This is a genomic window from Cytobacillus sp. QJM3NY_8, assembly GCF_056173585.1.
The window spans coordinates 230,685-346,027 of the sequence record NZ_JBWBUY010000002.1 but is presented as its reverse complement, the minus strand read 5'-3'; the positions used below and the strand labels follow the sequence as shown (position 1 = coordinate 346,027).

108 protein-coding genes, 1 tRNA gene and 4 pseudogenes (2 of these 113 cut by a window edge) are annotated in these 115,343 nt (G+C 34.6%); 22 read left to right on the top strand and 91 right to left on the bottom strand.

The genetic code is table 11. The features are described from left to right. From AC0VZ9_RS28620 to AC0VZ9_RS28600, 5 genes are all read left to right on the top strand, one after another. Window positions 1-338, top strand: a protein-coding gene (locus AC0VZ9_RS28620; protein ID WP_475396411.1) for an IS3 family transposase (it extends 816 nt beyond the left edge of the window). Within the gene, window positions 1-338 belong to an annotated coding region that runs on past the window's edge; the region does not span the whole gene. Between the two features lie 340 nt (window positions 339-678). After that, a complete protein-coding gene (gene ltrA, locus AC0VZ9_RS28615) occupies window positions 679-1,938 on the top strand; it encodes a group II intron reverse transcriptase/maturase (RefSeq protein ID WP_159871960.1) in 1,260 nt (419 codons plus the stop codon). Between the two features lie 228 nt (window positions 1,939-2,166). Continuing rightward, complete coding sequence (locus AC0VZ9_RS28610; protein WP_159866943.1) at window positions 2,167-2,454, top strand: hypothetical protein; 288 nt, start codon at window positions 2,167-2,169, stop codon at window positions 2,452-2,454. A gap of 596 nt (window positions 2,455-3,050) precedes the next feature. Then, on the top strand, window positions 3,051-3,251 hold the full coding sequence (locus AC0VZ9_RS28605) for a helix-turn-helix domain-containing protein (RefSeq protein WP_159866940.1): 201 nt from the start codon (window positions 3,051-3,053) through the stop codon (window positions 3,249-3,251). A gap of 57 nt (window positions 3,252-3,308) precedes the next feature. Beyond that, on the top strand, window positions 3,309-3,797 hold the full coding sequence (locus AC0VZ9_RS28600) for a hypothetical protein (protein WP_159866937.1): 489 nt from the start codon (window positions 3,309-3,311) through the stop codon (window positions 3,795-3,797). An 89-nt stretch (window positions 3,798-3,886) separates the two neighbouring features. Here the strand turns inward: AC0VZ9_RS28600 and AC0VZ9_RS28595 are convergent, their stop codons facing one another. From AC0VZ9_RS28595 to AC0VZ9_RS28550, 10 genes and pseudogenes are all read right to left on the bottom strand, one after another. Next, window positions 3,887-4,972, bottom strand: a complete 1,086-nt coding sequence (locus AC0VZ9_RS28595) for an SH3 domain-containing protein (RefSeq protein WP_159866934.1) — start codon at window positions 4,970-4,972, stop codon at window positions 3,887-3,889. Between the two features lie 148 nt (window positions 4,973-5,120). Next, on the bottom strand, window positions 5,121-6,731 hold the full coding sequence (locus AC0VZ9_RS28590; protein WP_159866931.1) for a hypothetical protein: 1,611 nt from the start codon (window positions 6,729-6,731) through the stop codon (window positions 5,121-5,123). Between the two features lie 123 nt (window positions 6,732-6,854). After that, window positions 6,855-7,979: a tyrosine recombinase XerS gene (gene xerS, locus AC0VZ9_RS28585; RefSeq protein ID WP_159866928.1), complete on the bottom strand. Its 1,125-nt coding sequence runs from the start codon at window positions 7,977-7,979 to the stop codon at window positions 6,855-6,857. Window positions 7,980-8,055: 76 nt separating this feature from the next. Next, window positions 8,056-9,309: a DUF1173 family protein gene (locus AC0VZ9_RS28580; RefSeq protein ID WP_159866925.1), complete on the bottom strand. Its 1,254-nt coding sequence runs from the start codon at window positions 9,307-9,309 to the stop codon at window positions 8,056-8,058. A gap of 777 nt (window positions 9,310-10,086) precedes the next feature. Continuing rightward, a complete protein-coding gene (locus AC0VZ9_RS28575; RefSeq protein ID WP_159866923.1) occupies window positions 10,087-10,248 on the bottom strand; it encodes an FbpB family small basic protein in 162 nt (53 codons plus the stop codon). Beyond that, window positions 10,230-10,489, bottom strand: a pseudogene (locus AC0VZ9_RS28570) (biotin/lipoyl-containing protein); the annotation flags it as partial. The gene AC0VZ9_RS28575 and the pseudogene AC0VZ9_RS28570, both read right to left, overlap by 19 nt. Before the next feature lie 792 nt (window positions 10,490-11,281). After that, the gene (locus AC0VZ9_RS28565; RefSeq protein WP_159866920.1) at window positions 11,282-12,049 is read right to left on the bottom strand and encodes an SDR family NAD(P)-dependent oxidoreductase; all 768 of its coding nucleotides are present in this window, start codon (window positions 12,047-12,049) and stop codon (window positions 11,282-11,284) included. 13 nt (window positions 12,050-12,062) lie between these two features. Continuing rightward, on the bottom strand, window positions 12,063-13,409 hold the full coding sequence (locus AC0VZ9_RS28560) for a TRAP transporter large permease (protein ID WP_159866917.1): 1,347 nt from the start codon (window positions 13,407-13,409) through the stop codon (window positions 12,063-12,065). Between the two features lie 5 nt (window positions 13,410-13,414). Beyond that, entirely contained in the window at window positions 13,415-13,891 is a 477-nt protein-coding gene (locus AC0VZ9_RS28555) for a TRAP transporter small permease (RefSeq protein WP_159866914.1), read from the bottom strand. Window positions 13,892-14,098: 207 nt separating this feature from the next. Further along, window positions 14,099-15,115 (bottom strand): DctP family TRAP transporter solute-binding subunit, encoded by a 1,017-nt coding sequence (locus AC0VZ9_RS28550; RefSeq protein ID WP_159866911.1) that lies wholly within the window; start codon window positions 15,113-15,115, stop codon window positions 14,099-14,101. A 784-nt stretch (window positions 15,116-15,899) separates the two neighbouring features. Here AC0VZ9_RS28550 and AC0VZ9_RS28545 point away from each other — a divergent pair. Continuing rightward, the gene (locus AC0VZ9_RS28545) at window positions 15,900-17,318 is read left to right on the top strand and encodes a sigma-54 interaction domain-containing protein (RefSeq protein WP_159866908.1); all 1,419 of its coding nucleotides are present in this window, start codon (window positions 15,900-15,902) and stop codon (window positions 17,316-17,318) included. 188 nt (window positions 17,319-17,506) lie between these two features. On the opposite strand, the gene AC0VZ9_RS28540 is transcribed toward AC0VZ9_RS28545, so the two are convergent. The 15 genes and pseudogenes from AC0VZ9_RS28540 to AC0VZ9_RS28470 form a co-directional block, all read right to left on the bottom strand. Next, a complete protein-coding gene (locus AC0VZ9_RS28540; RefSeq protein ID WP_159866905.1) occupies window positions 17,507-17,842 on the bottom strand; it encodes an MmcQ/YjbR family DNA-binding protein in 336 nt (111 codons plus the stop codon). A gap of 669 nt (window positions 17,843-18,511) precedes the next feature. Further along, window positions 18,512-19,768: an MFS transporter gene (locus AC0VZ9_RS28535; protein ID WP_159866902.1), complete on the bottom strand. Its 1,257-nt coding sequence runs from the start codon at window positions 19,766-19,768 to the stop codon at window positions 18,512-18,514. Window positions 19,769-20,251: 483 nt separating this feature from the next. Next, complete coding sequence (locus AC0VZ9_RS28530) at window positions 20,252-21,199, bottom strand: alpha/beta fold hydrolase (protein ID WP_159866899.1); 948 nt, start codon at window positions 21,197-21,199, stop codon at window positions 20,252-20,254. 719 nt (window positions 21,200-21,918) lie between these two features. Beyond that, window positions 21,919-23,184, bottom strand: a complete 1,266-nt coding sequence (locus AC0VZ9_RS28525) for an MFS transporter (protein WP_159866896.1) — start codon at window positions 23,182-23,184, stop codon at window positions 21,919-21,921. A 554-nt stretch (window positions 23,185-23,738) separates the two neighbouring features. Next, window positions 23,739-24,518 (bottom strand): HpcH/HpaI aldolase family protein, encoded by a 780-nt coding sequence (locus AC0VZ9_RS28520; protein ID WP_159866893.1) that lies wholly within the window; start codon window positions 24,516-24,518, stop codon window positions 23,739-23,741. A gap of 791 nt (window positions 24,519-25,309) precedes the next feature. Beyond that, entirely contained in the window at window positions 25,310-25,438 is a 129-nt protein-coding gene (locus tag AC0VZ9_RS28515; RefSeq protein WP_159866890.1) for an ATP:cob(I)alamin adenosyltransferase, read from the bottom strand. A gap of 61 nt (window positions 25,439-25,499) precedes the next feature. Further along, a pseudogene (locus tag AC0VZ9_RS28510) lies at window positions 25,500-25,571 on the bottom strand (cob(I)yrinic acid a,c-diamide adenosyltransferase); the annotation flags it as partial. 121 nt (window positions 25,572-25,692) lie between these two features. After that, window positions 25,693-27,000, bottom strand: a pseudogene (locus AC0VZ9_RS28505) (methylmalonyl-CoA mutase family protein); the annotation flags it as partial. A 332-nt stretch (window positions 27,001-27,332) separates the two neighbouring features. Continuing rightward, window positions 27,333-27,602: a hypothetical protein gene (locus AC0VZ9_RS28500; protein ID WP_159866887.1), complete on the bottom strand. Its 270-nt coding sequence runs from the start codon at window positions 27,600-27,602 to the stop codon at window positions 27,333-27,335. Between the two features lie 573 nt (window positions 27,603-28,175). After that, a pseudogene (locus tag AC0VZ9_RS28495) lies at window positions 28,176-28,465 on the bottom strand (3-hydroxyacyl-CoA dehydrogenase family protein); the annotation flags it as partial. 653 nt (window positions 28,466-29,118) lie between these two features. Then, window positions 29,119-29,910: an SDR family NAD(P)-dependent oxidoreductase gene (locus tag AC0VZ9_RS28490; RefSeq protein WP_159866884.1), complete on the bottom strand. Its 792-nt coding sequence runs from the start codon at window positions 29,908-29,910 to the stop codon at window positions 29,119-29,121. A 35-nt stretch (window positions 29,911-29,945) separates the two neighbouring features. Next, complete coding sequence (locus tag AC0VZ9_RS28485) at window positions 29,946-30,260, bottom strand: Zn-ribbon domain-containing OB-fold protein (protein WP_159866881.1); 315 nt, start codon at window positions 30,258-30,260, stop codon at window positions 29,946-29,948. After that, the gene (locus tag AC0VZ9_RS28480) at window positions 30,260-31,396 is read right to left on the bottom strand and encodes a thiolase C-terminal domain-containing protein (RefSeq protein ID WP_159866878.1); all 1,137 of its coding nucleotides are present in this window, start codon (window positions 31,394-31,396) and stop codon (window positions 30,260-30,262) included. The genes AC0VZ9_RS28485 and AC0VZ9_RS28480 overlap by 1 nt, the downstream gene beginning before the upstream one ends. Further along, window positions 31,393-32,874 carry a class I adenylate-forming enzyme family protein gene (locus AC0VZ9_RS28475; protein ID WP_159866875.1) on the bottom strand — a complete coding sequence of 494 codons (1,482 nt, stop codon included), beginning with the start codon at window positions 32,872-32,874 and terminating at the stop codon, window positions 31,393-31,395. Before AC0VZ9_RS28475 ends, AC0VZ9_RS28480 begins: the two co-directional genes overlap by 4 nt. 12 nt (window positions 32,875-32,886) lie before the next feature. Next, entirely contained in the window at window positions 32,887-33,357 is a 471-nt protein-coding gene (locus AC0VZ9_RS28470) for a PPC domain-containing DNA-binding protein (RefSeq protein WP_251284684.1), read from the bottom strand. 1,110 nt (window positions 33,358-34,467) lie between these two features. Here AC0VZ9_RS28470 and AC0VZ9_RS28465 point away from each other — a divergent pair. Then, window positions 34,468-34,947 (top strand): hypothetical protein, encoded by a 480-nt coding sequence (locus AC0VZ9_RS28465; protein ID WP_159866869.1) that lies wholly within the window; start codon window positions 34,468-34,470, stop codon window positions 34,945-34,947. A 753-nt stretch (window positions 34,948-35,700) separates the two neighbouring features. Next, window positions 35,701-36,225 carry a JAB domain-containing protein gene (locus tag AC0VZ9_RS28460; RefSeq protein ID WP_159866866.1) on the top strand — a complete coding sequence of 175 codons (525 nt, stop codon included), beginning with the start codon at window positions 35,701-35,703 and terminating at the stop codon, window positions 36,223-36,225. A 224-nt stretch (window positions 36,226-36,449) separates the two neighbouring features. Here AC0VZ9_RS28460 and AC0VZ9_RS28455 read toward each other — a convergent pair whose 3' ends face one another. From AC0VZ9_RS28455 to AC0VZ9_RS28445, 3 genes are all read right to left on the bottom strand, one after another. Continuing rightward, window positions 36,450-36,602: a YvrJ family protein gene (locus AC0VZ9_RS28455; RefSeq protein ID WP_159866863.1), complete on the bottom strand. Its 153-nt coding sequence runs from the start codon at window positions 36,600-36,602 to the stop codon at window positions 36,450-36,452. A 176-nt stretch (window positions 36,603-36,778) separates the two neighbouring features. Continuing rightward, window positions 36,779-37,312: an SF0329 family protein gene (locus AC0VZ9_RS28450; RefSeq protein WP_159866860.1), complete on the bottom strand. Its 534-nt coding sequence runs from the start codon at window positions 37,310-37,312 to the stop codon at window positions 36,779-36,781. A 547-nt stretch (window positions 37,313-37,859) separates the two neighbouring features. Further along, window positions 37,860-38,207 (bottom strand): hypothetical protein, encoded by a 348-nt coding sequence (locus AC0VZ9_RS28445; RefSeq protein WP_159866857.1) that lies wholly within the window; start codon window positions 38,205-38,207, stop codon window positions 37,860-37,862. A 409-nt stretch (window positions 38,208-38,616) separates the two neighbouring features. Here AC0VZ9_RS28445 and AC0VZ9_RS28440 point away from each other — a divergent pair, with 409 nt between their 5' ends. The 5 genes from AC0VZ9_RS28440 (at window position 38,617) to AC0VZ9_RS28420 (ending at window position 42,806) form a co-directional block, all read left to right on the top strand. Further along, complete coding sequence (locus tag AC0VZ9_RS28440; RefSeq protein ID WP_159866854.1) at window positions 38,617-38,844, top strand: helix-turn-helix transcriptional regulator; 228 nt, start codon at window positions 38,617-38,619, stop codon at window positions 38,842-38,844. After that, window positions 38,841-39,254: a hypothetical protein gene (locus tag AC0VZ9_RS28435; protein WP_159866851.1), complete on the top strand. Its 414-nt coding sequence runs from the start codon at window positions 38,841-38,843 to the stop codon at window positions 39,252-39,254. The genes AC0VZ9_RS28440 and AC0VZ9_RS28435 overlap by 4 nt, the downstream gene beginning before the upstream one ends. 75 nt (window positions 39,255-39,329) lie before the next feature. After that, entirely contained in the window at window positions 39,330-40,160 is an 831-nt protein-coding gene (locus AC0VZ9_RS28430; RefSeq protein ID WP_159866848.1) for a hypothetical protein, read from the top strand. A gap of 745 nt (window positions 40,161-40,905) precedes the next feature. Then, on the top strand, window positions 40,906-42,327 hold the full coding sequence (locus tag AC0VZ9_RS28425) for an IS110 family transposase (protein ID WP_098799150.1): 1,422 nt from the start codon (window positions 40,906-40,908) through the stop codon (window positions 42,325-42,327). A 59-nt stretch (window positions 42,328-42,386) separates the two neighbouring features. After that, the gene (locus AC0VZ9_RS28420; protein ID WP_098799151.1) at window positions 42,387-42,806 is read left to right on the top strand and encodes an NUDIX hydrolase; all 420 of its coding nucleotides are present in this window, start codon (window positions 42,387-42,389) and stop codon (window positions 42,804-42,806) included. A 237-nt stretch (window positions 42,807-43,043) separates the two neighbouring features. On the opposite strand, the gene AC0VZ9_RS28415 is transcribed toward AC0VZ9_RS28420, so the two are convergent. The 7 genes from AC0VZ9_RS28415 to AC0VZ9_RS28385 form a co-directional block, all read right to left on the bottom strand. Further along, the gene (locus tag AC0VZ9_RS28415) at window positions 43,044-43,760 is read right to left on the bottom strand and encodes a class I SAM-dependent methyltransferase (RefSeq protein ID WP_159866845.1); all 717 of its coding nucleotides are present in this window, start codon (window positions 43,758-43,760) and stop codon (window positions 43,044-43,046) included. Between the two features lie 382 nt (window positions 43,761-44,142). After that, the gene (locus AC0VZ9_RS28410; protein ID WP_159866842.1) at window positions 44,143-44,382 is read right to left on the bottom strand and encodes a hypothetical protein; all 240 of its coding nucleotides are present in this window, start codon (window positions 44,380-44,382) and stop codon (window positions 44,143-44,145) included. Between the two features lie 30 nt (window positions 44,383-44,412). Next, window positions 44,413-44,483 (bottom strand) — tRNA-Cys (locus AC0VZ9_RS28405). A gap of 55 nt (window positions 44,484-44,538) precedes the next feature. Beyond that, entirely contained in the window at window positions 44,539-44,739 is a 201-nt protein-coding gene (locus tag AC0VZ9_RS28400; RefSeq protein ID WP_159866839.1) for a helix-turn-helix domain-containing protein, read from the bottom strand. Then, entirely contained in the window at window positions 44,740-45,306 is a 567-nt protein-coding gene (locus tag AC0VZ9_RS28395) for a sigma-70 family RNA polymerase sigma factor (protein WP_159866836.1), read from the bottom strand. It lies immediately after the preceding gene. Window positions 45,307-45,522: 216 nt separating this feature from the next. Continuing rightward, complete coding sequence (locus tag AC0VZ9_RS28390; protein ID WP_236566246.1) at window positions 45,523-46,452, bottom strand: S8 family peptidase; 930 nt, start codon at window positions 46,450-46,452, stop codon at window positions 45,523-45,525. Window positions 46,453-46,520: 68 nt separating this feature from the next. Further along, window positions 46,521-46,763, bottom strand: coding sequence for a glutaredoxin family protein (locus AC0VZ9_RS28385; protein WP_159866833.1), 243 nt, complete (start codon window positions 46,761-46,763; stop codon window positions 46,521-46,523). A 347-nt stretch (window positions 46,764-47,110) separates the two neighbouring features. On the opposite strand from AC0VZ9_RS28385, the gene AC0VZ9_RS28380 reads away from it, so the two are divergent. Continuing rightward, a protein-coding gene (locus AC0VZ9_RS28380) for an IS3 family transposase (RefSeq protein ID WP_475396411.1) occupies window positions 47,111-48,264 on the top strand; the annotation gives its coding sequence in 2 pieces (ribosomal slippage) (window positions 47,111-47,363 and window positions 47,363-48,264; 1,155 coding nt in all). A 529-nt stretch (window positions 48,265-48,793) separates the two neighbouring features. Here AC0VZ9_RS28380 and AC0VZ9_RS28375 read toward each other — a convergent pair. From AC0VZ9_RS28375 to AC0VZ9_RS28315, 13 genes are all read right to left on the bottom strand, one after another. Next, window positions 48,794-49,729 (bottom strand): transporter substrate-binding domain-containing protein, encoded by a 936-nt coding sequence (locus tag AC0VZ9_RS28375; protein WP_236566245.1) that lies wholly within the window; start codon window positions 49,727-49,729, stop codon window positions 48,794-48,796. 920 nt (window positions 49,730-50,649) lie between these two features. Then, window positions 50,650-50,838: a C40 family peptidase gene (locus tag AC0VZ9_RS28370; RefSeq protein WP_268891665.1), complete on the bottom strand. Its 189-nt coding sequence runs from the start codon at window positions 50,836-50,838 to the stop codon at window positions 50,650-50,652. A 41-nt stretch (window positions 50,839-50,879) separates the two neighbouring features. Further along, a complete protein-coding gene (locus tag AC0VZ9_RS28365; RefSeq protein ID WP_475397533.1) occupies window positions 50,880-51,389 on the bottom strand; it encodes a lytic murein transglycosylase in 510 nt (169 codons plus the stop codon). Window positions 51,390-51,496: 107 nt separating this feature from the next. Then, complete coding sequence (locus AC0VZ9_RS28360; RefSeq protein ID WP_475397532.1) at window positions 51,497-53,320, bottom strand: reverse transcriptase/maturase family protein; 1,824 nt, start codon at window positions 53,318-53,320, stop codon at window positions 51,497-51,499. 582 nt (window positions 53,321-53,902) lie between these two features. Next, on the bottom strand, window positions 53,903-54,823 hold the full coding sequence (locus tag AC0VZ9_RS28355; RefSeq protein ID WP_475397531.1) for a hypothetical protein: 921 nt from the start codon (window positions 54,821-54,823) through the stop codon (window positions 53,903-53,905). 623 nt (window positions 54,824-55,446) lie between these two features. After that, window positions 55,447-55,674, bottom strand: a complete 228-nt coding sequence (locus AC0VZ9_RS28350) for a DUF2187 family protein (protein ID WP_019380836.1) — start codon at window positions 55,672-55,674, stop codon at window positions 55,447-55,449. A gap of 156 nt (window positions 55,675-55,830) precedes the next feature. Further along, a complete protein-coding gene (locus AC0VZ9_RS28345; RefSeq protein WP_159866830.1) occupies window positions 55,831-56,730 on the bottom strand; it encodes a hypothetical protein in 900 nt (299 codons plus the stop codon). 145 nt (window positions 56,731-56,875) lie between these two features. Further along, window positions 56,876-57,565 (bottom strand): hypothetical protein, encoded by a 690-nt coding sequence (locus tag AC0VZ9_RS28340; RefSeq protein WP_341071783.1) that lies wholly within the window; start codon window positions 57,563-57,565, stop codon window positions 56,876-56,878. 38 nt (window positions 57,566-57,603) lie between these two features. Then, entirely contained in the window at window positions 57,604-58,170 is a 567-nt protein-coding gene (locus AC0VZ9_RS28335) for an EbsA family protein (RefSeq protein WP_251171444.1), read from the bottom strand. 260 nt (window positions 58,171-58,430) lie between these two features. Continuing rightward, the gene (locus AC0VZ9_RS28330) at window positions 58,431-58,916 is read right to left on the bottom strand and encodes a hypothetical protein (protein ID WP_251171443.1); all 486 of its coding nucleotides are present in this window, start codon (window positions 58,914-58,916) and stop codon (window positions 58,431-58,433) included. A 6-nt stretch (window positions 58,917-58,922) separates the two neighbouring features. After that, on the bottom strand, window positions 58,923-60,749 hold the full coding sequence (locus tag AC0VZ9_RS28325; protein ID WP_251171442.1) for an ABC transporter ATP-binding protein: 1,827 nt from the start codon (window positions 60,747-60,749) through the stop codon (window positions 58,923-58,925). Between the two features lie 73 nt (window positions 60,750-60,822). After that, window positions 60,823-62,106: a lanthionine synthetase C family protein gene (locus AC0VZ9_RS28320; protein ID WP_251172276.1), complete on the bottom strand. Its 1,284-nt coding sequence runs from the start codon at window positions 62,104-62,106 to the stop codon at window positions 60,823-60,825. A 3-nt stretch (window positions 62,107-62,109) separates the two neighbouring features. Beyond that, window positions 62,110-65,319: a lantibiotic dehydratase gene (locus AC0VZ9_RS28315; protein WP_251172277.1), complete on the bottom strand. Its 3,210-nt coding sequence runs from the start codon at window positions 65,317-65,319 to the stop codon at window positions 62,110-62,112. Window positions 65,320-65,793: 474 nt separating this feature from the next. On the opposite strand from AC0VZ9_RS28315, the gene istA reads away from it, so the two are divergent. The 4 genes from istA to AC0VZ9_RS28295 all read left to right on the top strand — a co-directional run bounded on the left by istA (window position 65,794) and on the right by AC0VZ9_RS28295 (window position 70,231). Beyond that, entirely contained in the window at window positions 65,794-67,365 is a 1,572-nt protein-coding gene (istA, locus tag AC0VZ9_RS28310) for an IS21 family transposase (protein WP_475397530.1), read from the top strand. After that, window positions 67,362-68,126 carry an IS21-like element helper ATPase IstB gene (istB, locus tag AC0VZ9_RS28305; protein ID WP_095243371.1) on the top strand — a complete coding sequence of 255 codons (765 nt, stop codon included), beginning with the start codon at window positions 67,362-67,364 and terminating at the stop codon, window positions 68,124-68,126. Before istA ends, istB begins: the two co-directional genes overlap by 4 nt. A 254-nt stretch (window positions 68,127-68,380) precedes the next feature. Continuing rightward, complete coding sequence (locus tag AC0VZ9_RS28300) at window positions 68,381-69,328, top strand: ABC transporter permease subunit (RefSeq protein WP_251172278.1); 948 nt, start codon at window positions 68,381-68,383, stop codon at window positions 69,326-69,328. A gap of 12 nt (window positions 69,329-69,340) precedes the next feature. After that, window positions 69,341-70,231, top strand: a complete 891-nt coding sequence (locus AC0VZ9_RS28295; RefSeq protein WP_251172279.1) for an ABC transporter permease — start codon at window positions 69,341-69,343, stop codon at window positions 70,229-70,231. A gap of 880 nt (window positions 70,232-71,111) precedes the next feature. Here AC0VZ9_RS28295 and AC0VZ9_RS28290 read toward each other — a convergent pair. The 3 genes from AC0VZ9_RS28290 to AC0VZ9_RS28280 are packed head-to-tail and all read right to left on the bottom strand — an operon-like array spanning window position 71,112 to window position 72,424. Beyond that, window positions 71,112-71,339: a hypothetical protein gene (locus tag AC0VZ9_RS28290; RefSeq protein ID WP_251172280.1), complete on the bottom strand. Its 228-nt coding sequence runs from the start codon at window positions 71,337-71,339 to the stop codon at window positions 71,112-71,114. Window positions 71,340-71,354: 15 nt separating this feature from the next. Then, the gene (locus tag AC0VZ9_RS28285) at window positions 71,355-72,077 is read right to left on the bottom strand and encodes a thermonuclease family protein (RefSeq protein ID WP_251283968.1); all 723 of its coding nucleotides are present in this window, start codon (window positions 72,075-72,077) and stop codon (window positions 71,355-71,357) included. A gap of 56 nt (window positions 72,078-72,133) precedes the next feature. Beyond that, entirely contained in the window at window positions 72,134-72,424 is a 291-nt protein-coding gene (locus tag AC0VZ9_RS28280) for a hypothetical protein (RefSeq protein ID WP_251283967.1), read from the bottom strand. 308 nt (window positions 72,425-72,732) lie between these two features. Between AC0VZ9_RS28280 and AC0VZ9_RS28275 the strand changes: the two genes are divergently transcribed. After that, on the top strand, window positions 72,733-73,803 hold the full coding sequence (locus tag AC0VZ9_RS28275; protein ID WP_251283966.1) for a M12 family metallopeptidase: 1,071 nt from the start codon (window positions 72,733-72,735) through the stop codon (window positions 73,801-73,803). A 242-nt stretch (window positions 73,804-74,045) separates the two neighbouring features. On the opposite strand, the gene AC0VZ9_RS28270 is transcribed toward AC0VZ9_RS28275, so the two are convergent. The 4 genes from AC0VZ9_RS28270 to AC0VZ9_RS28255 form a co-directional block, all read right to left on the bottom strand. Further along, on the bottom strand, window positions 74,046-75,008 hold the full coding sequence (locus tag AC0VZ9_RS28270; protein WP_251283965.1) for a helix-turn-helix domain-containing protein: 963 nt from the start codon (window positions 75,006-75,008) through the stop codon (window positions 74,046-74,048). A 121-nt stretch (window positions 75,009-75,129) separates the two neighbouring features. After that, the gene (locus AC0VZ9_RS28265; protein WP_251283964.1) at window positions 75,130-75,303 is read right to left on the bottom strand and encodes a hypothetical protein; all 174 of its coding nucleotides are present in this window, start codon (window positions 75,301-75,303) and stop codon (window positions 75,130-75,132) included. Between the two features lie 510 nt (window positions 75,304-75,813). Continuing rightward, window positions 75,814-76,116, bottom strand: coding sequence for a hypothetical protein (locus AC0VZ9_RS28260; RefSeq protein WP_159866784.1), 303 nt, complete (start codon window positions 76,114-76,116; stop codon window positions 75,814-75,816). A gap of 146 nt (window positions 76,117-76,262) precedes the next feature. Then, window positions 76,263-76,865 carry a hypothetical protein gene (locus AC0VZ9_RS28255; RefSeq protein WP_251283963.1) on the bottom strand — a complete coding sequence of 201 codons (603 nt, stop codon included), beginning with the start codon at window positions 76,863-76,865 and terminating at the stop codon, window positions 76,263-76,265. 352 nt (window positions 76,866-77,217) lie between these two features. On the opposite strand from AC0VZ9_RS28255, the gene AC0VZ9_RS28250 reads away from it, so the two are divergent. Both AC0VZ9_RS28250 and AC0VZ9_RS28245 read left to right on the top strand, forming a co-directional pair. Then, window positions 77,218-78,384, top strand: coding sequence for a tyrosine-type recombinase/integrase (locus AC0VZ9_RS28250; protein ID WP_159866781.1), 1,167 nt, complete (start codon window positions 77,218-77,220; stop codon window positions 78,382-78,384). A 118-nt stretch (window positions 78,385-78,502) separates the two neighbouring features. After that, complete coding sequence (locus AC0VZ9_RS28245) at window positions 78,503-80,503, top strand: AAA family ATPase (protein WP_159866778.1); 2,001 nt, start codon at window positions 78,503-78,505, stop codon at window positions 80,501-80,503. Between the two features lie 53 nt (window positions 80,504-80,556). Here AC0VZ9_RS28245 and AC0VZ9_RS28240 read toward each other — a convergent pair whose 3' ends face one another. The 17 genes from AC0VZ9_RS28240 to AC0VZ9_RS28160 form a co-directional block, all read right to left on the bottom strand. Then, the gene (locus AC0VZ9_RS28240) at window positions 80,557-81,018 is read right to left on the bottom strand and encodes a YrhA family protein (protein WP_159866775.1); all 462 of its coding nucleotides are present in this window, start codon (window positions 81,016-81,018) and stop codon (window positions 80,557-80,559) included. Between the two features lie 17 nt (window positions 81,019-81,035). Beyond that, on the bottom strand, window positions 81,036-82,760 hold the full coding sequence (locus tag AC0VZ9_RS28235; protein WP_236566244.1) for a T7SS effector LXG polymorphic toxin: 1,725 nt from the start codon (window positions 82,758-82,760) through the stop codon (window positions 81,036-81,038). 311 nt (window positions 82,761-83,071) lie between these two features. Beyond that, the gene (locus AC0VZ9_RS28230) at window positions 83,072-83,533 is read right to left on the bottom strand and encodes a VOC family protein (protein ID WP_159866769.1); all 462 of its coding nucleotides are present in this window, start codon (window positions 83,531-83,533) and stop codon (window positions 83,072-83,074) included. A 118-nt stretch (window positions 83,534-83,651) separates the two neighbouring features. After that, window positions 83,652-84,185: an NADPH-dependent FMN reductase gene (locus tag AC0VZ9_RS28225; RefSeq protein ID WP_159866766.1), complete on the bottom strand. Its 534-nt coding sequence runs from the start codon at window positions 84,183-84,185 to the stop codon at window positions 83,652-83,654. A 22-nt stretch (window positions 84,186-84,207) separates the two neighbouring features. Further along, on the bottom strand, window positions 84,208-85,206 hold the full coding sequence (locus tag AC0VZ9_RS28220; protein ID WP_159866763.1) for an aldo/keto reductase family protein: 999 nt from the start codon (window positions 85,204-85,206) through the stop codon (window positions 84,208-84,210). A 22-nt stretch (window positions 85,207-85,228) separates the two neighbouring features. Continuing rightward, a complete protein-coding gene (locus AC0VZ9_RS28215) occupies window positions 85,229-86,008 on the bottom strand; it encodes a hypothetical protein (RefSeq protein ID WP_159866760.1) in 780 nt (259 codons plus the stop codon). Continuing rightward, window positions 85,992-86,816 (bottom strand): multinuclear nonheme iron-dependent oxidase, encoded by an 825-nt coding sequence (locus AC0VZ9_RS28210; RefSeq protein WP_159866757.1) that lies wholly within the window; start codon window positions 86,814-86,816, stop codon window positions 85,992-85,994. Before AC0VZ9_RS28210 ends, AC0VZ9_RS28215 begins: the two co-directional genes overlap by 17 nt. 238 nt (window positions 86,817-87,054) lie before the next feature. Next, window positions 87,055-88,137, bottom strand: a complete 1,083-nt coding sequence (ribD, locus tag AC0VZ9_RS28205) for a bifunctional diaminohydroxyphosphoribosylaminopyrimidine deaminase/5-amino-6-(5-phosphoribosylamino)uracil reductase RibD (RefSeq protein WP_159866754.1) — start codon at window positions 88,135-88,137, stop codon at window positions 87,055-87,057. Then, entirely contained in the window at window positions 88,130-89,119 is a 990-nt protein-coding gene (locus AC0VZ9_RS28200; protein ID WP_159866751.1) for a pyridoxal-phosphate dependent enzyme, read from the bottom strand. The genes ribD and AC0VZ9_RS28200 overlap by 8 nt, the downstream gene beginning before the upstream one ends. Window positions 89,120-89,144: 25 nt before the next feature. Then, window positions 89,145-90,404, bottom strand: a complete 1,260-nt coding sequence (locus tag AC0VZ9_RS28195; protein WP_159866748.1) for an MFS transporter — start codon at window positions 90,402-90,404, stop codon at window positions 89,145-89,147. A gap of 16 nt (window positions 90,405-90,420) precedes the next feature. After that, window positions 90,421-91,203: a formylglycine-generating enzyme family protein gene (locus AC0VZ9_RS28190; RefSeq protein ID WP_159866745.1), complete on the bottom strand. Its 783-nt coding sequence runs from the start codon at window positions 91,201-91,203 to the stop codon at window positions 90,421-90,423. Window positions 91,204-91,234: 31 nt separating this feature from the next. Continuing rightward, window positions 91,235-93,070 carry a hypothetical protein gene (locus AC0VZ9_RS28185; protein ID WP_159866743.1) on the bottom strand — a complete coding sequence of 612 codons (1,836 nt, stop codon included), beginning with the start codon at window positions 93,068-93,070 and terminating at the stop codon, window positions 91,235-91,237. Between the two features lie 347 nt (window positions 93,071-93,417). Then, on the bottom strand, window positions 93,418-93,567 hold the full coding sequence (locus tag AC0VZ9_RS28180; RefSeq protein WP_159866741.1) for a hypothetical protein: 150 nt from the start codon (window positions 93,565-93,567) through the stop codon (window positions 93,418-93,420). Window positions 93,568-93,569: 2 nt separating this feature from the next. After that, window positions 93,570-95,429 (bottom strand): WD40 repeat domain-containing protein, encoded by a 1,860-nt coding sequence (locus tag AC0VZ9_RS28175; protein WP_159866739.1) that lies wholly within the window; start codon window positions 95,427-95,429, stop codon window positions 93,570-93,572. After that, the gene (locus tag AC0VZ9_RS28170; protein WP_159866737.1) at window positions 95,426-96,166 is read right to left on the bottom strand and encodes a GTP cyclohydrolase II; all 741 of its coding nucleotides are present in this window, start codon (window positions 96,164-96,166) and stop codon (window positions 95,426-95,428) included. Before AC0VZ9_RS28170 ends, AC0VZ9_RS28175 begins: the two co-directional genes overlap by 4 nt. Window positions 96,167-96,271: 105 nt before the next feature. Next, the gene (locus AC0VZ9_RS28165; RefSeq protein WP_159866735.1) at window positions 96,272-97,501 is read right to left on the bottom strand and encodes a helix-turn-helix transcriptional regulator; all 1,230 of its coding nucleotides are present in this window, start codon (window positions 97,499-97,501) and stop codon (window positions 96,272-96,274) included. Window positions 97,502-97,986: 485 nt separating this feature from the next. Then, entirely contained in the window at window positions 97,987-98,238 is a 252-nt protein-coding gene (locus AC0VZ9_RS28160; protein WP_159866733.1) for a hypothetical protein, read from the bottom strand. Between the two features lie 496 nt (window positions 98,239-98,734). On the opposite strand from AC0VZ9_RS28160, the gene AC0VZ9_RS28155 reads away from it, so the two are divergent. Then, window positions 98,735-98,977 carry a hypothetical protein gene (locus AC0VZ9_RS28155; protein ID WP_159866731.1) on the top strand — a complete coding sequence of 81 codons (243 nt, stop codon included), beginning with the start codon at window positions 98,735-98,737 and terminating at the stop codon, window positions 98,975-98,977. 189 nt (window positions 98,978-99,166) lie between these two features. Here AC0VZ9_RS28155 and AC0VZ9_RS28150 read toward each other — a convergent pair whose 3' ends face one another. From AC0VZ9_RS28150 to AC0VZ9_RS28060, 19 genes are all read right to left on the bottom strand, one after another. Next, window positions 99,167-99,517 carry a DUF4181 domain-containing protein gene (locus tag AC0VZ9_RS28150; protein ID WP_159866729.1) on the bottom strand — a complete coding sequence of 117 codons (351 nt, stop codon included), beginning with the start codon at window positions 99,515-99,517 and terminating at the stop codon, window positions 99,167-99,169. A gap of 128 nt (window positions 99,518-99,645) precedes the next feature. Continuing rightward, window positions 99,646-100,485, bottom strand: a complete 840-nt coding sequence (locus AC0VZ9_RS28145) for a hypothetical protein (protein WP_159866727.1) — start codon at window positions 100,483-100,485, stop codon at window positions 99,646-99,648. 290 nt (window positions 100,486-100,775) lie between these two features. Then, window positions 100,776-100,958, bottom strand: a complete 183-nt coding sequence (locus tag AC0VZ9_RS28140) for a DUF8096 family protein (RefSeq protein ID WP_159866725.1) — start codon at window positions 100,956-100,958, stop codon at window positions 100,776-100,778. Between the two features lie 306 nt (window positions 100,959-101,264). Next, window positions 101,265-101,627, bottom strand: coding sequence for a hypothetical protein (locus tag AC0VZ9_RS28135; protein ID WP_159866723.1), 363 nt, complete (start codon window positions 101,625-101,627; stop codon window positions 101,265-101,267). Window positions 101,628-101,652: 25 nt separating this feature from the next. After that, window positions 101,653-102,504, bottom strand: coding sequence for a DUF7828 domain-containing protein (locus tag AC0VZ9_RS28130; RefSeq protein WP_159866721.1), 852 nt, complete (start codon window positions 102,502-102,504; stop codon window positions 101,653-101,655). A gap of 20 nt (window positions 102,505-102,524) precedes the next feature. Beyond that, on the bottom strand, window positions 102,525-104,675 hold the full coding sequence (locus tag AC0VZ9_RS28125) for a type IA DNA topoisomerase (protein WP_159866719.1): 2,151 nt from the start codon (window positions 104,673-104,675) through the stop codon (window positions 102,525-102,527). Between the two features lie 203 nt (window positions 104,676-104,878). Continuing rightward, entirely contained in the window at window positions 104,879-105,022 is a 144-nt protein-coding gene (locus tag AC0VZ9_RS28120) for a hypothetical protein (protein WP_159866715.1), read from the bottom strand. Between the two features lie 27 nt (window positions 105,023-105,049). Next, on the bottom strand, window positions 105,050-105,223 hold the full coding sequence (locus AC0VZ9_RS28115) for a hypothetical protein (RefSeq protein ID WP_019379900.1): 174 nt from the start codon (window positions 105,221-105,223) through the stop codon (window positions 105,050-105,052). A gap of 17 nt (window positions 105,224-105,240) precedes the next feature. After that, complete coding sequence (locus AC0VZ9_RS28110) at window positions 105,241-105,549, bottom strand: DUF2325 domain-containing protein (RefSeq protein ID WP_159866713.1); 309 nt, start codon at window positions 105,547-105,549, stop codon at window positions 105,241-105,243. Window positions 105,550-105,643: 94 nt separating this feature from the next. Continuing rightward, window positions 105,644-106,060: a hypothetical protein gene (locus AC0VZ9_RS28105; RefSeq protein ID WP_159866711.1), complete on the bottom strand. Its 417-nt coding sequence runs from the start codon at window positions 106,058-106,060 to the stop codon at window positions 105,644-105,646. Window positions 106,061-106,193: 133 nt separating this feature from the next. Then, complete coding sequence (locus AC0VZ9_RS28100) at window positions 106,194-106,829, bottom strand: hypothetical protein (protein ID WP_159866709.1); 636 nt, start codon at window positions 106,827-106,829, stop codon at window positions 106,194-106,196. 27 nt (window positions 106,830-106,856) lie between these two features. Continuing rightward, window positions 106,857-107,414 carry a hypothetical protein gene (locus AC0VZ9_RS28095; RefSeq protein WP_159866707.1) on the bottom strand — a complete coding sequence of 186 codons (558 nt, stop codon included), beginning with the start codon at window positions 107,412-107,414 and terminating at the stop codon, window positions 106,857-106,859. Then, window positions 107,405-108,094 carry a hypothetical protein gene (locus AC0VZ9_RS28090; RefSeq protein WP_159866704.1) on the bottom strand — a complete coding sequence of 230 codons (690 nt, stop codon included), beginning with the start codon at window positions 108,092-108,094 and terminating at the stop codon, window positions 107,405-107,407. The genes AC0VZ9_RS28095 and AC0VZ9_RS28090 overlap by 10 nt, the downstream gene beginning before the upstream one ends. 317 nt (window positions 108,095-108,411) lie before the next feature. Next, the gene (locus tag AC0VZ9_RS28085) at window positions 108,412-109,176 is read right to left on the bottom strand and encodes a hypothetical protein (RefSeq protein WP_159866701.1); all 765 of its coding nucleotides are present in this window, start codon (window positions 109,174-109,176) and stop codon (window positions 108,412-108,414) included. A 12-nt stretch (window positions 109,177-109,188) separates the two neighbouring features. Continuing rightward, window positions 109,189-109,773 carry a hypothetical protein gene (locus tag AC0VZ9_RS28080; protein WP_159866698.1) on the bottom strand — a complete coding sequence of 195 codons (585 nt, stop codon included), beginning with the start codon at window positions 109,771-109,773 and terminating at the stop codon, window positions 109,189-109,191. 139 nt (window positions 109,774-109,912) lie between these two features. Beyond that, complete coding sequence (gene ltrA, locus AC0VZ9_RS28075) at window positions 109,913-111,718, bottom strand: group II intron reverse transcriptase/maturase (protein WP_159866695.1); 1,806 nt, start codon at window positions 111,716-111,718, stop codon at window positions 109,913-109,915. Between the two features lie 554 nt (window positions 111,719-112,272). Then, window positions 112,273-114,996, bottom strand: a complete 2,724-nt coding sequence (locus AC0VZ9_RS28070; protein ID WP_236566243.1) for a helicase-related protein — start codon at window positions 114,994-114,996, stop codon at window positions 112,273-112,275. Between the two features lie 90 nt (window positions 114,997-115,086). Continuing rightward, window positions 115,087-115,272, bottom strand: coding sequence for a hypothetical protein (locus AC0VZ9_RS28065; protein ID WP_236566242.1), 186 nt, complete (start codon window positions 115,270-115,272; stop codon window positions 115,087-115,089). Further along, window positions 115,262-115,343, bottom strand: the 3' end of a protein-coding gene (locus AC0VZ9_RS28060; RefSeq protein ID WP_159866689.1) for a hypothetical protein. It continues 158 nt past the right edge of the window; only the last 82 of its 240 coding nucleotides appear in the window; its start codon lies off the right edge, out of view; it ends in the stop codon at window positions 115,262-115,264. Before AC0VZ9_RS28060 ends, AC0VZ9_RS28065 begins: the two co-directional genes overlap by 11 nt.

The window sequence follows — 115,343 nt, the reverse complement described above, 5'->3', positions numbered from 1 at the left end:
ATCGCCAGCAGCCAACACTTGGATCGGTCCTCCACCATTCAGACCGTGGGAGCCAGTATTGTTCAAATGATTACCAAAAGAAATTGTCAGCCTACCAAATGGATGTAAGTATGAGTAGAAAAGGAAACTGTTACGACAACGCGTGTATAGAATCCTTTCACAGTGTACTGAAAAAAGAATTAATCTATTTAACAAAATATAAGACAAGGGAACAGGCAAAAAAAGAAATCTATGAATATATCGAGATTTTCTATAATGCCAAAAGAATACATTCGGCAAATGGATATTTTTCGCCATCCGAATACGAACGTATGTACTTTAACAAGACTGCAAGTTAAGTAAAAGACATAACTTTTCCTCTTCATTCAGGTACAGAATACATTCTGTACCTGAATGAAGAGGCCACCAAGCGAAAGCGCGGTAGAAGATAAAAATCTATAAAAATTGTGTCTACTTTATTGACCTAATACCATAGTACCTTACCTACTCGAGATGGTAAGGGAAGGGCTGAACATTTAGGAAGAACGAGAACTAGGCATACAATTCCTGTGTAGAAGCAGACAATCCGAAAGGACTTACCTGAAGGAAGAAGTGGTGAATTCCACAAGGGGACTTCAGGAGGGTGGAGCAGGAATAACATAATTAGATTTCTACGTTCACGTCGAAAGGAAATATCATATGTTAATGGATCTGATTCTGTCACGGGAAAACTTAATAGCAGCACTTAAACGTGTGGAGAAGAACAAAGGGAGTCACGGCATAGATGGAATGTCCGTAAAATCCCTACGAAGACATCTCTATGAGAACTGGGACACCTTATGTGATTCTTTAAGGAAAGGCACCTATCAGCCCAACCCCGTCCGTCGAATCGAAATCCCGAAACCGAACGGTGGAGTAAGGTTACTAGGAATACCTACCGTGACAGACCGATTCATTCAACAAGCAATTGCTCAAGTTCTAACCCCCCTTTTTGACCCAAGCTTCTCGGAACATAGCTATGGGTTTAGACCGAATAGAAGAGGTCATGATGCGGTTCGCAAGGCAAGGGAATACATAAGTGAAGGTTATAGATGGGTAATTGACATGGACTTGGAGAAATTCTTTGACAAAGTAAATCATGATAAGCTAATGGGGATTTTAGCAAGTAGAATCCAAGACCGATTGGTCTTGAAACTAATACGGAAATATCTCCAGGCAGGAATCATGATAAATGGTGTAGTCTATGATGCAGAAGAAGGAACACCACAAGGAGGTCCTCTGAGTCCTCTTCTTTCAAATATCCTTTTGGATAAGCTTGATAAAGAGTTGGAAAGGAGAGGTCACAAGTTTGTCCGCTACGCCGATGATTGTAATATTTACATGAAATCGAAGAAAGCTGGAGAACGAGTGATGAACTCGATTACACGTTTCATAGAGCAGAAATTAAAACTCAAAGTAAATCGAGGAAAATCAGCAGTTGATCGCCCGTGGAAACGAAAGTTCCTTGGCTTTAGCTTTACGCTCAATAAGAAACCGAAGGTTCGAATAGCCAAAGAAAGTATTAAAAGGCTTAAGGCTAACATACGGGAATTAACCTCCCGTTCCAAATCAATTCCTATGGAAGTTAGAATTCAGAAACTAAATCAATATCTGACGGGATGGTGTGGATATTTTGCATTGGCTGACACACCAAGTAAATTTAAAGAATTTGATGAGTGGATTAGAAGAAGACTTCGTATGATTGAGTGGAAACAATGGAAAAACCCAAGGACAAGGGTGAGAAGACTCAAAGGTCTAGGTGTCCCTGACCAAAAGGCATACGAATGGGGAAACTCCAGAAGGAAATATTGGAGAATAGCCTCTAGTCCAATCCTACACAAAACCCTCGATAACTCCTATTGGAGTAATCGAGGGCTCAAAAGTCTATATCAAAGATATGAATTTCTGCGTCAAACTTAAATGAACCGCCGTATACCGAACGGTACGTACGGTGGTGTGAGAGGTCGGGGGTTAGTCACCCCCTCCTACTCGATTAAATTAAAATAATCTGAGTTTCACCCAATTTAAGTGAGATAGCGTTAGTTTTAAGGTGGAAATTTGTCGAATTTTTTCGCAAAGATAATAAAAGAAAATTAGTGCTATTGCTATATTATCTATAAAGACAAAAAAAGTGAAAGGATGAAAATTATGAAAAAAGATATCACAAAAATTGTTATTAAAGGTAAGGACATTAATTTTTCACGAGCGGTTCTCCATGTGGGAAATAATAATGGAATTACTTATATGTTGACTGTTTTCAATCCAAAGGGACTTAACGACTTTTACCAAAATGATGACATATCCATTGTTACAAGGGAAGGTGAGGAAAGAAATATTGTTGGTACATTGGGAATGGGAGATGAATCTAAAGCTTTATTTTATATAAGCGGAGAGCCTTTTCCTGTTACTGAGGTTGAACTTAGAAATTATTATTAAAATTGAAGATGGGGCAATGTTCGATTTAGGTCATTGCCCCATCGGACCTTTTATCAGCTTCGGAAGAAAAGCATACCTTGATAAAAAATGAAGCTGGTTTTATGCCCGCATCGGTTACAAAGAGTATACCGGATATAGTAATCATGCCGGACTTCTTCATTTACAATTTGAGGGTTGCAGTGACAGATTCTTAGCTTATTGAACATATAATCATTCCTTATCTGTAGGTTAAGATTATGTAATCCATTTACTAGTAACTTTGTCAATACCCAGATAAAAAAAGAAAAAATAAGTTTGACTTTGGAAGTTTAAGAGCAACGAACCGGGATATAAGTGGCTTAATTTCCTAATGCATATTATAAGAATTTATAAATAATTGTCTTATACTGCTAAACTAAAATTGAAACTGTCGTCTTATGGAATGGTATGCAATGCAGTTTGTCCTAACCAATTTATCCTTGATATCCTCGAGAAAGTCGAAGTGGAATGGAATAGGTATTGGAAGGGATATTATTAAAAACCAAACTAAAGGATGCATAAACCTCTATCCTTAAACATTTCTACTTAAAAATCCGATACAAGACATGGGTGATTATATGTATGGCAGCTTAGGAGCAAACTTAAGAATTCAGCGATTTAAGAAAAACCTTACACAAGAAGAAGTGGCAAAAGCTATTGGCACATCTCATAGCATGATAGGTAGGTATGAAAGAAACAAAACACGGCCAAGGAAAGACAAGCTGCAAAAATTAGCAGATTTCTATGGAGTAGATATAGAAGAATTCACCAAGAGATAAGTCTCGCAAGTTTAAAAATGACAATAAGATCGTAGTTAATATAAAGGTGTTGATAATATGGGTGTTAGTCTTAAAAAGGTTTGTGTTCACAATGGTCATGTATTTGAAATTCCCAAGAAAGATTATTCTGAAATTAGAAGGCCGGAGTTTGCCAAACAAGATATTTTAATGATGGATATGGCTTGCGAAACGAAAAATAGAAAACCCATACGAATTTTAAGGATTGTTTTTGATACTCTTGCATTTGATGATAATGGAGTTTACAGAACACAAGATGCAATCTTAACCGATGAGTTTTATGTTCAGTTTTCATATGCAATGTATAATAGTAATATAGATGAGAGACCACTTCCGCTACCAAGAGCGCCAATTAATCCATCTAAAGACGATATAAATGTCTTGAAAATGTATATTACTAAAAAATATCCAACAATTTCAGATGTTTTTCCTGAATGGGTGGACTACTCAATAAAAAAAAGTAAAGAACTCTATCAAGAGAACATTAACAAATTTAAGGTTTCACACAAAAATTCTTTAGGTAAATGAACAAACTTAAAAATGTAAAAGGTTAACCATCCAATTGGTTAACCTTAAAGTTTTATATTAGTCAAATCCATGCTCTAACTATATTATTTTTACTTAATCATCTTAAATTTAATCACTTTGGACTCCTCAACCCAACCTATCTCTCCGCAAGACTCTCCAGTATCCACTTCAACCTTTATCCAATTATTTTTTCGTTCTATTATTGTTAAAACTGATACAGTTGATACCTTTCCTCCAGGCACAACAGGCGAAGTCTTGGATGTTCCCTGTCTTAAAAAAGATTCATTCCGTAAAAATGCCACTTGATCAACCGGATTAACCTTTATATACTTTGTAATCACTTTTCTCGTATCTTTTACTATCATTGAATCTTGCATCGTATCTGCAATAAGAGCTTTTACTTCTGCATTATATTGTCCAGTTAAAAATGTTAACGAAAAAGCAAACATGATTTCAAGGATGACCCTTGCTGCATCGTTAACATATTCAGCGTAAAGATAATATATAAAAGCCGGAAGAGAAAATGCCCGAGCTTTAGTTAGTGATTTTTCAAATAATCTTTTAAGATCCTCCTCCGTCATATCAATTAACTTTTTCTGACCAGGAGCGACAGTTCCGTTTACTTGAAGGACTACATCTTGGAAAGAAGGAGAAAGAGATTCTTGCCCTCCAGAAGAACAATCATCTTCTAAATCTTCAAAACCACTTAAATCAATATCCCTAACATTATAGTCTTTGAATATTGATGACAAAGATGAAGTGATTTCTGCTATATTAGCTACCTCTGTGTAAATAGGTCTTATCCAGTTATTAGAATTAAATTCTTCATAAGCTTTTATTAACTCCTGTGTTTTATCTGCCAATTGAAATACAGGAGACATACTCTGCCACAATAGCCTTTGCTCTTTTTGAACTTCTAAAAGACTTGATGTCAATTGGCTAAAAACGTTTACCTGCAAAGGTTTTATAGATGCTTGTATTTCAGAAAGAGTCTTTAAATATCCACTAGTTGATAGGCCATCTATTATCGAGGAAGTGGCCTCTATAAGTCTACTATGGATATTTAAAGAGGTAAGAGGTCGCATGCTTTCTGCCACCTGCTCTAACTGAGAAAGTGTAGAAGACCAATTTATGATTTCAGACTCAGGTTGTGTAGGCACATCAATTTCCCTCATGACATCATCCCCTTAAAAGAATCAAAATAAAAATGCAGGTTTAATTCATCTCTAATATAAGCTAACAGACTGTATATCTTTTTAATACTCTAGAAAGGTTTTAAATTTAAATATTTGAAAACCCCATTACCATATGAGCCTATAAATTTTAAAATAAAGTTGTTCTTATTATATTTGTACACTCCATATATTTTTCATTTAATAAATCTGGGCGCTTTATTCCACCATATTTATCGTAATAGTAATTACGATAAGGAATAAAATCATCCAATACTTTTTTATTCTTAATAAACTTATAGACGGTAATATCATGATGACTAATTAAATATGCTAACAACTCTAGATCATAAAGGCCAATATAATCTATTTCTTTTATATGTGGATGCAAATTACCTTTTAAGTCAGCTATTAAATCATTAAACTTTGGAATTTTAGGAAAAGATTGAAGAGATACTGATAAAATAATCACCTTATTCACATTTTTAAATATTGAAGGTTTTTTACTAAGGATATTGGTATAAGCTTTGTTTGCTTGCTTAATCGGTTCGATTGCGTATTTTTCAAAATCTTTTTTACTGAATTCTGGCTCTGCAGAAATTTTTGTTTCTTTCCTAATACGACCACCTTTACATTCAAAAATTAGCAATGTTCTTCCAAGTAAAACATGAGAGTCAGGTGATCTTTTGTTTTCTTTCCCATAAAGAAATTCATCTATAAACTCATAATTTGTTATTTTCTTTGCAGAGTTTACAGCTGATGATAACAATGTGGATATATATTGTTCGAACAAGCGGCCGAAAAAAGAAAAAAAATCTATCTTACTTTTAGCACAACTTTGATTAATCTTAAAACACAAACCATCAAAAATGGTGCTATTTAATATGCCAGGAGAAAAAGGGATTAACCAATTACCTTTTTTAAATAATGGTTTGGAGAGAAGTATTTCGTAATCAAATGGATTATCAATGGTGTTTCTAGCCCAAGTTTTTAAAGTATTTATATCTACTGTTAAATCATTGGATATTTGCTCTGCTACATTTTTGATTTTAACTTTTTTAAAAAAGGTAGTTAAATCTATGCCCCAGTTATTAGTGCTAAATGCTTCTCTTAGGTTTAATTCCTTGATGCTAGGCATATGCAATGCGAAGAGTACAGAAATATAATCTTTAATGGAGTACCCATAATATTGTTCAAAGATAGAATGTATATCTAAATAAGAATCTTTTAATTCATTTTTAAAATCTTTATTTTTAGCTATTTCCTCAAACATTACATACTGCCTTACTAATGCTCTGTCAATATCTCCTGGACGAGTAAATAACCAACTTTTTAAGACAAGGTTTTGTACTTCATCTTCATTATCTATATTGTCTTCCAAATAATCGGAAATCTTTAAAACTGTGATAAAAATATTATAGTAATCAGGATAACCATTATTAAATGTTGATTCATTCTTGGGAAGTCCATATGCTAAAAACCATTTTATTGAATAAAGTAAGCTGATTAAATCAAATGGCTCTACAGAATAAATTTCCTCTCTATCTTGAATACTCGCATTTATAAGTGTTTTTAACTGCTTTTTTGATTGGTCATTTAATACAGAGAATTTAGCAATAATAATCAGAGCATCCTCTAAATTTATACTTCGTATATCATTTATAATTTCTTCTTTTGATGGCTTATAACCAAAAATTTGTGAGTATTTTAGCCATGAACTCATGTGGTTTGCGATTCGAGAAAAACCAGAATCTATTCTCATATTTTCCTCCAATTCAATCACTTATTATATTAGTTTTTCAATTGCATTAAGTTAACTCACCAAGGGTTACAATTCCAAAATCATTCTTAGGGATTACTTTAAGTAGAAGGAATTTAATTTACTTTAATCCTTATTAAGCTGGTTTCTTCTCAAACCTAATTGTCTAGCAGCTTCTTGAGCTTTTTCTTGGTCAGGGTTAGAGTATAATGCAGCTGTACTTGTAGATGAATGGCCAAGCTGTCTCATTAGCAAATGGATATCTCCTGTTTCCTCCATAAGGTTTGTAGCGTATGTATGCCTTAGTTTATGGGGGGACATAGACTTGTTATTTTTGTACGCTTTTGTATATTTTTTAACCAGGCTTTCTACAGAGCGATTTGCCAGTGGAGAAGGGCTAGTTGAACCTTTAGATATAAATACATAATCAGAGTCCTCATTGGTTGCTTTATAGCGCTCTGAACGTATATCTAGATAATCTCTAATATCCCTCATTGCTTCTGGAACAACTGGAATTGTATCTTTTTTGCCGCCTTTTCTTATTACACTGATAATATTCAGTTCAAAGTCTAAATCCTTTAATCTAAGATTGGTAAGCTCATTTACACGAATACCACTGCCTAAAAAGAGAGAGAGGATAGCAAGATCACGTTCTTTATCTCTTTTAAAAAATATACGCTTCCTTGAACCATCAGGTAAATTTTTTTCATATTGATTTCTAACAAACCATAGAAAGGAAGCATCATCATTATTTTGAAAAATTTTTGTTGAGATTTTAGAAGCTCTTGCACCAAGTGTTTCCTTTACCTTATTTACTTCAATTTTCAACATTACATTTCGGTAAAAATATGGTTCACCCTCATCATTTTCAGTCTGGGTAGTCAGATAATGGAAAAGGGAACGGAGAGCCGATATCTTACGATTCACAGAAATTTTTTCGGGTTTTTTTGTTTCATTTTTGCTAACTTGAATATCCCTTCGCTGCAGGTACTTAAAAAAGTTTTTTGCATCATCGAGCTTTAGTTTTTCCAGGACTGAAAGAGGAATTTCTTTAATGGTGGCAACCTCCGTAATTCCTTCAGATATTAACCATTCAAAAAACATTTTATAATCTAATACATAGTTTAAAAGGGTGGAGGAGGAGCGGGTATCCAATTTATCATCTACATACTCACCAACGTAATAGGGCATGATCTTGACCAATTCTTGTAGTTTTTTTTGATGAACTTTATGTTGTCTAGTTTCGGCCATGATTCCACTCCTTGTCGAAATTTGTCTAATTTATGCGTAAAATTCAATTTTTACGAATATATAATATAATCGATTATTAGAACCCAACAGTGGGCAGGGGAGGCTTTTCAGACTGATTATAAGCATCCCAATACCAAAAATGATAATCCGGAAATAATCCACTAAATAGTTCTATCTTGTATCTCCTATGAATGTGATACTCCGTATTTCTTTCTGAGATTCCAAACACTTCAAGAATTGTTGGCTTTTCTGTGTCCAAAAGGATTCCATCTGGTATAAGTCCGTTTAATTTAGGGTGATATTGAGTATCTATGGGCCTTTGAACAATTCTTTTTTCCTTACACAGTAGATCATACAATTCCCGCTCATATGAACTTTCTACCGGCACTCCACAGTTATTGATCGGGAGTATTCCTAAACTTATGAATTCAGGCAGTTTTCCAAAACCAGTACTTTTTATGAAGCCGCCAACTATGTAAGGCCCGCTTGATACATTTATACAGCTTTGAGCAAATTCCAACAGTTTCTTGCTAACCACTAATTTAGCATTAGCTAGATTAAGAGGATTAATTACGTTTATTAAGTAACTGCATTCATCCACCTTTTCATAATTATCTAACATAAATAGAGCGAATGGTTGAGCTATACGGTTCACCTTTTGCTCAATCATATAAACTTGACCTGGTTTCCCGCCTTTATAAAGCAAACTTTGTAAGTGGAGTTCTTTAGTGACAAAGTAATGCCGAGTTGTTTTCGAATAAATTTGTCTAAATACATGGTTAAGAGAAGGGTACTCTTTTTGACCATTAAAAAATATATAATCATTCCAGGCCTTTGTCACGATCAACTTAATAAGATTTTGGATACTTAATTTATTTGTACTTTGCCCAGTATCTCCGCCTGTAACAGGTGAGGGAGCGGAAGAATCTTTTGTTTTTTTTGCTCGTTTAATGATTTTATAATCATGGGTATCTAAGGTAATGTGATAATTGCCCTCTTCATCTTCTTCACAGTTCTTTTTGTAAATGGTTTCAGATGATGATAAAGAGTTCTCATTATGGAAATGACAATCAGTATGATGCTTACTAGCTTGTTTTGGAAAGCTTTTTAAATAATAAGTGTCTGAATCCGATATGTAACTAATACTCATATTAATTGGAGCAGCTGACTGACAGAGACAATATAATTCTAACTGTCTATGATGATATTGTTCATAAATTTCTTGCATTTTTTCTTTCCTTGAGCGTTCATCTAATTGCTGCATTGTGTAGTAGCTAAGGTTTTCAACAGAATGGTTTTTGCGATTCTTGATTTTCAGGATCCCAGCCAAAAAATACCTCCTCAGAAATAAGGAATAAGTTTTATGTATAGGGTAATTATACCAAACATACATTCTCGACGTCTATTCATTATTGCTGAAAATAAGTATTTTACGCACAAATGAAATTATCAAAATATAAATCTGCCTTCCCTCTTTTTCTTTAGACAACTCAGTTGTGACCTATACAACTCGATAGTGAACTATACAACTTTATACTAAACGTTCGTTTCCCACGGTAGACAACTCGTAAAATAGGTATTATACGAACATTTATTCCATTATTTTACACCCATTGATATAGCATAATTTGGCTTTTTTTTACGTTTCCCTTTTGGGATTGTTATTATGCGTTCCGGTCAATTTATATCCTCTTTTTTCATGACAACTAACTCTATAAGGCACACATACCTGGCATAATGTCATAATGAAAGTAAGTCGGACTCTAGAAAATCAGAAGGAATGTTTCAATTTTGAAGACATTCCTTTTTCTAACCAGAAATACTTTAGTTCCCTTCTTAAATAAAAGTACCGTTTGTTTAAGTACATTCCTTCACAAAACTTGTCATTTGCCATTTCTATTATCACAGGAATGCTGCCCACATTGTTGAGAGCAGCTTTATCAAACTCAATAATTTACTTTCATCATAGTTTCCATTTTTATTGAGAGTTTCTATTTCTTCTAATTTTAATTTCTTGTGATAGCACCTTGAACTCCGTCATCATTCATTGCACTGTTGATGTATTGTTGATTTAGAGTTAGACCATTAAACAAAGATATAGCAAAAATTAAAAACAGGACTTATTTTCTTTACCCCCTAATTTAAATGCTTCTTTTGTATGCCTTTGTTCAATTTTCTTTTCAATTTGATCGAGTACATCCTTATTTTTATTTATCTCTTTAATATTCTCTAATATCAATTGATCCATTTTTATCTTATGCTTAAACATTTATTAAACCCCTTTATCTTATTTTGTATAATTTCAATCGATAAATCCTCAGTAGAATCGCTTCTCCGCTCGATAGATATAATTCTTTTATAGTGACAATGAAGCTTTAACAGTCGTTTCCATCTTCATTGCTGATTATTAGGTGATCTCCTATTTCCACTTTCTCGCCTTTTTCAACTAGGACCTTAATGACAGTACCTGGCATTGTTGTCCCGGTATGATGTTCATTATTCGGATCTGCGCCATTGTTTTGGTAGCTACTGCATTATATACTCGCTGTCTTAATAATATTTCTGCTATCTCTCAAATAATGCCGACGAGATTGCAAGTGCTTCAAAAAGCATATCAGTTACATGAACTATAGGGGCTCCATCTCGAAGTGGTCTGCCATTCGACTCCCCAGTTAAACTCATAATCCTTCACAACAACTACAATAATTTATTATGCAAGTCCCGTGCCAAATGTATATGGTTAAATAGTTTTCAAAGTCCCTTATTTGTTTTATTTAAATTTGATTTGTGTGTATATATAGTTAATACACTTGCAAAACTGCGATAAAAAATGCTTTTTTTGCTAGTACATTATTACAATCTATGTTTGTATTAATAGGAAACTCTCCACCATGTTAATTAAAACAATTTCCAGGAATATCCACTCCGGTTTTTTTTACTTTTAATTGAGACGATCACTTTTTTTAAATCTATATTATCTATATCTACTTTTTCCTCCTGAAATTATTGCTATTTCAAATGACCGTAAGTTGACGGGTATTGCCTGTGCAGAATTAGACGTTTAAAACACCTGTAAAACATTCGCAATATTTAGATAATTATTATTATAGAGAAAGGGAAAGACGTCTTCCATATATCAGCGCTAACAGATATACGGGAGACGCCCTCGCAATAAAATTAACAATGGATATTGTATAGATTATCTTCTAATTAAAAACAATGGAGTTTTGCAAAATAAAAAGAGTGGTCTGGAGAGGCATAATCGAGAAAAATGGCTCATCGAAATCTCCCTTTCCAGAACTTTAGCCAATAGCAGCCCCTCCACATACTTTTAAAACTTGTCCTGTTGTATAGCTTGCTTCCTTTGAAGCAAAGTATAGTACTGCTTCTGCAATATCCTCTGGAGTCCCCATTCTTTTTATTACCTGTGTATCGAGATTATAAGCCAGACCTTTTGTAAGCGCAGATTCCACTGCACCAGGCGCAACACTATTACATACAATACCTAAATGTCCCACTTCTTTTGCTATCCATTTGGTAAAAGCAATAACGCCACCCTTTGAGGCTGCATATGCAGGGCCTGAACGTCCCTTTGTGCTTCCAGGTTCAAATCCTGAAACGGCACCTCCCATGATGCCAGAGATTGAGCTGATATTTACAATTCTTCCATATTGCTGCTCCTTCATATATGGATAAATGACAGCTTGTGTAAGGTAAAAAGTTCCCTTGAGGTTAGTATCGATATCACGATCCCAAACTTCCTCTGTCATCTCTTCCAGATCCATTCTACTGGCCGTTCCAGCATTATTTACAAGAATATCAATTCTGCCAAAAGCTTGATAGGTATCTTTAACTAGACTTTGAATGACCTCTTTATCCTTTATGTCAACCTCAAAAGAAAGTGTTTTGGCATTAGGATTAATTTCAGTAATTTCTTTTATCGTTTCCTCACTTGGCAGAAGATCTACCAACACAACATGTGCTCCTTCTCTTGCTAGTGTTTTTGCACAGGCTGCACCTATTCCTCTAGATGCTCCAGTTATAATAGCTACATGATTTTCAACTCTCATATGATAATCCTCCTTATTTCACACCTAGTAAATCTGGTAAGAATGTGGTAATGCTAGGTACATAAGTAATCAATATTAAAACAATGATCGATGCTATAACAAATGGTAAGATAGCCCTTGAAATCTGAGCAAGTGATACTCCCGCTTGACCGCAAGCAACATATAGATTTACACCAACTGGCGGTGTAAATAAACCAATTGCTAGGTTCACTGTCATGAATATTCCAAATACAGTCGGATCTACGTTAAGGAATAGCATGATTGGAAGGATAATCGGAACAAAAATGTAATATGCAGAAATTGCATCCATAAAAGCTCCGGCAATTAGTAAGATTATATTGACTAATAATAGAATAATAATTTTATTGTCCGTTATTCCTAGTAATCCATCAGAGATTTGCTTGGCAATTTGTTCTGTGGTAATTAAGTACGCAAATATTGATGCGGCGCTTACTATGAACATGACAACAGCTGTCTGAACGGAACAATCAATCAAGATCTTTTTAATTTGCGCTACATTTAATTCTTTATAAATAAATATTCCTACAAACAATCCATAAAACACGGCAACTACAGCTGACTCTGTTGGAGTAAAAATACCACCATATATCCCGCCTAAAATAATAACCGGGATGAGCAGTCCCCATATCGCGTCATAAAAAGCCTTAAGGCGTTCTTTATTTGTAGACTTTTCTCTGGCTGCTGATATTTCATAGAATGCATTGTCTTCATTTACTTTAAGCATATAATTTTTAATATCTTTACGTTTGACATACATCGCGGCAAGAATAAAAGCGACTCCCAAAAGAAGCCCCGGTATGATACCAGCAATGAACAAACGCCCGATGGACACAGGTATTTGATCACCTGCGACCACTGCAAATACAATCAACGCAATACTTGGAGGAATAATAACCCCAATGGATCCCGAGCTTGCAAGTAGGGCAGCAGCGGATTCCTTTTTCATACCATTTTTGACCAATGCAGGAATTAAGATACCACCTATTGCAGCAACTGTTGCAGGACCTGAACCGGAAATTGCAGCGAAAAAAATCGCTGTAATAACAGTTACAAGGATTATCCCGCTTCTCCTGTGTCCTACCATGACATCAGCAAAGTGAATCAAACGCTTTGATATTCCGGCATAATCCATAATAACGCCGGCAATGATAAAAAACGGAATCGCAAGCATAGTAAACTTAGCCACACTCGTATACATGATATCTGATACTACTTCAAGAGATGACATCCCCATTGTAGAAAACAATGTCACAATAGACGCAGCTGCAAGTGCAATGGCAATAGGTACTCTAATCAGTAATAGCAGTACGAAAACACCAAAAAGAAGTATACTAGCCATCTACATCATTCGCTTTCTTGTAGTAAATTTTTGAATTCAATAACCGTCGATTCAATCGCTCGAATTACACATAAACCACAACCAATCGGGAAACTCAATGTAAATATCCATTGTTGCCATCCCAAAGATGGAGTCGTCTGATTAATCATCATTTGAAATTGCACCATCTTAAAACCGTAATAAGCAAATAGAATAAAACATATAACGACGATAGCACCTATAAGAATTGATAATAACTTTTTCACTGGCAATTTTGCCTTATCAAAAATAAGGGTGAAGCCGAGGTGAGCACTAGTCCTCACTCCGACTGAAGTTCCAACAAACGTCATCAAAACAAAAAGGTTAATCGTAACTTCCTCTGTAAACGCCAATGAAGTTTTAAGAAAATATCGTGATAAAACATTAGTAAAAGCTATTAGACACATAATAGAAACACTGAAAATTAATAGGCTATTTTCAATTCTTGATAGCAAATTAGACATGTATCACACTTCCTTCGAAAAGAAATTACGCCAGGTTAACAGGTAGTAAGACCCCCGATCCAGACTGAGTTTATAAAGTAGAAAAGGCAGTGGGTTCCCCCATAAAAGCCCGTTTGAGAAATTTCCTTTGGGTATTAACCCCTTAGAAGGTCCACACAAACCTCTAGTGGGGGATGAAGGACATCCCCACTGATGGAGTTTTCTTTATTACTGAAAGGCATTAAATAGTTCTGCTCCCCAAACTTCTTTGTACTGATCATAGATTGGCTGAGCTGCTTCTTTAAATGCCTCTAATTCTTTATCTGTTGGATAATAGATTTGCATTCCTGCTTCTTCTAGACTCTTGATTTGCTCTGCTTCAAGTTTTCTAGCTTCTTCAATTTGGAATTTGTTTGCATTATCAGCTGCTGTTTGAATAATTTCAATATCTGCATCACTTAAAGAATCAAATAACTTCTTATTCATACCAAGAATAAGTGGATCATAAGCGTAATTCCACATTGTCATGTACGGTTGTACTTCGTTTAATTTAGAGGAATATATAATATCAATAGCGTTTTCCTGTCCATCAATCGTTCCTTGCTGCAGGGAAGTAAAAACTTCTGAAAAGCTCATTGTTGTTGGGTTTGCACCAAAGGTTTTCCAAAGGTCAGTAAACATTGTGATACCTGGAATACGCATTTTTAATCCTTCAATATCCTCTAAAGTTTTGATCTCTTTAACACTGTTCGTTACTTGACGGAAACCATTCTGTCCGAAGCCTAGAGGCTCTACACCAAAATCACGAAGGATATCCTTAACCATTTCTCCCCCTTCGCCACCAAGTTTTGAATCCACTTCTTCTAAATCTTTAAAAAGGAATGGAGCATTTATAACACCAAGTTTATCGTTAAGAATCGAATAAATAATCAAAGAGTTATAAGTTAAATCAATGGTACCTTTTGCAAGTGATTCTACTGCTTTACCAGAGTCACCGTTTGATAATTGTTCGTTAGGGAATATATCGATGATAATTCTTCCATCCGTTTTTTCTTTTACTTCTTTTGCAAATTTCTCTGCAGCTTTATACATAGTCGAAGTATCACCTACCGTTACTGACATTCTCAATTTCATTTCTTTTTCCTTCCCACCCGCGGAGCTAGAACCTCCACTACCGCAAGCAGTTAATAACAACGAAAAGATAACGCTTACAATTAATGAAAGCCAAACTTTGCTTTTTCTCATAATTAAACCCCTTCCCTTCGATTTTTAAAATCTCTTTATAATCGCTAAGAAATCATAATTTCCCTCTACATTAATGTTATTTGGCTACGTCCTTGCTTCCAAGTAAGCTATGTAGAACAAACTAATAATTAATTTGTTCCGTTGCAAAAATTTCTTGAAGGTACGAGTTATCATAATGAATTATCCAGCGAGCCCGACGAAAACTTTTAGGACTTGGCCGGTTACCACGGACACCACCTGTTAAAATCGCAGTTGGTTACTTCATTATGATTACGGTTTATCTTTGCATCTGTTTTCTCCTTTCATTTATTACTTTAAATAACACATGCAATATCCATGCCAAAGGGCTGAATCATAAATATGTATAAATAAGTGTCAAGTCTATAGGGAACCTAAGCCTAAAAGCAATGGCCATACTATTAACCACGCAAGTTATCACATAGTATAGAAATACTTTCACAAACGCTATAATTTGTATTTATGCTATTGCAAAATTGCTATGATTAATGAAATTAAAATATATATATATCATTCAACCTCAAAATATATAGGCTCATTCCATCTATGGTTCAACATTTTTATTGCCTCTAAACTTTCTAGATGATTTTCTAAGGAAAATCATCATAGGAACACACTTTTAATCGATCTCTATTGAAAGAATATTCATAACTGTTATAATTAAATGAAAATATTACATATTTACAATGGCCAATTTGATATATAAATATCATTATTGCAATGCTTTTAATTACTAAGTAAAAGAGATAAGCAGAGGAGACAAAACATGAGAAAAGAAGAAATCGTTCAAAATCCCTTTGAATCAGAATTATTACTTCGTAATCTAATAAATAATTTATATGATGGCATTACTGTTACTGATCCTGAAGGTAATATCCACTGGCATAATAAATCATTCTTGCGCATATCCGGGTTAACATCATATCAATTAAATGGTTATACGATGTATGAGCTAGTCGAAAAAGGTTTACTAGAAAAAGCTGTAGCAATAGGCGCTATTAGGCAAAAAAAGACCGTTAATAGCATTAGTAAATATCCTACAGGTGTTGAAGCTTTAGTAACTTCCACTCCGGTTTTTGATAACGAAAAAAACTTACTTTTTGTTATAAGCAATGTTAGAGATATCACGGAACTGAATAAATTAAAACGTGATTTAGACGATACAACCGCCTTGACTAATAGCTATCGACAAACATTACAAGAATTTCAGTTATCTACCATTAATGAAAAACAGATTATCTTTCGAAGTCCTTTAATGGAAAAGGTCATTTCACTTGCTAACAAGTTTTCTGTTGTTGATACTCCTGTCCTTATTCTCGGTGAATCTGGGGTTGGTAAAGATGTGCTTGCTAATTATATACATAGTGTTAGTGACCGTAATGAAAAAGGGCCATTTGTCAAAGTAAATTGCGGTTCTATTCCCGAACATCTTTTGGAATCTGAATTATTTGGATATGAAGCTGGTGCGTTTACTGGCGCTAATCGGCAAGGAAAAGCCGGGCTTTTTCAAGTGGCAAATAACGGTACTATATTTTTAGATGAAATTGGGGATATGCCATATTCTTTGCAAGTCAAATTATTAGGGGTTCTTCAGGATATGAAAATCCAAAGATTAGGAGGTACGAAATCGATTCCAATCAATGTTAGAGTGATCGCTGCCACCAATGCTAATTTAGAAGAAATGATTAAAGAAAAACGTTTCCGGGAAGATCTTTTTTTTAGATTAAATGTATTATCCCTGAATATCCCTTCCCTTCGCGAACGGACGGAGGATGTATTCGCCCTCTTAAAGCATTTTCTTCATTATTTTAATCATAAACATAATATGAAGAAAACATTCTCACCGATCTTAATGAATATGTTATTAGAATATCACTGGCCAGGAAATATTCGTGAATTGAAAAATCTAGTGGAAAGGCTTGTCATCATCTCAGATAATGAAGAAATAGATGAATCATATCTTCCATCATATATACAATCGATAAGGCAGGATGTAATTAGGGCAGGAAAAAATAATGATTTTCAGAACAACTCTGGTTTGACTTTTAAAGAAATAGTTGAAGAACATGAGAAAAAGGTTCTATCTTATTATATAGCGAATTATAGACCCTTAAAAAAATGTGCAGATATACTAGGGATGGATTTAACGACTTTTTTCCGAAAGAAAAAAAAGTATGGCCTATAAAACAAAGTTCCATTTTATATACTAGAAAGAACCGACGATCATTTGTCGAAGAAATCGTCGGTTTTTATTTTTTCAGTATAAAGTTGAGACTAGTATAGCTCACCCATAGTCCATCTTCCCGCAATTATTTATTCTTTCTTATGAAATCTTATGATGAGAATGCTAATAAACTACAGACTGGTTGAAAATTACCTTTTTGCTTTCGTTAAGTTAAAGCTTTGTCTTATCATATTACATAATTCTTCCTTAGGAACTGTGCCATCAAGAATAATAGAATTCCAGTGCTCTTTATTAAGGTGGAATGCTGGAACTACAGAATGGTATTTCTGACGATAGAAGTCCAGCCAACCATTTTCACACTTCACATTAATCCAAATATGTCCGTATCTTTCGAAAATCCAAGCAAAGACCTTCCTATTTTCTTTATGTCGTATCAATGTCCAATTCTTATCACTAAATGGATAATCTTCATACGTGTCTTCCAATTTCAAACAGTAATCAATAGCTTCCTCTCTCGTTTTCATTGTTCACCACTCCTTCAACATCAATGTATACAAGGTTTTTTATAATTAACTAAGTTAGTCGAATTAAGAAAGAATCATAATTTTATTTTTTGATAATTATTGTTTGGGATTTCCCCTTCACCTTCTTTAATGAAAAGATTCTTTTTTAGGTTATCCTCTTTTAACTACCTGATTTAACATAAGGGTTATAAGAAAAAAGTACCCAATAGGAGACATTTTTAGTATCTACTCCACAGGGTACATTTGATTGGTGCAGCCTTTAAATTCGCACATATTTTCTTCATTACGTTTTTCTTACGTATACAAATTGATGAAAAAAAGTGGTTTATTCCGGCGATACCATACAATTAAATATCTTATCAGAAGTTCAACATAGATCAAAGGTTCCAAATTCCTCAGGGGTAAAACAAAAACCCTTTCAATTAGGGGGATACACTCCCTTACAATATAGTACCGCCCCGTCATTACAGCATCCGCCAATGGCCACGCGAACTCAGAACTCAAGCAATTCTCGCCCATAACAAAAGGGAAACAAGATTGTTCTGGAAAAGTTCACTCGGTACTCAATTAAGTACTGCTCAATCCATTTCATGATCAACAGACGCTGATCGGTCCACCTTCTGATGGCGTACTTGGTGACATCGATCTTGCAGTCACACGGTTATTTAATTACATATTGAACTCTTTATCCACGAAACTCTCTTTTTTTTCCGAAGCATATAGGTGCTTATATGCAATTTTACAAAACGGTACAGAGGAAATACCGATAACTATACAACCAACAGTGGTTACCTGTATATTTGCCGAAGCAGAAACGCCTCCAAATATCAAATTGGATAGTAGTGGAGAAACATATCCTGCAAGAAATTCACCGGCGAACATGGCTACAATGCATAAAGAGCTGATAGTTTCAGCCATTTTACCCTTGAATCCTAAAACTACAAGCGTATTTACCGCCGAGGAGAATATCAGAGTACCCATTCCCGCCAAAATCCATCCAAACATATTGGCGTACACACTTGGGAGAGTTAAACTGGCTATACCTGCAATTGAACATAGTACTAACGCCATCATCAGACTGAATCTTTTTAACTTCCTAAGCCATATAAAAACAAATGCAGTTCCAAAGATGGCAAAGAAATTTGCTATGGAAGCGCCCATTCCAACCAGACTTGAGTTAATATCCCGTTCATTAATGAAATACTCAGAGGCATTTAAGGGAATTCCCATATAGAAAAATCCTGCGATAAACCGAACAATTAAAAGGGCAATAACAAATTTGGGAACTGAAGATAATACGGTTATTAGGGATGAATCGCTTCCCTCTTTAGGTTCCGTATTTGTTGTCAATGCAATATCCTGGGTTGTATTATCATTTACCCTTGGATAGAAGAATATTACAATAGTAATAATTGGAATAATTATATAGAATACATTGTACGCCCTCACCCAGTCTCCATCAGCTGCAAGGAAGCCTGATAAGGCAGTAACAATAACCATCCCCAAAGTAAGCATGGCATAATTAACTCCAATTACTTTCTCGCGAAGTTTCTCGGGTGCGATGTTTGGCAAAACTACATTATTCACCGAGGGTAGCAATCCTGCCGAAATTCCAGTGATTGCTGCCCCAATCAACGCAATTGTCAGACTGCTTGTTCCCATGAAACGGATAATCAGACCGCCGCATAGACTTAGGCAAAGTGCAACAATCACAATAGATTTCTTACTCATAATGCGCGTTAATGGTATCGCAGCAAATCCACCGACCATAGCGAATAAAGATGGCAGTGTCATCATGAGAATTGTGAGAGAGCTCTGCCCGGGGAAGCTGATAGTTATATACCCATAGACAACCAAAGGAACAACAAAAAACCATGCAGTAAACGAAGTTAAATAGACCACACCTAATTGTAAATATGTTTTCATTCCCCTTCTCCTCTATTTCTAATTTAGAAAACTGAATACAAATCCTAACCCCCACATGGTATTTTCATAAGAATACCGCAGTATCATGGTAAAGATCCGAGAGAAATTCCAAATATAACTTGCCGCTAACATGCAGGAATGGCTCATTTATTAATAATAGCCTTTGGTATTCACCCAGGCAGATTGGACAAGGGATTACTTGAATCATCTATTTACTCTCATTAAAATAACTTACTCAAGCTGGTCTAAACCCCATTGATAATACCTGTCTTTCCAACGAATGATACATTTATTAATTCCATGCCTGTCTCCATTTATGTGGTTAGTTAAAGAAATAAATTTAAGGTTGAACTATTCTCAAGAAAATGATTGCGAATAAAATTTTTGGCTTAGCTCTGTATCAGGAAAAGAATTGCAGGCCCTATTTCCATCCTAACTCTCAAGCTGATACAATATTTTTCAGGATTCCATGCTTCTCCAGGATTACTCCTCTAGGAATTCCAATACAACGCGATTAAACTTCTTATAGGCAGTCCAATTGAAATCATGGTTACCGAACTCTTCTGCAGAGAAGCGGACCCATTTGCAGTTCTGCATGGTTTCGCTCATCCATTTGCCGCACTCAAGAGTCACGGCGTGGCTCACATCACCGGTCATATACATGGCAGGCACACTGATGGTTGGGATCAGGTCTCTCCAGTCAAGCATCAGGTGATCCTTCAGCAGATTGGCCAGGAATTTACTATCGGTTACAGGGGGCTGCGGACGCTGTGCAAGCTTAGCATGGACGTTATCTGGCATAGCGGCGACTTCTTCATCTGTGTATGTCAGGATGCCGCGATGGAAACAAGTCGTGAACGCATCGAAGAAAGGACTTTGACCCTCAACCGAGTTCCATACACAGCCATGATCATATACTACATTGCACAGATGCCAGAAATCCATGCAATTGCTGCCGGTAAGCATAACTTCTTCACGGGTAAATCTTGGGTTTGCCACGAGCATGGGGGGCTCATCATCAAAGATAATCTTATTAATCTTGTCTTGCCCAAACAGGTCAATATAACTCCAGAGGACGCTGCAACCCATAGACCAGCCCAGCAGGTTTACCTTTGGTACATTCAGAGCTTCTATAAATTCATTGAGGTCTGCTGCTAGACGGGAGACGCGAGCACCGTGATTTGAATCAGAATAGCCATGCCCTCGTAGATCAAGAGCATAGACAGAATATTCTTCTGCAAAGGCAGGTGCATTAAGAGACCAACAGTCAGCATCATCGCTATAACCGTGGACCAGGATGAAGGGCATTCCGTTGCCCTTATGAAGGTAACGCAACTTCAAATGGTCCTTTGTCTCAAAGTAATTTTCAGTAAATCCTTCCATCAGAGGATTACGTGTGTAAGGGACACCAGTGTTCATCTTTTCATTCATTGTATTTTACCTCTTTTCAATTTTGGTTTTTTATGAGCTTGCTTTTAAATTAATTCTTCAGATAATAATACTCTCATAAGATTAGCACCTTTAACGAATGAACCGAAAATTGTACAAGTCGTTTGGTCAAGGACGGAATGGTTTTCCCGTTGGCTTTTTAATCCTCTTTCCTCCTATTTGAAAATGATCTTTGGAAGAACAAGATCTTTATTAATGAACGAATAGTCCCGTTATAGGTACGGGATTTTTTACAGAAATAAGATGCCCTCCGCAAACAATTACTTGCTATCCCATAAACGCTTCATGCAAATGCAAATTTGTGTTACCGCTTTCATTTTTACAAAGCGGATTTTTAATTTTCTGAATATTTTTAGGGAGTTCCACTATTTTCTTTCTGAAATTTAAAGATCCTAAATCTTTACTTTCGCTAACTCATGGAACGGCCAGCTTATAGACCCTTTTTGAAAAAGAGGTAACTAATTAAAGCGAAGCGATGCTGAGAATACTGCCTGGATTAAACTTTGCAGAAGGTGTATAACTGAGCCGAATATCAGGTTTGCTATACAAAGGGTTACATGTGCGTCCATCGCCACATCTACAAACATTGCACCAAGGAATAAAACGGGATGCGTTAGTAAGCAGAATAATTTCCCCTTAGGTAAAAGTATAAATATTAATTAACTTTCCATAAATCTAAAAAACTGAACATATATTTAGGTTTATTTAATTGCCTTGTTTGTCATTTGAATAACAGCCTCAGCTTGCTTTTGTTTAGCTTTAGGACCTGTCTCTTCAATAAACATTTGTAGGAATATACTTCCGAGTGTTGGTATGGTAAAAATAACCATTACCATCGACATTGACATTCCGAGATTAAGCAACGCCTGGAAAACTGCAGGAACGAAGAAAGCAGGTAACCAGCCACATGCAAGTATGATGGCAAACGCTGCACCAACAAAGGAAGGATCGGATTTCGAAACATCTAACGGAATCATTGAATAGTATACATAATAACCAACGGAACCTACCCCAAATAGAAATGCGGCTACTAGAACAACAAAATAGGTGTCTATGGATATTACCAACATCGCACTGAAAAATATAAGAATTAGTGAAGATAGACCTATAATTTTCCTGCGTCCAAGGGCTGTCATGATTAAACCGCAGAAAAAGCCGAATAAAGCGGATCCTATTGGGCTGACGCCAGCCAACTTGGAAGAGGCTTCTTTGCTCATACCGTGTTCCAACTCAAGAAAAGCAGGTAAGTAGTCCTGAAATGCAATAGTAGTAATCCCCACTCCAATTATAAGTACACACATCTTCAAGATGATTTTGTTCTTTACAACCCGCGATAGACCCATTTGGCCAACTTTGGTATCAGCCAGTTCTGCAGCATTTGCTTTTTCGCTGCGTTTAGGATCTCTGAGAACGAATATAGAAATAACGAAAAGCACAGCCGTTATAATACCATAGAAGCCAAAAGTAGCCTGCCAGGTATGCATAAAGCCAAGAATAGGTAGGGTCAAGTACATACCCGCAGAAACTCCTAGAGTGCTTATCGAAGTACGAGCACCCAGCCAAGCAGGCTGTTGTGACTTTGGAATCCACTGTGATACGATAACACCAGGAAGTGGAAAATATAATCCATAACCAATACCAACGATAACTCTTGCGATCAGGTGCAGTACAAAGCTGTCTCCTGAAAAGAAAGCCATGACACCGCCTATCGCTACAATAGCCAATGAAAAGACCGCAGTCCACTTGGCACCAATTTTTTCAATAAATACGCTTCCAACAAAGACAGAAATAACTGTTGTCGCATAAATTGCAGATAATAAATACCCAGTCTGTCCTAAATTCCAATGTGATTTCTCAACAATTGTAGTCATAATCGGTGAAGGCGCAACAAGGATAACGCTCGTCAAGAACGTCATAACCATCGCGAATACACCGTTTAAATAACCTGTAAATGTCAGATTTTTCATTTATTTCCCCCTTTTTTAATAAGACAGACTTTTATAATTCTTTATAAACATTAGCAATACTTTTTCAGTCCTACCTCAAAATTAATTAGAATTACATCCCTCCTTTCTATCTTTTATAAGATCAGGTATTTAAAAAGATTAAAATCTTAGTTGGCTTCGCCTATAATGAATCTCGTATAAAATGTTTTCCAACTTTATAATTTCATCATTAAATTTTGACGCATACTGAACACTTTTCTTTAGCACAATCATTTTAATAATAGGGGATTGAAGCCTTTCTTATTAAATATCAACTTACTTGGAAGAATGAGAATTACAACAGCTTACTCTTTGGCCATGTGTTCCCATTCACATAATTCATATTCCTTCCATGTCCTCCCTGTTTATTTGTAAGAACCACTCATGGCACCAAAAATCCTCCTAAGTTCAATCGTTTCTTAATCCTTAGGTTTACTCAATTTTTTAAATAGAAACTTTCGCATATTCTTTGGCATCCCTTGGGTTAATTGCAAAACGCAGTCCCGATTTGCAATTTGTATAGAAAAGGGAATGTATTAAAACCAGCGATGATCGATTTCTTTTACTTCAAGATCAGCAAGCAGTTTTCCCACATGTCTAACTACCATACCAGCATCTGAACCTAGACCAACCATGGCAAATCCTTGATCACGGCGCAATTTAGCATCCTCTGTGTTACGCGCCATAACGGCACTTCCAATTCCAAGTTTTAAAGCCTTTTCTTTCATCTCCAAAATTAACTCTGCCATTCCTGGTCCTTCCCACTGCCCAAGATATCCGTAGCTTGAGGATAAATCTCCTGGTCCAAAAAGGATCGTTTCAATACCCTCTAGTGCCAAAATATCATCAATAGCTTCTGCTGCATCCTTTGTTTCAATTACTGGAATGATCATGATATCGTCATTTGCTGTGCTTGTATACTCCCTAAGGCCTAATCCCCATTTAACATTACGCTCTCCTCCTAAACCTCTTTGCCCTTTAGGTGGATAATAAGCGTATTGCTGAATCGTAGTAATATCCTTCGCAGATCTTACAAAAGGTAATACGATTCCATGAGCTCCTAGGTCTAATACTCGTTTAATAGATTCAAGTGCGTGGGTTGGGACTCTAACAAAAACACTAAGGTTTGATCCATTTGCCGCTTGAAGATGTCCAGCAACTTGCTTATAACTAAGGTATCCATGTTCTAAATCAATGCAAATCCAATCAAGACCTAATTCAACTGCTATTTCTGTAATAGATGGACTTTCCAACGTGACCCATAATCCAAAGGTAGTTTCACCATTTTTAAGCTTTTCTCTAATTCTTTGATTCATAATAACAATCTCCTCTTATATTAAATTAAATTTATATTTAATCCTCTTTTATGAAATTTCCGATTATGAACCTATTCGGGCTGTTGTATATGAAAGATCTACGATAATTACGAAAATGGTTTATTTCAGGAATTCCTTCACAGAATCATTAAACTTTTTATAAGCAGTCCAGCAGAGATCATGGTTTCCAAATTCCTCAGCGGTAAAAAGAACCAACTTACAATTTGTGATTGTCTTGGAAACCCAATCATTGCACTCCGGTGTCATGCAGTGACTACTTCCTCCGTTATTATCGATACAGCATTTTTGTTTTCGTAAATTCCTATTACTGGTTATCTTCCACATATTTTTTCTACTTTCTTTTATTACATTAACTAACACATGCAATATCCATACCAAAAGGCTAAATATTCTGAATTATAATGATTAAATAGAGATATTTATAATAAAAACAATTATAAAATCTATCTGAACCTTAATGGGACCTTAATCATTGCCACACTATAAATCACCATAGTAATCAAATATTTTAAATAAATGATCACAAACGCCATATAATTGCATTTATGATATAGCATTATAGCTATCGTTAATGAACATAAGATTAACGATCCTAACTCAGAAGGTTTATCTCTTTTTCATTATTTTTGAGTTGGCACATTGTAGATACTCTTTGCTACTGCCCCAATTAACGGGTAGGCACCAATGAAACAAGCTTTACCATTAAGGTTAATGTTATCCTCTTTTTGAATCTCTACAGCGGTTCTCTTTGCTCGGCATAGAATGGTCCTTTACAAGTGAATTTGGGATCCTGCGGGGTGTCCTCTAGGTAAGGTAAAATTAACCAAGGGCGGTAAAACAACCTCTATCTGATCAATTTGTTCTTCTAAGAAACAAACATCCTTATCACAATTTTCCATCTAACTCGTTCGCCAATTCTACCCTACACGAAACAGCTTGGTTGGGATTACAAAACGTCCATTATTTTTCCTTAGGAAGTAAAGAAAGAGCCAACCCAATCATCGAGTTGGCTTCATCACGAGTCCCATATGCCTTGACCCATTGAGATAGCTTAGAAACACGTTCTCCGTAAACAAGGCTTGTCTCCTATATCTCCTCCATTGTGGACAAGGGTAGCAGTTTTCTTCATTAAGTAATTCAAACAGGCTAAACCCTACATATTCCGTCTATACTGTCCGCCCACTTCATAGAGAGCGGTGGTGATTTGTCCAAGAGATGCCACCTTCACGCATTCAATCAACTCTTCAAAGATATTTCCATTTTGAAGAGCAACTTGCTTGAGACGATCTAGGGCAGCTGGACATTCCGCCTCGTTTCTCTTCCAGAAATCTTGAAGATTTCGAATCTGGGTTTGCTTTTCTTCTTCCGTCGAACGGGCCAACTCGATCTCATAAGCATTTTCATCTGCATTCGGATTAATAAACGTATTGACTCCAATAATCGGCAATTCCCCAGAGTGCTTCTTATGTTCGTAATACATGGATTCTTCTTGAATTTTCCCTCGCTGATATTGTGTTTCCATCGCTCCGAGTACCCCTCCACGATCGTGGATGCGTTGGAATTCGGCCAATACTGCTTCTTCCACCAGATCGGTTAACTCATCAATGATAAAAGACCCTTGAAGCGGATTTTCGTTCTTCGCCAAGCCTAATTCTTTATTGATGATCATTTGGATCGCCATGGCCCGGCGTACGGAGTTCTCCGTCGGTGTCGTGATCGCTTCATCATAAGCATTGGTATGCAAGGAGTTACAATTGTCATAGATCGCAATTAAGGCCTGCAAGGTTGTCCGGATGTCATTGAAATCCATCTCTTGTGCATGCAAGGAACGACCGGAGGTTTGGATATGGTACTTCAGCTTTTGGCTGCGTTCGTTTCCGCCATATTTATTTTTGATGACCGTAGCCCAAATTCGACGGGCGACACGGCCCATCACCGTATATTCCGGATCTAATCCGTTACTGAAGAAATAAGAAAGATTTGGAGCAAAATCATCGATGTGCATACAACGGCTAAGGTAATACTCCACAAACGTAAATCCATTCGCCAGAGTAAAAGCTAACTGGGAAATGGGGTTAGCTCCCGCTTCGGCAATATGATAGCCACTAATACTTACGGAATAGTAATTGCGCACCTTATGATCAATAAAGTACTGTTGTATGTCCCCCATCATCTTAAGTGCAAACTCCGTCGAGAAAATACACGTATTTTGCCCTTGATCCTCTTTCAAGATATCCGCTTGCACAGTACCTCTTACCGTTTGCAAGGTCCATGCCTTAATTTGTTCCAACTCGTCCCGGCTTGGCTGCCTCCCGTTTTTCTCGATAAACTTTTCAACCTGCTGATGGATAGCTGTATTCATAAACATCGCAAGAATGATCGGTGCCGGACCATTGATCGTCATCGACACACTGGTGGACTGGTGACAGAGGTCGAAGCCTTCATACAATTTCTTCATGTCAAGTACCCTTTAATCAATCCCTTGTTAATCAGTTCGATCAGTCCCACTTGGATGAACATGAAGCCATGAAACAGAATCAAGTGCATACATCCGCTTTTTTTTCTAGAAACAATTTTCTCTATCCTAACCCATTCACCTATACGTATTGATTCGTTCTTTCAGATTCGGTTCATAAGCCGCTCTCTTACCGAACTTCCCAAACAGATCGCGGCTGTATACGACAGGATAAACAGGTAAACGGCATAAGAGGTGACAGCCATCAGGGAAAAAAATTAAGTAATGATAACATTGGTAAACCTTCTTTACTGTAAACACTGAAATATTCTGGTTAACTAAATAGCGCCTCGGATAACAGGTATTTGCGAAAAACTAAGTTTTCCTGTTGATGTCCAAATACATTCGAACCTTACTTCCCCATTCACTTCTATCTGCTCTCCGACACAGTAGCTGGATGGATTAGAACTTAGGATTGGAATAATCCTAATCGTCTCACCATTTATGTCGATTTTCTCCTCTAATTCAATAAACAAAATAGTGGTAACGTTTGGCTTTTCACGATCTACATAGGCTCTCTTCTTATATATAACTCCTTTAATTTTCAAAGCAGAAACCTCCTAATGGATAACTAACCATCCTTTACCATAATTTCAATTGGAGCGAGTATCATTTAAAGGTAAGTTTGGCACTTTTTAGTGGCGAATTTTCAATCCTGTTTTAAATTGATTGGAGTGGTTTAAAAATATATCTTTGTCCGTTCCACTCAATCACAGTGGGAATACCATTTTTGACTTTGATTACATTTGGTAAAACACGTTGTTCCTCAAGTAGTCTTTCATTATAATTATTCTCCTGACTTGGATAGACATCTTTCTGTTTTAATCGGTATAGTATTAAAGGAATATTTTCCAAAAGCCTATATAAGAGCCTCTGCGGACAAGATTTAAATGTTAACGATTTCTATATATAGGCTGTCTCTTTGTTTTTCAACCCACATCTTTACTTTTTGAAGTTCCATATCGTTGTTCCTTTCTAAAGATGACTTTAATTGTTTTCATTAATTATCTTTATTTAACATTTATGAGCGAACGCTCAGTCATTTGTCATGTAGAGGAACCTTCCTTAATTTAATACCTATTACTTCTTGAATTTGCGTACCTTGCCATATTAAACAGGGACTATTCATAAACATAGAATCCTCTTCCGGATTTCTTTCCTAACCACCTAGCCTTCACATATTTGCGAAGTAACAGGCAAGGTCGGTATTTTGAATCCCTACCCTCATATAATACTTCCTTAATATATAAGCAAGTTTCCAAACCAATAAAGTCAGCAACGTTAGTGGGCCCTTCGATGACTGGTACAGATTCATAAAATGCATAACGATTACTTATTCTGGTCGCTTGGTTACTGTAGCAATCTCTGTAATGGGAAGATAAGACGTATTACTAGCTAAGATGATATGGTCGGTGAACCTAAAAACTAAGCTATATTTCAATCTTACTTTTCAAAAAAACGGGGTAGATAGAATCCCCCCAATATTTTAGTTATATATATTTCAAAATTATTAGAGTATCAGATAACCCCTTATCTTGCCCTCCCAAAATAGGAAAGCGAGATAAAGCGGTATATGAAAGAGATTGCTCTGATTTTTGGATTAATCTTAGCAATTTCTTTCCATGTTTCTTCACTCACTAATGAATTCACGTAAACAACATACACACATTCTCTAGCAAGTGTTTTTGCTCATGTAGCACCAATGCTTCTTGAAACTCCGGTTACTATCTACGTTATTTTCATTTCTCTTTATCGTACTACATTCCATTTATCCCCAATAAATCTGGTGAAAATGTGTAATGATTTGAACATATGTAATCAAGATTAATACAATAAAAAAAGCAGAACATCATCTACTGATTCTGTCGGAGTAAGGATCCAACTATAAATCCCGCCTAGATATAATAACCGTCAAGAAGTCCCCAAATTTCGTTCTAAATTTTGAATTTCAATATATATCAGTAAAGAGAGTTTTTTCTAACACTAAAGTAAAAGAAAATAAGATTTTTAGTTTGGAGGCAAAACTAAGCCTCCAAAAAATATTCCTACCAAACGAGATAATTATTAACTACGAATAGAGTGCCCCCCATCAACAGGCAAACAAACACCCGTGATAAAATTGGCCTCGTCTGAGGCAAGAAAGACAGATGCATGGGCAATATCCCAGGCTGTTCCCATGCGCCCCATAGGACAACTAGCGCTTCGAGCCGCTACCATTTCATCCACACTATCATATTGACCAGCAATGTCCTTATAAATTAACGGGGTGTCAACCAGTCCCGGTAAGATCGCATTCACTCGAATTCCCTGGGAGGCATATTCAAGCGCTGTGACGGATGTTAGATGATTCACTGCAGCTTTTGCAGCACTATATGCCGGGTATGAATAGCCTGTAAAACGGATACTTGCAAGAGAAGAAATATTAATAATGGAACCTGTTTTTCTTTCCGCCATGTGTGGTAAAACACACTTCATGGTGAGGTAGACACTTTTCAGATTTACGTTAATCGTCTTTTCCCAATCCTCCTCAGGTAGATCGACGATTCCTCCCATTTGAGCTAATCCTACATTGTTATGAAGAATATCAATTTGACCAAACTCCTGAATAGTGTCTGTAATGACTTTTTGAACTTCAACGGAGTTTGTCACATTTGCTGTTCGATAAGAACAGACCCCATTTTCATTAAGAATAATTTGGCACGTTTGTTCCGCAGCTTTAGCATGTAAGTCTACGACCATGACTTTTGCACCTTCACGTGCATAAGCAACTGCAGCGGCTTTGCCATTTCCCCATCCTTCCCCAACTGATCCTGCTCCAAAGACAAGAGCAACCTTATTCTCTAATCGATTTGTCATATTTAATCCTCCATTCTACAAAAAATTCAAATGACCTAGATGGATTCAAACCAATAAACGGAATCCTCAAACTTATAAATTTTAACTTTTTGATTTATGGTTGGTTCACCATTAATAAGACGAGCTGTGACGCGTAACCCTTCATCTAAGTCTACTAAAATGATATGATAAGGAGCATCAGCAGCAAGCCTTTCTGGTGCAGCATAGATCGTGGTATAAGAATAAATCTGCCCTATTCCACTTACCTTTTTTTCTATTAATTCTTCACTATAGCAATGTGGACAAATATATTTAGGGGGATTAAAGTTCTCTTTACAACCTACACATGATAATAATGTCATTTCCACCATTACAGACCCTTCCCTTCAAAAATGTGGACAGTTGAATATGCCCCTGTACCTCCAAGATTCTGGGCTAATCCAATTCTTGCTCCTTCGACTTGATTAACTGCACTTCCTTTGAGTTGATTTACAATTTGCGCAATTTGGCATACTCCAGTTGCTCCAATCGGATGACCGCGTGACAGTAATCCACCACCAGTATTGACAGGCACCTGTCCCCCATGCTTGGTTAAACCATCTTCAACAGCTTTCCATCCAGTCCCCTTTTCAAAAAAGCCTAAGTCTTCAATAGCTAAAATTTCAGTAATCGCAAAACAATCATGAAGTTCTACAACATCAATGTCGCTTGGACCTAGCCCTGCCTGCTTATAGGCTTGATGTGCGGATTCTTGAATAGCCCCAATACTTAATAAGTCTGGAATATCTTGCATGAGCGGTGGTCCGGAAGCTTGACTAGATGCAAGCACCTTAACTCCCTTATCTCTAGCGGTAACCACGACAGCGGCAGCTCCATCCGTAATCGGGGAGCAATGGAATAGCCCTAGAGGAGCGGTAATCGGACGCGCCTGCATAATTTCTTCTAAGCTCGTTGCTTTTCCGAACTGTGCTTTCGGGTTATTCAATGCATATTCCCGGTTTTTCAAAGATACCATAGACAGATGTTCTACACCTGCACCAAACTCATACATGTACCGGTTGGCAACCACCCCAAAAAATCCAGGAAAAGTTAAACCTGATATCCCTTCATTGGAGTCATTGTCCATCCCCACATTTAGCGCTTCCGTTACTACATTTGTTGGAGCATGGGTCATTTTCTCTACTCCTACAACCAATACCGTATCGTAGATGCCAGCAGATACCATATGATAAGCCTGACGAAATGCAATTCCACCAGATGCACAAGCTCCTTCCATTTTGGCGGCGGGGATGGGGCCTAACCCTAATTCTCTCGCTAAGACAGATCCGAGAATTTCCTGCCCCGCTAACCTTCCGCCCGAAAAATTCCCCACATAAATAGCATCGACTTTTGGAGTTCCCGCATCAAGCAAGGCTTCACGACTAGCCGTTAAAGCAAGTGATTTTAGAGAGGCTTCATGCCTTCCAAATTTGGTCATGCCGGTTCCCGTTACTGAAACATTTCTCATATTCTACTCCCCCAGTAAGAGTCTCGAATTTCTTTGCGTAATATTTTTCCATACGAATTTTTAGGTAGGCAGTCCATAATACAGATTTTCTTTGGCTTTTTAAAGCTTGCCAAGTGATTTTTACACAAATCAATAAGTTCCTGCTCTGATACCGTTTGTTGATTCCTAGGCACAATATAGGCGCAAACAGATTCACCCCATTTTTCATCTGGAATACCAAATACACATGTTTCTTTAACACCAGGATGTAGATTTAACACCTCTTCTACTTCTCGAGGATAAATATTCGCTCCACCGCTAATAATGACATCTTTCGACCGATCGACGATATGAAGATAGCCTTTTTCATCTACCCATCCGAGATCACCGGTGTAAAGCCAACCATCCTTGATTGTTTCTGAGGTTGCTTTCGGGTTATTCCAATACCCTTTCATTACCAATGAACCATTACAGATAATTTCACCAATTGTTCCGGCAGGTACTTCTTGACCATATTTATCTACAATTTTCATTTCTGTAAATATTCCGACTTTTCCACACGACGAAGGCCAGTCTTTTAATTCGTCCTTTGGCATAACCGTAATTGTCAAAGGTGCCTCCGCTTGCCCATAGGTTTCAAGAATAATTGGACCCAAAAGATCTATCGCTAATTTTATCTTTTCAGCGGCCATCGGGGCACCTGCCATATTTATTGTTCTCAATGAGCTAAGATCTCTTTTTGATAAGCTCTCTTCGTGAATCATTAGATTAACCATGGTAGGTACGAGAAAGACGGCGGTTATTCGTTCACTTTCGATTGCTTCCAAAAATTGTTGTGGTTCAAACTTATTAAATATAATCTGTTTGATCCCCAAGAATAAGGCACTATAAGCCATAGCCAGGCTTCCGTGAGTCAAAGGTGCTACATGTCCAACCACATCATCATCAGACATATCACTTGCTTTAATTAAGGATAATGTACAGGAAATCCAGTTGCGATGTGTTTGCATCGCTCCTTTGGGTCTGCCAGTTGTTCCTGAGGTGTACATAATTGTGATTACATCGTCCTCATTAATCTCAACATTTGGATCGATATCCGGAAAGTCTGCAATCCATGATTCATATTCTATTCCGAATCTGATGGTTGGAATTTCAACATCAATGATCTCAATTAAATTGTCCTCTCCTAATAAAATACTGGCTCCTGAATGTTGGAGCATATATTCATGCTCCCTTGGATGCAGACGATAATTAAGTGGGACTTTAATGAGCCCTGCGAGAGCAGCTGCCACTTCCAATTCAATATGCTCTATCCGATTGGATGCCAGGATGGCTACTCGATCCCCTTTTTTAAGACCAAAGGAAATCAAGGCGTTGGCTAAACGAAAGGAACGTTCTTTTAGCTGTGCATACGTATAGCTTGTATACTCGTCGCACACAGCAATAGAATCAGAAAAGTTACCAAAAGTTTTTCGGTATATTGCACCTAGTGTTTCCATGCAGTATCCCTCCTATTTGAAATTGATCGTTGGAAAACCAAGGTCTTCATTAAATGAACGTATAGCCATTATGTTATTTCCAACTTGAATGCTAAACTCCACCGTTACGCATACGGGATTTTTTCCAGAAATAAGATGTCCTCCGAAGACAATTCCCTGCTTCCCAAAAAATACTGCATGCATGTGCAAATCGGTGTTTCCGCTTTCATTTTTGCTTAGAAAGCCAGTTCCACTTAAAATTCCAAAGGGACCCTCTCTTTCAATGGGATCACAATAGCATAAGCTCCCATCTGGTCTCTCCGCCGGATAGACATAGCCTGCCTGTGATACAGACCCTATAAAGGTGACCACACCAGATTCAGCGCTGTACTTTTCATATTCTCGGATAATACCTTGCATGAGGTCTGTTCCTTTAACTAATGCACCGAAAATTGTGCCGGTCGTTGGGTCATAGATGGAATGGTCTTCCCTTTGACTTTTCATCCCTTTTTTCCTCCTTTTTTATCAAACAGCGTATTTGTTATTTTGAAAATTCTGATTTCTGTTTATCTCCCAAATACGTATTCTCTTTTTTCTTTTACACTAAATAATTTTAAGTCATATTCATCCCAGAACTATATTTGTTAGGTTCACAACTAAATTCTTAGTAACTAGAACAAATTAGTTGTTTTGTTGCAAAAAGATCTCTGCCGGTAACTGTAATCATAATGATTTACCTCTTGAATTATCCAACGGGGAGTCCGACGAAAACATTCAGAACTTGGTTGGTTGCCACTGACACGATCTGTTAAAATCGCAACTTGTTCAAATCGTTATTGTTGCTGCATATCTTTACATCTGTTCTCTCCTTTCTTTTAATACATTACTTTAAATAACACATGCAATATCCATGCCAAAAGCTGAATCATCAATACGTAATAGAGGTATTAAGGAGAACAAATAGGTCTCAAGTATAGGGAACCTTAATGTGGCCTAAAGCGATGGCGACTGTATTAATCACGATAGTTATCAAAAAGTTTATATAAACTTTCACAAAAGCCATGTAACTATCATATTTGCTATTGTATAATTGCTATGATTAAAGAAATTATTATATTTAAAACATAAATTGATTTTATCCAACCTCAATAGGCAGGGGCAGTTCACACAAGATAGCAAACCTTCGAGGTGCATGCCAATGTATGGTATTACTTCACAAAAGTAAATCCATTTGCCAGTGTAAAAGCTAATTGGGAAATGAGGTTCGCTCACCAGAACGAAAAATACCAAAAGAGAAACCCTACACTCTCGTCTAAATAGCACACAATGCGATTAGTTAAGCAATTCTTTCACTAAACTTTTAGTGAATAAATGAAAGCCACCACATCAAATGGGAACTTTGATTATCGGTTGCAGCTAAATAAAAGGATACATAAGATGGTTATTAAAATCCTTATAATTACCGTAAATATTACAGAGAGAAAGAACCATTAAACTTGTTCAAAAATAAGCGTTAATCCTTCTTAATGCTAAATATGATTAATTAAAAAAATGTCCAACCCATTATATACCAAGGGTTTGGACACTTTTTAAAATGTTTATGAATGCGTTAATTTGTATTATACGAATTGTTATTGGGGAGTTCTAAAGGAAGAAAAATTTGAAAGTAAGTTTAAAGAAATATGGTCCGAAATCACTTATAAAAATGAGCAAAGTGGTTATGATCACAACGGAATATTAGAACAAGATTCAAGTATATATAAACAGCTTTTTAGTAATAATATCGATGGAATTCCTGAAAGTGTTAAATTACTCCTATCCTGGTGGGGAGGTTTCCATGGGAAGATAGCTATAGAAAGGCTATTTGAAAGTGAGAATGGGCAAGAGGTTTACTTTGATTTCTTAAATGCAATAAATTCGAATGATTATTTAATTACAACTAAAAAATTCAAAATAAATCTTATTTACGATAAACCGTTATTAGTTGATACAACTTCTATTTCATCCCATTTTATTTTACCAATTGAAGAAATTTTTATGAATAGAAATAAAATTGCATATAGTTTATTAAAGAATTTACAAAGATCAACATAAAAAAATAGAATATAAGCTTCTGGGCTAAGAAAGGCCATTTTTGAAGGTTTGGTTGAATAGACAGGCCAAGAAAGAGGGACTTAAATGAGTCCCTCTTTTGCTTTCATTTGTCATTACGACCATTTTTTTTGAATGTGTGCAGCCTTCCTGTAATCTTGACAGGTAAAGGTCCTTAAAAACATCACACTGACTGAGCGTATCACTCGATATATCAAATATGTCATTTTAAATGATATCTATCTATCTATATATATCATGTCCTACCCGACAAAAAATGAAAATTGTACTAAGGGGTCACGGTAGAAAAACTCGGCTTTTTGGGATACCACATAATAAATATTAAATTCAATGAAATTAATGACTTTCATTGAATTCAACAAAAGATGGATTCGAAGCATTTGCTTAGAGGTGAAATTTCTAAATTTCCTTTTACATTTTATTTTAGGTTCCAAGTATATATATTGATTTGATACCGTCCTCCTAACTAACTGCAACTGTTCCTAAGTTAAACCTTCACTTGTCAGATACCTACTTTTTCAGATATTTTAAGATCATCCCCATTACTCCACAATACAGGAGGAATGCTGCCCCGTTTGTACAAAAAGAAGCCGCATATGAGAAGGATTACTTGTCCTATGTATATTGTTTAGGAATATGTGAATATTTAATGTCTAAATCTTCCTAATTATATACATTAATAGGTAATGGATTTATGATTAATTCAACAAATCCAAACAGAAAAGAGCACGCCTAATGGAAACCATTTATGAAGTTTCAAGAATCAAGCAAGTCATTATAGAAGTGAAAGATAGAAGATTTGAAAGAAGAGTTTGTAATCCATGGGATGTAAAAGATGTTGCCCATCACTTTATAGGGGATGATGATAGAGAGGTTTTTCTCGTTATTTGCCTCAACACCAGAAATGACGTTATTGCCGTACATAGAAGTCATTTAGGTACCCTTTCCACTGTTGCCGTTTCACCTCGCGAAATCTTCAAAGCATGCATCCTAAATAACGCAAGGAGCTTTATTGTAGCGCACAACCACCCTTCCAGCGACATAAAACCATCAAAAGAAGATTTCAATATAACAGAATCCTTGCTAAAAGCGGGATTAGTCCTTGAGATTCCATTAATCGATCACTTGATTATTAACTCCAAAGGGGATTTTTTTAGCTTCAAACAAGAAGGCTATATTTTAGAAGATCGTGTCATCAAGAGAAAGGTCTTCAGTTTGCAGCAGAATCAAATATTTAAGAAATATAAAAAGCATCAGTAATAAACATTTTCTAAATGTTTGGGTAGGTGAATTATATAATGAAATAGATTAGTACCCATGCTGTATGTATAGCCTACTCATATTTGTGTAATGCATATTGTGGGGGATTTTCCCCCTGGTGGGAAACCCAGAAAGGTTACGATTAAGGTGAAAATTTAAGTATACTACAGGAAAAAGAGTGAATAAAGAATTCACTCTCCTTAAGGTTAATATATGTTGGACAACTAAATTTTTTTTATGATTTTTTGAAGTTCTGTAATTGCCGTGGTTAAACTTTCGATACGTTTTTCGAATCTGATTAATAAGTATATTGCGATCGCTACGGGAAAACCAAAGTTCCCCATAATACTTATGATTTGTGCAATATTTATTTCCATATTCGCACCTCCCTTAGCATTTAAAGAGGTATTTTCAAAAAAAATATAAACCAGTTAATTTACAAGTGTGAATTAACTGTAAAGTCAGCTCTGTCAATTAAACATAAGGCTTGTTAAAGTTCAATTTTGATAAGGCATAGAAAAAGAACTACCTGTTTTATGGAAGTTCTTTTAGTTTATTCGCTACTATGTATATTTTCTGCGTCACAACGTAATTTATAAAAATCCTGAACTAATGTTTTTTCTTCTGAAATAGATTCTTTCATTTTACGTAAAGTTCTTTTCCCTACACGACGGTCCAAAATACACAATATTTTTATTAACATATCATTCGACTTTAAAGATATTTCAATTGGTGAATTAAAATATTCTTCCAAAGCAGAAAAGAAATCAAATTGTGCATAAATACCTTCCATTTTTAATTGTTCTTGAGCTTGTTCCTGGATTGCTCGATTATTAAGTATATTATCATAACTAAAATCGTCTAATTGAATACGAATATCTCGTTCTCTATAATATTCTTCTCTTTCAGCAGTAATTGTACACATATTCAACATTTCTACTTTATCAACAGTTATGACAGTTCTACCTAACTGGTCGTGTGCTTTTCGATAATTAATCACTTTAAAATCTACTCTTGAATGCAAAGAATCGCATATAAAACTCATTAAACGTTTCTTCGATTTGCTCCATTTCGGATGATATAACAATAAACTTCCTCCCTTTGAATCTATCAAAACCATTAAATTTTTACTTTGGGTTCCAGGTATATATTTATCTGTTTCGCCGCTTCTTAATGTTTTCTGGAGCTCATAAACCTTCCCCCTTGATCAGGAACAAACTCCCTCCCACAGGACGAAATCATTTGCCTCTTTTGCCCCAGGAACCAACCAAATTGGTCCATATAAGGAATGAGACTTCTTGAGTTATCTTTTCATATTTCAGTTATTATCTTTCGTTTTTTTTTCTTTTTGTTGTACTAATTTATAGGTAGCGAACAGTGTCAAAAATAGTACAAACAGCATTATTCCTATCCCTATTTTTGAACTTTCAAAGATTTCATAGCCTAAATAAAATGCTAAATATAGCGTTACTAATACCAATATTACATTGCGTATTATTCTAAAGATCAATTTAGCTCCACCCTTCTAAATCGTATAATGTGTTTGATAAGATCCTTATACCACTATTACACTTATAAGGACTTGTGAAACCAATATGGCAGCAAGGGATTCTAATCGCTGGGTTCACATACCGCTATTCTTTTTCTGGAGGACTTATTGAAAGTTCATGATGATAAACCATAGCGACCTCATTCCCAAAGTCTACCTCATATTGAAGATTCGGCTTAAGATTGACCTTTAGGATAACCCCTTTCTTCTTCCACCATTTTTTCAAGTAATAGTAACTCTCCGAGTCCTCATCTTCCGTATAACCAAGTTGAATATATACTCTATCACCTACATCATAAGGTAATAAGTCATTCTCTGGCGATTTCTCTGCTACCTTTTCTTGCAGCTGTTTAAGTAACTCACTTTCCTGAATTGCATCTTTAATTATTTCATTATCACTTATATCAAATATCGTCATCTGTTTTACTGTCATTTTCTCACCTCCGCAATAATACTTACACAGATACTACTCTGTTGAAGCTAAGGTTCCTTGTGAAGAAAGTGATGTTTTAGACGAAGGACTTAGGGGGAGAAAATTCAAATTACAGAACCTTTTTCTTAGAAACCGAGCAAGGAAGCTTTATTTATCAGATAAATAACATTTTACAATAAAGAAAGCCGGGTAGCATGAGCTAATTACCTGTTTAATTCCTTTAAAAAGTGGCTTGGAACCTCCAAAGGCATGAATATTGTGCCATAAAAACAAGGAAAGAGTACTTTCTGCTCATTTTTAACATTTACTTACATATATAGTTTACTATACATTATGTATATGATAATATACAAATTGGATAGGATGATATACAACATGGATAAGATAATATACAAAAAGGTGATGAGGGATGAAAAGACCTATTGTTTATAACAATGTAAAGAAATACCGCGTTTTAATGGATATGACACAACAAGAATTAGCAGACAAGGCTCTTGTTCATCGTCAAACGATTGTTTCAATTGAAAACAAAAGTTATGCGCCATCAATTGAGGTAGCTTATGCAATTAGTATTGCAGTGGGAAAGGATATCAAGGAAGTTTTTTACATTAAGGAAGAAGGAGATGTTTCAAAATGAGTTTGAGAGTTCCAAGAATCTTAAAAATGTTTGTTAGCTTAGTGTTTGTAGCATTGTTTACCTTTGTCGTATATAACTCTTTTGAGAGTGGTGACAACTTTAGAGGGATTATTTTCTCAGCTGCCATAATAGTCAGTGCCTATGTGTTAATCAAGGATATTGTTGTCGCTATTAAAGGGAACAGCTTGCTTAATAAAGAAGTGGTTATGGATCAGTTTATTATTGGAAGGATAAAAACCTCCTTAAGCTTATCTTATTTATACTTAATTGTTCATTTAAGTATTTCTCTTTATTCAAGTGATAGCCTTGCTGCTTTTAAAGATTCCGCAACTTTAGCTTTGTTCATAAGCTTTCTTGTGTTCATGCTCATTCAAATTTTCCAGGCTTTTATTTATCACAGTAGAGAATAGGTTTACTTCTAGAACATTCCCACCACTTTATTAAATGAGTTGCGAAACTCAAATATTTAATAAGGTGGTTTTAATATGGAACAAATTGTTGAATTATCAGTCGCTCAAAAATCGGAAGTAGCAAAACGGATCGACCAACGTTTAAACGGCAAACTCGGTCTGAACTTGAAGGTGTCTCACCCTATTAAAAGTTTTTCCGATGATCTTCAAGCTGTTCAAGTAGACTTATCTTTTAGAGAGTCTGATGGCGAAATTTTGGGAACTAAGTACACTCAAACTGTAATTCATAATGGTGAATCTGCTGAGTTGCAGTATACGGAAGCTCAGGATGTTTGGTTGTATCAACTTAATAAAATTGAAAGCAACAAAGATGTAATTGCACAAATGTTTAAAAGATTTAAAGACTCAGAGGATTATGATGCTATCCTTACCTTTATTCAGAATGGAGGATACGATTTAGCTCTAGACAGTCAAAAAGTATTAAATGTAGAGCAATATTCCTTTGATGAAGAATCACAACAATCTACTAAAAACTATATTCAGGCATGGACCGTTGATGTTATGGAAAAAGATGAAGTTATTGGAGCACTAGTGTTTGGTGAAAATGGAAACACTCTTATTAGGCTTTATAAAAATGAAGGTGTTGTGGTAATTAATGAAGCTACACCGGTAATTGTTCCTTTGGATTCTAAAGGGAAATGGAAAGCGTGTATGGCAGACTGTATTGGATGTGGCTCTTGGCAGTCATGTGTTAGTGCCTACTCATGCTTAGGGGCTTGTGCTAGCTGCTTAAACCCAATTTCATGCGTATTTTGCCTAGTTTGTGCGATCGCTAGTTCTACGTGCTTGTGGAAATGCCGTATGTGTGTTGCTAATTCTGCAAGACCAGAAGAGTGCCCGGTTTAAACGAATTTGCAACATGAACGAAAGATTATTAATGGTAGGCTGTCGATAATGTTTCGGCAGCCTTCTTTTAGTACGTGATTAGGGACAATAAGTCGTTTCTGTAGTGATTAAAGAAAAAAATACACTATTTTAATAGACTACATGCTACTTAGTTAAGTCTATAGCTACAATTTAAATAATAATGAATAAAAAGAATAATTAATATATAATTTAGAAGAACCAATGTACCTTTATTTTAAACGTGAGTTCTCTTATAGAAACTTTGAAAGTCGTTTGGGGACATTGGTTTATTAATCTTACTAGATACGATATTATATAATTGTGCAGTGACCTTTAGGTGATTCCGACCATTAACTGGACTGGGGCTATTATTCATAGACCTCTAATATTGATGTGAGGCACTCCATTCAATTAGAAAGACGGCACTGCACATTAAATTAAATATAAAACAACGGATTATCCTGTCAATTTCGACAGGTTTTTTATTTTTTTAGAAGGAATATTATGGTTAGTGTCGAATACTCCTCCTCAATAGACTATATAGAGAGATTTTAAAATCAATATAGTGAATAGTGTGCAGTTGAAACTCTAAAAGTGTATGGAGCTAGTGAATCTAGACTCTTTTGTTAAATCTGAGATTAAATATCTGGCGTTATAATCCTAACATGCTACATTGGGCTTAAGCTCTAACAGAAACTTGGATGGTCAGATATAATCATACTGCTTACTGTTCGGAGAGGAAATCATGGAAAATACGATTACTCCTTTTAGTTATGGGAATCATTCAGATAATAAAGGTCAAGATACTCGTAAGTTTTATCAATTTTATGTTGGTATAGATATTGGAGCTAGTTTTCATGTAGCTTCTTGTATTAAATTTGATGCATTTTTAGACCCCAAAGGAATTGCCTGGAAACGAACAAAAACAATGAAATTTAACTCTGATAGCGCAGGAATCGCAGAATTTTTAAAAGCTTTAAAACAAATAGAAGATCAATTTACTATCAACAGAGATGATTTCTTAATCCTATTAGAACCTACTGGTGGACATTATTCCTATTTAGTTCAGCAAGTATTATTGAACGAAGGATATCAACTCTTTCAAGTGGAGAATAAAGCAGTTGGAGAATTTCGTAAGAATAATTTAGGTATCTCAGAAAAATCAGATTCAATGGATGCCAAAGTAATGTCCTATATGGGGTGGCATAAACAACTCCATCCTCACATGCAGGGAGTTACTTTAATAAGACCTCAAACTGTCTTACAATCCTTATTTCGGACTGTCATGCGAGATCGATGGTATTTAAACGTTCAGTTAACTCGAAGAAAAAATCAAGTTCAACAATTATTAAAAGTAACACACCCAGACTTAAATAAAGCATTTAAAAAATTGGCTACTTCTTCAGTAATGAAATTAGTATTAGAATACCCTTCGGGTCTTCACATGAAGGGATCATCGGAAGATGAATTGTATAAGGCAATTTCTAAAGCAGGCGCTAAGAATGTAGCGAAAAAGGCTGCTAAAACACTATCTGAAATTATGCCCCATACAGTGGCTGTACCAGTAGAACATCTAGTAGGAAGGCAGAAATGGGTAATTGAAGAAGCCTTGAGGCTTGAGGAAAGCATTCAACTTATCGATGTAGAAATCCATTCACTTCTTAGAGGAGACCCTGAAAAAGGAATTGAACCACATCCATATACGGAGTTACTTCTTTCTTTTCCTTTTGTCAGTGAAAATATTGCCTGTACCTTAATCGGTGTTATTGGAGATATAGATCGTTTTAATACATATAAAGAATTCAAAAAATACCTTGGTGTATCAGCTGAAAATTCTCAATCTGGAACATCTGTACATTCAACAAAACAAACCTATGGTGGTGTTCGAGATGCACGTCGAGTGCTTTATCAGATGTCCATGATGATGTTAGCGAATGGAAAACGAAAACCAACCGTCTTCAAAGCATATTACGATCGTAAAGTTGACGAAGGAATGATAAAGAAAAAGGCAATTGGTCATCTTTGTGGTAAAATTGCAAATTTGATTTATACAATTTTAAAAAGTGGCCAGAAATACGACCCTAAAATACATGCGGCTGCTTGTGGAATAGAGTGGGATGAAGTGTATAAGTTAGAAGAAAAGCAAGAGCCAGTGTTATTGAATTAACGAAGAAGATTTATTGAATAAAGGTAGAGAAAATATGAAGGTGATGGGGGAATATATTATTGACACCGATTAGAAAAGCCTATGGTTATGTAACAAGAATTAAAGAAGGAAAAACACAGGTATTAGTCTTTCAACATCCTATTACTGAAGCAGGGATACAGATACCCAAAGGCACAGTAAAACCCAAAGAAGACACTTATCATGCAGTCATTAGAGAAATTGAAGAAGAAACAGGGTTGAGAAGTTTTCATGTTGAAAATTTAATTGCAGAAGATTTATGGGAGAACGATGACGGTGCAATACATAATAGGTTTTTTTATAAAATATCTGTATCAAGTGTTCCAGATGAATGGGATTACCAACCAACAGGCGGAGGAGATGAAGAAGGATTAACATTCCATTTCTTCTGGATTTCATCCGAAAATGAAGTTGAACTTATAAGAGGACATGGAGATTATTTGAACCTTATCTTTGATTAACCTTATTAAATAAACGGTGCTTTTCTTAAAAAAGAGAGTATATTTTATACATTTCCCTAAGTCTTTTAAAAAACCAAAAAGCCCTGTTTTCGAATAAAAAAACAGGGCTTTTTTCATACGGTAATATTCACTAGTTTTCTAAAGCACTACACTACATTTAAAAATGTTAGCGCGTAACACCGACTCCAAAATGGAACGCTGTTAAAAAGTTGTTTAATTTTGAAAAGCCCACTTATATTATTTCACACTATGAAAAATAAATGATTTTGTTTCTTCAGTTGCTTGTTCAAACTCCCAATCACCATAAACTTGGATTTGTGAAAAGCCTACTTGTTGTAATGATTTATAGATTTCTTCTTGTGTTCGAAACTTTAGTTGCATTTTTTCATGAATTAACACTTCATCTGTTCGTGCATTTTTGACGATTTCATAAAACGTAAATACATCTCCTATAAACCCTTCATATTCCGTCCAAATTTCAAGTGGGTCGCCGCTTACCTCATCCTTTGCAACATCGGGTGTCACATCTTTTTGCCATTGTTCCCACGCTTTTGCTAATGGGTTACGCGTATCAAAAATAAAATGTCCTCCAGGTTTTAATGCTCGATGTGCATTAGAAATGACTTGCTGCCAACTTTCGTCTGTAAGAAATACTTGTGCAACATTCGCTGTCATTATGACAACATCAAACGTATTTGGTTGTAAATTCGAGCTATCGCCAACAATCCAAGTCACTTCGTCTGCAAACTCTTTACTTTTCGCCTTTTCAATCGCATCTACATTTGGGTCAATAGCTGTAATATGATAGCCAGCTTGTGCAAAATGGGTTGTTAACCTTCCTGTTCCACAACCTAAATCTGCTATTTCTTTAACATTTACTTTCTTTAAAAGTGCCAAGAAGAATTCATCGTCTTTTCCCCAGCCATTAATTTGATCATAAACTAATGGGATCATTTATTTACCTGCTTCCTATATTCATTTTCCCAACATTAAACTAGATTGGTTGCTGCCATTTTATTGACTAAATAAGTATCGAAATATTCATTCTTCATTGTACAGATAAAATAAAATATGGAATATTTCCTTATCAAAATCAGACATATCATCATTCTTTTCACTTTTATTTAGGCCTAATTTTACCATATATGCTTAGTGAAAGGGTTCGTTAGTCATGAATGGATTTACAGAATAGGATATAGATACCCTAAAGGAGGTATACAAGTTTAAGATCGGCGGAGTGCCGAGATGTATAGGTTAAACAGAAAAAAGCTTATTGAGAACTGTCTCAATAAGCTTTTTGAATTTATAAATTATCTAACATATTTCCCAATGTCATTTATTTAGGCCTGTTAGTACAACAACTGTGTAATTCAACATTATAAGTTTGTTCAATAGAGTCTTTCATTTGTTTCAACTCTTTAGAGTACTCTAAACAAATAATTTGATAAAATTCTTTCTCTGATTTATTCGTACATTCATCTATACACTTAGCAATCTTGAATAAGTCACTTTTGATACGATTCAACTTTTTAAATTCTATTTCAATTGTCTCAGTACCATTTTCAATCACTTTCATATGTTATATTCACCTCATTATAGTATTTAGAGGTGACACCCGGATTTGAACCGGGGATAAAGGTTTTGCAGACCTTTGCCTTACCACTTGGCTATGCCACCACCGTTTTATATATAATAAAGTGAATGATACAAAGAGAAAGTAAACCGCCATATATTAAAAATTAACAAGGTCCCAAAACTTTGGTGCTTTGTTAAATTGTATATTTCGATATTTTTCTATTAATTTTAATCTCATTTCCTGAGCTAAGTCTTCACGATCTTGAACTGCAGTTTGTAGCAAGGTTTTTCTTATTTTTGGTTCGAACAATACTAAAATTTCTTTTATTTCTTTAGTGCAACAATCTTCTTTAGTCATTTATAAATCACCTTCCATTAGTGTTTTTAACTTTTTTAAAGCTTTCTTATGGGTATTGGAAATATTTTGTGGTGAAGTTTGAAAGATATCTGCTATTTCCTTATTGGAAAGCTCTTTAACATATATCATTTCTAAAACTATTGCTTGTTTTGGTGTTAGCCTTTCTAAGGCTTCACACAATTTCTTATCTGAGATTTTTGATGAAAGGGTGTCGTCACCTTCATATAATGATGGTGCAGCAGAATCAATTAGCATATCCTTCATGGTCGATCCTTCATTTGTTTCAGTTTTGAGAGGTTGGTCCAAGGTGAGCATAAAGCGGTTGTTTAATTTACGTAATTTTTTGTCGAAATCAATACCCATAAACTTAATCATACTACTAAAATAAGCCGTCCTTCTGACTCTCTCATAATATTCAGCAAAAGCATCTTCCACTAATCTTTTGTTTTCTTCTGTAAAGTCATAAATGGCTTTTTTGTATAATTCTCTATTCATTTCATTTTCCAAAAAGCCCTTAATCAAAGGATTTTTAAACTCTGTACTTTTTAACGGTAGCTTTTTGTCCATATAGCAGAATCCTCCATAAAAATACTATCACCTTTATATTGATATTATTTTTCCTCATAATATAAAGTGATTCTTACCTATTAATTGTAAACCATTTTCGAACATATGTTCTATATATTGGGTTAATTTGTAAATATTTTATTTTATCTTCCATATATCAACTCAAAATAGATTAGAAATATCTTCAAATAAAAGAGTGACCCGGAGGCCACTCTTTTAAGTAGTTAATTGAATTAGTCCATTTCCAACCTGATTAAAAGAAAAATTTAATGGTTTTTTATGTTCAAGAAGATACTGATACACAAGATAGGGAATCATCGGAGGGTTTAGATTGTCTGGATCAATAATCTTTAAAATTAAGGCTGCTGCTCCGGCAACATAAGGGGCTGCCATAGATGTACCAGATAATTGTACATAGCGCCCGTTCAAATGTGTTGAAAGTACATCTTCTCCAGGTGCCACAAAGTCAAGATTTACATTCGTATTTGAGAAAACAGATGGTCTGAAATCTCTTGTGATAGAACCGATTTGAATAACCTCTTTGTAGTATCCGGGATAAGAACGTTCAAAAGACTCGTCTTCACCGTCACCCTCATTACCAGCTGCTGAAACAAGCACAATCCCTTTTTGCCTAGCTTCTTTTATTGCTTTGTGCAGTAAATTGTTGGGCTCTTGTCCCCCTAAAGACATATTGATGATATTCACTCTTTCTCCATTATCACCAATCCAATGGGTTGCATAATGAATGGCTCGAATAAGATTTTCGTAACTTCCCAGCCCATTTCTATCAATTACTTTTAGCGCTAAAATTTTGCTCTTTGGTGCCACACCGACAATTCCCTTTCCATTATCACTAGCGGCAATAATCCCAGCAACATGAGTTCCATGGCCTGTATAATCTTTAAAGACATTTGGACTATCATCTGCAGTAAAGTTATACCCGCTAATAATATTATCCTTTAAATCTGGATGTTCTTTTTCTACTCCTGTATCAATAGTTGCTACGATAATACCATCACCTTGTTTTGATTGAGACCAAACTTCTCTTGCCCTGATGATGTCTAAATTCTCAGGGATTGTACTAAGAGCTTCAAAAACAGTAATAATTTGTTGCGGTCCTAGAATCAAATTTTTATTATTTATCACATTTTTCACCCCTTTCCCTATAAAGTGAAAGAAGATTAATAAAAATAAAATGCCGAATAAAATTCGGCTTAAAATAATGCTTCGGTTAACTCACCAATATTAAACCCTCTAATCTGAATAGTGTGGCCGGTATCTTCGTCCGTAACAAGAATTAGTGGGATTCCAGGTGTTTTATATTTCTGAAATTCTTCTTGTATTTCATTATTAGTGATATCTAATTCGGTATAAGATAATTGATGTTTTGCTAGCCAATCCTTAGTTGCACGACAATAACCGCAATAGTCAGCGGAATAGACAGTAATTTTTTTCACATTGGTCATCTCCTTATTTTTACTCTTCTTTAATACAAAGTGAAAGGAGATATAATTCTATAAATTATCTGAAGCAGCTTTTTTCACTAATCTTTTCTTTCATTTGTTAAAAAACATCCTCTATACCGTAGGGAAGCATGTTCTCCCCTAGCCTATGCTTACGAAAGGAATGCGGGTTCGAATCCCGTCAGAGGCATCTCTTCATTTATCAACTAAAAAACAGGTGAAGCTTTTAAATTCTCCTCCATAGGAATTCAACTCTTAGTAATGTGATAAACCTTAATGCTGTTAGACTCAAAAGTAGACACAGTTTATTATTAAAGTAACTAATAAATTGAGGTGTCTACATGAACAGAAAAACATTTGATGAAGATTTTAAAAGAAGTACTGTCCAAATGATGATTGAACAAAACAAATCAGTAGCACAAACAGCTCGGGATTTAGATATCAGCCCCAACACGATTCATAATTGGAAAAAGAAATACTCTGATGAGTTTATGGATGAGGCCATTCCTAAAATGACAGAGGAACAGCAGATGCGAACCTTTCAAAAACGTATTCGTGACTTGGAAGAGGAAAATGCTATTCTAAAAAAGGCTATGCACTTCTTCGCGAAAGACCATCGGTAATTTTCTCATTCATCTATGAGAATCGCTTCAAATTCCGTGTGGAGAAGATGTGCAAGGTCATGAATGTTTCCCGAAGCGGTTACCACAAATGGGTGGATCGCCCTGAAAGCGAAAAAACAAAGCGACATAAGACTTTGGTTAAATTCGTTCATAAATCCTACCTGGAATCTAGGAGTCTTTATGGAAGTCCAAAGATTGCCAAAGATCTTGAAAGAAAAGGAATATCTGTTTGTCAAAAAACAGTAGCCCGTATCATGAAAAAAGAAAATTTGCGGTCTAAGACAGTTAAAAAACATAAAGCGACTACAAATTCAAAACATACACTCCCTGTCTATGAAAACAAGCTTAATCAAGAGTTTAAAGTTACTAAGCCGAATAAAGTTTGGGTGGCTGATATTACTTATGTTCCAACATCAGAAGGATGGCTTTATCTGGCAAGCGTAATGGATTTATTCTCCAGAAAAATTGTAGGCTGGTCGGTCGACAAAACCATGACCAAAGATTTGGTTATTAACGCATTAGAACGGGCCTATTATCGCCAGCAGCCAACACTTGGATCGGTCCTCCACCATTCAGACCGTGGGAGCCAGTATTGTTCAAATGATTACCAAAAGAAATTGTCAGCCTACCAAATGGATGTAAGTATGAGTAGAAAAGGAAACTGTTACGACAACGCGTGTATAGAATCCTTTCACAGTGTACTGAAAAAAGAATTAATCTATTTAACAAAATATAAGACAAGGGAACAGGCAAAAAAAGAAATCTATGAATATATCGAGATTTTCTATAATGCCAAAAGAATACATTCGGCAAATGGATATTTTTCGCCATCCGAATACGAACGTATGTACTTTAACAAGACTGCAAGTTAAGTAAAAGACATAACTTTTCCTCTTCATTCAGGTACAGAATACATTCTGTACCTGAATGAAGAGGCCACCAAGCGAAAGCGCGGTAGAAGATAAAAATCTATAAAAATTGTGTCTACTTTATTGACCTAATACCATAAAGGTCCCCTCTTTCTCCATCCCGCTTTAGATTAGATAATTGGAGAATAATAGGGCCGTTTCTGTTCAGTTAGAATAAAGATGTTTAATTTTGCCTTTATAATCACACAAACACCGTCCAGTTAACCTAGACGGTGTTTAATATAGTTGTTTAATATCTTTGTATTGTGAATTACATTACTTAAATGAATAACTATAAAGTCTTTTAATAATCTAAATTTTATTCCATAAAAGCGCCCTTTAATAGAATAGCGTTTTCCTGTTGTACTGGCAGCAACAATCACAGCTGAAGTTAAACCTGTAGTATTTCTGCTGCAAAACCACCCGTTTTATTCTGTCATCTCTTTTTCTAATAGAATAGCATAGGATATAGATGTCTGGCCTACCTTTTCTATTATACTCCCTTATTGTATATCCACTTTTCTTTTAATCGGTCAAATTCTCCATTGAGCTCCATCTCCTCCATCCAGAGATTAACCCAGTTCTGAAATACTGCATCCCCACGATGCATAAGGTAGCCTTTTTGGCTTTTCGTGAACGTATTGTCCGTCAAAGCCGCGTAAAGCCTGGAATCCTGGCTTGCATAGTAGATGGCCTCAATGCTGTCCGTAATCATCACGTCTACTTTTTCTTCAGCAACCATGTTCGGAATATCCAGATTGTTTTCGATTACGACAACCTTTGCTTGTGTAATGTTGGCATTCACGAATTTTTGGTTGGTTCCCCCTGGGTTTACACCGATGGTGACATTTGGCTGGTCAATCGCTTCCAAACTTGTATATTTCTCTTTATCTTCCTGTCGTATTAAAGGAGCCTTTCCGTCATTTATATAAGGATGTGTTAAGTGTGCTGTTTTTTGCCGTTCAGTATTGCGGCTGATTCCGCCAACCGCGATATCAAACTTATTTTTATGGAGGTCCTCCATTAAGGTTGGCCAGGAAGTTTTAACGAAAGTGATCTTCACCCCAAGGTCTGCTGCCATTAATTTAGCCGCTTCGATATCATATCCTTCATACTCTTTTGTTTCCGGATTAAAGTACGTAAATGGCTTATAATCACCAGTTGTTCCTACCCGAATCACACCCTTCTTTAAAATATGGTCGAGCCTTGAGCCAATGACGAATGTATTGGCATTTTTATGTACTTCCCCTCCTGAAGCTTGGGCTACCTGTTTCACTGATACATAAGGCTTTCCATTTACAGTAACCGTGCTTAACGTCTTTCCATTTAACTCAAGCTGCTCGGTTATACTGTCGGCAAGTGACAGGCTTGTCCCTCCGGTAATCAATAATGCAAAAAGAGCAAATACGATGAGTACTTTTTTGGTCACAATGTTTCCCTCCTATTCATTTAGTTATGTCTATTATCTTTAGGAAGGTAGATAAAGTAAATTTATTTTCCGAATTTTCAATAAAACAGTTCGTTTATACGAGGAAAATAGCCCCTTTATTATATAAACACAATATCATTTGGCCCTAAATAGCCTAATACCAGCGTAAGCGCTATAGATTCCATTAAACATTTTAAACGCTAAGTACTATACCAAGGTCAACATAAATTTCATATTAAAGATGTCATCCAAGTGTACTAGCTCCCCGACTTTCATTACCTGCTAAGATACCTAATATACCTTGTGATTCAAATAATTGTTTGGTACAATTTAGGAAAATTAAAGGTGTGAGATGGTGTCACTGTCCTATTTAATAACTGTAATCCCTCTTTTGATTATTGGTAGGTTCTTTTTAAGCATTGAAAATCTCCCATTCTTTGCAAAGTCCCTGCTTCCCCTGTTAATTATAATGCCCCTTTACTACTTAATTACATTGATTCCTGGAACTAATCGTAAAATCAAGAAAAGATATGGTACTCCGCTATTATGCTTGATAATTGTAATTTTTTTACTCATAGGAAACTAAATTTAATAAAAGAAAAATTTATTGATACTCCATAAAGTTAAAGAATATAATACAAAAATGCCTCTGTAGCTCTAGAAGGGAAGAGCGCCGGAAAACATTGTAGTAACCGGGTCGCAAGGCAAGGGTTTCAGAAGCACCGAAAAGCAAATTAGCTGAGGCAGGTGAAATTCCTAGCCGGTGAAAGTCCGTAGGGAAGCGTGTTCTCCCCTAGCCTATGCTTACGAAAGGAGTGCGGGTTCGAATCCCGTCAGAGGCACCTCTTCATTTTTCAACTAAAAAAACAGGTGAAGCTTTTAAATGCTCCTCCTGCTTTCTAACAACTATTTATACAATATTATTTTTTGGCGTAATCAATGCGTTTTACCCTATGATTAAATTTTTCTTTCCAGTAGCCATCATTCATATTTGCAATCGCTACTCCAGTAGAACTTTGAGCCCCTATAAAGTTCCCATCACCTAAATATATACCCACGTGGCCATCCTTTTTGTATGTGTCAAAGAATACGAGATCACCCGGCTGCATATCCTCCACCTTAATGGCTGTACCTAAGTGTTTCAGTGTTTCTAGCTGACAGATGTTAACTCCCCTAATTTAACACCGACCTGAGAAAATGCCCAATGGACAAAGCTGGAACAATCGAATCTTCCCATTTTAATATCGTTTTGGTTTCTTCCACCCCCAAAGACATATACTGAGTTATTTATCCACCGGTTACCTATAGTGGTTACATCATTGTCTGCACCAGGAGTAATATTTATTTCACCATCTTTATTAACATTCATGCTGTTTTTGTATACTTCTGCTTGTGCAATGACCTTATCTACATACCAATCAGCGTGGTTATAGTGCCATATCGCCTTTCTCACATCTTTTTTGAATCCATGACTAGCAAGATATTTAGCGGCAGAGGCCACGCTATCAGCGATGCTCCAAGGGCTTGCTATACCGTCATTATCTGCATCTACTCCGTACCCAGATCCCGCTTTAATTAGGGTTATATCCGTTATATCAATGTCTGGGGCAACTAACCCGCCGCTTGTTTCATATTTATGACCTACCCAAGTTGCCGGCATGAAGTAGAGTAAGAACCCAGCGCCTTTCCATAATTTCTATGGTAGGTTTCCGAGAACTCCTCCCCGAACCATACGTACACCTCTCGATGTATACGGCTCTCCATTTATCAATCTAGCTTCCCGTTATGCAAGTTGAGATGGCATTCCTTACAAAGTGCCATGGTTTTGCGATTACGTTCAATCATTCGCTTCTCCCATCTCTTCTTGCCTTTAAGGTCTTTTAGCTTTTTAATGTGATGTATTTCTAGTGGAAGATTTGTCTTTCCGCACCATTCACATTGGCCAGCTAAAAGTCTTTCAATTAAACTCGTTCGATTATAAATTATATTTCTTCCCGAAGGGATAACGTCTATTGTTTCTTCTTTAGAGATGAGATTTAGCTTTTTAAATCCATCATTATAGAAGAAGGAAACCTTTTTTCCTTTGGCAGTATCATATCTAACGCCAAAATGACCATTTATGTTGAATTTATTGATTATCTTTTTAACGCTTGATTTGTATTTGTTGGCGAATGTTTTATACATGCTGTATTCCATAATGTGCTTAAAACCATGCAGTTTATAGACGTTATTCGCCAATCTATAGTAATTGTACAAACCTCTTATTTCAGCGTTATACGTTGAAAGTATCTCTAAATCGTCATTTTGAAGTAGGTGCGCTCGATGAGCTGACTTCCATTTCTTTGTGTTTGGGTCTATTTTTAACGCTTTGTATTCAATCAGTTTGTTTCTCCAAACTTCATGAGGGAGTAAAAGTTCGCAACACATAGTTCTAGTACGCCGTTTATGTCCATTTGTTTCGTATTTAGTCGTTAAGTTATCATGACTGATTTTTACGTCGTACCCTAGGAATCTCGCTCTCTTTTTAGAATGAGTAATTAGCGTTTTTTCTTGTGATAATTCAATTTTTAATTCATTCTCCAGAAATTGAGTGATGTCACGCTTAATATTCCTACAGTCTACTTTACTCCCAATGACTCCTATTAGGATATCATCAGCGTATCTAACGTATTGAATTCTTTTAAAGTTATCGTCCATTGGGTCCTTGTAAGGAAGTTCCATCATGTGTTCTTTAAGTTTATTAACATGTAGTTGTGCTTCTTCTTTCTCTTCCGTTTTCATTTCGTCCCATTTCTCTTTGTATCTTGCCCTTGCTCTAGATAGTCTAGCTTCTCGAGTTCGATATTCTTTTAACCTTTTTCGACTTTTCCCTTTATCAAATTTAGTTTTATATTCTTTCATAAAGTGATCAAGTTCGTTTAGGTAAATGTTCGAGAGAATCGGACTAATGATTCCGCCTTGTGGAGCCCCGCTGTATGTTTTGTTAAAATGCCAGTCTTCTAGGTACCCAGCTCTTAGGAATTTCCATATCAGATTGATGAAGTGTTCATCATCAATTTTTCTTTTTAGTATTCCAATAAGAGTATGATGGTCAATATTATCGAAAAAGCTCTTAATATCGCCTTCAATGAACCATTTGACTCCCGTAAATCTATCTTTCACTTGAGCCAATGCGGTATGGCAACTTCTCATAGGGCGGAAACCGTGAGACATTTCGGAAAAATTCTTCTCATAGATGCTTTCAAGTATCATTCGCACAACTTCTTGTAATAGCTTATCTTCAAAAGATGGAATACCTAGAGGTCTTTTACCGCCATTCTTTTTACGGATATAGACTCGTTTAGACGGTTTAGGTTGATAACTAAAATCTTTTAGTTTTTCGATAAGTTTTTCAATACGTTCAAGACTCATACCATCAATGGTTTGCCCATCTACACCTTCTGTCATATTGCCTTCTTTGGAGTAAATCTTCGCATATGCGATAAGATAAAACTCCATGTTGTAAAGGTTTCTATAGAGCCTTTGAAATTTATAATCTTTTCGAATTGTTTGCTTCGCTAGATTGTCTAACACTACTTTTGGACTTCTCATAGAGCCTCACGCTCCTTTCCAATTTAAGTTAGACTAGATAAACTGTTCCCCTTCGCCATGTGGTAAGCTTTCCTTACCTCGGACTACTACAGGAACTCCGTTACCTTATTGGATATTCAGCACCTTTGTGCATAGCCTAACGGCTTTCCAACTTAGGTAATCACCATTTAGTACACATAAGAACAAGCACGTTGTAATGTCGGATATGACGTTCGCCCTTTTCTTCTTATTGAAGATGGTCAGCCTTAGACCACTGCACAACTGACACGCAATTAATCGGTTGTGTTATCAGAAACCAAGCCTTCAATTATCTCGCTTCCTTTGACTGTATAACGTTTATAAATACCTTCCGTTATAGGTGGACCATTAACCCCCTCGGACTGTCATTCAGGCAGTTTAGCTTTTATCCTCATTTACAACTTTTCGCCTTGCCATTCAGTCGTACTGTGGTATTTCAGTAACTTATGGCTTTCCCAGCATGCTACACTCCCCGATATTTGGTTTCCCTCACGGATAAGCTGGGTGACGACAGGTCGTTGTGGTCTAACCTGTTCCTTGCTAATGGAAATTTCTTATGTGACCTTATGGTCGCACCTGCATGTGACCGACTGCTCCTACTGATGAAATCATTGTTGGGTGTCTAGAAAAATCAGTTTCTATTCCGTGTAGGGAGGCCAAGTAGTACCAAGGAATCCCATATTCATGTTCAGCATGAAGGTAGTACTTCATGTATTCAGGAGGAACCTGGCCTTTAGGAGACGATGGAACAAAAATTGATGTGCTAGGTTTATCCACTTGTAAATCTCCTAAATTCTCATTCTTCCGTGCTTTTTCATTTTCAATCGCCTTTTCAATACTTGTTTTTTGTTTAGAGAGTATTTCTCTTTCTTTTTCCAAGGTTTCTTTAGCTTCATGATTTTGTTTTTCCTTAATTTCTAATTCCGAAAGAAGCTTATCTTTTTCAGCTATTTGCTCGCTTAAAAGATCAGCCATACCCTTTAGTTCGAGTTCCAGGCTTTGTTGCTGTTTTAATTTAGGCGTAATTGCTTCTTCTTTCTCTATTAACAGATTAAGTGTTTCAGTTTCAGTTATAATCTGTTTGGTCGTTTCCAATGCTGAAGGAATCGGTTGGATCCTTTGGTGAGTTGGCAAAAGTGTTGAATCATAAGTTGGAATTATAGAAACTCTGTCTTGCAGGGGCTTGATATTTAGTTTCAGCTCTTGAATTTCAGTTTCTAGTCGAAAGCTCTCCTCTCTAGCTTCTTTTATCTTCGCGCGGTTATCTAATATGGCCGTTTTTAATCTTTCGATATGATTCTTTAAAACGGCCTTCTCATTTTGAAATTGATTAATGGTGCTATCCATTTTAACTATTTGCTGCTGTATACCTTCAATTTGGTTCTCAATCCTAGAAACAGTACTGTTTGTTTCGGCAAGGACAGGACCCGGGAGACTGCCTACTCCTATAACAAGGGCAGCTGATAATGTTGCTAACCTTTTCATGACTTACCTCCAAACAAAAAACCCCCAAGAGACACAGTAAGGTGGTTACTGCGTACTCTTGGGGGATTCCCATTTTATAGTTTAATATTCTATTAAATATATCATAGCGTAAATTACATCCACCTACAAGATTGGTCCTTTTGGAATGATTGTTAAGATCGAGAGTATTATAGTCTTGTCCATAAGTCTATATTTTGGAGAGAGAGATCAATTTTGGGTGGGTGCTTAATCCCTCTAATATTTATAGGAAATGTTGTAGATGCTTTATATCTTTAATGGTTTGTTTAAGGGTAACGTCTTTGAACTCTTTCTTTGCATTTTGCATTATATACTTGATAAGACAATCAGTATCTATAAAATCAATGCTTTTGAGATTCGAGTGTTGTATAAGGAAAAAATATATTCTCTCTAAGGACTCATACATTGTTCGGGGAATAGATGAATTATTCAATTCGAGCTGCAGCCTTATCCATTTTCTCCTGTGAATTTCTTTTAAATTTACGATTTCAGTATTCTCGTTAGTTCTTTTATGATCTAAATGATCAATCTGTTTTTTCAGTTCCACAGTTGCCTCCAAAAACGCAAATTCATAATCTTATTAAAATATCATAATGTGATGTTTTTTAATTGTGAAATCTTTTAGCTGGTTTCAACACACAGTAGTTTTTATGAGCAACCACAGTGTTGTTATTTTCGTAACCTAAACACTCCTTAGAATCATTTGAAATTACCACAAGGACACTGTTGTCCTGTACTTTATAAACTATTCCTTCATGCTCCTTTCCTTGTCTTGTGAATAAGATTTCTTCACCGACTTGTGCCTTCGATTTTCTATCTAATTTTTTTATCATCTTTATCCTCCTATAATTTATCCTCGTTTTAAATACAAAAAAAGAGAACCCACAATTACAGAATGAGGTTAATGCATTCTGTAATGTGGGTTCTCCCATTAGATATGTTTAATTAAAACTAGATTACCATATATCTAATAAAGGATAAAACAATAATTACTTACTAATTGTCTTGAGCCTTAGTTTTAATAAGGAAATTGAATCTTGGGCCCGTTTATTGACCGCTTGGTAACGCTGATTCTCATTAACTCTAATTTTTGCATATTGCTCTTGCAATTTATTGCTCTGCAGCTGGTATTCTTTATTCAAAGCATCCATTTTAGCGCGGTACCCTTTATCACTTAAATTATTTTTTATTTTCATGATTTCTGTATCTAATTTGCTGATAAAATATTCGCGCTCTAAAATTTGAGCAGAGATTTTATTTGTTTCTTTTTCGGCTACTGCATAATCCTGAATACTATCCACCTTATTATTTTTATACTCATTGACTAGTACAATAGCATTTTGTACCTCTTCAACGCCAGTTGTCTTCCGAACCTTAGTGCCCTTATCTTTCATCACTTTATCGTTTTGTGAAGTCATTGATTTAATTTTGCTTCTCTCTCTTGCGAAATCAGTCTGTATTTTCTGTGCTTGAAGCTTAAACTCTTCTCCGGCTCTTACTCTTGCTTGCTCAAACTTCCTATGGGCTTCATCAAGTTTTTGTTTCGCTAATTGAGGATTTTTAGTTCTTAATTGATTGAACTCTGCTTTTGCTCTTTCAAGATTTACTTCAGCGTCTTTTACTTTCGCAAGTTTTTGAATCTCTGCAAGTTCGATCTGGAATTTGTTCATTTCACCCGCTTTTTTAGTACCAATATTAATATTTTCCCAGGTTGCTTTTTGAAACTCATCAAATGCTGCTACCTCGGTTTTTATTAGGCTGGTACTAATTTCAACTACTCCTAAGTTACTCGATAAATTTGAGGCAGCAGAAGCTCCTGTTGGTAATGCTGCGGCTCCACTAAAAGTTATTGCGGAAGCCAGAGTAATGCTCAATAATTTCTTGTTCATGTTCATATTTCCTCCCAAAGGTTAAGTGTAGAGTTTTAACTCCTATCTTCATCATAAGAACACTAATAATTTTTATTGTAGAATTTCACAATAAAATTTTCTTGGTATTAAAAAAAGCCGACCAAGAGGTCAGCAAAATTGGCATTTAACACACTAGCAGTTCTGGAAAAGATAACTGCCTGCTTTTTATTTCTTCAAGTCCTAATAAAAACTGAATATTTTGTTTGATTATATCTATTATGGACATTGATTCAGGAGCATTAATCCGCTCGCCATTTGAAAGATATATCTTGTTTCCCCCTTCCCACTTTCTTGCATTAAGAAAGCTTGTGGAGTCTGCAGAGAATAGATTAAACTCTAGGAGCATTTCATCTGCTAAGCCTAATCCATGAAAACAAACATTAGGGTGTCTCTTTGTTACTTGATCGAGTATACCCCTAACAATATGTTTTCTGCTGCTCAGAAAAGGTATACAACCGCCTAATCCAATTATCTCAGGCTCTTCCTCAACCAATTGATCCAAAGCCTCTAAAGAGTCTGTAATCTGCCAAACCGGAAAGATGTTAGCATCTGTAAGCTCTTTTAATCTTCCATAGTTTACTTTAGTCTGTTCTGGATCTCCAATACAATCTAATGGGAAAAAACCTAGTATTCGTTTGTTCCTCTTATGAGAGTTTATGAATTGATCGTATCCCTCTAAAGTCATTTCATCCAACTTTTCATTATCGAATAAATTACTTTGTTGCAATAATTGCTTTAATGTCTTTCTATTCTTATTAAAGATAGAAAAGGCACCGCTATCTAAAACACAATATAAATCATAAATATCAAACATCTGAAGGCATCGAATGGCATTTGAACTTCAAGTACAATTTACTCTAAGTCTCTATAATTAAAATTTATATTATTATTCCTTAATAATTGAGTAAACTCATGCCTTTTTGAGAACCACTTACTATCAATTGAGTAAATATATACTTTATCATTCTCAAAGGTAAATTCTATCTTACTGGGATGACCGTTTTTATTTAATTGAGTTACATTCTCTACACTTTCCCACGGATAAAATTGCTCATTAAAAGTAACCCATCTATTTATGTGTAAACCATCCTTATCAAAAGAAGTATAATTATAAAAGGAAAGTAAGAGTAGAACTGTACTGAGCAGAATTACTAAAGCACCAATACTCTTTATTAACTTTGAAGTATAGTTAATTATTAAAGCTAACCCAATTGTTAATATTACCAAGCTAAGTGAAAATATAATATTGGAGGTTATTGGGGTGCTAAATATTAAGTAAGTATTAGGGTGAAATATTGCCTCCTGAACAAGGATAATAATAATAAAGCTTAATGGAAAGCCTCCTATTAAAAAAAATAATCCGACTACAAACAGTTTTAAATTGTGTTCACTAGAAAAGTTTTTTAATATAGTTGCCATATTAAACCTCCTTAAGTTTACTTAATCCATATATACGTGATTATCAAACGGTTATAATCATATCCATTAGAATTCTATTGAGTAGTCAAGCCTTAGAATTAAATTTAAAGTCCATTTTCTGAAAAAAATCACGTCACAAATGCATTAGTAGTATTAAGTATTAGAATTTGTAATAGTATATTTTTATAACGCTAGCTAAAAACCTTGAAAGCTTTTAAGCAACCAAAATGTTCTTGTTCATTTCCACACTAATTAATGTATTATATTATTTCAAACTCAACTCCGAGTGGAACCAATTCAAATATACTACTCTTTATTACCTCTACCTCAAGGGGGGTTAATTTAATATGACTAGGAATCCATAGGTATAGGATTGAGTTTTCAATTTTAAAAATATCGATTTCATATTCAGGGAAAACAATATCCAGCGCATTTTTAAAATTTCCAGGCGTAAAAGTAAGACTTTTATCCACTACCTTTAAAATGCGGTGGAAAATTTGTACATTTTCTTCAGTTTTATTAAATTCGAATCTTTTATTCCTTTTGGTTATCCTTATATTTAAATGTGTCAAATTACAAGAAATTATATATTCCTTAAGATCATTCTGGATTATGCTTAAGTCAATAGTCTCATTTAAAAAAATTATATCTATAAAATTATTTTTTTGTGTTTTAATACATATATCATATGTCATATTATATTTTTCATATAAGAACTTCCTAAGATGCTGTTTACATCCAATCATAAAAAATCACCCTCTAATACTTTCTTCTAAGTGAATTGTAGAAACCTGTGATTTATAAAGCTTTGCATATTCTCCTTTTAACTCTAACAACTCTTTATGTGTTCCTTCTTCAATGATTTTTCCCTTATCAATAACAATTATATTACTAGCATAATTTATTGTTGAAAGCCTATGCGTAATAAAAATACCAATTTTGCCTCTTACCAATTCATTATATTTTCCAAAGATTTCTTTTTCGACAATAGGATCCATAGCTGAACTAGGTTCATCAAGAATGTACATGTCACCTTCCCTAAAGAAGCACCTAGCAAGGGCAATTTTTTGCCATTGTCCACCAGATAATTGTGTACCATTAAGAAACCATTTGCCTAATTGTTTATCCAGATTATCTTCATGGAATGAAGCTAAATCTAATGCTTTAATTATTTTGTTATCATTTTCTATAAATTCTAATTTACCGAAACCTATATTTTCTCTTAAAGACATTTCATAGCATTCAAAGTCTTGGAATAGTATACCAATTTTCTTCCTAAAATGTTCGACATCAATTTCATCTATTGGGATATTGTTAATTAATATTTCTCCTTTTTCTATCTCATATAATAATGAAATTATTTTAATTAGTGTACTTTTACCTGATCCATTTCTTCCTACAATGGTGATATTACTCCCTTTTTCTATTTTGAAGTTAATATTCTTTAATATGTATTCATTACTTTTAGGGTACTTAAACCATACTCCTTTTAATTCAATTGATTCTAATGTTTTAATTTGAATTTTATTTTTATTTTCTTTTGAATCGGAATTTATCCTCAAGTCCAGAAAATTAAACAATTGCTCAATATAAAGGTTATGTTCACAGAGATTTATAAGTTTGCTACTTAAACTTTGAGAACTAGTAATTTTCAGAATTAATGCTTGGATTATGCCTACACCTATTCCTATTAAAATATTCTTTTCGATAATTGAGTAGAGGACATATAAAAAGAGGAAAGAGAACACTAAAAAATTCAGAAAGTTAAAGCAGATGGAATAAATTAATCTTTTCCTAGCGATTCTTACATCTTCAAAATAAAAATTAGAAATTATGGTCCAAAATTTGTTAAGTATATAGTTTCCGAGGTTATATACCTTTATTTCTTTAAAACTTCTGTCGCGGGTTAATATTAGACCTAAATACCATGAAAGCCGATGATCATGCGCCCTCTTCCAAATCACCCTAAATTCTTCTTTAGCCAATCCTAATGTAAGGAAAAAAGACAACGCAGGTATTAACATAACCAGGAATGCTACCCACCATTTCCAACTAGCTAAAAATACGAATGTTGAAATAATTGTTATTAACTCAACTATTATAACCGTGATATTTTGAAGTATTTGATAGGTTCTATGTCCAGATTCTTGTTGAGATCTATGTAATTTATCTTGTATATTAGGGTTTTCAAAATCTTGTAGTTCTAAGGTATTTGCTTTTGATAAGATTAATAAACTAGTTTTATTACTTAATAGTTTTTGGAAGATTCCATGGTAATAGGCATTAACCGCTTCAAGTAGGTATAAGCCTCCCCTTACACTTAAAAATAAAACTATCGGTATTATTAATAACTCTCTATCACTATCCATAATCTCTAGGCTTACTATCAATTCTTGTAAAGTAAATACAGATAGTATAGGCAGTACACCTAATGTTATTTGTAATATTAAAACTAATAAGAATATTTTTCTATCCGTACTCCATAACAAAGCAAAGATTCTTGGCCAAAAGGAGAATGCTTTAAATATGCTCTTAATACTTATTTCATTAACATTATTTATATCATCATTAAAATTCATTATTCACCTTTATTTTCAAATCAAATTTATTTGTAGCTCTATAATAGCCTCCTTTATAAAGGAGGCTATTAATCTAATTAATCAATAATGAAAAATCCCAATAGATATTTTCATTTCTTAATAGTGTTATTACTACTAACAAAACACCCATTTTCCCTGTTAACAGTTTTGGAAGATCCTCTCTTTCGTTGGTAAATTTATCTTCTTCTATACATTTTATTAAGTATTCAATTAAATTTTTTCTAGCTATGCCTATATTTCTGAGTGCAGTATCCTTATACATTCTGTCAAGAATTAGTAACAACCCTGTAAAACCATGACATATAGCAAGGTTATTAAGAGATATATCATGTGTTTTATTTGGATAGTTTTTAAACATTTCTTCAATAATTTTCTTGGTTTTCAGATCATTTATAGAAGCAGCTCCTAACCATAAAGCTCTTCCTATTCCGGGTTCACCATAGCACCAAGACTCATATCTTTTAACTTTATTCGTTTTCGACAAACTCTTCTCACCTGATTCTTCGAATGAAATTCTTCTAGGCCATGTAATTCCTCCATTCGTTAAATCAACCTTCCACTCAGAGTACCAATTTATAATTCTAGATATAGCTTGATTAATTTCAGAGGAAAAATACCCATATTTGACCGCCAAGGCCATTGCAGCCATTGGACCTGCTATTCCATGAGATAAACCAAGATTAAAACTCCCTCTCTTAAATAAGGCCCTATCACTATCCAAAAATTGATTTTCTATACTAATATACCAATTGGGTATTTCAATGCCATTTTCCTTTTTAATAGTTGATAATTCGATAAAATATCTAAGTATTCTTTTAATTACTTTATCAACTTTGGGATTATCTTTAAACTCAAGCAAATATCTCATTATACCTGAAATACCACTAATAACATCATAATCTTGCATTCTTACATTTTTATTATGAATATTTGAAAATAAAGTTTGAAGACTGTTATCAACATTATTTATAATAAACTCATTTATTTGGTCAATAAAATGGGCATAAACTAGTTTATTTTTTTGACTTAATAATGGTATAGCAGCCGATGTAATTCCATTCCAAATAGACATGGATGTTATCCCTTTATTCAGGTGCTTAGTTAACTCGGTCATATACCTATATATTAACTCGTCATATTTCTCTGTTGAATTAATTCTATTCAATTCAGAATAAAAGAGGATAAAAGCTGGTAATCCAGAATCTAAGGAGGTTTCATTCCAATACTCGTTATTATTTTGATAAACTGAACGGATTTTATCTATACTATTATAAGAATTTGCAAAATCATCAGTTGCAGCTTCCAAAAACTTTATTTTTTCTAATGTATTATTCATAATTCATCTATTTACCTCCTCTTTCATATTCATATTTCTAAGTACTCCTATTCTATAACCTATTGAATGTCTTACCATTGTTAGTAATTTTAATTCTTTCCGACGATCGGTTCCAAATAATCTATTTAAATGCATATGAATTAGAGAGTTAATAATATTAAAGTAACCATTGTGCAGGCAACTACTATTAGTTAATGAATCTAAATAATCCATTAAAACAACCTTTCTAAAATTAAAAATCTCGTTGGATATTTTATAGACTTGAGTGAAATATTGACTATTACTGTGTTCCTTTTTATTATGAATGTACTCTAATAAAGGTCGTTTTTCTTCTCGGAATTCTTTCCTATACTCTTTGTATGAAACAACACTGTCAAAATACTCTAATTGTTTGTTTAACGATATTTTTGATTTCTCCAAAATATCCAAAATACTTAGAATGGCAAAGTCCTCAAGCAGTAAAGTATTCATACTTTTACTTCTTAATAAAAGAATAGTGTGACTATCCATGTTAAACCAACTCTCGAATAGTTCTTGGTATTCTATTCCACCATACCTCTCTAATTCTGGTTTATAGGTGTCTATAACAACTTGATTTATTATTCCTCTTTCTTGCAACCTCTCAAATTGCAAACTAATAACTTTTAATAAATCGCTGATTAGCACATTGGGTTTACCCTTAAACCTTAATCTTATATGAGGCTCTGGGTCCAAATAACGTATAAAGAAATATCTTTCAAATAAATTTTCATTATTCAATTCACTAATTAAAGGAAATAAATAATTTACTAAAAATTCATCTTGTACTGTATTTCCTATGTAAATTTTAAGATATAACCATTCAGAACCTGGTAAGTAAACTCTACGCACGGGATAATTTTTTAAATCTTTTAATAAAACGTTATTAAATTTATTAATCTTTTCATTTCTAATTAGTGAAACAATGAACTCACCTTGGAAGATACTGTTTTTATTAGAAATAGGTGATTTCAATTGTTCACTTCCATATTCCACTAAAGTCAACTTATCTGTGGTTATCTGCCTAAGTCTTCTATGTAAAATTAGTAAAGATAAATCCTCCTCTAAATCAAGGAGCAGCCTATTATCTGTTTCCGCTAGGTATACAAATCGCGGCAAACTTAATTTTTCTTTCCATTTCAAGAACCCCGTTTTCCATATTTTGAAGTTGTTATTTTTATTATCTAAGTCTAAAACTGCATTGTTAATCCTCCATTTTGCCTGTAGTATTACTATATTTTTATAAGTAACTCTAGGTGTATAGAGCATGTAGTTATATGGGCCCCAGTTAATGTCTCTCTCTATTATTTCATTCTCCATTCCAACTTCATATAAAAAACGATAAATATTATGTGAAGCAAAACTGGGGTTGAGTACATTTAATTTTAAAGCTTTAATTCTCTTATTATGTTTTTTAGAACGAAGATAAAACCCCTCATCAGTACAACCAACTAAGATATCATCTAGTGGAATGTTTTTAGATTCCTTTGAGCCAATAGTGCCTAATGATATTTCATAATTGTGTATATTAGGAGTAATAACTAAGTTTGTAGATTTCCCTTTTCTCGGATTGTAAACAATTTCACTAATTAGTACCTCTTTTTCATCTATCCTGGATTCAACTATTTGTCCAAGTTTTTTTATATCTTTTTTATATTTCTGAGGTAACATGTCGTAAAAACGGCCAATTGAATTACCAGCACCATTCGAGCCTAAATGTCCCCCACCAAACATAATTAACTTGTAATCTCCACTATCAACATGGGATTCTGAATTCGCCATAATTGAAAATGTTAACTCTAATGACAGTGGCTTTTTCGGCTGAAAATCTTCATTGAACTTCATTATATCTTTATCAGTTAAATTAATCTCAAATTCATTGCTAAAAACAGCTTTATTAAACAAGTCTATTAGTATTGGATTTACTTTATTTTTATTAGCAGCTGGAAACCTAGATCTTTTCTTACTAACCGGATATTCATATGTTAATGGAGCACCTAATCCTATATCTTCGTCTAATAATTCTAGTAAAGGAACCTCACTCTTTTCTCCGTACAAATCTATGAATTCTTCTCTATATAATTCCAAATGAGAAAACGAATTATTACTTGTATGTAACCTTTCAAGAATATCTGCAGCTATTAAGATATCCTCTTTTAATTGTTCATTTAATTTCATTGGAGCTTTTTCATTTATCCTTAAATCAATTTGATAATAATCGTTACCATGATCTAATAACGATTTCATCAAAATTTCAATCTCTTCTAATAACTCTATGCCTTGACCAATTGATAATTTATCATACTTTCTCATAAGTAGTTCCAAATCAACCAACGTTTTGTATATTTGACCCGGGACTGAGCTAGTAGGCGGATTACATCCACTTAAGACTTTAATTAAGTTATCTAAGGGATGAGCCGCTGTTAATTGAGGTCTGAGTTCGGTTAGTATATATTCAGCTTTTATAAGTTCTACTAACAGTCCATATATGTTTTCTAGTTCCGCCCCTTCAAACTCATCTCTTACTTTATGTGCTATTGTCTCAAGACTCATTCTTACCTTTAATTCTTCAAGAATAAAAAGGATCAAAGGGTTTTGGGAGATTGTATTACCTTCAAGTGAGTATTTCCCTTCTTTTTTCTGCCCATATGAAGTTACATAAGGTAAATGAACTTTATTATATTTTTTATAAATCATATTATTTGTTTGAACATTTATATTTTTTAAATATAAAATGTTTTCATCTAGAATTTTAACAACTCCTAATAACCATTCCATATCAGGTCTAATTCTCGTACTATGGCTCTCAATCTCCCCAATATTTAAAGATGATGAATCTGAGAATTCACCCATAACGAAACCAGCATTTATTCCAAAAGGAGTTGAACGAGTAGAAATCCTATTTATATATTTGATAACACTGGAGAATATTTGTTTTTTTTTCTTTTTGTTTGTCTCACTATTAAAATTTATAAGAGCTTTATATAAATTTTTACTTGAAATAAGTATTGATTCCATAAAAATTCTATTATTCTTTAATTCAATGATAAGATCATCAATAAATAATAGTTCATTATCATGCAAGCTATTTAATTTTTTATTTAATTCGATGAAAGATTGTAATGGAAAGAGAGGACTTCTAAGCATAAAGAAATTACCTACACTAAATGAACTAGAGAAGTTTAATTTATTCATATTAAAATACCTGCTTTTTATTTATTGTATTGACTTCTTAATATGTAAATAATACTTATTCTATTTATTAGTTATAAAATTCAAATCATTATTCTTAATGATTTAAACAGCCCTTTATAATAAATAAAGGGCTCCGGGTTCTTTTTTTAAATTTTTTAAAAGTAACTTATGTAGTAGGGCAAGGTGGGTTCCAAGATACATTACAATAATTAGTAGAGCACACACCAGTTTCTGGACAACCTAATGTTGTGCATCCTAAAGTTCCTGAAACTGCTTGGGGATCTTGAACCTTCTCTGGCTCTAGAACAGTTACATTTAAATCAAGAGTAAACATTTGTGACTGCTAAACTAAAGTAGACAGTTTTCGCTAGATAAGATGAAACACTTATTTACCCGAATATACCAGTAAAATACATGCCCCCTCCATTGTATGATGGTGGTTTGATTCATTAATTTATGGAGGGCAGAGTAAAGGTGGATAAGTGGGAAATGTATATGGAAATACAACAGTTAAACAAGAAAGGATTCAGCAAGTCGAAAATAGCAGTTAAGCTAGGAGTATCCAGGGCGACTGTATACAGGCATCTCAAGAAATCTCCTTCGGAGATGGCAGAATGGGTTGAATCGTTACAATCCAGAAAGAAAAAGTTGGACCCATATAAAGAGTTAATATTGACTTGGTTAAGGGAGCATCCTGATCTTTCAGCAGCACAAGTACAGGATTGGTTGATGGAAAGGTATAAAGAGCTTGAAGTTGGTGAAAGCACAGTCCGTGCTTACGTGAGAGAGTTACGGGATGAATATAGAATAGCTAAAGAAACTTCACCAAGAGACTATGAAGCAATCCCTGATTTACCAATGGGGGAACAAATTCAAGTTGATTTTGGACACACAAAGCAAAAAACATCTGATAACCAAGAAGTAAAGCTGAACTTTATTGCATTTGTGTTATCTAACTCAAGATATAAATATAAAGAATGGTTGGATCGCCCATTTACAACGCAAGATGTTATTCAGGCTCATGAAAATGCCTTTCAATGGTTCGGTGGGATTCCAGGAGAGCTTGTGTATGATCAGGATAGCTTGATTGTGGTGAGCGAGAATGGCGGAGATCTCATTTTGACGAAAGAGTTCCAACAATATAAAGAAACCAGGAAATTAACCCTTAGGGTTTGTCGAAAAGCCGACCCAGAAAGTAAAGGTAAGATTGAAAATGTAGTGGGATTTATTAAGTACAATTTCGCTAAGTATAGAGTCTTCCATAACATCGACTCATGGAATGAACAAGGTTGGGAATGGTTACATCGGACAGGTAATAATAAAGTCCATAACACAACAAAAAAAAGACCGGTCGAAGTGTTCTCCTTGGAAAAGCAACACTTAAGACCAGTCACAGGAAATATCAATTTCCTAAACAATCATGAAAACAGTATAACAAGAAGCGTTCATAAGGACAATACCATACGGTATTTATCCAATAGGTACTCCCTTCCACTTGGGACTTTTCATAAGCATGAAACTGTCTCGATTAAAGAAACAAAGGATAAACACCTATTAATCTATCATTCTGAGACAGGAGAACTTCTGGCCAAACATAAGATACCAAATGGTATAGGGCTATTAATTAAAGACAGAAAGCATACAAGAGATCGTACAAAAGGAATCGATGCATTTATTGATACAGTAGCGAATCGATTTGAAGAAACAGAAAAGGCGTATGACTACCTTGATAAACTTCGTGAGAAGTACCCAAGGTATATTCGCGACCAGCTACAAATGATACTACGGGAAACAAAACAAAATAATGAACAGATTCTAACAACAGCCCTTCAAGAATGTAAAGAGAGAAACTTATACAGTGCAACAGATTTTAGCGATATCATTCTATACCTCAAGCGACAACGACAGGTTCATGATACAGCGAACGACAGCGCTGAGATTGTTTCACCATTAAATAGCATATCCGGCTGGGTTATTGAAACAGAAGCACAAAAAAGAAATGTAGATACCTATACTGTCTTTTTGGAGGAAGGTGATCAAAGTTGAATCAGCTTCAGGAGGTTCAAGATATATTGAGGTCCCTTCGGTTAGCTGAGACAGCTGATCGATTGCCTGAATTAATAAGAGAAGCTGAGAAAAAGGACTTGTCCTTTACTCAGTTTCTACTGGATGTAGCAGCCTATGAACAAAAACGCAGAGATGAAAAGCAACTGGAAAAGCGATTTAAGTGGGCAACATTTCCCTTCCATAGTACCGTGGATGAATATGACGTGAACGAGCAAAAGTCCTTAAGCAGTAAAAAGTTAAACCAGTTAAAAGACTTAACATGGATTGAACAGCTATACAATATCATTTTTCTGGGACCGCCAGGTGTAGGTAAGACTCATCTTTCGATAGGTCTGGGTATCGAGGCTCTAAACCAGGGATATAAAGTGATTTTTACAGCTATGGGGGATCTAATTCAGGCATTAAAAACAGAAGAAATAACGAGGAAATCCAAAACAAGAATGAAGCGAATCAGAGAAGCAGACTTGGTTATCATAGATGATTTAATGTTTATGGCAATGGACAAACAGGAAGCCAATATGTTCTTCCATCTCATTAATAACCTGTATAATCAATCCTCGATTATACTTACGTCGAATAAAGGACCTAAAGAATGGGGTGAGTTATTGGGTGAACAAGCCATTACTACAGCGATATTGGATCGGATCTTACATCGAGTAGAGATAATTCATTTAAATGAAGACAGTTGGAGAATGAAACATCGAAAAACGATATTTGGTGAACAAAGTGTTTCAAATTAATCAGCAGAAATTGTGTCATTCTACTTGACGGTCACAACATTTCCTTAGTCATATTAATTCCTCCCTAATAGGTTATTATTCTAGGTGTGAATTTCATCTGTGATTAAATGGTAAAACAATGAAGATATAATGTCAACGGATTATTACCAATTTTCAGTATTTTTGGTATATTTATTGAATTACGGGAGTTATTGTAATATATTTGGAAGAGTATATTTGTAGGAGCTATATTATTTAAAAATAGGGGGAAGTTAATGAAGTTACTTCAGAACTTAATAAGAAATATAGTAATTTTTTCTTCTGTTGCAATACTTTTAATAGTTCTAGTACTAACTCCTACAGGACTCGAGGTATATATTGTTGATTATAAAATGGAGTGGTCATTCAATTGGAAAGTTTATTTTAACAATATCAAAAGTACAATATATCAATTAATATTTGAACGAACATTAGGGGGAGATCCAAACACGGGTATACTAGTGCTTGATCATGTAAAAAGATACTCTTTAAGGAGCCTTAAAATAATTATTCCAACTTTCATTATTTGCTTAATAATTGGTATGCTAAAAGGTTTAATAAATTATTACTTCGAAAAAAGATTTTTAACAATAGGTAATAGAATTTTAAATATATTTTTTATATCTATACCAGACTTTTTTATTTTAATTGTCTTGCAATATTTGATTTTTTCTATTACTAATTCTGGGTTAATAAAGATAGATTTGTACGGACATGAAAATTGGTATAACGTAATTTTACCAATGATAGCACTTAGTATATATCCAATTTTCTATTTATCAAAGATTGTCTATACATGCATAAAAGATGAAGAAGATAACCACTATGTAAGAACAGCTGCAGCGAAAGGTACAAGAAGACTCTGGATAGTTCATCGACACATACTCATGAATTGCTTGTTTATAATTACCTCTAATTTCCAAAAAGTATTTATTATCATTCTGTCAAGTCTCCCAATTATAGAGTTGCTGTCAGCATATAACGGTGCTGGTTATCAACTTATGATTGCTTTAAAAGATAATAATATGAAATTAACGATAGGATATCTTTTTTTCTTCTTAATAACTATGACTATTAGTTCCTGTTTTATTCAATTAATAAATCACTTAATAAATAGTAGGTCATTAAAACTCAATTTACTTATGTTTAAATCATTTAAATTAGATAGGACTTTTAAAAGATAAAGGAGAATCTTGATGAATAAGTTAAACCCAATACTCCTTATAGGTATCGCCTTCCTTATAGTATTATTATTTTTATCATTCATAGGTCCGTATTTGCCCTTTGTACAAGATAATCTAGATAAGAAACATTTTATAAAAGATAGTAATAATAATCTTTTAGTTCCTCCTCTACCACCCTCTGATAAATTTATAATTGGGACAGATAAGGAGGGGAGGGATCTTCTTAGTGTCTTAATTCTGGGGGCAAAAGAAACGCTGGGCTTTATTTTATTTATTTCTATTATTCGTTATTTAATTTCAATTCCGCTAGGTTTCTTGGCTTCTAGGGATAAGTATATATATAACATTCTAATACTCTGGAATAGGTTATTTACATACGTACCCACATTTATTGTAGTCTTACTAATTTCCTTTATTCCCTTTGTATTATACTCTAGCTCTCGGCTCTTATTAATGATCATATTAATTGCTTTTATCGAGGTTGGGAATGCTGCTTTAATCAAAAAGGAACTCTTTGCTCAGGTGAGAAAGAAGGAATACGTTACATCTGGTATTGTCATAGGCACACGGCCAATTAAACTATTTTTAAAATACTTTTTGTTTCCAGTTAGAAAGCAAATTATTGTACACTTCACATTTGACATAGGTAGAAACATGTTATTATTGGCACAACTCGGATTCGCAGACATATTTATTACACATGTCATTAAACAAAATGAAACTGGGAGTTGGGTTTGGTTTAACAATTCTAATAACTGGCCAATCCTTTTGAGTGACTCATTGTTATTCATAAAAACAGCAATCTGGATTCCTTTATGGACAGCATTATTTATGTCTTTCACTATTTTTACATTCAACCTACTTGGGGAGGGGCTAAAAGAATACTTTACAAAGAAAGCATAGGAGATAGTATTTATTTGTTACACTATTTTTCTGAAGGGACAAGAAAGATAAACCCGTTCTAAATTATATTAAGGTCTAGTTGATTTTAATGGTAATCCGCACATTATGCATCGGCCGCTATTTAATAAACTTTTGAAATAGTCAAACTGCCTACTTAGTCTCAAATACTATGTTTTTAGAAAAATTACCTAGATGTTTATGAAGCATGGTTCTCTGTCCATTCAGGGGAAACTGTACGTTGAATTTCTTGCCCCAGTTCTTCTCAAATACCCTTTACTCTGTGGGCCTCTATGAATGAAATATTAAAGTACAGGGTGCATCTGTAACAAAGTCTTCGCTTTCAAGAAAGTACTTGTTATGCCACTTTTCTATCTTTGGACTTCCCTTTTATTAAGAAGTCTTCGGCCACTTTTATTTTTTGATACTGAGAACATTTGCCTTTACGATTATTAAATATAACCTTTTGCTCAAACATAAGCTGAATGGCTTGCTAGCTTCTCCGTTGTTGATTATGAAAAGGAAACATACCCGGAGGACTGATTTTAGTAGAAAATACCTTTTCATGTCGATATAAATTGTCATGTAAATGGTAAAGGAATATTTATATGTATCATGTCTAAAGCAGAACAGGAATTGTATACTTAATAATGCAATACCTCACCCTTTCGTTTTTTGTCTTGAAAATTTGCACAAAAAAACGACCTTTGGGCGATAGAAAGACATTACAAATAAAGTAATGTTCCATCGACCACAAAGGCCGTAACTTTTAAGCGTTCCCGCTAGTCTTCAAGAGACTGCAAAAAAATTAATAGAAAAAAATACTTACAGAAAAATTTCACTATAAATTTCTAGCTGTATCAATATTTCCCTATATATTCTTTTAACTCACCCATTCATCTGTACTTTTTAAAGCAAATTTTATTCTTGTAGTAGCTTCTTTGTAACATTCTGGATCTTCCCTACAAGTATCCTCAACAGAATGAATTAGAACTTCAATGGCTTGCAAAGTCAATTCAATTTCACTTTTGGACTTTCCTTTTATCTCAATTATAATCTCCTGATTATTTGACTCATCTAGATTCATCAGATTTATCTTGAGTTCTCTCATATCACGCCCTCTTTTCTATTTAAATATATTCATGAGTTCTCCTACTTTTTCTACAATGCTTTCCTTCATATCTTCTGATACAATATCCATGTCAAAACCATTACTTTTATTTACATACCCAGGGATACTCCAAATATTTTGCCCGGATTCTTTTGCTTTTTTTTCCGCTGCAAGATATAGATCGGTATAGTTGTATTCATCATATAAATAAGCGACCCTTACTAATCCTTCTAATCCTTCTAATATAAGAACTTGTTGTATACTTTTTCCACTAATAAAGGCGTGAATTAAGTACCTCCCATATTTATCCGTAATATCAGCATTGGGATCACTTTCAATCTCAATTTCTTTACCCATTATTAGATTGGTTAAAAAGGCTGTGGCTTCAGGTCCAAACTTTTCAACAGTTTTCGTTGCTTCAGGTGCGTTTATTCCCAGAAATCTTCCAGTTACCTCTTTGTTTAGTAGAGGATCGAAATAACGAATGGTATCACCGTCAGTTATGGAAGTTACTGTCACTTTCCTTCTAGTTGCGGATTCAGTATTATTAATTGGTTTTAGATTGGTTTCTGTCTCGAAATTTCCGTTTTCTTCATACTCTGGGTATATAATACTATCGAAGAATTGGTCATGTGTATCATCATTTGTGTGTTTTATTTCAAACTTTGGTGCATCTTCATAGGTAAGACTTGGGGCAGAACAGGAGATTAAAATTAAAGCAGTTGAAACGATTAACATGATTTTGGTTATCTGTATTTTAGTTATACCCTTTCCCTCCTAGCAAACCTAATTATCTATTTTTTCTTTGATAATTTAGCTATGTAGTTCAAACATTCTTCTATCGGGTATCTGACTAATTTATAGCTTTGGCCATACTTTACCCCACCTTTTTCTTCTAGTAATTGTAAAAGTTGCTCAATAGATAATTCTCCACTATCAACTTTTTTAAAATATTTTAAAACAAGTGATTTCCATATTCGTCCATGGGTTAATATATAAACCTCCCCTTGGTATTGATAGGATAGAACTTTCTCAACTAATCTCTTTTTTTGCTCCTCCTCACGTTTCTTTTCACAAGCAAACATACGATCCCCCCAATACAAAAAGACCCCAATACAGCCATTTAAATTCGCTGATTGGGGCCTTCCCATTAATTTATTAAATTTAGTTTATTTTACCATTTATTTTATTTATATTGCAAGTTGAACAAGCGTGGCAGGTTAGTTCAATAAGGACTTTTCTTATTTTCATTCGAATAGCTGTAAACAAAAAACCTTTTTTTAGATTTAACTTTTTATAACGTTATTTAAATAAGGGATAGGATTAAACAATAATAAAAGCCATACCAGGACAAAATAATAAAAATAAAAACATTTGAGAAAGGGCCCTGTTAATGGAGAATTTTAAATTCTGTACAGTTTTGTCAATACCTAATAACGATTTATTAGAAACACCAATATCTAGTAATGATACATTAGAATTATGGGGTCAGCGCAATAAGTTTTGGAAACCCGGACAAACACTTAAAGTTAGCTTTTTAGAAGGAGAAAAGCATATTCAAGACAAGGTGATACAATTTGCTAAAGAGTGGGAAAACTATGCAAACATTCATTTTGACTTTGGAAATTATAAAGAAGATGCCCAGATAAGGATTTCTTTTAGAAAAGGTGCGGGTTCATATTCGTATATAGGAACCGACTGTCTTTCAACCCCGAAAAGTAATCCCACCATGAATTTTGGATGGTTTGACCTAAACACTTCAGATGAAGAATACTCGCGGACTGTACTACATGAATTTGGACACGCTTTAGGTTTTGGTCATGAACATCAAAGTCCCGCAGGGAATATACCTTGGGATAAGGAAAAAGTGTATGAATATTATTGGAGAACGCAAAAATGGGATAGAAAGAAAGTCGATGAGAATTTATTTGAAAAGTATAAAGACTCAAATACAAATTACTCTCAATTTGACCCACATTCAATTATGCTATATTCAGTTCCTGAAGAATTAACAATCGGAGACTTTAAAACTGAGTGGAATACTCGGTTATCAGAAACAGATAAAAAATATGCACTTATGTTCTACCCCGATGGGTTTAAAGAGCGGTTAGCAGCATTATTTGGATATGTTAAAAACGCTAGATTAATGGCAACCGAAAGTAGAACTGAACCACAAGAAGGGCATCTAAATTGGGCGATTATCCATGAGATACCATTAGTTCAAACAGAGGTAGGTAATGATGTGCAAAGAACTCTGGATACTTTAGACGGACTGAATAAAGAACAGATTAACGAGATTTTCGGATACATGAAAAATGGTCAACTAATTATTACTACAGGGAAAACTGAGCCTCACGAGGGACATGTAAATTGGGCAAAAAATAAAGAATTAGATGTTGTGAAACAAGAAATTAAAAATGATGCAAATGTAATTAAGGATAATGAACGATATCGGATTATATAATCAGTTCATAAAATAAGCCAACCTTTATTGAGTTGCCTTTTTATTTGCTTAATTAATTCGACCAAACGATTACCCCAGAATAATGGAGTGATTCTTATTAAGCTAACGGGGCTTTAATTTAATAAGAGCCGGTATTTATTACAAAGAAACTCGCCCAGTTTTGGGGCGAGTTTTGCTATTTTTTGGAGAGATTCTTTTGGCTAACTTTATTTTAGGAGGATTAAACTTCCAATTCACCCTTACTATTGTAGTCTTCCATACTTTTCTTCTAAAATTGAAATTACTAGCTCCTCAATTGTATTTTTTGATATAGCAGCATCTTCCTTAATTTTTCTCTTTAGTTCAGAAGGGATAGCGATAGCGAGAACTTCCAAGTCACTGTCAATAAACACTCCTTCTAATCTCTTCGAAATATCTCCCTCAATCAAAGATTCTTCAAGTAAGGAAAAAATGTAACCTGGTATATCATCTTTAATTAAAATGGGCTTTACTTCAACGGTTATCTTGTTTTCTTTATCTAAAAAAACCTTTATGTTTTTTGGCCCTAGTGTAGAGTAAAAGAGACCCATTGTTCTATAGAATTCCTGGGATTCTGTAAATTGGAATTTAGCAAAGCCTTTCTGTGTTTTATATCCTATATCCGGAATCTTTTTAACCGGTTTATAACCTGCTTTTTCTATTTCTTCATACGGAATTTGCTCTCCATTTTGGCTTTGAAGATAAGGCTGCAACTCTTCGTTTAGTAAAAGAAAATTACTGTCTTTACCTTCCGGAGAAAGAAACTCCTGGTACCAGGCATAGTTTTTATCTTTATCGTAAAAATCTTTCCCTTCATTCCTTTTCTGTTCCTCATAAAAAGATTTAAATCGCTCAAGTTCTTCTGGGGCAATGAAATAAAATTCTCTTCCTTTATATAACTTTTTCTCGGCAGCAAGTAATCCTTGTTGAATGTATTGAAAAATTGTTGCTGTATGGAGGCCAAGTAATTTGCTAGCTTCTCCAGTAGTAATTCCTGGCTTTCCCTTTTTCTGTTTTAATTCCTCAACATCTTCTTTGTAGAATAATTTAGTATTATCAATGTGCCAGTTATCTTCATAAACCGGCTTTAATTCACCTTGTTTTACATATTTATGAATAGTTGATGGTTTAACATTAAGTATCTCTGCAGCTTCATTTGTTGTTATCATTTCTCTTTCTTTATCCATAAGTTTCACCTTACTTTTTAATGTTTCTATAAAAAAACCAGCAATGTCGCTGGTTATCAATTCTTTCTATCTAAGATAATCATACTATAATACAATTTTTTATATAAGTTTTAAGTGGAGATTATTTCCTAATCACTTTTAATTGTTTTTTTCTTATAGAGGTTTCTAACTCTTTAATAACTTTATTATCACATCCACATACGATGCCAATCCAATAAAGAGATCCGTTTACTGTGATATACCCTCCATCGTCCACAATAGAATTACAAATTTGACAAGTAAATACGATATTCAAAGGTATCCCTCCTGCCGTTAGAAAGGTGTGAGTTGCTTAAATGTAATATCCGAACTTTCCTCGGAAGCTATTGAAAAGGTAAAAGGAGAATGATTTGAACCTGTTTCTTCTATTATATAAGATACTTCTTTGAAATCCTTGAACCAGTGCAGAGGAAAGCATCCCTTACATTTAGTTAGTTCAATATCTTCATAGAAATGAGCGTGAGTAATTTGAGGCAATAGATAATAGTGAGAAAGCAGGATATTACAATACCCTGCTCTTCTCCAAAACAATTTAGCTTTATAAATCTTACCCTGTTCAAGATCTATATTCGTGCGTGGGGGCTCAGAAGGGAATCCTCTTCTTCAAGGATATGAAACCAGTCACAGTCGAAACATCCAAAATGTGCATTGGGGTTATTAAATCTAGATACATAATAATAATTTGGTCCATTAGGAAATAAAAAGTATGTATATTCTTTATTTAAAGAACACACCTTATCACTGCCAATATACTTGCCTTTCAGCATTATGTATCACTGTTTTTTAGCAAGCCTTTCTTCTTGCTATATTCTATAAAATCGTCAATGTATGCGTTTACTTCTTTGGTTTTTGGATTTTCAAGAACCACTTTTCTTAGGGACTTTTTTAGAATTATGTTATCGTCTCCCCAAACTAATTCAATCTCTGCAGTTGATTTCCTTTTTGTGGATAGTTTCCGTACTTCTATTCTGAGACCTGCTTTGATATCAGAAAGGTAATAAGTTGTTATTTTTATATTAACTTTCCCCTCTCGCACCTGTTTATCAATGAATTCAAATTCTTCTTTCATAAGCGTTCTTCCTTTACCATCCGAAGTCCTCTGATGAATTAACAAGGCGTTCTTATTATCGGGTTTTAGATATTTGAGTTCCATAGGCAATTTACATCACAGTTATTATGAACTATGGTGTAAACTGCCTCTTAAAACGTTATAAACTAACGATTTTGTAACATAGAGGCGTAATCTTCAGCTTCTAATTTTGTGTCAAATAGTCTTAGAATATTAGAAGCTGTAAGATGATAGTAACTTCCCTTCGATTCGTGATCGATTTTATAAGCTTTCATTTTGCCCCTACCTCGCGCATTGAGTACCACTGGAATAATATCTTGCCCGTTAACAAAATAACCCGTTCGAACACCAAGCCATTCCCCTGTTGATTTCTCCCATTCTTGACGCCCTTTAATTAATTTGTCGATGCTTGCTTTTTTGGACACTTTATCAATCGCCGCCTGGGTGCACTGGATTTCTTTCTCACCATTTATTAGGATCCTTACAGGATATTTAGTTCCTGGTTTTACTTCATAGATAACGCCTACTTCTCCAGAAGATTTCAATTTTACTGGACGTCCACAAACCACATCTTCATCCTTAATCACAGTTCCTTCTGTCATTGACCATTGGTATCGAGGAAAATCTTTTGTTAGTTGTTTAATAACCGCTTCTTCGCCTAACTTTCTTAGTCCGTCCTGAGTTTGCCCCTCACTTCCATTAATTTCAACCGAAATTGCTGGAAGATGGAATGTTAATGTTTTTTTCATCCTAATCAGCCCTTCTTAAAATTTTTTAGTGTGTTAGGGAAGTCTCCAATTAAAACCTTAGCCTTGGTTGATGGAAAACCTTTCCTTGAAATGAATATAACAAACTAAACTACTATTGTATAGTTATTTATAAAATATGTAATAAAATAATAAATAAATATAAAACAGTTAATACTTATTATATATAGACAAATAACCTATTTTTCTCGTAATCTGTATTATAATAAATGTAAGATAATAACTTAATAACTCCTTATATAATTGGTTTTTTATAATAAAATCTAAATAAAATTAATAGTTTTAAATAAAATTGTTAATAAATATATTTCATCTAAAGGAGGTAAAATAAAATATGAAATCTAGTGAATTAGTTTATACTGAACAAATTAATAAATTATTAACTCCTGATTTAATAAATAAAGCTCAAACAATTTCTTCTTTGGTAACATACCTTTTAGATGATTCCTTACATAAAAAAATGAGCGATATTATAGATAAAGACGGTGAGGCTAACTTTTCACTTTTTAACGATATCGAAATGATATATTTTTACGCACACCAAAAAAAGGATTTAAATGAGAAGAAAAATCGAACAGAAAATACAAAGCGGGAATATCTTAGGGATCTTCTTCTGTTCTATCAGCAGCTGCTGGAACAAGCAGAATTGCTAGAAGTCGAAATTAGAGATGTTCAAGAGTATCGACTATTGAAGAATCTAACACCACGGAATATGAGGAAATACCAGGAGTGGTTGAAGGAAGCTCCACTTGGGAATGGGGGTAAGCAATATTCTGTAGCTACCCTAAGTCGAAAAACAGTTGTAATGAGAGGGTTCTTAAAGTTCCTGTACGAAAATCAATACATTAAGGTGCCGCTTCATCAAAAAATGTTAAGCAGCAATGTTCGATCCTTTGATAGACCAAATAAAGAGATGAGTTCTGTGGAGGTAATTAGCTTAGTCAATTACTTCAGAACTCATCCCATCCTTTACGGATTGATATCAGTATTGGCCACAACTGGGCTCCGTATACAGGAGCTCTGTAATGCAAAAGTTTGCGATCTTGTTTATTTAGATGGAGAATACTGGCTTACAGTTATGGGAAAGGGTCAAAAGGAGCGCCAGGTATTAATTCATCCAAACGTTTTAAAGGCCATAGAGGGGTTTCGTAAAAGAAGAAGGCTAGATTTTAAACTCGATCCTTCCGATAACTCCCCTTTGTTTACAACTTCAAAGGGAAAAGCATATGGATATAAGTATCTATCGAATTATTTAATCAAAAAAATAAATAGTGCTGATTTGGATTTTATTAGAATGCGTAAAAATCCTATTACGCCTCATAGCTTCAGACATGGCTTTGCTCTTATTAGTGCTGACCAGGGCGCGGATTTGTTGACCATAAAGGAAAGTCTTGGCCATTCTGACATCAAGACGACCCAGATTTATTTACAAAGAAAAATGCAACGGAAGAATAATGCTGCTCACTCTTGGAAGGACTCCGATATTATTAATAAGATTTAATATTAATGTGGTCTTTACTAATATAAGCTTATAAAATAATAGCACCCTATATTTTAAGCAGAACCCCTCACACTTACTAATCCTAAAATGTTTTAGAGGTCACCGCGGGGAAACAAAAATGTTAACCCTAGATTTAATTAGTACTCACACTAACGATAAATTACGGAAAATATCTTATAATAAGATTAACATTTACAGGAAGTGGGTGAATAATTTGGGATATCACATAAAAAGTCTAGTTGTTAATGATAATTTAAGTTCCGACTATAAACTGAATGTCATTAATAATTTGTCTAAAGTCAATATCTTTGTAGGATCTAATAATTCAGGTAAAAGTAGATTCCTTAGAGGATTATTTGCAATCGATGGAAGTCTCTCTTTTATACCTCCAGAAGAAATGATAGACGTTGAGAGGAATTACAAATTACTAATAGATTTTATAGATGCAATAATTAGCGCTATAACAGAACGTTCTATTGTGGGTATCGGTGATCTTAATGTAAACAATTTAATTAGTGATATACAACATTTAGAAAGAATTCCATATTTGAAGGAAGATAGGGATTTATTTGAGCAATTTCAAATATTAGTTCATGAAATAAATAACCTAAATAGTTCATCATCAGTAACTTTAAAATCAAGCGCTGCAGGAGCAGCTAATGCAAGAGATCATGTTATTACTAAATTAAAAGCATTATTAAATGATTACCAATCAAAATTTGATGAATTAACCCCTAGTAGTACAAGTTATAAAATAAATTTTAAACGTGTTTATATACCGACTTTACGTGGCCTTAGAGGATATGTAGATACAAACGATTCAGAGAAAGATGTTTATAAAGAAAGAACGAAAAATGATTACTTTAAAAAAGCAATTAATCCATTAGAAATACATACTGGACTTAATCTATATGATGAAATAACTGATATGTTATTAGGAAGTGTTCAGCAAAGGTACAACATGATAAAATTTCAAGAATTCTTGTCGGTAAGCTTCTTTGATGGTCAAGAAGTTACACTTACGCCCGATAGGAATTCAGATGTAATAAAAGTTAAAATAGGTGCAGAAAAGGAAAAAAACATATTTGAATTAGGGGATGGTATTCAATCATTAATTATCCTAACATTCCCGTTATTTAAGTTTTTGGGGGGAAATTTGCTATTATTTATTGAGGAACCTGAGCTGTATTTACATCCAGGTATGCAGAGAAAATTTATTGAAATTATAATGGATGAGCAATTTGCGCATCACCAAATTTTCTTTACAACCCATTCAAATCATTTTTTAGATATGACACTTGATATGGATATGATATCAGTCTATAAATTCAAAAAAGAATTAGGAGAACATTCCGGAAACCCTACTGAAGAACTAGATGCAACTTTCTCTATAGAAAATGTAAGTAATGAGGACAAAAGCGTGTTACAGGAGCTTGGGGTTAAAAATTCAGCTGTTCTTCTATCTAACTGTACCATATGGGTTGAAGGGATCACAGACAGGTTTTATATAAGACGTTTTCTAAAAGTATTTCAAGAATCTCAATCGGGTTTAAAGAATTTTAAAGAAGATATTCATTATTCATTTGTTGAATATAGTGGTGGTAATATAACTCATTGGTCATTCCTAGATGAAGATGAAACAGAAGCTGAAGAAGGACATGCTTCAATGAACGCTGAAAAAATCTGCAGCACCCTTTTTCTGATTTCAGACAAAGACGGCGATGATAAGCTGCCTCGGCAAGAAAAGTTAAAAGAAGTCCTAGGAGAAAGATATTATTGTTTGGAATGTAAAGAAATTGAGAATATACTCTCAGCAGACATAATAAGAGAAGTCATTGCTGAATATGAAAAGACCGATACTCTAGAACACTTAACCAACAAAGACTTTACTCAAGAAGATTACAATAACATTCATTTGGGTACCTTTATAAACTCTCTTTTTCCGGTAGGGGCTAGGAAAAGAAGAGGTAGTTATGCTGCAAAATCAGGAACCATAGTAAATAAATTAGACTTCTGCAAAAAAGCTATTAACCATATTTCTACGTATGATCAATTAAGTGAAGAAGCTCAGAAGTTAAGTCAAGCTATTTACGACTTTATAAAGGTACACAATGAGTAAGAACATTATTTAAAAAGCTCTCCAAGAGAGCTTTTTCTTTACATATTTGGTCATTACAACAAAGCAGTTTGTAGTGCCTCGTTAAACATGGAGTCAAAACTATCATATGCTTGGATTAGGGTTCCGGAGGGTTTGTCTAGTGCATGATATATTTCCTTCTTCAGGTCTAAACAGTACCAGGCTGTATCAGAGTCCCCAAAAAATATGTATTGCTTTTGCCAATCATTTTCATGCCAAATCTTATTAGTTTCTACAAACCCCTGAAGTTCTTCACCTTCGTGGTCATCAAGTAGATTTACATCAACACCATAAATGACCAGTCCATTAAAGTCTAACCCATTTGCAGTTTTCAAAAAGTCTACATAAGACTTTGGTAATTCCAATTTCCCTAATTTCTCCTGAATGTCCAGCTGCAACTTGCTTATCTCTACATCCGTAACTGGGTTCCTTAGTGAACTGCCATATTTCTCTTCAATTTTCTTTATTTCAATCAACAATTCTTTCCACTGGGCCATATCTGCTCATCCCTTCTTTATTTAAAAGGTTCCGGTGGGTAAACCTCATCTTCAAAAATTGGCCAATTAATCCTCTTACTTTGTGTAGGTGTTAATTCTCTTGTTAGAGAGTTTTGTTCATTGGTAACTGCTTTATGATATGGATCATTTTTTATCAATACCAAGTTAGTAAAATCATTGGTACCACCATCGTCTAAAGGTAAATTATGATGGACTTGCCATCCCTTTGGATTAAGGCCATCTTTCATTCTGGCAATATCATTATCATCTAACCCTGCCCTTCGAAGAAATTGTACTCTTATCGGATCGTTAGCAAACGTTTTAAGAAAACTTTTCTTAACAGAATTATTAAAGGTTATTCTTAATTGCGCAGTTTCTTCCGGATGTCTTTTTGTGTATATAATCTCTTCTACTTTTACGCCTTTTAAGTGGACTTTTTCTCCCTTTAAAGTACCAACAAAATAATTATCTTTTTCAATTTTATTAGGCTTTGCTCTATACTCTTTATCTGCTAGCTTCTTGATCTGTATCAAGGGGTTATAAAGTACATTGTAAGGTACTGGACCGTGAGCGGCACCTCCCACCATTGCAGGAGCTGGTCCTTGTGTCTGAAAAGAAAGTCCCTTACCTCCCTTAGTAGCGGAACCTACCGTCTTGGCGATTGTACCGGCTTTACTAATCCCTTTATCCCCGAGAATACCAATTCCAAGGGAGGTCAGAACATAAGTAAAGAAGGATGTCCGGCTTTGGGCGTCCCCATTTACAACATCCCGATTCCAGGCAGTAGTGACAGCAGACCATATGTATTTCGGCATATCCAGAGCTTGGCGCACTTTTCCTATGGGGTCATTTAAAATACTTAAATAAAATTCATGGTGCTTCTTTTGGTTTTCTAACAGCTGGTCACGATTAAACAGCAATTCACTACCTAAATACAGCGGACTGAATGGCCCCATGATCTTCTGCCCTAGCTCATAGGTAGACTTCAGGCCTTCCCAAGTATCTCCTACAGCTTTAGAAGCCCCCTCAATGGCTCCTTCAGCCATATCATGAAGGAGACTTTGCTTGCTTTCCGGATTTAGATTCGATATTTCCTCAAGAGAATCCTTCCAGTTAAGGGATTTAGCCTGAAAACTAGTGAGGGAGAGTCCGGCTCCTTGGAACATATTAGCCATTTTCTGAATGTATTGGTCCATGATATTTAACTCATTTAAAAGTGGATCTAAGGTAACTGTTTGCTGATAGTCAAGTATATTAAGATTTTCAACTGTCTCATGCACAGAATTATAAGCACGAATTGAGTCCTGCTTAAACTGTTCTTCTTTTAAGGGAGGCAGCTGGACAATATCATTTACTGTCGTCATAATCTCATTCGCTTCATTTGTTAGTTCGGTAGTTATCCTAATTGTTTTTGATAAACCTTGTTCAAGCTCATGTTCTAAAAATTCCTGGCGGATGAATCCTGTTGGTGAAGGTTCAAGTTCATGGAGTGAATTTCCTAGTCGGTCCAAGTATGATTGATAGTCTTTAATCCAGGATTCAAAAAAAAGTAAAAAGGGCAGATGGCATTCCTGATAATAGGTCCGTATTGACCGCCCACCTTCTCCTTTGAAAGAATCTTCAAGAGAAATTAATTCCTCGATGGCTATTCTAATTTGTGTTATTTGGTCCTTAAATATATTCAGTTGATTTCTTATCTGTTGAGTACTTGTTATCAGTTCATTCACATCTAATACTTTCAACCTTATCAGCTCCATCTGCCTACTTTTTTTTAGTTCCATTTTTTTCTACTATCATCTTAAAAGACTTATGGATTTGTTTGAATAGGAATATTGGAGTGATTATATGTGTACTCTGTAGCTGTCTCATAAAAAATAAAACCTGATAAGTTTCTCCTTATCAGGTCATAGAATTTCATGTTTTTGTTTTAATGTATGCCTTATCGCTCTATAGGTACATGACTCAAGAAACTCAGCAGTGGCAGATCGGGTGAGTTCTGTTTTGCCAATCGCTCTTCTTGTTACCGAGTTGAAGTTATCTCTGGCTCTAAGATTCATTTATTATTTGATCCATACTTATATTTTTCCCACTCACTCAAATACATGTCAGCTTTATTCTCTGGATCTGCCGGCAATTTACTAATAAATTCTAGCGAATTACCATCTGGATCATTAAAATAAATCATTGCATGAGCTTGATCTGGCATTACAATGGGTTCGGTGGCATCAAATCCAAATTCTCCTTTTATTTTAACCCCTCGTTCTTCTAACCAAATTTTTGCATTTTTTATATCATTAAAATCCACCTGAAATGCAACATGTCTTATTGAAGGATGGAAAGGACTTTTATATTTTTCACACTCCCATAAGCCTAGCCAACTTTCATTTTTAACTATCCATAAAAAAGCTGTTTGTTCATATTTTATTGCTAACTGAAGACCCAATTTTTCATAAAATATTATAGACTTTTCAATATTACTTACCGGAAGATGTGCTTCATATAACCCCTTTATCATTTCAATAACCTCCTTATAATTATAAGATATATTAATGATAAGGAGGACACGTCAGCTTTTTGAATGATGTTGTATAATACTTAAGTATTAATTTATTATTATTTCATTTAAAAAGTTTTTAGGAATATGCCATTCTGATATTTGATTCTAATATTAAATCATCAATTATTTGGTTAATTGATTCTTTACATTGCCCACTCACCAAAATGTTATTTTCAAAAGATATCTTATCCGATATATGCTGGCGTGGGAGGACTATTCCGTGCAGCCCTCTCAGTACTAACCTAAGGTTATTTAATGCATTAACACCGCCCTTTCCAGATCCTGCTGCAGAAGAAATAGCGATTGGTTTATGAATAAACTGATCCTTATTTAAGAAATCAAGGGCATTCTTTAGAGCTCCACTCATTCCATTGTGGTATTCAGGAGTACAAATATAAAATCCGTCTGCGTCATAAGCTAGATTATACAATTTTTCTACATTTTCATTTTTATATAAATTTATATCGTCTGAATATATCGGCAAAGGATTCTCAAAAAGATCAAAATAAGCCACATTTTCACCTTTTTTCTCTAATTGTTCGAAAATATATTTAGCAAATCCTCTATTATTAGATTTTTTCCTTGAACTACCTGAAATAACCAATATCATTAACTTTCTCCCCTAACTTATATTAAATATATTGTTTTTCATTCATAAGAAATAAATTAATTTCATTTATGTCTTCGTCTGACAAATCGATATCCGAACCTTTTGTGTTTTCAGATAATTGTTCTGCTGAGGTAGCACCAACTATGCAGCTAGAAATATTCTTCATTCTTAAATTCCAAGCTAACGCTAATTGAGGTAGAGTCATTCCATTTTGAATGGCAAATTCATTAAGTTTTTCAACTTTTCTTAGGTATTCCAATTCGAGATACCTTTGCATCATACTTTGTGTTTCGGGTCTGGATGCTCTCGAGTTAAGAGGTGGTTTTTGAAACGATTTATATTTACCAGACAATACTCCATTTGCTAATGGGGAATATGCTGTGATTCCTATACCTACCTCTTCGCAAAAAGGCAGTAATTCCTCTTCGATATCTCTGTCAAACATATTATATTTTAATTGATTGGTTATTATTGGGTGTAGTCCTCTAGTTTTAATTATTTCATTAGCTTCTGCTAATTGATTTTGGTCCCAGTTGCACACCCCTACATATAAAACTTTTCCACTTCTAATAAGATAATCTAATGCCATTAAAGTTTCTTCAATGGGGGTGTAGGGATCAAATCTATGACAATAATATATATCTATATACTCTAAATTTAACCGTCTTAGACTTTCGTTGCACTGCTCGATTAGATGTTTTCTTGATAGCCCTTCTCTGTTAGGTCCCGTTCCCATAGAGAAATAGGCTTTAGTCGATACAACATATGAATCTCTAGAAAACCTTTTTAATGCTTTGCCTAATATTATCTCTGCAGCTTGGGTTGTAAGTGTTGAATTATTAGAAGGCATACCTAGTGGATAAACATTTGCAGTATCAAAGTAATTAATACCCATATTCATGGCTGCAGTAACTAAATTGGTTGCCTCACTCTCATTTAGTGAACCGCCAAAAGTTAGCCAAGTACCTAACCCTATTTCACTAATTTCTAATCCACTATTTCCAACGAGCCTATATTCCACCTAAAATCCCTCCTTGCCTGTATCAATGTCCAATCACATTTAACTCGTATAATTCAATGATTTGTTCTCTCCACTCATTACCTTGTTCGGAGGTATAAGCTTTATGTATTAAATCAATTGGTGTTATGCCTTGTTCTAAAAATACAAAAAAATTGTCATCGTCTTCTATTTCAAAAAAATGAATTTCGGTAGGCTCTAAATAGTTCTTTTGAATAAGCATTTTATATGTTTTTTGATAAGTTGGTTTTTCTTTAGACATATTATTCATCGAAAAAGATTCTACATCGTAATTTAAGCTAAAAACCTTATAAGGTTTTTTTATATATATGGGAGCCGCAAAATCTAATTCTATAACATTATTAGAATCTGTTAACTTGCTTTTTGAAACCAATGTAAAATTATAGGTGTAATCTAATAGATCTTTTATATACTTAGTACTTTCGGTTTTATTTAAATAATCTTTGGCATAAGTATAAAACCTATCAATTTCCTTTACTGGATTTAAACTTCCCGTATCATTATTTACAAAATTCCTAAAAATATCTTCTTTATTTTGTTCTTTCAAGTAATTATAGAATTCATGGAAATTGTTTTTTAGATTATTTATCCTTTCTTTTTGCAACTTATTTGCAAGTCTCTCTAAGAGTATAAAGTCTATCTGATTAAATAATTTTATTTCTATCTCACTGAAGTTGAATTTTGAAAATAATACACTTTTTTCTTTAAATTTACATGTTTTTCTTATTTCGTAATTTCGTAGGTAATGGGAAATGAAGCTTTGAATATTAATGATTGTATCCAATACTTTCCCTCTCTTCAAAAAAGATATTTTTACTCCACTTTAATTTATCTACAACTTCATCGTTAAAATCCAGCAGTACTTCATCTTTTGGCTGCCAAATTAAAGCCCTAGGTTTAATCTCTTTCTTTGTAGAAATATATTCCAGAATCTCATCATATTGAGTACTCTTATTTTCTTCAAGAGGGCAATGAATTTGTATAATATTTTCCAATGGGAGATTATCTATAAAATTAAAGGGATCAATATTATAGAATTTCTTACTTTCAACTAAATTATCAATTCCTAATACAATTCCACTATTAGTTTCAGAAATTATATCTGTTATAAAACTAAAGTAGTCTATTTCTCCGATTGGATTAAATAAGAATGGTACATTTTCTATTAAGAAAGGGATTTTGAATTCCTTTTTGAGAAATTTAATTTTTTTTATAAAAATCTCTTTAGAGTGACTAGTTAAAATTGGGGGCAGCAGAGTGCCTGTTTGAATACCTTTTACACCATTGAAGCACAGGTGATCACTCCACCATAGCGGGACTAATGAATTTAATTTATTTCTTAATTCTTCTAAATTTTTTTTTTCTATTTCTTCATCGGTACCTAATGAACTCCATGTGGCGTGTAGTAATAAAGGTTTAGTAATTTTACCTTTTATTTCATCCAGGCTGGAATTCTGTCCTAAAAAGTATTTACTCACCAAAATCTCATATATATCACAAATCTCATCAATCTTTTCTTGGTTTTTAAGGTATGAAGACATTGATGTTTCTTTTAGCATTAGTCCAACACCTAAATTAGGAATATCTTTCATATTTCCCCTCCGCTTTTCGTTAATTGTCTAAGGTGTTTTACATTTTTGTAAATTGTTCTGTTTCTTCGGCTTATATCAATGTCGTAATAAAAAATTTTATATAGCGATTCTGCGTTACAAAATAAACACTTTATATAAATAGAGTTATAACTTACATGTGGGGTTTTCAACATATTCACTGCATGTTTAACGTGATTCTTGCATACAAATAACATAAGAATTATCCCCATTTATCTTTTTAATAAATTACTTTTGAAACAATTTTAATATCTTCTTCCAATCTTTCTATGCTTCTAAATTGAAGCTTTATTGCATTGTTTAATGTTCTAAAGCCATTCCCTTCTACAAATGTTGGAGCTTTTTCTCCTCCTATAATTAAAGGAGCGATATAACTAACTACCTCATTGACTAACTTCTCTTGTAAAAAGCTTTCAATAACTGTACCGCCCCCTTCTACAAGGATTGAAATTATACCTAGGTTACCTAACCTCTCTAGCACATCTCTGATTACTATCCTAGGATTATTAACTTGAATAATTTCCACCTTGTTATTTGTTGAATACTCATCCATTCTTTCTTTAGTCACTTTGGAACTTATAAAAATTATTGTCCTTGTAGAGTTATCTTTTATTATTTTTGCATCTGTAGGGGTTCTTAGATTGTTATCTAGAACTATTCTAATAGGATTTAAACCATTAACCCTATCTGTAAGATAGGGATCGTCCTTTAATATTGTATTTACGCCAACAAGTATTGCATCATGACTACTTCTATAGCTATGACTGTTCAACCTTGATTTCTCAGATGTGATCCACTTACTTTCGTAATTAGCTGTTGCGATTTTGCCATCTAAGCTAGTAGCAGATTTAATGGTAACGTACGGTATCTTATTTTTAATAAAGTGCAGGTAAAACCTATTTATATCTGATATATCTTTTTCATAGTACCCACTATCTACTTCTATCCCAGCTGTTCTCAGTTTATCTATACCTTTACCATTAACTCGTGGATTTGGATCTAAAATTCCAATCACTACTTTTTTTATATTACTTTCTATAATTAAATCTGTACAAGGCGGGGTTCTATTGTAGTGACAACACGGTTCAAGGGTTACATATAATGTTGCACCTTTTGCTTCCTCTCCAGCCATCTTTATTGCATGTACTTCGGCATGTGGTTCACCTTTTTTCAGGTGGGATCCTACCCCAATAATTCTTCCATTTTTAACTAATACTGCTCCAACCACTGGGTTCGGACTAGTCTGACCCACTGTGTATTTTGTTAATTCCATAGCGAACTTCATATATTGTGAATCACTCATTTAATTTTTCCCCCAATATTGTCTCCCACTCCTCAGTAGTTCCACTATCAGGAAAAATGGTAAAAACAGTTGAATTCTCTCCTAATTTTTCGCTAATTTTTTTTGCTGCTTTTAAATTTCCAGCGGCCGAACTTCCTATCTTTATTCCTGTTTCAGAATAAAAATCTTTCATCTCTGAAAGAGCCTCCTCATATGAACATAATGATTGCTCTTTAATGAGGTGCTCAATACTCTTTAAGAAACTCTGTTTTCTGCCTAACCCAAACCCTCCAGTACCAGCTAACCTCTTCCCTGGGCTTGGTGGGTTTTCACTACCGTAAGGTGCTTCGGCGGGCATTACAAGATGCACTTCAAAATCATCTAATTTTTCCGACAACTTTTTATATACGCCTACTAAACTTCCTCCTGTTCCAGCAGCACTAACCCATGCATCAATTTTACTAATATTATTCAACTTCATAAATTCAACAATTTCTTCGCCAGTGCCATTTCTATGCGCTTCAATATTTGCGCTATTTTCGTGTTGATATAAAAAAGTAAATTTATCATTTTCTTCATGTAGTTTTCTAGCAAATTCTATAACGCCCCAGAAGCCTAGATTTTTATCTACAAGATGTATATTTGCTCCTAACTGGTTGATTTTTTGAATAATACTATTGCTAGTTGAATCGCTTAAGACCAAATCTAGTTTTAATTCAAGTAAATTACAAAGGTGAGCTAAGGAAATGGCTAAGTTTCCACCGCTATATTCTAAAATATGCATTTCTTCATTATTTGACGAATGTTCATTTATTACTTTTTCTAGCATATTTAATGCAGCTCGATCCTTTATTGACCCTGTGGGGTTTTCCCATTCGCATTTAGCAAATATTTTTCCTCCATTATTATTTTTTATTTCAAGAACAGAGGTATTACCTAAGCCTTTTTTGAAATTTTCTATAATTTTCTGTCTGTTTATTGTTATTGTTCTAGCGTTCCCCATAGATTTATAGCCACCTTATAATGAATTAGTTCTTATGCTGAACCACACTATTTTGATGCTGTAAAACTGAACTTTTCCTCTTATAGTAATGATGAGAGGATATCATAAGAATTAAACCTATTAATAATATAAAAATAATCGTAATAAAGGAGGTTGAAGCACCAAAACTACCAATAGAAAAACTAAAAAATCCAACTATAATAGACTGCATTAAAAGACTGAAGGAGTTAATAAAACTATTAACTCTCCCCATAATCTCATTAGGGATTTTATCCATCATAATATTTCTTCTCAAGACTCTAGTCCCTGCATTACCGACTCCTGCAAACACTCTCATTAATAAAAATGCGGATACGAAAGGAAACATCACTATTCCAACTATTCCAATAATAAAAATAGAATAAGTAATATATGTCGATGAGTAATCACCGAATCGTTTTGATAGATAGGCTACTACTACTCCTCCCGTCATAGCGCTTAATGCATATATAACACTGGAATAACCAACTATTTCTGGACCTTTTTCTAACTCTTTATATACATACACAGGATTTATGTAATTTCCAGTTATGACCATTATAAAAGGAAGGAAAGTACATAATATGAAAATCATTAGAGCTGTATTTTCTCGTATATATTTTAATGCTACTTTTATGTCTTTATACATTTTTAAAATAGGTTTATCTTCATTAATAACAGCTTCTCTAGAGGTTGAATTATTTTGGTAGGGAATAAATAACAGTATTGAAAATGCTAGGATAAATGTGAAAATATCCAATAGAAATATTAACCATATATCAACTTTGCCTAAAAGCAAAGCTACAAGGCCGGCACTTAAAAAAGTGGCTGTTTGACCTTGTACTTCCATTAAACTATTTACTTTCTTGTATTCTTTTTGAGTGAATATACTCTGGGTAAATGCCATTAATGTCGGAATCTGTATAGCATTATATAAAGAGCTAACAATCGTCATTATTATTAGGATCCATAAACTGAATTCACCTGAAAAAAAATAATTAGTTAATAATACACCAAATATTATAGCTGCCAAGATTTCACAATATAATAATATTTTTTTTCGAGGAAAATTATCAATTATGACTCCAATATATGGGCTTAAGAAAAAAATTGTTATTGTAACTGAAATGAAAAGTAGTCCATATATTTTTTCGCCTTCATTCATATTAATAATTAGCCAAGGGATAGTAAAAGCTGATATTCCACTCCCGATGGCACTAATTATATTTGCTAGTAATAGCAAACTCATTTTGCGATTTTGTGACATTTTTCACCACCATAGTCTATAGACTTATAGCTAATCTAAAACCTGTAAAGCGAAATTCGGGATTTGGATGTCTCCCGTGTCTTCTAGCAACCCTGCACAAATCTCCACCTCGAGCAAAGGAACCCCCTTTTAGGATAAAATAATCCTTTCCGAGAATCTGTAAAAGGTCATCATCTATAACAACCCCATTAGGATATGCATCATATTTGGTGTGAACCCATTCCTCAATATTTCCACCCATATCATAAAGCCCATAATATGATTTTCCTTTTTCGTATTTTCGCACAGGAGTGGTTTTCTCTATCTTTGATTCATAAGTATTACAAAATTCTTGAGAAAAATTATTTCCCCATGGATATATTCGCCGGGTTTCCCCCCTGGCTGCAAATTCCCACTGAGCTTCAGTAGGAATTGTAATATTCTTATTGATTGTTGAGCTCAACCATTCACAGAAACTTAGAGCCTCTTCGATGGTGACACCCCAGACTGGATTTTCATGGCCACCTCCCAAGACTTGATCAGAAATACTTTCTGGGAAAGGCTGACTAGTTTGTTCGCAGTATTCTAAATACAATCCATTTGTGACAGGGATATCACTAATTTTATAGGGTTTTAAATAAACCTCATTTATTGGATATTCCTTGAGTAACCAGTTTTTAAATTCATCTTTGTATGAATCTGATAACAAACGAGTCCTCCAATAGTCATGTGCTTCTTCAATTTCTTCCAAAGAACTCCCTATTCTGGCTTTGCCCCCTGGTATGTATATCCAATTTATATCGTAAAAGCACGAATTCATTTTCAGTCCTCCGTCATGTTGCTGCTTATTACTAAGCATAAAACTCACGAACTTTTATAGGTGATCCATCGACTATTCTATAGATGTTTACAAACCCTCCATTACCACCTACAAAAAGAATTTCTTCTCCTTCTAATGAAACACCATATAATCCTTTAGGATAATCATATAGTGGTTCAACCAGGTCAACCATGTCACCAGTTGCATAATCATAGGCTCCTATTTGCTTACCATAACTAATAACAAATACATGATCGTTAATCTTTGTTCCATTCTCATTGGTATTCCATAATAACTCAGTAAAGACTTTTTTAGATTCTCCCGAATCAAAATCGATTTCAATGAAACCAAAGGTACCTGTAATAAATTCCTTTTTCTCATTTTGGACAATGCGCTTTGGATATCCATCTAGTGTAAATGCATTGAGTTTTTCAAAGCTGCTATTATATTGAATAATTTCACCGGTTTTTAAACCAATGATTTTATTTCCATTCGTTCTATAACCTGTTACATAAATTGGTGCATTGAAAGTTAATTTATTTAATGTGCTTCCTGTAGAAACATCTAATTCGTAAACATCTCCATTTTCTAGCCCTAGCAACGCGGTTTCAAAGTTTTCATTTATTGAAATATATCTAGTAAGGTCACCAAAGTCTTTATACCATATGATTGTTCCATCCATATCCGCTTTATAAACTATATTATCCCTGGTGACAGCTAAATAAGACCCCGCTTTGAGAGGACAAACCCTAAAAGTGATACCAAGGGAATGTACATTTTGTTTTATCTTTTTAACTGTCACACTATTGTATTTAGTTGATTCGAAATTTATTATGCTAACGCCTTTACCAGTAGCTAAGTAAAGTGTTTGTTTATCTTCAGGATGTTGTTCAATAGACCAAATACAAGAATAGTCAAAGATAGCATTTGACAAAATTTTTCCGGAAAAATCCACTTTAACAAGCTCTCCACTTTGCATCAATAAGAAAATTTCATTTTGAATTATAGTGGCACTTACAAATTGGTACCTAAATGGACCTATAACATCAACTAACTTTATTTCCTCATTTGTATTATCATAAATATATAATCTTCCATCAAAACCACCAGTTATTATCTTTTTGTAGTCTTCAGAAAACAAAAGGAACTCCACATCGTCTGTTGTGAAATGATATTCCTTTTTCTCTAAGTTATCTGGATTTATGGTCACTATTCCATTTCTTACATTTCTATCAGCGTCCAGCCCATAATCCTGAGTAGCAACAAAACGATTGTGCAGCTGGTCGTATTTTATGATGTGAACATTTCCACTATCGATAGGAACTTTTTTATCAAAATTAAGATTATCGATAGTACCTAAATGAAGTATTCCACAAGTTTCCGAAATGGCTTGAATACTTTCGTTTTCAGTGCATATGCAATCAATAAATGATTTTTCATTGAATGGAGGAAGTATATCTAAAGGCTCAAAAGTTTCTTGATCTAAGACGACAAATTGTGAGTACCCATTATTTGTGTATAACTTTCCATTAAAAGTACCAATTCCTCTAGAAAGACTTGGCGATGGTTCCTCATCAAGTGTCAAAAGGTATTCCTCACTTCTCAAAGAATAGTCATCATGGAAATCAAGTGGTTTTAACGTTGCTAAGTCCCACTTTCCTATTACCCCTCTAATATCTTTGGTGAATACATATCCATTATCAAAAGTTATAGCATTAATCATGTTATTGTAATGAGTAGAAGGTGATGACTTTACTACGGATAAATCCTTATTAAGATAGTGAAGTCTCCCTTTAATATCTGCACATAAGATTAAATCAAGTTCTTTAACATAAAGTAATTTAGTAAGTCTATCAGATATATTCACAATTCTCCTCCTCAATTATCAAATGAGATAGAGTAATAACCCTATCTCATCCGAGTTTTTTAATCTTAAGATGTTAAAAGAATCATTTCTTATTTCTCAGCAACTGCGATTGAACGACTTGGTTTTTTGAAAGGCTTTCTCTTCATGATTTCACCCCCTGTAAAAAATTTGTATGCTAGCACAACTTTATTGTGATTTAGATTTATACTTTTAACAATTGGGAAAATTTTTAAATTTATGAAATAGAGTGAATTAAACTGCCAAGTAATAATAAAAAAACTTGTAGACCGACCTAGTAACTAGGCTTTGTCTACAAGTTGGAGGGTTCAAAAATATATAATCATTATCTATCTTATTTCTTCAGGTGCAGGTGGCCAAATAGGACCATTAGGATCACTATTTATACTCTCCGCCTGAACTATATTATGCGTGTTTACTCCACCACTTAGAAATGTTACAAAAACTATTAAGACCACAATTCTTTGTACTTTCTTCATCACTATCTCTCCCATGTAGAATCATTAGTAAATTTCTGTTCCATAGCCTTAATTCTGTTTGTTAAATTAAGCTCTGTATCCAAGATATAAATACTGCCATCATAAGAACTAGCTGCAATATGACCATTAGAAACATCTATACTACTTATACCGTTTTGAGCAATACTTTTCTTTTTAGATAATCCTGAAATATGATCAACTTTTACAAGGTTGCCCCAATAATCTCCCACAACTAGATTTTTCTCATCTATAAACTTCACAGATTTTAATGATTTATTACCTAAATCAAAGATCGCAGATATTCTCCCTGTATTAATTTCAAAAATTTTAAGGGTGAAATCCCGTGATACACTCGCTAAATAATTTCCGGTTGGATCGATATCAATATCATTGATAATGGCTGAATGACCTATAAAATTATCTAGTATCTTTCCATTGAAATCCCATGAGATTAATTCTCCTCCGGCTGAGCAGCTTATACCAAATTGCTCATTTGGATGCAACACTAGTGATTTAACAGCTCCGTCATGAATTTTTATAGCATTACGTTTTGTTCCGTTTGAATCTGTAATAATAATTTTGCCGCTATAGCAACCTATAAAAATTAATTCATCTTCTCCTGACCCAATAGACTTAATTATATTAATGGGGCCTTCGTTTATAAGGACTTCATGGTGGTTAATACAAGAATGAGATGTCTTTGTACAATTTTTGTTACAGTTTTGATTTAAGTTGAATATATGAAGTTTTTGGTTATGCGAACCCGTAAAGATTTTATTTTGGGTAAAATGGACAGCATTCATTAGATATCTACCACTTTGGGGTTCAAACTTGTTTGCAAAATCATTTGAACTTATGTCTCCTAGCCTTACATACCCATCATCACTGACAGTAGCAAGTAGGTTATCATTCACAGAAACCTGGTTAAAACAGGGGTTTCCTGAGTTGTCGATATCTCCAAATTCCTTTAATTTTCTTCCTGTTAGCGAATCCCAAAGAATGACTGTACCATCAAAAGAACCCGCTAAAACATATTTACCGGAAGGAGAGAAAGTCAAGGATCTTTCCCATTTAGTATTAATATTTTCAAAGCTCACTTCCATATCAAATGATTTAGAATTCCATAAATATATTTTTTGATCATATGCTGCTGATAAAATATTACCATTAACAGGCGACACTGCTACTTTCTTTATTGCCGATTTATGTGCATGTATCTCTTTTAATAGTTCTCCTGAATTTAAGCAAAAAATCCTTATAACCCCGTCATCACACCCTAAAACTGCTCTTTTATTCTTTATATCTATTGCACAAGTATCTGTTTCAACGTCAAAAGGGCCCCAAGATTTTAGTAAGTCCCCAGTTTTTACACTCCATAGTTTAAGGGTCTTATCATCTCCTGTAGTAACAAATTTGTCTTCAAAGGCTGCAATAGATAAAATATCTTTATCATGACCATAGATAATTCTTTCGATCGAACCATTGTTTAAATTCCAAATTATAATTCTCTTATCGCGGGATGTGCTTATACCTTTGTTATGGTTAATAAAAACAAAATCTTCCACATCATCATTATGTCCCAGTAAGGTACTCTTCTTTTGTTGTTTTTCAACGTCCCAAATTATAATTGAGTAATCGGAAGAACAAGTTGCTAATAGAGTTTTCCCATTTGAAACCACTTTATTTACTAGATGGTTATGTACTCCTAATAGTTTGAATTCGCCTGTCGTAAAATTAAATTCTCCAACTGCTCCATCATAACCAGCAGTAAAAACGCGAGAAATTTCCTCATTAATAACCACACTTGTTACCGGACCACGATGTCTAAGGATTGTTTCATTTTCTTTAATAAGAAGTGTCATTTTACTATCAGCTCCTGTTTATAATGATTATTCTTAACCCTTTTGGTAGTAAGATATTTACTATTAAAAGAATTTTCTCCACCCCACAGAGGAATTCTTTGGCTAATAGTAACCCCATATTTTTTTAAGGCTTCAACCTTTAGTGGGTTATTGGTAAGAAGAGAAATTGGTTTGGTCCTTAGGTGTTTTAAGATTATTATCGGTTCATTGTAGTCTCTGTAATCATCTTCTAAACCTAAGGTATTGTTAGCTTCTACAGTATCAAAACCTCTTTCTTGTAAAATATAAGCTAAGTTTTTGTTGAATAATCCAATACCCCTACCCTCTTGATAACCAATATAAAATAGAGCTCCTGTTCCTGTTTTTACTATTTCTTTTAAAGAAGCATTCAACTGATACCCACAATCGCACTTTTGACTATGAAATATATCTCCAGTTTGGCAGACACTATGAAGTCTCACAAAAGCTTCATTTGAATCTTTAAAATCTCCATAGGTTAGTATAGAAGAACATATTCTATTAAAAGGGTATTGATCAGATACTTTTTTATAGGATTTATTATTCTCTTGCGGCTGTTTGAACCATGTGTACCAGTTAAATACATATACATCTCCTTCTATTTCAACCGGTAATTTGGCTGGTCCAGCAAGACATAATTCAAATTCTTTATTAAATGGTAATACCGTCACATAATGTTTAAAAAGGTCGTGTTCATCATTCTCTAACTCAAATTGCAAATTTTTCCCTCCTTAATATTAATACTATTAATAACTTGAGAATAATAGAAAATTATGAATTTTCATATTGGGAAAATTTTAATTAGGGCAGAGATATATTTGTCTTCATTCGAATAAAGAAATTGAATTTTTAAATAAGCTCTTAATTTCACTGAGTGTAAAACTATCTATACAATATTTTTCTAGTTTTCTATAGCAAAATATTAAGTGTTTTTTTTGATTGTGTAGTTCAAAGTAGGGAATCGCTTCTTTGAGGATATATTCCTCCATCTTCTCATATTCTTTTTTTAATAAAAGTTTGTAGATATAAAAAATATGAAAATACTCATCTTTCTTGTGAAGATCAGATAATAAAAGTATTTCTTCAATTAAAGAATTGCTAATATCTTCTTTTTCTATAATATATATTTCAGCCAGTTCGGTTAGGTTATCCAGGTATCTCTCTTGTTTGTTATTATCTTTATGAAAATTTAAACTTTCATTTAATATTTCTTTAGCTAGCTTATAGTCGCCCTTTTTTTTCAAAATAAGTCCATAATTATGACTAGCTATAGACTCTATTTCTTTATCTTTTAATATCTTCGAGTTATAAATTACTTCTTTAAAATATAACTCTGCTTTATTGTAAGTCCCTAATTCCGCTAATGTTATTCCAAGTAGTAACTTTACGTGGTTAATTCGCTTATAGTTGTAAGTCTGCATGAATAATCCCTTTGCTTTAATCGCTGCCTCTATAGCTTCACCAAAGTTTCCGGTCCTACCACTTACAAGCCCAAAATAATATTGTACATCACCCTGGTCTAAGGAGTTATAATCCAAGCATTTATTGAAATACCTTAAGGATTCTATCAAGTTACCTTGTTTTAAAGCTAAAAGCCCTTGTATAAATGTTAAGGATTCTAATTCTTCTGGTAATAGGGATTTTTTCATTTTTGTTAATAATTTATAATATTTATTTGCCGACTCGATATTATTTTCATGAATAAAGTATCTACACATTTCCAAATATATTTTTGGTCCAAGACCATAACTAACGTACTGCTCTTCTTTAAGACGAATATTATCTAATATAGTTTTTGCCTCATTATAATTGCAGAAATAAATTTCTTTTGACAAATGTTTAATTTTTTCCACAGCTAACTTTTGGTCTATTATTATATCCTCATATTTAAGACCAACCTTTTTCAGCAAAAGAAAAAGTGTTTCTTTATTTACTTCCTTAGAACCATTCTCTATTTTACTTAAATGAGGAATTGAGCATATATCTGAAGCTACTTCTGCCTGAGTCATTTTGAGCTTGATCCTATGTAGTTTTAATACTTGACCAAAATTCAATTAAATCACCTACTAATAATTTTATATTTGAGTTCCAGGATTTCACATTTTACATTGAATATGGCATAGTTTTTTTTGACTAATTAGAACAAGCAATTCGTGTATTTACGAAAATGAAATACCTAATATTTACCATTATAATTTAATTTTAACATAAACCTTTATTGATATAGTACTAATAGTACCAATGTATCTAGTTCGAACTACAGAGAAACTAATAATCACCACCATCTTTTAGTCTAAATTATTATGATAATATAGATCTAAATATACAATTGCTACTGGTATACGTATTCCAGACATACCCTTGCTCAAAAAAAGAAGCTACCTTGTTTGGTAGCTGTTCTTAAAATTTGCCTCTTATCGGATTCGCGTATTTAAAAAAATTCTTTAAATTGCGCAGTTTCTTCTGGATGATTTTTGTGTCTTCTACTTTTATACCATTTAAGGGGATCATTTCGTTGAAGATGTATGTAGTCGCATAATTACTTCTTACAAACTAGGCACTCACGTATGCCCTCTTCACTTATGATTCCCTTAAAACCTCCGCACCAGTAGTAACTTCCATTCTTTTCTTGATTATTGATGACCTTTTGTTCAAAAAATCTAATGTTAATATGAGGACAACTTACATTATGTAATGTTTTAATTTTCGTTGGTTTATCCTCTATAAGGAAATAACCAATTTTATTTTTTCTATATTCATTAAATTCATTTATACTTTTTATTCTAATCATTGTTCGCCCCTACTGTTATTTGTGATTGTAGCCTAATTAACGAAGCTTATTTTATAAAACTAATCTTCTATGTGCTTAATAAACTCTACCTTTTTTTCTTTCAAGTTTGGTTTTGCAATAAAATCAGCATTTTTCCAAGCGAAGGACTGAGTGTGTGTCAGATCTATCCCACCATGCTTCACGTTCATAGGCTGATTTTGGGAGTGTGAATCCAAGAATGTCTTCCACCTCTAAAAGGTCATTTTAGTACTCTTGGTCTTTTGGGACTTTAAAAAATTTTGTAGCGGTTCGTATTTGCTATTTCTGTTACTCATTCTTAACACTCCTTTGGAAAGATTTATAATTTTTAACTAGATATCATTATATTTCCTTTTGAATATATTGGAAAGGTTGTAAGTCGAACCTCCCCAATTTGATGTAGATCTGCTAAATGACTTGATTTATAAGCCCTTATTGTTTTACTTTTCCTTTATAACCATATCTAGGGAGGTATATTTTGTCACAACAGTCCAAAAAACAAATTACTGAAAAAGATAAGAATATCCTTAAAGCGTTATGTGAGTTATACAAAGAAAAGCAGTCAGGTGTAGGACCATCTGAGATAGGACTTAAAGTAGGAAGAGATAAATACGATGCAGCTGCTTACTGTAATTTATCCTTGAAGAAGTTGATCGAGTTTAATTTAGTTGAGAAACTTTCAGAGGGTAAGTATAGACCGGTGGAAAAAGATAAAGATTAAGGGGCTGGGACAAAAGCATTTCGACCAAAGAAAAAAACGAACTATTATTCGAAATTCTGATTTAGAGTTTCGTAATAGTTCGTTTTTTTTATTTTTATTACTTTTTAAAATAGAAATCATTCGGCTTTAACAACGGACAATTTAGTTCTGTCCCAGCCTCTTTATAATTAGTGTTTATCAAAAGCAGTTTTATATAAAAAATAATTCAATCCCTATAAACATAATAAATAACGCTGAACTAGTTAAAATGCTTAAGATATGCCGTTTAGATTCCTTCAAATACTTTCTTTCAAACAATGCACGAACAAGCAAAATAGCTGAAAGGATAACAACAGGATAATGTGGTTTTAAACCATATTCAAATACAAAGCCAATTAAAAATAAAATTATTAATGCAATTGCAGCAACTATTATTTCAGTAATTTTATGTGTTTTATTAAGGTGTAATTTTCCTTCGTTACTTTTAATATCAAGCTTATTTTTTAAAATAAAGTACGTAATTAAATAGGCTAGAAATACTAACACTGCGTAAACATACATGTTAAAATCTCCTCCCCAGTTGTATTTCTAAATTGTAGCATAAAAAGTGGATTCTATTGGTATTAATATTCAAATTATTAAAAATATGGGAAAGGGTTTCCTCTCCCATATTTTATCAGCTTAGGTTTTTAAACACCTGGAGTTCTATGATAATAAATATTTTTGTAACCCAAATATATTTGCTTACCTTCCCAAACTGCATAAGCTTGATAATATTCTCTTTTGTAAATCGGATATTGATGTTTGTAGTTGATTTGGTAAAGTCGCGCTGCGCTCGAGTTTGTATATATAGAACCTAACAAGATTGAAGCAATGCCTATCATTGCAGAGGTTAATACTGGTAAAGTAAACAGACCAATAATTGTTGCAAGGGCACCTACTGTGTAAGTCCCTATAGTGTTCTCAAAATGAAGATTTCGCCACCCTGACCATATAACAGACCAATTACCTCCTGGATTACCACCTGAAACCCAACTGCTACTGCTATATGCTTCGATAGCATTTTGTTCTTCTTCTTTATTCTTCACTTGATCTTCTTCTGAAGTGACTTGTATTTTATGTACCTCTCCATTTATAGTAAAGGAGTTTTCGTCTACTTTTTCAATCACTTCAACATAACCATCTGTATTCGAAACTACAACATTTGGATTTTCTGTTCCGTAAATTAAAACAGATTCATCCTTAACAATATCTGCATCTTTTAGGTAAGTAGAAGGTGACTTAGTAACCTTATTTACTAAACCAGCTTCTGATTTTGATAGTTCAGATCGGTTTTTGAAGCTAGGATTATCAAGAGCTGCTTCAACCCTTTGTTTTTTTTCTTTAGGCATTTCACTTATTTTTTCTAAAGCTAAATTGCTAGTTTTACTTTTACCATCTTTCCCTGCAGCATATCCAGGAAGAGCCAAACTCAAAACTAATAAACTTGCTAGAAAAATTGAAAAACCAGGCTTTAACCACTTTTTCATTCTGCAAACACATCCTTAATCATAAATTTAAAATATTTCCTTTCTAACCCTCCTTGTTTATCTATAGATACATCTATCATTATAGTAGAATTGTCATGCTAAACTGGCATTTTATTGAAATATTCAAATAATAGCACTGTTTTATTGATATATTCATTATGACAGCCACAAATATCATTTAGTAGTTCAATAATATGAATAGGGAGCCGTTTTGGGGATAAAAATTGAACCCCTGGCTAAAGTGCCAAGGGTTCATATGGACTAAAATTAATAAGTATACGTTTAATAAATTAAATTGACTTCTTTAATCCACAACTTGAGCATTCTCTAATAAATTTACCTTCACCCACTGAACTCTTGAAGTGAGCACTATTGCAGTTATCACATCGACCGCTATTCTTATCTGGCATTTCTTTATAGTCATAAATTTTGTCGAAATCAAAGTCTATAAAAACTTCAGTTGTTTTTTCCATGGTTGCCCCCTGTATATATGCCTCTAGAATTAATGCCCTAAGACAATAACTCCAATTATACTTAAAAATGTGAAGAATTTCTTCACTTTTATTATTGGGGAAACACTAGATGTCTTGAACCAAATGTGATTGTTAGAACACTAATTAGCATTAACCAAATAAAATATCACCATTAATGTAAACAAGGTCATTATAAGTATGCTTCCTATCTTTTTTATACTTGTTTGCTTAGAGGAAATATAGTCGATTAAACTCGAATTGATTATAATATCAGTGTTTTTACTTAGAGCCACATTGAAAAAATCTTTAGATTTCTTCGTTTGTAAATAGGTAGGAAGGAATACAGAATTGATTACCATCAGTCAAGATTACATCAATCCAAAATTTTCTTAAATTATTGTTACCATAGTGCTTGTCTACCCTTAAAAATATTTTATTTATTTCCTGGTACTGAACACGGTTTCGCGAAAAATCTTTGTAAATAAAATGATCATCTTTAACAATGATTTTGTGTTGTAGCATTAAGTATAATATACCAGCAAAAATTGCTCCCATAGCCAGCCCTATAATAAGGTGTAGTGTAAGTAATTTATAAAATAATAATGCGAAAACAACGATTAACCAGCCTGTAAACAAAGGCTCTCTTCTTATTACCATTGGATAATTCATAATTTCATCTACCTCTATAAGCTATTTAGTTCTTTCCTAAGAATTCTATGTATTGATTTGATTTTATTACAAGTTCTGACGTATTTTTTCCCTTATACTCATTCTTTTTTAATCGGGAACCGTAAGCTAAAACTTTTCTTCCTATAAGTTGTTCATCTTTATAAGTGAAGTGTTTAAAGTATTTTGAGAATATAACCAAACTAAAAACCACCCCATTAATTGGCTCGAAGTTAATATAATACACTGACTCTCTTCTTACAACATTCTGGATAACCCCGTATACAAAATAACTAAGGTTAGGGTCTGCTCGGTCGTACCATGCTAATTCATGTGCTTTATCATGGCTAATGACAATCTGGGAAAGAGGAATTTTTCGCCCATTAATGCTAACCAATATTGTTGCCAAAGTATCTGGTTCATATGAAGTAAGGAGTTTAACTATAGCCTTTAAAGTACCAATACTGTTAGGCGTCTTGCTTTCCTGCTTCACTTTTACCTCATTTGGATCTTTCGCCTTTTTTATACTCTCCTCTTTTTCAACTGTTCTTGCAACATAATCAGGATCTAATTTTTTTAAATTTAGCCGAATTAGGGTTTCTTTTATGCCTTTCTCCATTAAGTCAGATTGATATTCTTCTACCTTTTTTATACTTTCCTCAAAAGTTAATATTCTATAAAATCCGCATTTTTCATTGTGTTTTGAATGATCGTTCTTGCCGGTTGTTTTAAAGTAAGGCACAGATGAATCTGTTCCAGGAACAAAAATTAGGTCGGTATGACAACTTTTATCAATGCATCTAATTCGTTGGCCATTCTTATCTGGATTGTACTCAGCTGCGGTAATAATTTGGCCATTGTGAAGCAGGGCTGAATTCATTTTTATTCCTCCTATTCTCTTTATTGCGGAAATTTAAATATAAGTTTGTTTTTATCCTCATCCCAACCTAAAAAGGCTTCGAACATTTTATCTGGTTTCTTCTGACTTTTAAATCCCTTTATTAAAGAGGTTTGACCAGTAGTAAACAATTTCTTTATGTTCTCCTTACTGATCGGTTTTCCCGCGACAACCTTGCTTATTCTGAAATCACAGTTTGTCTTTTTAAAGTTGCTACAACTGTAAAACGTTTCACGCTCTAAAACTGGTGCACCGCACTTTTTACATAGACCTACTTCTTCAGCTTTTTGAATATCTTTGGCATATTCAACAAAATTCCAAGAAGCGGCATCCTTAATAAGTTTTTCAACTATTTCTTTCGTTATGTCTTCCGTTCTCTTAACGAAGGAGGAAACAGAACCTTCTCCTTTTTGGATTTGTTTTAGATAACGTTCCATCCTACCGCTGGTTAATACAGAAGTTAGATAGTTGTTTTCCCCTAATGCTTCAATTAAGACACGGCCCTCGGGCAGCATATAAACTAGGTTTTTGCTTACATTTACATACCGCTTGGTGATAATAGATACGATGCCGCTCCTGGTTGCTTCCGTTCCCAGCTGCAACTCAGAGTTCTTAAAATCTTCTTTATCAGCGCAATATGGGGCGGGATTACACATAATTTTGATCAAGTCTCCTAGTGAAAAACGAGAAGGGGGATTTGTTGATCCAGCTTTAATTTGGCCTGAAAGCATTGTTCCGACTTCCCCTTCTTTTATATCTGGTAACTGGTTCTCTTCCTCCCCCGAATTTGTCGAAAGGCCCATATATATCTTTTTCCACCCTTCTTCTTTAACAAGGGTCCCGCTGCTTCTAAAACCAAATTTATCTGCAACCGTAATAATGATTCCAGTAGTATCGTATATGTAGTCTTGATAGTGTGCGGCAATAATGGATTTAGCAATTAGGTCATATATTTGTTGTTCCCCTTTTGGCAAAGTAAGCGGGTTTACCTTTTCTTCCGTCAATATGATTGCATAATGATCACTTACTTTTTCAGAATCCACATATCTTTTATCTTGAGAAATATCTCGAGTTGCTCCCTTTATTAAATCTTGATAGCTCTCCAGCTCTCCCAAATTTTTTATTATGACTGGCATCCAAGCTGCTTCCCCAGGAGTTAAGTGCTGACTGTCGGAACGTGGATATGTAATCAGGGATTTATCATATAATGCTTGAGCAAAACCTAAAACATTAGCGGGAGTCATTCCATATAAACGATTAGCATGCATTTGAAGGGAAGATAAGTTGTAGAACATAGGAGGTCGTTTCTTTTTTTCTTCTTTTTTAATGGTATTAACAATAGCTGGTTGACTTTGACAATACTTAGAAAAGGCTTCAAGCATATCTTCATCCATGTCAAAGATGTGCTCTGATTCATTACTAAACCATTTGGCATTTAATTTGGCCTCTCCAAATTGAAATTCACCGATTAGGTCGAAATATGGTTTACTAATAAAGTTCTCAATTTCCTTTTCACGCTGATAAATAATACTCATTAAGGCGGTCTGTACTCGTCCCGCACTAAATGTTTTTTCAATTCCTTTTTGATTAAGCAGACAAGTTAAGGCTCGGCTAGCAGACATGCCCACTAACCAATCGGCTCTTTGTCGGGCTAATCCCGCATAATAATAATGCTGATAATGCCTATTGTCCTTCATGCTACGAAATGCTTCAACCACACTATCTTTGGTCAGGCTACTAGTCCACAATCTTTTTACTGGCTTTCTATTATTCAAATAGTAGAAAATCTCATCTAATAATAAACATCCCTCAATTCCAGGATCAGCAGCATGTATGATAACTGAAATGTCGGGGTCCTTTAAGAACTTCTTAAAATTATTGAAAATGCTTCTTTTACTTTCAATAACCTTTAACTTGTACTCTTTTGGAATAATAGGCAAGTTATCTAAACTCCATTCCTGGTACGCTTTTGAGTAGTCTTCAGGACGATAAAGTTCTAGAATATGTCCCACAGCCCAAATAACCACTGCACCTTCGGGGAACATGACACAAGGTGCAATGGCTATATGTGTTTTCATATTCTTATTAGGAAATGGAGCAGCAAGCGCTTTTGCTTGACTGGGCTTTTCAGCGCAAATGAGTGCTTTCCCCATCAGACCCTTCCTCCCTTCCTAAAAAGAAATTGATTATTACTCCTTTTTGGCCTGGAAATAAGGGATTCTTTTTTAACTGTTTCTTCTTCAGTCGGCTTTTTTAGGTCTCCATATTCCTCTCTTATAATTTTCTTTTGATACTGAAGCTGATCCAATTTTCTCTCCCCCCTAATATACGAAGAATAAGCTATATTTTTATTAAGTTAAGCCGTATTTGAAAATGCTTTATGGTTATCATTAAATTCTGTTCCAGGCATAATTTCTTGACTACCACATCCGGTAATGATTAAGGCTCCTAATAAAACCCCTAAAACTATGTAAGCCTTTTTCCCACTTTTATCAGACATTAGCAAATCCTCCGGTTAATCATTTATTCAACAAATGCCTTTAAGTTTTTCTGCAGCTATATTTAACAAGCAATTCTTGATATTGATTGATTGAACATCACAACAGGCGCGAACCAACTCATCAGGATCTTCAAGATTCCGCAAAGTTTCAATCAACAATAATTCTCCTTGAGTTAGCTCTTTAACATTTACTGAAATCATACTAGTCATGTCTCCTCTTAAGCTGCGGTGTTTAAGTGTTCTACACACCTTTGAATAGCGCCAGAAGCACCAAACCCATTATGATAAAGCACATCTTTACCAAGATCTTTACAAACTTCTTTTATAATATCCATACTTACGTGTCCAACTGCCCCTAGTAATACGACTACACAATCTGCCTTCTTTACTAGCGTTTTGAACTCCTTTTTGTTACCTCCGTTTCTTGTTTTACCACTATGGAAGATAATATTTACGTTATTTTTTTGTCCTATTCGCTTGTACGTAGCCTCTTGAGATCCTCCGAAAATTGCGACAGTTTTTCTCATTAAAAATCCCTCATATCTAGTGTTTGAATTACAAATAAATATAACATATATTACACTAAAAACAAGTATTTTCTTATATATTTTTCCAATTTAATTAGGCGTTTATTAACTTCTTCAAAAATATATCACCAAAGTCTGGGTGCACATAGCTTTCTTTATAATCCAGTAAATCTTCCATGACTTTCAGCATTTCTAAAGTACGCATATTCTTAACAAGAAACGCGTTAAAAAGGTTTAACTCTAATTCAGTTATTTCTGAAGCATCTAAGGTAACTAAAATTAATTTGGAACCCATATTCCTCATTTTGATAAGAAACTCAACTGTCTTTGGATTAATTACTTTCTCGAGAATAATTAGTTTGGGAACACAACCATTTTCATAAAGTTGTAATTTACTAGTCTCCGTTTTAATAACTTTGAACAAATGTCCAAACTTCAGATCAATTAGCTTAACCAACCCATCCTGAAACGGTGACTTTTCATGTATCACCATAATGGTATCTCTGTTCACTATCTCCCCTCCTACATAAAAAAACCCTGCTGTAAAAGTGCATACAAGTAGAAGTATGCATTTACAACAGGGTGGTCCCTTTATATATTTTGTTTGATTTAATTATATCAATACTTTTGCATAATTATCAATATCACTTCGTCCAATTTACCGGTTTAGGAGAGGAAATTGAAGAAATTTGGCCATTAATTAGTAATCCATACTGCCCGTATCCTTCTGCGTCTATTATCCACGCGACTTTGGAGGCCAATGTGAGAGAAGATTTGTGATCGTGCAGTGGAATTGGGGACTTATATACTTTTGAAGTCCAGCCTTTTACTGCATTTTCAAGGCTTTTTGGATGTAGCAATGGTTTTTTGCACAAATTGACTATCCAGCAACCGTAAGTACCACAAGAAGATACATACCATCTGGCGTCTTCTCTTTGAGCTGGAAAGTCAGGCTCATTTGGATATGTATACTTTTCCTTTTGTACCGGCTTTCCGATTAATTCATGAAACACATTCGGATCGTCCAATAAATAATCAGCTTCTTCTTCTATTAGTGAGAATTTAAAGCCAATATGATTATTGTTTAGCGGGGGAGAGGCCATTATATCTCTAGATAAGAAAAAGCCGCACCTTGCTGCCTCGTAAGAACTATCGACATTTACGTTTTGACTGATCGAACAAGTTTCTGTAAGTTCATCAAATAGGTCACACGATGTCCGGCATGATACCGCTGCAGGATTTACTTGCTTTTTACTATTATCTATTACAAGTTTTAACATGGCATTCACCCTTTTCCTAATAGCTTGTTATACAGCACCTAATACAATTGGAGAAATAAACGTCAATAAGGTTAATCCGCCAGCAAAGACCCACATTCTTTTGCTCCACCTGCCGAATTCAGGATGTTTTATCAAGCGATAAAGTAGATAAAATACTAATCCAATTGATATCATCCAATCAACAGTAGAGTGACTGGCAGCAGAGATTAACTGAATAAAATCACTTGCGAGTAGTGTAACATTTTCACTATTTGTTGTAAATAATAATAGTATTAAAATTCTGATGAAAAAGAAAGTGATTGGAACCCAGATTAAAAGCCCGGTGGATCCTTTCATCACCTGGCCAGTCTTAGTAACAATTGAGTAACCTAGCCTAACCACTCCAAATAGAAACATTATTGTAAATATGGCAGAGAACAAAAAGGATATTTTTGGTGCAGTATTATTTAGATTTGTAGACCAAACATTGAGCTGTTCATTTAATGTGATACCGTTACCCTGCTGCAACGGACTTGCGCTTGCAGCAGAGGGTATCAAAATCACTAAAGCAAAGAGTAGTAATAGGAAACGAAATTTTAAGACCATCTTCTTTTCCCTTTTCCATCAAAGCGGAAGCAAAGGCCCGTTTCAAAAGTTGCTGTACTAATTCGGCCATTAATGATTGGAAGGTCCACTAAGTGCTTGTACCTTCCTTGATTGTAATCCAGCACTTGAGAAAGAGAAGATAGCCATTGACCAAGAACCTGTGTGTTAACAGTTTGCTCATTGCTTAAAATGGTATTAACCTTTTTACCATCCAAGTTCAACTTAAATCGAATATTGCTTAATCGGTAATTATGCCATCCAAATTCAATCTGGGTAAGAAACGCTCTAAATGGAATTAGTTTCTTAAACAGTGGCGTAATATAACTTAGTATTCTATGATTATCTTGAACTTCACTTGGAAGAGCTGTATGTAATTCTAAATCAATACTATTATGTTCAAAGGATCCATCCGGGTTAACTGCTATAGAAGCATCCAGGTTTACATTTAAATGGTTACTTAGTGGGGTCAACCAGGCTAAATCTACATAGGTTAGGTTATCTTCAATTGATTCATAATATTCTTCTGTTTGAGGTATTCCTTCTACCCCCATCGCATTGATGTATAACTCCCCTTTGACAAACCTGAAATTGATATGCAGTTTATTTAGTCCAATTTGTTTTTTCTTAATTTCTTGCTTTATTTCTATAATTTGCTTTTCGCCTAACCGTTGAATTATCATTGGATAAATCTCCTCTCATTTATTGTAGCTAAGCCTTAATTTAAAATCCTTTATAAATCTCCATATATTCTCAATCTCTATATTTTGGATAAAAAAAGCTATTAATGAAAACATTTCCAAGTAAAACTAAAACTGCCATTATTATATTACAATAGACTCATCCTCGCTGTCGAAAAGTGTCGAAAATCTGATTATCTTATCTAAAAATGTAAAATATGAGGGTCTTTATTACCAAAAGAATTATTCTTTTGGTCCAAACCAAGGTTTTGCACCCAGGCTTGGACCAAAAGGCGACAAAAGTCGCTCTTTTGGAGTTCTTATATTGCTAGTACTCTATCGTCTTGAATAAGATGCTCTTCATCTGGAATCATGTACTCCTCTGACACAGATGCTTCAACTCTTACTAGGTTTTGTACACTGATTTCCTTACCAGTCCTTACTACATCTAGAATGAGAATATCCCCATTGCCTATTTTTTTTGCTTTTTCCCCCACATTTACCCAAAGCCTTTTTCCGTCTGAAATATGGATATAGTTTTCTTCAATACCAACTACAGAAACTACCCATTGTTGTGCACCTTCTAGGCAATCCATAATTTTTGCAGAGGCAAATGATTCAAAACCATTTTGTGAGGGTGTTGCCTGTTCAATCATTAAGTCATTCATATGAATACAATCTTCATCCAGGTCGTCGTCCTCTATCCATTCAGAAACGAAAATTTCTTCTTGTTCTGCTTCTTGGCTGACACCACCTAATAGTAATTCACCAGATTCATATTGGAGGTGACAAATATCACCTTCATCAACAGCTGTTATCTCTTTTTCAATCTGTATAAATAATTCTTCTGATTCCTCATTTAATGCTGGTTTTAGAATTAATGGTTCCTCTACCGCATTCGCTGTAGACTTCGCAGTTGTTATAGGAATAATTTCTGCCAAGTTTGTACAATCCTCGCTAGAAAATGAATAGTCATCATCCACGGTGTAATGTAAAACCTTTATTTCCTCTACCCGTACATAAAAATAACTTTCAAGAAACCAATAAAAATAAACAGCCCAATCCCAAGTTATTAAAATTGACATAAGTGCCTCCTCCTAAAAAAGATCAAACGCCAGCTGCCCACTTACCGCGGCTGTTCGCTTCTTCTTTGTTTTTGTATTTTTTTCAACATTAACTTCGAATATTGATATTTGCTCAGCTGTTTCTGCAAATTTTGCTCTTTCATATTCCGTTAAGTAAGCCACGATTTCCCCATCTTGAATACAATCGAATCCAAAAGCTTCTACTAAATCTACTTCCAGGATTTGATTGGTAAACATAAACCCATTGACCTTGCCATCTGCAATATGGCGTGTAATCGTTGCCGCTTTCCGGATAAGGACGTTTTTAGAGGAATCCGCGGAAACTTGCTGATTAACCCAGGCAATAAATTGTTCTTTTGGTGATTTGCCCATTTTCTTTTTCTTTCCGATACTTGCTAAGATTTCTCTTGCACGATCAGAAGCTTCTGCCGTCCATTCCTCGGTAGAGCCCTTAAGCACTTTTCCTTTTTTAATGGACTCAATCAGCATGGACTGCAGGTCTCCTTCATCTCCCAACATTGCATTAAGCCCATCTGAACTTACTTCTCCATTTATGGCACCGGCAGCTTTATTCTTCTGAGCTATCAAGGTAGCCATTTGTTCTTGGAAAGTTTCTTTATAGTAGGGTAAGCACGGAGCGCCTTATTTGCTTACGCAAGTAGGTTTCTCCGTACTCCCCTCCGAACCGTACGTACACTTCTCAATGTATACGGCTCTCCATTTACCCCTGAATTTGTTAGTGTTTGTGGTTGCCGTGATGATATTTAAGATGGCAATCTTCACAAACTGCAACTGTTTTTCTGTTTCTCGCAATCATCAGAAATTCAATTCGAGTGAGATTTTTCCCCTTCAAATCCTTAAGGCGCTTAGTGTGATGCATTTGTAGAGACTTATTAGTCGCCCCACATGCTTCACAAACCTTCGCTTTAAGCCTGCTACCAAAGCTATTTATACTATTAAAGTTAAACGTATCGGCTAATCTATCGATGTTCGAGTTTCCAGCGGATACAAGAGACTTGTTCCGTTTGAACCCTTCATCATAGAATGCTCGCTCTTTTAGTCCCTTTTTAGTTTCATAGCGAATGATAAGTCTACCATTGCAGTGATATTTTCTATGTTGCTCAGAGACCTTTGAACGATATTTATTAGCCATAGTTTTCAGAAAGCTCCACTTCATGAAGAAGTAGAATTTGTGCATTTCGTACCCGACATTTACTGCAAGTTTGTAGTAATTGTAGAGACCGCGAATTTCAGCATTATACGTGCTTACTATTTCGATGTCTTCAAGGGGTACAAGATATGCCCTGTGAGTTGACTTCCATCTTTTTTGTGTCATTTCGATAGCCTGATATTGTTGAAGTTTTTTAACCCAGCTTTCTCTAGGCATTTCTAGTTTTATAAGTCCGCTGTATTTCTTACTATCAGCTGATGGTTGATAGACGGTTATCTCATATCCTAAGAATGTTGCTTCTTTGGTGTTATGTGTGATAAGTGTCTTATCTTGTGAAAGTTCAAGTTTTAGCTCGCTATAAAGGAAGTTTGTTATTTCCTGCTTTACCGATTCCGCATCCGATTTACTACCAATAACTCCGACTATAAAATCATCAGCATATCGAACATACTGAATTCTTCTGTAGTTAGAATCCATAGGATCCATAGCAGGCATGGATCGCCATTCATTTTCGTAGTGTCTGATTTTCTCCTTGATTTGTATCTTTTCATCATCATTCATCAAGTGAGCTTTCTCTCTTAACTTCTTTTTATTTCTAAGGACATTCTGCTGAGCATTCAAGTAAGGACGAAACTTTTTCCTCTCGATACCTGTGTTGAATGAGTTAGCAAATCTAATCATAAATTTGTCTAATTCATTGAGGTAGACGTTAGAAAGAATCGGACTAATGATACCCCCTTGAGGTGCACCACTATATGTCTTATTCCATTTCCAATCCTCCACATACCCTGCTCTAAGGAACTTCCAGATTAGGTCGATGAAACGCTCGTCCCTAACTCTTTTTCTCAAAAGATTAACTAAGATGTGATGATCAATATTATCAAAGAACCCCTTTATATCTCCTTCAACAAACCACTTTGTACCAGTGAAGTTTGCTTTTAGATGAGATAGTGCGGTGTGGCAACTAAGGTTAGGCCTAAATCCATGTGATGTATCAGTAAAGCTTCCTTCATAGATTGCTTCAAGCATCATTCTGACTGCTTCTTGAACTACCTTGTCATCTGCTGACGGCAATCCTAATGGTCTTTTTCCACCATTTTTCTTCGGAATATGTGTACGTCTGACAGGATTAGGCTGATAGGAAGAGTTTTTAAGTCTAGCTATTAGCTGTTCTAATCTCTCCAGGCTCATTTCACTGACAGTCTTACAGTCAATACCTGGAGTCATAGCTCCTGCATTTCCACTTATATTCTGATAAGCCAAGAGCAAAAGTTCCCTATTGTAAAGGTTCCTGTATAACTGCTGATACTTATAATTCTCATCACTCGAATGCTTTTTCAGGTTACCCAATAGTACTTCTGGATTTCTCATGGTTCCTCTCGAACCTCCCCATATTCTTATTGGACTGGTAAACTGCCTTCCTTCGCCATGTAATAGGCTTTCCCTATTTCGGACTACTACGAAGGCTCCGTTACCATGCGGGATATTCAGGTCTATAACCAATAGCCGTTCTAAAGGCATTCCCGTTTAGGTAATCCCCATTTAGTTACATTAATGACATGACATGTTGTAATGTCGGATGGAACTTTCGCCTTTTACTCTCTGATTGAGTTTGCCGGAATGTGGAATCCTACATCGCATGAGTCTAGCCTAACCTCATGTGTCACATTCCATAGACGCTCCTTGTAATTGTCTTGCGCCTATGCCTTCTATAAGGGCTGCTCAGGCTATTCTTCAAGCAGTCTAGCTTTCATCCTCATTTACAACATTTCACCAAAGCTCAGTCGCATCTTGACAACTAGATGACTTGCTCTTTAATCACATGCTACAGTCCCCTTATTAGTTTCCCAATAAAAGTAAGTGACCGGTGATAGGAAAATTGGATTCATTCCTACGGGGTGTCATTCCCGATTCATTAATGCACCTTATGGGCGCACGGCTAAGTAATAAAGACGACACTCTTCCGTTTGTCCGATCCGCCATGCTCTTCTAGCAGCTTGATTAATCGTGAATAAGCTCCAACTAAATTGGTAAAAAATGAGGGTAGGTGTACATAATAGGTCAAGACCTACCTGTACAAGCTCCTGTGACACAATACAAACATCGTATCCCTCTTTTTCTATCTTCTTTTTTAGCCATTCACTACGCTTATTTGTGGCCGTGGTAGAAGTGTCTAAGATACAAACCTTTGCTCCAACCTGCTCAAGAATGTGTTGTAAACGCGGCCTTACATCTCTGCCTTCTACACTGGAACCTGTATCTCGAACATAGACAATACTTTTCCTGCCTTCCTCTATCTCACCCTTAATGATTTCCTGGAGCTTCTTTTCCTTGTTAAGTATTCGCTCTTTAGGAAATTCATCTGGGCTCCAAATTAAATCTCGGTCCCCATCTTCTGTTTTGATAGAGAATGGGGGATAGGTGAAAGGGTTATCTGGATATGCGATGCCTGTTTGAGTCAATGGAAGATAAAGCTTATGCCCGTCATCTCGTCCATCGATAGCTGATTCAAATGTAGATACCATGTTGTTATAATGCTTCTTTAAATCCTCGTCTAAATCTACAAGAATTGTAGGAACATTGATCAACTCCACAGGGTCTGGCCATACATCTGTTAAGCGGACAAGCACACTGTTTTGGACAAGAAACTTTGAGAACACAAATGGTGATATACCGGGAAGAACCTTTTCTGTTCTCCTGGTGCCTCCTCGCGATTGCTTGTTGCTGTACTCGCCTTTATCGTCCTGATTGTAAATAGTCGTTTCAATGTTTCCATACTCTTCATTCCACTTCCGAACTTCATTGAAAGCGTATCCGTTCTCAACCATAAGGTGTGGGAATAAGCGCCAAAGTGTATAGTAGATATCCTCGGCCTTGCCTCCAAAAAGGGTTCCTGTACCACCTATAAGCTTCTTTGAAGCAGCTGCAAGGCTCCCTAGTGAATTTCCCTGGGCTGACATGCCAGATTTCAGCATATGGATTTCATCACAGATAGTAATATCAAAAAACCATCTCATTTTCCTTCGGATGTATTCAATAGAAGCGATTCTCCTTGGATTCCCGACTTTCTTAGGAATCTCAGGTTGAGAGAGCTGAATTTGTTGGACCAAAGGCTGATTCTGCTTTAAAGCATGTTCAATCTGCCTTTCGTACTTAAACCAGTCTTTTATTGATTGGTATCTAGTAGGTACCTTCTTGGTCCATAAACTTTCACCGCATTCAGAACAAAAAGCATTGGCTGGATTTTTTGAATTATGAAGTCGCCTGCTTGTTCCAAATTCATCTTCATCCATCCTCCGTTTATTCTGAACCTCTTCTTCCTCTCCATCCTCATTGGTTTCCACTGCAGTAGATTCAATAACCTGGTGTGCATTACCGCAGCTTGGACAATAGTATCCAAAACGATATGGTAAGGAGTTTGACTCACTTTGAAGTACCGTTTTCTTATAATCAAAACGAACTGCAGGAACCATCGCACAATCGCCCCTCATTGTTGTAAAGGAAATGACAAAGAATGTTGGTTTCAATGGCTTAGGCCTTCCTTGACTGGTCCATTTACGATGAAACTCAATGAGTTGCTCTGTCCGTTCAATAACTCTTACATCAGCATGAGGTAAAATTTCTTTTATTTCCTCCGGCCATTTTTTTGTTAGGCTTGGGGGACACATTAGACAAGCAAAATACCCTTTTTTATTTGACATAGCAGCAACTACATCAGGAATTGCTGTCATCATGGTTGATTTACCCGTGCTCATTTCACCTTGTATTAAAGCTACCTTCTGCTTTTTCAAAACTTTAGCGATCGCGGTAGTAACATGAGACTGGACAGGAAAAAGTTCCCGCTTATAAGTTGAGATTTGCGGGTGTATAGAGTCTGTCATTGGGTCATGGCCCGGAGTAACTTTATTGCTTACCTTTGTGACCATATCATCCATGAAGGTTGTCATATACTGTGTCAAATCTTCTATGGATTCCACTGCCTGACCAGTTCCTGTCTTAGGAAACTTCAGCATCCCACTTGAAATCATTCCAGAAATAATATCATCCGCTTCCTGCTCTCCAGTTTCCTCACTAAAATTCAGTTTATAGATGGAAAATCCGTCAGGAAAAAGGGCGGAATCATAATAAAATTTGAATTCCTCAATACAACCTCTTCTTAAGAACTCATTTAGAATAATATCTTTCCATTCAGGTAGAATGTTAAGCCCATACTTTCCGCCACCTAAAATTTGTCGTAGCCCTTCTCCAGGATCTGCATCGAACGAAAGAATATAATCCCCGTTTCCAAGCAGGTCATCATGAACAATTGCGACCGCTTTTCGGTTTTGATTAATGGTGATTGGGAACTTTGAGTACTTCCCTTTATCAGAGTACATACGGAATTCTTGGGAAAATTTATAGTCAGTTAAATCTTTCTTCCCTTGCCCAAAGGACAAACCACCACTCCCGGTATCAACTGCAGCTTTCATAGCCTGTAAAGTAGAATCATTACCAGCAATAATGGTCATGAGTAATTTAGCTCCTTGCCATTCATGCTTTGGTTCCTCTACCGCTAATGCGTAACAAAAAGCACTTTGCCATGCCTGCTCCAGGTAAATTTCAATCATCTTTGGGTTTTCATCTGTCTCAATCACTTTATTTAATTCCATGCTGCTGACTCCCTGCATCAAATTGAATAAGGTATGCCAGCTGGCGATCCCTATCTCAAATGAGGCAGGGATACACCTCCCTATATAGTTTTAATGAACATACTCTTTAAGCTGTTTGTGGATCTTTAAGAGTGCACGATCAATAGCTCCTCCTACTGTATCCTGAAAAGTCGTTTGGATAGATAGAGGGCTCACAAGAGCTTTAAACTTTCCATTGTGGTCACCTTCGTTGATATAGTAGACTTTTATCGAAAAATCTTCATACTCAGTCTCCAATATGAATATCATCCGTATTAATGCTCCCATCTAAAAATTCTTTAAATGCCGTAATAACTTCTTGCCTTGCC

Bases quoted from the DNA above. Each gene is read 5' to 3' on its own strand.
- AC0VZ9_RS28395 (WP_159866836.1), bottom strand. From the start codon at position 45,306: ATGGACAAAAAGCTACCGTTAAAAAGTACAGAGTTTAAAAATCCTTTG.
- AC0VZ9_RS28555 (WP_159866914.1), bottom strand. From the start codon at position 13,891: ATGTCTAATTTGCTATCAAGAATTGAAAATAGCCTATTAATTTTCAGT.
- AC0VZ9_RS28115 (WP_019379900.1), bottom strand. From the start codon at position 105,223: ATGATTTCAGTAAATGTTAAAGAGCTAACTCAAGGAGAATTATTGTTG.
- AC0VZ9_RS28335 (WP_251171444.1), bottom strand. From the start codon at position 58,170: ATGGCAACTATATTAAAAAACTTTTCTAGTGAACACAATTTAAAACTG.
- AC0VZ9_RS28605 (WP_159866940.1), top strand. From the start codon at position 3,051: ATGTATGGCAGCTTAGGAGCAAACTTAAGAATTCAGCGATTTAAGAAA.
- AC0VZ9_RS28365 (WP_475397533.1), bottom strand. From the start codon at position 51,389: ATGCCGGCAACTTGGGTAGGTCATAAATATGAAACAAGCGGCGGGTTA.
- AC0VZ9_RS28230 (WP_159866769.1), bottom strand. From the start codon at position 83,533: ATGATAAAGGGGTTATATGAAGCACATCTTCCGGTAAGTAATATTGAA.
- AC0VZ9_RS28320 (WP_251172276.1), bottom strand. From the start codon at position 62,106: ATGAATAATACATTAGAAAAAATAAAGTTTTTGGAAGCTGCAACTGAT.
- AC0VZ9_RS28455 (WP_159866863.1), bottom strand. From the start codon at position 36,602: ATGGAAATAAATATTGCACAAATCATAAGTATTATGGGGAACTTTGGT.
- AC0VZ9_RS28160 (WP_159866733.1), bottom strand. From the start codon at position 98,238: ATGATTAGAATAAAAAGTATAAATGAATTTAATGAATATAGAAAAAAT.
- AC0VZ9_RS28180 (WP_159866741.1), bottom strand. From the start codon at position 93,567: ATGAAGAAAGTACAAAGAATTGTGGTCTTAATAGTTTTTGTAACATTT.
- AC0VZ9_RS28430 (WP_159866848.1), top strand. From the start codon at position 39,330: ATGGAACAAATTGTTGAATTATCAGTCGCTCAAAAATCGGAAGTAGCA.
- AC0VZ9_RS28210 (WP_159866757.1), bottom strand. From the start codon at position 86,816: ATGAAAGATATTCCTAATTTAGGTGTTGGACTAATGCTAAAAGAAACA.
- ltrA (WP_159866695.1), bottom strand. From the start codon at position 111,718: ATGAGAAATCCAGAAGTACTATTGGGTAACCTGAAAAAGCATTCGAGT.
- AC0VZ9_RS28340 (WP_341071783.1), bottom strand. From the start codon at position 57,565: ATGTTTGATATTTATGATTTATATTGTGTTTTAGATAGCGGTGCCTTT.
- AC0VZ9_RS28565 (WP_159866920.1), bottom strand. From the start codon at position 12,049: ATGAGAGTTGAAAATCATGTAGCTATTATAACTGGAGCATCTAGAGGA.
- AC0VZ9_RS28575 (WP_159866923.1), bottom strand. From the start codon at position 10,248: ATGTTTAAGCATAAGATAAAAATGGATCAATTGATATTAGAGAATATT.
- ribD (WP_159866754.1), bottom strand. From the start codon at position 88,137: ATGAGTGATTCACAATATATGAAGTTCGCTATGGAATTAACAAAATAC.
- AC0VZ9_RS28590 (WP_159866931.1), bottom strand. From the start codon at position 6,731: ATGAGAATAGATTCTGGTTTTTCTCGAATCGCAAACCACATGAGTTCA.
- AC0VZ9_RS28435 (WP_159866851.1), top strand. From the start codon at position 38,841: ATGAGTTTGAGAGTTCCAAGAATCTTAAAAATGTTTGTTAGCTTAGTG.
- AC0VZ9_RS28225 (WP_159866766.1), bottom strand. From the start codon at position 84,185: ATGATATTGGTTATTTCAGGTAGTTCAAGGAAAAAATCTAATAATAGA.
- AC0VZ9_RS28110 (WP_159866713.1), bottom strand. From the start codon at position 105,549: ATGAGAAAAACTGTCGCAATTTTCGGAGGATCTCAAGAGGCTACGTAC.
- AC0VZ9_RS28460 (WP_159866866.1), top strand. From the start codon at position 35,701: ATGGAAACCATTTATGAAGTTTCAAGAATCAAGCAAGTCATTATAGAA.
- AC0VZ9_RS28120 (WP_159866715.1), bottom strand. From the start codon at position 105,022: ATGTCTGATAAAAGTGGGAAAAAGGCTTACATAGTTTTAGGGGTTTTA.
- AC0VZ9_RS28350 (WP_019380836.1), bottom strand. From the start codon at position 55,674: ATGATAAAAAAATTAGATAGAAAATCGAAGGCACAAGTCGGTGAAGAA.
- AC0VZ9_RS28490 (WP_159866884.1), bottom strand. From the start codon at position 29,910: ATGACAAATCGATTAGAGAATAAGGTTGCTCTTGTCTTTGGAGCAGGA.
- AC0VZ9_RS28090 (WP_159866704.1), bottom strand. From the start codon at position 108,094: ATGATAATTCAACGGTTAGGCGAAAAGCAAATTATAGAAATAAAGCAA.
- AC0VZ9_RS28080 (WP_159866698.1), bottom strand. From the start codon at position 109,773: ATGGCTACCTTGATAGCTCAGAAGAATAAAGCTGCCGGTGCCATAAAT.
- AC0VZ9_RS28595 (WP_159866934.1), bottom strand. From the start codon at position 4,972: ATGAGGGAAATTGATGTGCCTACACAACCTGAGTCTGAAATCATAAAT.
- AC0VZ9_RS28515 (WP_159866890.1), bottom strand. From the start codon at position 25,438: ATGGAAAATTGTGATAAGGATGTTTGTTTCTTAGAAGAACAAATTGAT.
- AC0VZ9_RS28085 (WP_159866701.1), bottom strand. From the start codon at position 109,176: ATGTCAATTTTAATAACTTGGGATTGGGCTGTTTATTTTTATTGGTTT.
- AC0VZ9_RS28195 (WP_159866748.1), bottom strand. From the start codon at position 90,404: ATGTCACAAAATCGCAAAATGAGTTTGCTATTACTAGCAAATATAATT.
- AC0VZ9_RS28285 (WP_251283968.1), bottom strand. From the start codon at position 72,077: ATGTTAATCGTTTCAACTGCTTTAATTTTAATCTCCTGTTCTGCCCCA.
- AC0VZ9_RS28330 (WP_251171443.1), bottom strand. From the start codon at position 58,916: ATGATTGGATGTAAACAGCATCTTAGGAAGTTCTTATATGAAAAATAT.
- AC0VZ9_RS28535 (WP_159866902.1), bottom strand. From the start codon at position 19,768: ATGAAAACATATTTACAATTAGGTGTGGTCTATTTAACTTCGTTTACT.
- AC0VZ9_RS28290 (WP_251172280.1), bottom strand. From the start codon at position 71,339: ATGAGAGAACTCAAGATAAATCTGATGAATCTAGATGAGTCAAATAAT.
- AC0VZ9_RS28300 (WP_251172278.1), top strand. From the start codon at position 68,381: ATGAAGTTACTTCAGAACTTAATAAGAAATATAGTAATTTTTTCTTCT.
- AC0VZ9_RS28480 (WP_159866878.1), bottom strand. From the start codon at position 31,396: ATGAGAAATGTTTCAGTAACGGGAACCGGCATGACCAAATTTGGAAGG.
- AC0VZ9_RS28355 (WP_475397531.1), bottom strand. From the start codon at position 54,823: ATGAAAAGGTTAGCAACATTATCAGCTGCCCTTGTTATAGGAGTAGGC.
- AC0VZ9_RS28125 (WP_159866719.1), bottom strand. From the start codon at position 104,675: ATGGGGAAAGCACTCATTTGCGCTGAAAAGCCCAGTCAAGCAAAAGCG.
- AC0VZ9_RS28540 (WP_159866905.1), bottom strand. From the start codon at position 17,842: ATGAAAACGAGAGAGGAAGCTATTGATTACTGTTTGAAATTGGAAGAC.
- xerS (WP_159866928.1), bottom strand. From the start codon at position 7,979: ATGGCCGAAACTAGACAACATAAAGTTCATCAAAAAAAACTACAAGAA.
- AC0VZ9_RS28415 (WP_159866845.1), bottom strand. From the start codon at position 43,760: ATGATCCCATTAGTTTATGATCAAATTAATGGCTGGGGAAAAGACGAT.
- AC0VZ9_RS28600 (WP_159866937.1), top strand. From the start codon at position 3,309: ATGGGTGTTAGTCTTAAAAAGGTTTGTGTTCACAATGGTCATGTATTT.
- AC0VZ9_RS28470 (WP_251284684.1), bottom strand. From the start codon at position 33,357: ATGAAAAGTCAAAGGGAAGACCATTCCATCTATGACCCAACGACCGGC.
- AC0VZ9_RS28610 (WP_159866943.1), top strand. From the start codon at position 2,167: ATGAAAAAAGATATCACAAAAATTGTTATTAAAGGTAAGGACATTAAT.
- AC0VZ9_RS28200 (WP_159866751.1), bottom strand. From the start codon at position 89,119: ATGGGGAACGCTAGAACAATAACAATAAACAGACAGAAAATTATAGAA.
- AC0VZ9_RS28560 (WP_159866917.1), bottom strand. From the start codon at position 13,409: ATGGCTAGTATACTTCTTTTTGGTGTTTTCGTACTGCTATTACTGATT.
- AC0VZ9_RS28100 (WP_159866709.1), bottom strand. From the start codon at position 106,829: ATGTTAAAACTTGTAATAGATAATAGTAAAAAGCAAGTAAATCCTGCA.
- AC0VZ9_RS28345 (WP_159866830.1), bottom strand. From the start codon at position 56,730: ATGAACAAGAAATTATTGAGCATTACTCTGGCTTCCGCAATAACTTTT.
- AC0VZ9_RS28370 (WP_268891665.1), bottom strand. From the start codon at position 50,838: ATGCAGCCGGGTGATCTCGTATTCTTTGACACATACAAAAAGGATGGC.
- AC0VZ9_RS28530 (WP_159866899.1), bottom strand. From the start codon at position 21,199: ATGAATGAAAAGATGAACACTGGTGTCCCTTACACACGTAATCCTCTG.
- AC0VZ9_RS28445 (WP_159866857.1), bottom strand. From the start codon at position 38,207: ATGACAGTAAAACAGATGACGATATTTGATATAAGTGATAATGAAATA.
- AC0VZ9_RS28295 (WP_251172279.1), top strand. From the start codon at position 69,341: ATGAATAAGTTAAACCCAATACTCCTTATAGGTATCGCCTTCCTTATA.
- AC0VZ9_RS28250 (WP_159866781.1), top strand. From the start codon at position 77,218: ATGAAATCTAGTGAATTAGTTTATACTGAACAAATTAATAAATTATTA.
- AC0VZ9_RS28545 (WP_159866908.1), top strand. From the start codon at position 15,900: ATGAGAAAAGAAGAAATCGTTCAAAATCCCTTTGAATCAGAATTATTA.
- AC0VZ9_RS28425 (WP_098799150.1), top strand. From the start codon at position 40,906: ATGGAAAATACGATTACTCCTTTTAGTTATGGGAATCATTCAGATAAT.
- AC0VZ9_RS28275 (WP_251283966.1), top strand. From the start codon at position 72,733: ATGGAGAATTTTAAATTCTGTACAGTTTTGTCAATACCTAATAACGAT.
- AC0VZ9_RS28270 (WP_251283965.1), bottom strand. From the start codon at position 75,008: ATGGATAAAGAAAGAGAAATGATAACAACAAATGAAGCTGCAGAGATA.
- AC0VZ9_RS28260 (WP_159866784.1), bottom strand. From the start codon at position 76,116: ATGAAAGAAGAATTTGAATTCATTGATAAACAGGTGCGAGAGGGGAAA.
- AC0VZ9_RS28140 (WP_159866725.1), bottom strand. From the start codon at position 100,958: ATGGAAAAAACAACTGAAGTTTTTATAGACTTTGATTTCGACAAAATT.
- AC0VZ9_RS28190 (WP_159866745.1), bottom strand. From the start codon at position 91,203: ATGAATTCGTGCTTTTACGATATAAATTGGATATACATACCAGGGGGC.
- AC0VZ9_RS28280 (WP_251283967.1), bottom strand. From the start codon at position 72,424: ATGTTTGCTTGTGAAAAGAAACGTGAGGAGGAGCAAAAAAAGAGATTA.
- AC0VZ9_RS28525 (WP_159866896.1), bottom strand. From the start codon at position 23,184: ATGAAAAATCTGACATTTACAGGTTATTTAAACGGTGTATTCGCGATG.
- AC0VZ9_RS28400 (WP_159866839.1), bottom strand. From the start codon at position 44,739: ATGACTAAAGAAGATTGTTGCACTAAAGAAATAAAAGAAATTTTAGTA.
- AC0VZ9_RS28070 (WP_236566243.1), bottom strand. From the start codon at position 114,996: ATGGAATTAAATAAAGTGATTGAGACAGATGAAAACCCAAAGATGATT.
- AC0VZ9_RS28135 (WP_159866723.1), bottom strand. From the start codon at position 101,627: ATGAATTATCCAATGGTAATAAGAAGAGAGCCTTTGTTTACAGGCTGG.
- AC0VZ9_RS28175 (WP_159866739.1), bottom strand. From the start codon at position 95,429: ATGACACTTCTTATTAAAGAAAATGAAACAATCCTTAGACATCGTGGT.
- AC0VZ9_RS28410 (WP_159866842.1), bottom strand. From the start codon at position 44,382: ATGAAAGTGATTGAAAATGGTACTGAGACAATTGAAATAGAATTTAAA.
- ltrA (WP_159871960.1), top strand. From the start codon at position 679: ATGTTAATGGATCTGATTCTGTCACGGGAAAACTTAATAGCAGCACTT.
- AC0VZ9_RS28550 (WP_159866911.1), bottom strand. From the start codon at position 15,115: ATGAGAAAAAGCAAAGTTTGGCTTTCATTAATTGTAAGCGTTATCTTT.
- AC0VZ9_RS28315 (WP_251172277.1), bottom strand. From the start codon at position 65,319: ATGAATAAATTAAACTTCTCTAGTTCATTTAGTGTAGGTAATTTCTTT.
- AC0VZ9_RS28485 (WP_159866881.1), bottom strand. From the start codon at position 30,260: ATGGTGGAAATGACATTATTATCATGTGTAGGTTGTAAAGAGAACTTT.
- AC0VZ9_RS28360 (WP_475397532.1), bottom strand. From the start codon at position 53,320: ATGAGAAGTCCAAAAGTAGTGTTAGACAATCTAGCGAAGCAAACAATT.
- AC0VZ9_RS28240 (WP_159866775.1), bottom strand. From the start codon at position 81,018: ATGGCCCAGTGGAAAGAATTGTTGATTGAAATAAAGAAAATTGAAGAG.
- AC0VZ9_RS28150 (WP_159866729.1), bottom strand. From the start codon at position 99,517: ATGTATGTTTACGCAGTGTTAGTATTTCTAGCCTATTTAATTACGTAC.
- AC0VZ9_RS28325 (WP_251171442.1), bottom strand. From the start codon at position 60,749: ATGAATTTTAATGATGATATAAATAATGTTAATGAAATAAGTATTAAG.
- AC0VZ9_RS28095 (WP_159866707.1), bottom strand. From the start codon at position 107,414: ATGGTCTTAAAATTTCGTTTCCTATTACTACTCTTTGCTTTAGTGATT.
- AC0VZ9_RS28130 (WP_159866721.1), bottom strand. From the start codon at position 102,504: ATGAATTCAGCCCTGCTTCACAATGGCCAAATTATTACCGCAGCTGAG.
- AC0VZ9_RS28520 (WP_159866893.1), bottom strand. From the start codon at position 24,518: ATGAATCAAAGAATTAGAGAAAAGCTTAAAAATGGTGAAACTACCTTT.
- AC0VZ9_RS28440 (WP_159866854.1), top strand. From the start codon at position 38,617: ATGAAAAGACCTATTGTTTATAACAATGTAAAGAAATACCGCGTTTTA.
- AC0VZ9_RS28245 (WP_159866778.1), top strand. From the start codon at position 78,503: ATGTTAACCCTAGATTTAATTAGTACTCACACTAACGATAAATTACGG.
- AC0VZ9_RS28475 (WP_159866875.1), bottom strand. From the start codon at position 32,874: ATGGAAACACTAGGTGCAATATACCGAAAAACTTTTGGTAACTTTTCT.
- AC0VZ9_RS28255 (WP_251283963.1), bottom strand. From the start codon at position 76,865: ATGAAAAAAACATTAACATTCCATCTTCCAGCAATTTCGGTTGAAATT.
- AC0VZ9_RS28145 (WP_159866727.1), bottom strand. From the start codon at position 100,485: ATGAAAAAGTGGTTAAAGCCTGGTTTTTCAATTTTTCTAGCAAGTTTA.